The sequence below is a fragment of the Enterococcus sp. RIT-PI-f genome (assembly GCF_001297065.1).
In the GTDB taxonomy this organism is placed as follows: domain Bacteria; phylum Bacillota; class Bacilli; order Lactobacillales; family Enterococcaceae; genus Enterococcus_D.
In genome coordinates this window covers 57,672-169,755 of sequence record NZ_LHOX01000003.1, presented here as the reverse complement: position 1 = coordinate 169,755, position 112,084 = coordinate 57,672, and the positions used below count along the sequence as shown (strand labels likewise).

Sequence of the window (112,084 nt, the reverse complement as noted above, 5' to 3'; positions counted from 1 at the left end):
ACTTCAATGAAGTATCAGAATCATTTATTCAAGCTGTTGCTTCCAAACGAAATCACATCCCAAGAAAATCTCTAAAGTATCAAACACCGATGGAAATATTTTTGAGAAATATAAAACCAGATGATTTATCTAACTTAATTTGACAAATGAAATATAATAAACATTTGTTCATACAAATTGTTCTTTCATTGTTCTTTTCCATTTATCAATTGCGAAGTTGGTATAATTAATATGGCGATCAGTTAACAGGCATAGTTCTTACTCGATAGGCACACCAAGGTAAAAGGTGGTGCCTTCATTGCTGCTTTTTAGATCAATGATCCAATCGTTCTTTTTGACGATAGAAGCAACAGTGAAAAGCCCTAATCCGGTTCCGCCAGAAGATGATTTAGTAGTGAAAAATCGTGTGAAAATCTTTTCTTGTAAATCAAAGGGAATGCCCGGCCCATTATCTGCAATTTCTATCAATGCAATTTTTTTGTTTTTCATTGAGTGGGGGATATCCGAAAATTGAAAATCAACCAAATAAGCATAAGGACTGAGTCTGATCGAGCAATTTGCTTGTGCCTGATAGGCATTCATTAGCAAGTTATAAATGATTACCTGCAAATCAATCGCATCAAAAATGCCATTGCCGACTTCTCTGACGTCGACAGTAATAGACATTTTATTAGATAAAAGCTGTTGAATAGTTGTGATTGCTTCGTTCAGTGTGTCAGCAATTGATATTTCTTTTTTATTTTGGACGTCGATTTTAGAAAAGCGCAATACATTTGTGGATAATTCTTTCCCTTTTTCAGCTGCGTGATAAACTTCTTCCAAGTCTTCGACAAGAGCTGAATTGCTTTTATTCTCGTCAATCAATAATTGCAAGTGTCCAATCATTGGCGTAAGGAAGTTGTTCATATCATGAACGATTGTGGTTGTCAGAACACCAATGGTTTCGAGTTTTGATTCTTGAATAATCGATTTTTCAATTTCGTGCTTTTCTTTTAGTAATTCCTGTCTGGTTTGTAACTCATTGTACTCAATATAGATGCGATTTCTTTTGATATAGTTTCGGATGAAGAAAGTGAGTAATACAATAATGATCATAAGGAGAACAAGTAATCCTAAAGAAATTAAGCTGTCTTGTAATAAAAGACCATTTCGTTCGTAATAATCAGAATTGCTTGCAACGACTAAGCGGGTATGTCCAACTGAAATCCATTCATAAGCAGATAATTTTAGGACTTTTTCAGGAAATTCTTCATTCCACCAGTAGGAATAATACATGGCAGTTCCTTTTTCAAACTGACGTTGGTCTTTTTCTAATTGTCTCAAGTCAGTGAAATCTAGATTAGGAAACTTATCATACCGATCATCAACGATAGAAAGACCGATTTGATCGCCAGAGGGATGCATGACGATTTTCATATTTTTGTCTTTGACCATTGTATATCCAGACAATCCAGAATCATTGGCGAAGTCGGTATTGTATAGTGTTTGTAGTTGCAAAGGCATGACCAAGGTCAGCGTTTGGTCATTCAATGTGAAAGATTTATACAAATTCATATAAGCATTGTGCTGCGCAAAATAGATACCGCCATTCGTTACATAATGATTGGCAAGAATATGATTGGAAGCGATATCAGCAATTGAATTGTCGATGACTGTTTGTTCTTTCAAAGATGGGATATTTTTGAAAGAAACTTTAGATTGGATCTGCTGGTTCTGGTCAATCAAAAAAAGACCGATCGCAGCGTTCGTTGCATTGGCTGATCCTGGCAGAGTAGCTGCTTGGTTTAGGTTTGGTGAGTGAGTATCTTCTATATAGTTATCAACATATAATGAGAGCGATGCTTTGTATCCATCGATGCTATGGCGAATCAATTTGATTGCAGATTGATTGATGGTGGCCAGTTGTTTCTTACCAAGAGTGATTGCTTGGCTTTGTGCCTTGTGATAGCTTGTATAGGTAAAGATAATGCCAGCTGTTGTTAGGCTAAACGTAAGAACAATAATAAGGTAAAGCCAAAGCTTTGATGGTGGTTTCATTGTAAATCCCTTCCTTGCTGACTATAATTATAATGAAATAGGAGGAGTTTGTTTTGAGAAATGAAAAAATTTTAATTGTTGATGATGATCCGGCCATTCGGAGATTGATTTGGAAATCGTTGCAATCGACAGGTATTTTGATTTACCAAACAGATTCTGTTGATAAAACTATTGCAATCAAGTCTCGTGTGACATTTGATTTATTTTTGTTGGATATTAGTTTGGAGCATGAAAACGATGGATACCATTTAGCACAACTCATTCGAGAAGAAAATCCGACTGTTCCTATTGTATTTTTGAGTGGTAAAAAAGAAGAAAAAGATATTATTAATGGCTACGAGATTGGTGCAGATAATTTTATTACGAAACCATTCTCACCAGCCGTTTTGAAGGCGCAAATTGTTTCGATCCTTGATAGATTGAAAGTATATTTGAAGGATGCTAAAGAAGCACCAACTGTGGATATATGTCATGGTATTTTTAGATTTGACCAAAAACGCTATCAGTTTTTCAAAAATGATCAACCTATCAAGTTTTCCTCGAAAGAGATTCAACTGATTCGTTTTTTTATGGAATTTCCAGACCAAGTTTTCTCAAAAGAACAAATTTACAGCAGTGTCTGGAATGACGGGGAATTTGATGCAAACACAGTCATGGTTTTTATCAATCATTTGCGCAGTAAAATTGAGGATGATCCCAAACAGGTTCGCTACTTAAAGACTGTTTGGGGCATCGGGTACACGTTTTTACCAGAAGGTGAAACCTTCTAATTGTAAGAAATAAATTGCTAAGGCAAGTAAATCGGCAGAACCACCAGGACTTAAGTGACGATCGATCAATACTTGATCATAGGCTGTTAATACATGAAGCAAGTCTGATTTTGGGAGGTTTGCTTCGTGTATTTTTTTCATTTCACATTGTACCTCTTTCATAGCTTCGTATCCGCCGCGATGAACTAAATTGCTGTCTTCCGTTTCGCTCATCAAGTAAACAAGTCCCCGCAACAATTTGATGTTCCCTTCATCTGGCAATCGACGCAAATAGTTTAATAATTTTTGCACAGTAGGATATCCAGCCACAGCTTCTCCTCGGATACCAGTTAGTCCGTAGGTGAGATAGTTTTTTTGTCCATAGGATAATTCATCTTGCACGTTTAGCCCTTGCAGATCACATTCGACAAGATGGCGGCACAGAGCTGCAGCAATATTAAATAGTTGATCGGTATCTGATTTCGTCCATGTTTTCACTGTTGTTTGCTGATAATAACATCCAGTTGCTCCTAATAAAATAGCGAAAGAGAAGTTCGCTCCCTTATGGGTATTGATTCCTTTGGTAGCAGTCATCATAGCCGATTCTGCCTGTTTGCCGATTTCCCTTAATTCTTCAAATAATGAAATATATGATTGCTGATGATAAAAACCGGCGTGGATATATTGAATAAAGAACGGAGCAAGACTAGTGATACTGCTGATAAACGTAAAGACGTTCATATCGGTATGCGCGCCATTTGATTGTGGGTCTACTAAACCAGGTTTTGGTGATAGTGAAACTTCATAGTGTAAGGCATTTATGGCACAATTTACTGCGTGTTCAATCGGTTGATTAGTCAATTTTACGTCGTTCCATTTCATTTAAAATAAATTTCAAGGAGTGATCCAAATGTTCATGGGTGATCATCGTGATTTGTTCAATATTTTTTGTTTTCATTCCACGATAAATCAACCAGTGCTCGTTCAGCGCCGTTTCCCTGCGTTTAGAGGAACGGATGGCGATATCTCTGAAATAGACAAGATAAGCCTGTAAATCGAGAACGATATTTTTTAAGCGAAGCATTTGACTCTTTTCATAAATGAACGCATTAAAGTCAGAAAAGTTTTCTAGTAATTCATCTACCTTGTCTTGACGATTGAATTGTTCACCCCGTTTTAGTAGGGCATGTAAATCCTCAAAGTCTTTAGCAGACATCAATTCCATTGCTTTAATCGTTGCTAATGTGTCTAATGATTTGCGAATGGCATAGATTTCATAGGCATCTTTGATACTGATCCCTTTGACCACGATGCCTATTTTGGGGACATGCTCAACAAGCTTTTCAGCAGCAAGTTGTTTCATGGCGTAACGAATCGGGGTTCGGCTGATATTTAATGTATCCGAAAATTCTTTTTCGTTAATACGAGAGCCCGCTGGAATATCGCCTAAGATAATTGTTTTCTTAAATGCTTCATAGATAAGCAGTTTCAATGGTTTGTTTTGTGTAAGGTCTAAATTTTTAGTGACTGCAGGAATAATTGAATGCATTGTTTTTCTCCAATCTTTATGAAGACTCAGCAAGTATCATCATATGAACAGGTGCTTGCATCGCTATAATTGAAACTATCGAGCGCGGGTATCCATGCTCGATAGTTTCAATGTTTAATTATTGCGGAATATAAAGCGGCATATGGCCCATTAGGATAATCGTTACAATGAAAATAACGAAAATTCCAAGTGCATATTTTGCTGCTTCTTTTTGCCATTGGCCCATATCTAATCCGGTTAAACGTAGTAATAGATAGATGAAGGCAACCAGCGGACTAAGTAAATGGAAGGCTTGTCCCATCAAAGAAGCAAGTGCCATTTGCATATTTGTGAATCCATAAGAACGACCAGCTTCAGCTAAGACTGGTAAAACACCAAAGTAAAAGCCGTCATTTGAAATAAAGAATGTACCAGGTGCTGAAATCAGCGCAATGACAAGTCCCCAGAAACCAGCAAGTTGGCGAGGAATAATCTGAGTGAAGCTGTTTGCCAACGCAGTTGCCATACCAGAACCTTGGAAGAGACCCATAAATACACCGGCAGCAAATACTAGGATGACAACTTGAACGGCATCTCCACCATTTGCCCCAATTCTAGTTGATTGATCTTTTAGAACAGGGTAATTGACCATTAAAGCAATACAAGTACCCACAAGGAATAACAAGATAGGTGGTAGTGCAATAGAGGAAATAAAGGAGCTTGCAACTAACCAGCCAATCAAGACGATTGTTAAAATACCATTGAACAGGAAGTTTTTTGGTCTGCGAATTGCTAATGTTTCTGGATCGGTAACGGTGGTCATTTCAATAATCTCAGCATCAGTCAATTCAGTGATGCCTAAACGAGTTCTTTCTTGTTTACCCATTCTTCTAGCAACAAAGAAAGTAACATATAATAAAGAAACAACCATGCCAGGCAACAAATAGGATAGAATATCTGCATCTACTTCCAAAACAGCCATTGCTCTAGCCGTTGGTCCACCCCAAGGCAATAAATTCATAATCGTATTTTGTAAAATAATCAAAACGCCAAGGTTCATCATTTTCATATTTAATTTTTTATAAATTGGAATAAAGGCGGAACAACAAATCAGTGTTGTTGTCGTGCCATCACCATTTAATGAGACAGCTGCTGCGACAACAGCAGTGGCCATCAAGACTTTCATTGGATCGCCCTTGGCAAAATAAATCATCTTTTTTGTGATAGGATCAAATAATCCGGCATCTAACATGATAGAGAAATACAAAATAGCAAAAAGCAACATAATTCCTGTGTTTGCTGTTGTTGAAATTCCTTCAAGGACAAATTCCCCTATATTTCCATCTTCAGAAACTCCAGCGACTATAGCAATAAGAGTAAATATTAACGGGATGATTACTAAGGATGTAAATGGCGACATTTTCTTCTTCATGATAACGTACATAAATACAATAATCATGACATATGATAAGACGGTAAGTAACATTCTCTTCTTCCTCTCCTATATCTTGATGTAAGCGGTAACAAAAACGTTTTTTCTAACTACAGGCCTGCAGTTGTTTAAGTGATACAAATCACATATATAACATGTTTTTTATATTGATTTACATAAAAAACGTTATTGTTTGCTTTACAAGATTAAGAATAAACATTCTAAATATTAAAAAAAAGAGGAGATTTAAAAAAGAACAAGAAAAAAACAATTTCTGAACTTAAATCTTATTTAGAACTTAAAAAGTTCTTAATGAAATATTAACGCTCAATAAACGCTGTTATATCAGTGTTTATGGTCGTTTTTTTTGTTTTTGGTAAAAAATGAACAACAAAAAAACAATTCATGTGCGGAATAAGGCTAGCCGATTCTGCTAGATTTTTTATAATGAAATGGAAGACAGCGAGAAAGAAAGGAGAAGTAAATGGACTTTATAAAAAGATTGTTCAAAAAAACACATAATGAAGCTATATCGTCGAATGAGAACAAAAAGATAGCGGTTACGGAAAATAAACCTTCAGTGAACAACGAAATATGGAAAGAACTTCCCGCTTACATTCCTGCGTCAACCGAAGATTATCGAATCGTTAGTTTGATTGCCACCGCATTGGCAGCCGAATCTTACCCAACAAGTCAATTTGCGATCAAGAAGATTGAACAGAGAAATCCAGAAGTGAAATTAGTGTCACTTATTTCATCTTGTATAGGGGCAGAAAACGCTGATTTTTCAGATGTTACTATCAAAAAAATTTTTAAAAAAATATAAATAAGTGAGGGAAAATAGATGTTGCGTAAATTTAAAATAGCGATTGATGGCAAAGAATATTTAGTAGAGATGGAAGAAGTAGGGGCACCTCAGCAAGCAATAGCCCATCAGGAAAGTGCACCAGTTGCTCCTGTTGCAGAACCAGAAGTAAAACCAGTGGCAGAGACTCAAACTGTTGCGCCCACACCTGATGTTCCAACAGATGGAGAAGCGATCAATTCCCCTATGCCTGGTACTATCTTAAAGGTTTTAGTCAATGTCGGAGATAGTATTCAAGAAAATCAACCTTTGATGATTTTAGAAGCAATGAAAATGGAAAATGAGATCGTTGCAAGTAAACCAGGTGTGGTAGTTGCTATTCAAGTAAATACTGGAGACATCGTGAATCCAGGAGATGCGTTAATTACAATCGGATAATTTAGTGAAAAGGAAGTGACATAAGTGGAAACATTAATTGAAGGTGTTATGGGATTAGGGTCAGAACCTGGACGCATCGTAATGATGGTCATTGGTGGTGTTTTGATGTATTTGGGTATCAAGAAAGAGTACGAACCAACGTTGCTTGTACCTATGGGATTAGGCACGTTACTGGTCAATTTTCCTAATTCAGGTGTTTTAAGTGCTGGTGGGGAAGCTGGACCTTTCCAAGTTCTTTTCGATATAGGGATTTCGACGGAATTATTCCCATTGCTTTTATTTATCGGAATTGGCGCAATGATTGATTTTGGTCCGCTTTTGCAAAATCCATTTTTGCTATTGTTCGGTGCAGCAGCCCAATTTGGTATTTTCTTTACGATTATCGTTGCTGTTCTATTAGGATTTGATTTAAATGACGCTGCCTCAATCGGTATTATCGGTGCAGCTGATGGACCAACATCGATTTTTGTGGCGAACACCCTGAATTCGAAATACATGGGTGCGATCATGGTCGCGGCTTATTCTTATATGGCATTGGTTCCTATTATTCAACCAGTTGCGATCAAAGCTGTAACAACAAAACATGAACGTAAAATTCGGATGACTTATCGTGCAGGAGAGGTATCTCAAACAGCGAAAATATTATTCCCAATCGTGATCTCAATCGTTGCTGGTCTCATTGCACCTGTATCTTTACCATTAGTAGGATTTTTGATGTTTGGTAATCTGCTTAGAGAATGTGGCGTGCTGGATCGCTTATCGATTACTGCACAAAATGAATTAGTGAATATCATCAGCATTCTCTTAGGTTTAGCGATTTCAGTAAAAATGCAATATGAAGAATTCTTGCAAGTGGATACGTTGATGGTTATTGGATTAGGATTAGTTGCGTTTATCATGGATTCAGTCGGTGGGGTATTGTTTGCTAAGTTGTTGAATTTGTTCCGCAAAGAAAAAATCAATCCGATGATTGGAGCTGCAGGAATCTCAGCATTCCCTATGTCTAGTCGAGTCATCCAAAAAATGGCAACGGATGAAGACCCGCAAAACTTTATTCTGATGCATGCTGCGGGTGCCAATGTTTCAGGACAGATTGCCTCAGTAATTGCAGGTGGTTTATTGTTGGCACTGATTGCTTAAACAAATAGAAAGGGGACAAAACAATGAGTCAAGACTTACTGACTTCTTTTGAATTATTATTATTTGGATGGGGTGGGGTCTTCGTAGTTATTTTGATTATTTACTTAGCCTCGTTACTTCTATCAAAGGCTTTTCCAGTCAAAAAATAAAGAAGGCATTTTATGTATAAATTAAAACGAATCTGGTTATCAAAAGATCCGCACGCATATAAACAATGGGAAAAATTGGTTACAGCTGCCGGTCTTGCCGTTGGGGAAGAAGTGACTTACACGATTGGCTTATTTGACGAAGACAACTTGATTGCCACGGCATCTTGTTATCACAACATTATGAAATACATTGTGGTGTGTAAAGAGAAACAATCTGAGCAGCTTTTGACGCGAATGGTCATTCACTTAACGATGCGGATCAAGGACGAAGGATACACCAATTATTTTGTCTACACGGCACCAAAAAATCGTGTGATTTTTGAATCTTTAGGTTTTCATGAAGTAAATGTGTGTAAGGATATATTATTTATGGAACAAGGCACGCCGTCATTTGCCAGTTATATTGATTTTCTTAGAGAAAAAGCGACGGGAAAAAAAGCAAGTGGGATTGTGATGAACGCCAACCCTTTTACCAAGGGGCATCTGCACTTGGTTGAGATTGCTGCTAGTCAAAGTGACCAAGTATATCTGTTTGTTGTTTCAGAGGACAACGCCCAATTTTCTTTTAAAGAAAGATTGGAGATGGTCCAACAAGGAGTCGCTCATTTATCAAACGTACTCGTTTTCCCGACAAACAATTACTTGGTTTCATCTGCAGTTTTCCCAAGCTATTTCTTGAAGGAGCATGCGCCTCTTGAAATTGCTAAAACACAGGCGGCTTTTGATGCAAAATTATTTAAAGAAAAAATTGCACCAGTTCTGTCGATCACCACACGCTACGTTGGCGAGGAACCCTTTTCGGATGTCACCCGTCTATATAACGAAGCGATGGCCTCAGTATTTCAACCAGAAATACAGTTAAAAATTATACCGCGCTTACTGGTGGGGCAAACTGCAATATCGGCAACAAAAGTTAGGCAAGCACTTAACGATAATGATTATGACATACTAGCGCAGTTTTTACCTGAATCAACCTATTCATTTTTGAAAGAACATAATTATATTTAGAGGTGATGAGAAGTGGAAATCAAAAAAAGTGCAGTTGCAGGATCTGTTGAATCAAGTGATATCCTGATTGCCATTGAACCAATTAAAGATCAAGAAATCATGCTCTTGTTAGATAGTAGTGTTGAAAAACAATTTGGGAATCAAATTCGAAAAGTGATTCTGGATACACTAGCGCATTTGAATGTATCGGCTGTTAAAGTAACTGCTACTGATAAAGGCGCGCTTGACTGCACCATCAAAGCTAGAACATTGACGGCAGTTCATCGTGCTGCAGAACAAGAGCAATATGCTTGGGAGGAGATTGACACATGGAACGACTAAGAAGAACTATGATGTTTGTACCGGGTGCAAATGCAGCAATGCTAAGAGATGCACCATTATTCGGCTCTGATTCTGTCATGTTCGATTTAGAAGATGCAGTTTCTTTGAATGAAAAAGACTCTGCTCGAGCTTTGGTTCATTTTGCTTTGAAAACATTTGATTATTCGCAAGTCGAGACGGTTGTCAGAATCAATGGGTTAGATACGGTAGGGAGATTAGATATCGAAGCCATGGTTTTAGCAGGCGTGAATGTTATTCGTTTACCAAAAACAGAGACAGCGCAAGATATCGTTGATGTTGAAGAAGTCATCTCTCAAGTAGAGAAACAACATGGTATCCCAAGAGGAACTACTAAAATGATGGCCGCTATCGAGTCAGCAACGGGTGTATTGAATGCGCGAGAAATCGCTGTCGCATCAGATCGTTTGATAGGAATTGCATTGGGTGCAGAAGACTATGTGACAAACATGAAAACAAATCGTTATCCAGATGGGCAAGAATTGTTATTTGCCCGCAGTTATATCCTGCATGCTGCTCGAGCAGCAGGGATTGCAGCGATTGACACGGTTTACTCAGACGTCAATAATACGGAGGGTTTTATTGCTGAGACCACACGTATCAAGCAACTTGGTTTTGATGGTAAATCAGTAATCAACCCACGACAAATTCCTTTGGTAAATGCGATCTATGCACCTTCTGAGAAAGAAATCCAACATGCAAAAGAAGTCATTTGGGCAATTAATGAAGCTGAAAGCAAAGGGTCAGGTGTCATTTCCTTGAATGGGAAAATGGTAGATAAGCCAATTGTAGAACGCGCGCAACGCGTGATTGCACTCGCCAAAGCAGCGAAGTTGATTACAGGGGAGGAAGTGTGAACATGGTTTTAAATAAAGTAGGCAAAGAAATTCCTCAAGCATACGCCAATCAATACGGTGTCTACCAGAATGAGACTGTTAATATTAAAACGTATCATGAAGCAAGTCGGACCATCAATCCTGTGATTCCTGGACAGTCCAAATTGGTAAACAGTATTCGCGAGGCTATTGAAAAGACAGGGCTGAAGGATGGTATGACCATTTCATTTCATCATCATTTCCGTGAAGGTGATTATATCATGAATCTAGTCTTGGCTGAAATCGCGAAAATGGGCATCAAAAATCTAGCGATTGCCCCTAGTTCAATCGCCAATGTACATGAACCTTTGATTGATCATATCAAATCAGGGGTAGTAACAAATATTACTTCAAGCGGGCTTAGAGATAAAGTCGGGGCGGCAATTTCAGCAGGTATTATGGAAAATCCAGTGGTGATTCGATCCCATGGTGGAAGAGCAAGAGCTATTGCTGCGGGAGATATTCACATAGATGTCGCTTTTCTTGGTGCGCCAAGTGCAGATGCGTATGGCAATGCAAATGGAACAAATGGAAAAGCAACTTGTGGCTCTCTGGGTTATGCGATGATTGATGCAAAATATGCCGATCAAGTGGTTATCATTACAGATACATTGGCACCATTTCCTAATACGCCAATCAGCATTCCGCAGACAGATGTAGATTATGTCGTACAAGTTGATGCGATCGGAGATCCTTCTGGGATCGCTAAAGGCGCAACACGTTTTACCAAAAATCCCAAAGAATTATTGATTGCCGAGTATGCAGCGAAAGTCATTATCAACTCTCCTTATTACAAAGAAGGTTTTTCTTTCCAAACCGGAACAGGGGGTGCTGCATTAGCTGTCTCTCGTTTCTTAAGAGAAGCAATGATCAAAGATGGCATCAAAGCTAGTTTTGCTCTAGGCGGAATCACGAATGCGATGGTAGAACTATTGGAAGAAGGCTTAGTGGATAAACTGATCGATGTACAAGATTTTGATCATGCATCAGCAATTTCACTGGGGAAAAATGCCAATCATTATGAAATCGATGCGAATATGTATGCATCACCTTTAAGTAAAGGCGCCTTTATCAATCAACTAGATACAGCAATTTTGTCTGCTTTAGAAGTGGATACTGATTTTAATGTCAATGTCATCACTGGATCAGACGGTGTGATTCGGGGGGCATCTGGGGGACACTCAGATACCAGCATGGCGTGTAAAATGAGTTTAGTTATAGCACCCCTTGTGCGGGGCAGGATTCCAACAATCGTGGATACAGTCAATACGATCGTCACGCCAGGTGCGAGTATCGATGTGATTGTCACGGAAGTAGGGATCGCTATTAATCCTGCACGTCAAGATCTGATGGATGCGTTTGGATCGTTAGATATTCCGCAATTTACAATCGAAGAGTTAAAGGAAAAAGCATACAGTATCGTTGGCAAACCTGAGCCAATCAAATATGGTGACAAAACAGTAGCATTGATCGAATACCGCGACGGATCAATTATTGATGTGGTCAAAAATGTATAAAGCATTTGTCGATGGACCTGTTATCACTTTGGCTGACATGCTCGATGCAAGGGAAAATAGAGCTATGATTCAAAAAGAGTTAATGATGGCAGATATACAAGCATCATTGGTCGTAGCAACTTTGAATATTCCAGGCCCAATCAAGAATTCTCCTGTCCTTACCAAAGTATTTGAAACGATGATCGTGGAAGTTGAAGAAGCTGTTAAAGATACGGTGCCTATAGCTAATCTTTATCGAAACTTACCTACTGGTCCTGAATATTTTCTTGTTCTTCCCAACACTAGGTATGAATTAAAGAAGCAGATGACACATATTGAAATGACCCATCCATATGGTAGACTGATGGATCTTGATGTGCTGCATCTCGAGCAAGAATCAAACCAAGTCGTACCGGTAAGTCGTACAGAAATAGGACTAGCAACAAGAACATGCTTTGTTTGTGATCAAGTAGCGAAAGAATGCGGCCGTTCGCGAAAACATAGTATGGATGAGATGTATCAAGCGATACAAAAAATCATCGAGGAGGAATGAATAGATGAAAAAAATTCGCTTCACAGAAACTGTCCTACGCGACGGACAACAAAGTCTGATCGCAACAAGAATGCCAACAAGTGATATGCTGCCAATAATAAAAACAATGGATAAAGCGGGCTACCATGCCTTAGAAATGTGGGGCGGCGCAACTTTTGACGCTTGTCTACGTTACTTAGAAGAAGATCCGTGGGAAAGACTGCGGTCAATTCGAAAAGAAGTCAAACACACTAAGTTGCAGATGCTGCTAAGAGGTCAAAACTTACTGGGGTATAAAAATTATGCAGATGATGTTGTCCGAGAATTTGTACAAAAATCAGTTGAGAATGGAATTGATATCATTCGCGTATTTGATGCGTTAAACGATGTCCGTAATTTGGAAACAGCGATTCGTGCTACGAAAGAAGCTGGCGGAGAATGCCAAACGGCCATTTCATATACAACAAGTCAAATTCATACGGTGGATTATTTTGTGGATCTTGCGAAAAGAATGGCCGCCGCTGGTGCAGATTCGATTTGTATCAAGGACATGGCAGGGGTTTTAACACCGAATGTGGGATATGAATTAGTCAGTCGAATCAAAAATACGGTAGATTTACCGTTAGAAGTTCATACCCACGCAACAAGCGGCATTGCAGAGATGACATACTTAAAAGTAGCAGAAGCGGGGGCAGATATCATCGATACAGCGATATCTTCTTTTGCAGGTGGCACAAGTCAACCAGCCACAGAGTCAGTAGCAATTGCATTGGATACTTGCGGTTTTGATACTGGATTAGATATGTCGTATGTTTCGGAAATCGCAGAATATTTTAATCCTATTCGTGATCGATTCCGCAACGAAGGATTGTTGAATCCTAAAGTCAAAGACATTGAACCAAAAACACTGATTTATCAAGTTCCTGGTGGCATGCTATCTAATCTTCTTAGTCAATTGACTGAGCAAGGTTTGCAAGACAAATATGAAGAGGTTTTAGCTGAAGTTCCTAAAGTCAGAGCTGATTTAGGGTATCCACCACTTGTGACACCTTTATCCCAAATGGTTGGTACACAGGCATTGATGAATGTTATTTCTGGTGAAAGATACAAATTGGTTCCTAGTGAGATCAAGGATTATGTGAAAGGTCTCTATGGTCAATCTCCCGCACCGATCAGTGAAGAAATCAAGGAAACAATCATTGGGGATGCAGAAGTGGTTACTGATCGACCGGCAGATCTGATTGCGCCTCAGTTGCCGGCTATCCGTAAAGAAATTTCACAGTATGCAAAATCCTCAGAAGATATCCTCATGTATGCACTATTTCCGCAACAAGCAAAGGATTTCTTAGGTAGAAGAGAAGATCCATTTTATGATGTGCCTGTGCAGGAAGTTAAAGTGACAATAGATATTGATTAAATATACTGCGCAGTAAAACCATCCGTAGGTTAATAATGCCTTACCTTCACTTTTATAGGTTTATAAACAAAATGCCATGAACTTGAACACATTTCTTCTTTGTTTTCAGAAGATTAGCGTTCAGATTCATGGCGTTGTTGTTTCATTGTCAATTGGATTTCTCCTTAGCATGTCACAAATAATCCGGGAAAAAGAAAATCACCGAAACAAGCACCAAACTAATCAAAATCAGCCCAGACAAAGAAAGGAACAATAGTCCAAAACGTTTCTTTTTATAACTGATTCGCAGAAGAATCAGATCCATGATCAAAAATAAGATGAAAATCAGAGAAAAGCCCATAATCGTTCCTCGTTTGCTTTTTTTTCTATCTTATCAAAGAATGCTTGATTTTCCTAGGCGAAAAAATAGCTTTGACAAATTTGCTGTCGTCTGATTAGATAATCAAAAAGGGGTGCAGCAAATGACGAAGGTAAAACAATATGATGTCTTCACAATGATACCAGGAAAAGGCAATCCGGCAGGTGTGGTTTTTGAAAAAGAAGGGTTGACAGACCAAGAGATGCAGAATATGGCACAGGCCGCTGGTTTTAACGAAACTGCCTTTATTTTGCCTTCGAAAAAAGCCGATTATCGCTTTCGTTTTTTTACACCAGGTCACGAAATGGCGCTATGTGGACATGGAACGATTGCTTGCGTCCAATCCTTGGTGGACACGGGGCTGATTGCTGATGGAACCATAACGATCGAAACCAATGCAGGGGTTTTACCGATCAGTGTAACTATGACTGGTGAAAAAATACTGATCACGATGCAGCAAGCTGCGCCAAAATTTGTTCCGTGGATAGGCGATACCGAAGGTTTGATGGCGTCAATTGGTCTAACTGTGGATGATTTGGATACGGAACATCCAATCGTTTATGGTAGTACAGGTATTTGGACGTTACTTATTCCGATCAAAGACCTGCAGCGTTTTACTGCTATGCGTCCGGATAACCAACAGTTCCCACGGCTATTGACCGACATGCCACGTGCTTCAGTCCATCCGTTCACTATAGAAGTTCGTGAGAAAAAAGCAATGATGCATGGACGCCACTTTTCCTCTCCATACTCTGGTACGATTGAAGACCCGGTGACAGGCACTGCTTCAGGTGTCATGGGGGCGTATTACAAAACCTATATTCAACCTGATTTACCTACACCCGCTTGTTTACCTATCGAACAAGGCCATGAAATAAGCAAGGATGGCATGGTTTATGTCCATGTGACAGAAGCGCCAGCATTGTCGATTAAGATTTCTGGTACTGCGGTTTTTGCGAAAGACGTATTACTTTAATGAAAAAGCGATGCACACATGCCAATGATTCAACTAGTAGTCTTCTGATATGTTCAGTCGGTAAAAAAGCAAACCATCCTTCAGAATCACTGAAAAGGATGGTTTTTGTTGTTACATATATCATGTTATGATCCCGTGGATACATAATTCTTCAACCCAACCCGCCAGAACCAGATAGCTGGCATAGCGAAGACCAAACAAACAAGAGGCGAAGCAATCCACCACGGATTTGTCCGTTGGCCTATCAGATACAAAAATGGATAATATTGGAACCAAGCCATGGGCACCACGTAGGTGAGTATGCGTAAGACTTGTTTGCCGTAAATACTGAATGGATATCGTCCAAATTCTCGGGCGCCATCCGTAAAAATATTCATAAATTCTAATCCTTGGATCGTGAAAAATGAGATTGCTGCATAGACAAGAAATAGCAAACTAAAAAAGATACTCCCACAAATGATCATCAAACAAAGTGTCACGATCGTACCAAGATGCCAATTCACACCACTTCTAGGAATCGCATAGAAAAAGACCAAGACAGCTTGCAGTAAGCGGCCTATACGAGAAAATTCCATCTTAGAAGCCAATACCTGAAAGATCAGTGAACGGGGACGAACCAAAGCGCGATCGAATTCACCGTTGCTGATCATCTGGGGAAACAGGTCAAACCCGCGCCCGAAGCATTCGGCCATCGAATAGGACAATAGGACTGTTGCAAAACACAGCAAAACCTCTTCAAAACGAAAGCCATTGACTTGATGAAATCGTGTGAACATAAACCAAATACCTAGAAACGCAGTCAGTGAGCCAAGGAACTGACCCAATGCCGTGAAAATAAAAGAAACTTTATATTGCATTTGACTCTTTAAATGGATACAAAAATAATGCCAGTAAACCATCGTTTTAGCCTCCTTGAACGACCACCCGTTTAAGGGCTTTTTTTAACCACCATTTGCCGAACGCAAACAACACAATCAGCCAAAAGATCTGAAGCAGCAAACTGCGGAATATATCAGTACCTTGTAAATCACCACTGTAAATGCGCAAAGGCACATTCTGCATGGCGGCAAACGGCAGCACTTCGGCAATTTGTCGAAATGGTTGTGGAAAGAAGGGAAGAGGAACGATACCGCCAGCTAAAAATTCACCGATTGCACCGACGACCACCCTAACACCGATCGATGATAAGGTATAGAAAGTTGAAATGTAAATCAATTGGGACACTGAAACGACCACACCTAAACTAAGCAGCAAAGAAAGGATAAACAGGAAAAGAGTTGTGATCGTTGGAGGTAGTACAAGACGATAAGGCGCCGGCAGTAAGAAAGCTATCGCAAAAATCGGCAGACAGCGTAAGACTGCCTTTGCTGATCGATTGGCGATGGATTGACAAAACCAACGATGATAAATATCCATAGGGCGCGCCAATTCATAGGCAATCGAGCCGCTCGTAATGGATTCGAAGATTTCGTTTTCAAAAAACCAGAGCATGAACAATGATAAAAAAGCTTGCTGCATCCAGACATAAGAAACTGTCTGTTGAAAGTGCATAGGAAAAGCAGTCGGATCAGTTTGATAAAAGGCGTGAAAAGCGAGTATTTCCATCATACCCCAGACAAACTGAGTGACCATACCTGCAATCGCAGCCGACCGATACTGCAGCGTATGGATAAAACGAATACGAAACAATGCGCGGTATTTGATCATATGTGATACTCCTGATACATTTTGGCAACCATTTCTTCAGCTGTGATACTCGCGACAGCCAAGTCCGTGATCTCAACATGCTGACTGAAGAAATTGATCAATTGTGCAACAGAAAAAAAGTGAGGATCGACTTTCATCACAGCACGACCATGCGTTTCTTCCACCATTTGGACAGATGCAGGCAATGGCGGCAACGCCCCATTGTAATCAAGAGACACAGTTTTCACATCGGAAAACTGTTGTTTGAGTTGGTCTAAACGTCCATCAAGAAGGATCTTTCCTTTGCCAATCAATAAAATACGTTGCGTCAAGGCTTCAATATCTTGCATGTCATGGGTAGTCAAGATAACGGTAGTGCCTTTTTCTTGATTGAGGCGTTTGATAAACTGCCGTACAGCGATTTTGGACACGGCATCTAAGCCGATCGTTGGTTCATCCAAGAAAAGAACCTTAGGATCATGGAGTAAAGAAGCCGCGATTTCACAACGCATACGCTGTCCCAGACTTAGGGAACGGGCGGGTGTTTTAAGCAGCTCACCGAGGTCTAATAACGCAGTTAATTCCTGCAAATTTTTTTGGTACCGCGTGTGATCGACTTGATAAATATCTCTGATCAAATCAAAACTATCGATCACAGGGACATCCCACCAAAGTTGACTACGTTGGCCAAAAACAACACCAATTTCTTTGACATGCTGCACCCGGTCTTGCCAAGGGACGCGACCGTTGATCAGACATTGACCTTGATCAGGTGTCAAAATACCGCACATCATTTTGATCGTGGTACTTTTCCCTGCACCATTGGGGCCGATGTAGCCCACCATTTCGCCTTCTTGAATGGTGAAATTAACATCTTGCAGCGCATGGATCGCTGTGGTTTCTCTTGAAACGAAGGCCTTTGTTGCGGCCAAGAAACCACTTTGACGCTTTGCGACGTGGAACGTTTTACTGAGATGTTCTACTTGGATCATTTGGATTCACTCACTTTCTTTTGACAACAACGCGACAAAAAGAGCATTCGCAATCGAATACTCGCAACGAGATGGTCCAAACGAACATGGTTGGGGCAGCGGTTCGTCAGCCAAACAAAAGTAGCAATAGTGTATCATAGCTGAAAGGTGAATACAATCTATAGCCGGAAAAATGCGTGATCTAAAGCGTATTTGTTTAAAAAGGGGGTTTGATGTACAAAAAAAGCAAAAAACTATTTATTTGCATAATCGCCTTGATTCATCTAACGATCATCGGTACTATTAAAGTGAAAGGATGAAGACATGTCGTCTTCATCAAGAAAATAAAGAACGAGCAGGAGGGTTTATGAAAACAGTCAAAAATGTGTGTATCGTTATAGGGTTATTTCTATTAAGTCAAATCAGTATGACCACGTTTGGTCTGGTGAAGCTTCATTATTTAGAGGCAGGCGAAAACTATATCCCAAGTTTGGTATCCTATGGACTAATCGCCTTAATCCTCATCAATATCGGGCTGACTATGTGGCTAGCAAAAAAATTACGCCTCGCCAGTTTTACATTCGATTGGTCTACCAAAAGGAACTGGGGATGGATCATTGGGGCGTTTGTCATTGGAAGAATCATCGCCATCGTCGGTACGCTCTTTTTGCAAGCAAATACCGGACAGCAGACGACCGCCAACGATGCGCTGTTAAATAATATATTCTCAGGCGAGAACCCGCTATTGATTTTTTTGTTGCTCGCCGTTGCTGCACCAGTGATGGAAGAAATCGTGTTTCGTGGGGGAATCATTGGCTTGGTGTTTAAGAAATATCAAATTGCAGGGATTATTGTAAGTATCAGTCTATTTGGATTGGCCCACACTGCTACTAGTTGGATCGAGTTTGTTATCTATGCATTGATTGGGTTGCTGATGGCACTCGTTTATGTGAAAACCAAGCGATTAGAAGCGGCCATTGCAGTCCATTTTCTGAACAATGTCATTGGTGCGATCGCGATGATGTTTTTGTAAAGGATATGGGGCATCGCTCTAAGCGGTGCAGGTTTTTTATCAAAAAAATAACCATCGCGGTCTAAAGGCGACGGTTACTTTTTTTGTCATTTTTTGCTGCTAAAGTAGTTTATTTGATCGTGAAAAAAGAAAGCTCGTTTCCTTTTTCCTTTATTTTACAAAAATTCACGATGTTCTATAAGTTTTTCTTCAAATCGGACCCTAGCCGTAGGTACTTGCCAAATACCTATTGTACAATAGAGGATAGTTACCAACGGTTGATAGTTAGACGACCGTATCCTAAATTCGATCCACATGGAGGAACTTATGAAAAAACAAACACGTAAACCCATCGCGATAATCGCCACGCTCTTGGTATCAAGCCAAGTTTTACTTACGATCCCGACCGTATTCGCTGAAGAAACGTCTACGACAGAGAGTATCATACCGATTTCTGGAACAGTAGATACCACAAATTCAGAATCGACAACCGCGTCATCGGATAGCAGCGAACGCTTGCAAGTCAATGCGGTGGCTATTGGAAATGCTTTAACGAAAGACCAAGAAGACTACACGTTAGATAAACTAGGCATCCAAGGAGAAACGCCTATTTATACGACTTCTGGTACGGATTTGATGAAGTATATCCCTGATGGCGGCTTTACTTCCGATTGGGCTGTCTACAGCTCGGTGCGCATGCAGACATTAGACGAAGGGGCCGGCATCACAGTAGATATCGCCACCCCGGACAACATTACCAAGATCACTGCTGCACAGTATCAAAATGCCGCATTGACTGCGGGCATCACTGATGCGAAACTAACAGTTGCTTCAGCTGTACCAATCGATGGTTCAGGTGCCTTGGCAGGCGTCTATAAGATCGTTGAAGAATCCGGCGGAGTCATCAACCAAGACCGTGTAGCTGTGGCACAAGATGAAATGGACGTTTTGTCAACGATCACAGAAGAAAATAAAGACAAAGATGGCTATTCAGATGATGCTTTGAATGCTGCACAAGAGCAAGCAAAAGCCGATTTGGCAGCGCAGACTGCAGATGGTACGGATTTGACACAGTCTGATATCCAAGAAACAGTCGAAAAAGCCTTGAAAGATAATGGATTAGAAGGCATCGTGACGAACAGTCAGATTGCTGAATTAACGTCGTTGATGAGCGATATGAAAGACAACAATATTTTTGAAGATTTTGTCAATGAGTTGGATCTATCTGAAGCGCGAAAACAAATTGAAGAGACATCCAAAGGGTTATGGGAAAATATCAAAAGTTTCTTTAGCGGCCTATGGTCTTCGATCACAGGGGTCTTTGGCGGCGATGACACCGATACAACTTCTGATACGACTACGAGCGAGTCAACGAGTACGATAGAATAGTCTGTTCAGACAAATCACATACATCATCAAGGGTTTTCAGAGGAAAGGGAGTGGAACAATGCACGTTTTAGGCAATATCATTTGGTTTATCTTTGGCGGCTTAGTTGGTGCTATTTCCTGGTTTTTGGCAGGCTGTCTGTGGTGCATCACGATCATAGGAATCCCCATCGGATTACAATGTTTTAAATTTGCCACCTTGTCATTGGCTCCTTTTGGCAAAGATATTGCTTATCGTGGTGGTGGTGTTTCTTTGATTCTGAATATTATTTGGTTGATTGTATCAGGATTACCGATTGCATTTGGTCATCTGATCAGCGCCTTATTGCTGACAATCGCAGTTGTTGGTATTCCTTTTGCGGCGCAATCACTAAAGATGGCTCTGTTGGCCTTGATGCCTTTTGGTGCAGAGATCGTGTCGAAACGTTGGAAATAATGAAAGCAGTCGATTTGCCGAGAGTTGGTGTTTGTTCACCAATTTCTTGGCTTTTTTTTATTTGTGACCAAACAGAAAAAAAGATGATGTCGCTTTCTTCTTATTTTTCTTTGGTAAAAGGACTGGATCACAAAATAATCATAGTTAAACTTCGTCTGCTATTGTCTAAAATGGACTTTATAAGGTATTGTTATGAAAATTCAGAAAATTCTGAAATATAAATTTAGGTTTTGATCGAGGGGGGAACGATATGTCCGCATTTTTTCAATGGCAATTGGTTTGGGAGTATTTTCCAAAGATTTTAAGTGCCTTGCCGGTCACGCTGATGATCGTAGGCGTAGCGACAATCGTAGGCTTGCTTTTAGGGATTTTGCTTGCATTTATTCGTGTCGAGAAAGTGCCATTTCTCAGTCAACTGGCGGCAGTCTTCGTTTCATTTATTCGAGGCACACCGATATTGGTCCAGCTTTATGTGGTGTATTATGGTGTACCCGCCTTATTACAAATGATACATATCGATGTTTCTTCATGGAACAAAATCATTTTCATCTATATCACCTACGGATTAAATACTGCTGCCTTTCAGTCTGAAACCTTTCGGGCTGCGATTCTAAGTGTACCGGTCACACAGAAGGAAGCGAGCATTGCTTGCGGATTGACAAAAACACAAATGTATCGACAAGTGATTTTACCGCAAGTTGTCCGTGTCGCATTACCTGCATTTGGTACAACTACGATTGCACTCCTGCAAGACACATCGCTGGCTTTTACCATTGGGGTCGTGGATGTTGTCGGCAAAGCGCGAGCGATAGGCGCAGTGACCTTCCATACACTTGAAGGCTATGTCGGTGCGGCGATCTTGTTTATTACCTTAAGCTTCCTCTTAGAACGTGTTTTCACCGGTCTGGAACGTCGGATGAGTTTTTCGAAAACAAAACAACAAACAGCAAAAGTACCACTGATATCATGGACCAAAAAACAGCAAAAAATCAAAACAACATAGGAAAATTTTGGGTAGAGGGAAAGGGAGGAATTCAAATGAAAAGAACGATTTTAGGTGCAAGTACATTGGTGACACTTTTGGTTTTAGGGGCTTGCGGAAGCAGTTCTGCCGACACTGCAAGCAGTGGTGCAAGTGATGCAACAGAAATCAAGGTGGGTACCGGGAATGAAGCATTGCCATATGCGTATTTAGACGAAAATGGTGAATATGATGGCTATGATGTCGCCGTCGTTAAAGCAATCGACGAAAAATTAACTGATTATACCTTTACCTTTGAAGGGGCGGATTTCCCAACGACGTTATCAAATTTAGAAAGCAATAAAGTCCAGATGGCTGCCTATGAATATGAAGTCAACGATGAACGGAAAGAAAAATTTGTCTATGGGGATGTTGGGTATGTGGTCTGGGATACGTATATCGTCTCTGATCCAGATGCCGGTACGGTCTACGATAGCTTCGATGATTTAGCAGGGAAAAAAGTCTATGTGACGACTGCTACCAACCAAGCAGCAATGGCTGAGGCTTATCTGGCAGAAAATCCCGATGCTTTTGAATTGGTTTATGGGGAATACAACAACGAGCAAATCGTACAAGCAGTCACTTCAGGTGCGGTCGATGCAACGTTAGCACCAGAATATCAAGTCGATAATTGGAACAATTCATTTAGTGAAAATCTAGAGATCGGCAGCGAACCAGTCCACAACTCAGATGCCTACTTATTGTTCAACAAAGAAACGGATCAAGACTTTATTGATGCGGTCAATACAGCGTTAGAGGAATTGAAAGCAGATGGAACGATCAAAGAATTATCAGAAAAATATCTAGATGGGGATTATGTCCCAGAATAGGGAGGAATGGCGATGAGTTTTCAATTGTCTATTATGATCGAAGCGCTGAAAACAGCAAGTCATTATATTGGTACGACGCTTTTTATGGCGTTGACCGCACTCGTCATTGGCGCGGTGGTTGGGTTGATCATCGCCTTGATTCGTCTGTATAGGATCAAGATCCTCGCACCAGTGCTGCAAGTGATGGTCACGGTCTTAAAAGGGGTCCCAGTGGTTTTAGTGATTTTAGCGTTATATCTTATTTCTGCTAAACAGTTTGATATTTGGGCGGAGTCGATGCATTGGACTTTGCGATTTAAAGATTTCAATATGGTTTGGATAGCGATCGCCGCCTTGAGTTTAATGTCTGCTATCAATAGCAGCGAGATTTTCAGGGGCGCATTTGCGGCAGTCAAAAAAGGGCAGTTCGATGCAGCCAAATCGATCGGCATGACGAACGTACAAGTGATCCGTCGTGTGCTGCTCCCGCAAGCCTGGCCGATTTCATTGCCCATGTTCAGCAATTTGCTGATCTCGTTGGTTAAAGCGTCGGCCTTAGCTTCCATGGTCAGTGTCGTCGATGTTTTTGCGGCAGCTAAGATCACGGCCCAGCAAAATTATCGTTTTTTAGAAGCGTATGTGGCTGTTGCGATCATTTATTGGCTGATTAGTTTGGTCATCGAAAAAGGGGCACAATTACTGGAAAATCGGATGTTGCGCAAACTAAGGAGGGCCGCATTATGATGAAAGTAACGGATATCCATAAGCGATTCGGCAAACAAGAAGTGTTAAAAGGGATTGATCTTGATGTCGCTAAAGGCGAAGTAGTCGTCTTATTGGGGCCTTCCGGTTCGGGAAAAACGACCTTCTTGCGTTGTCTCAATTTTTTGGAACGAGCAGATCAAGGTGTGATTCAATTGGGAGAAACCACCACCACATTGCACAAAGCAAGTAAAAAAGAAATATTGACCCATCAACGGCAAACAGCGATGGTTTTCCAAAATTATGCTTTGTTTCAAAATAAAACAGCCAAAGAAAATATCATGATGCCATTGATCGTGACCAAAAAACAAAGCAAAGAAGCTGCTCTGCGAACAGCAGAGGCTTTGTTGGATCAAGTCGGTTTGTCTGAACGACAAGATTTTTATCCTAGCCAACTGTCCGGTGGACAACAGCAGCGTATCGGGATCGCCCGTGCGTTGGCGTTGAATCCTAAGGTCATCTTGTTTGATGAACCTACCTCGGCATTGGACCCGGAACTAGTGGGACAGACATTGGCGCTGCTCAGAGAAATTGCGGAAGCCGGTGCGACCATGGTATTGGTGACCCATGAAATGAAATTCGCGTATGAAGTAGCAGACAAAGTCGTTTTCATGGAGAATGGACATATTGTTGAACAAGGCACACCGCAACAAGTATTCGAGGAAACCAAAGAAGAACGAACCAAAGCCTTTTTAGCCCGCTTTACCACGCAGCTGGCTGGCTAACAACTATGCAGGGAGGAAATAGAATGGCCTATCAATTCGCACAACGTATCATGACATTAGAAGCATCTCCATTAAGAGAGAATGCCAAAAAAAATATGGAGTCTGCAGCAGCTATTTCCTTTGCTTACGGATTTCCGCCGACAGAAGCCTTTCCAATGACCACATTGAAAGAGATCTCGCAAAAATTATATAGCGAAGCGGATCCAGAATCTTTCTTACAGTATGGGGCATCAGAAGGGTATCCGCGCTTACGGACCTTGATCAAAGAACGTTTGCGTCAGTTGTCAAATATCGATAACGAAGAGGAGGTGCTGGTGGTTTCGGGTTCGACCCAAGCCATGGATTTGGCGGTCAAAGTCTTTTGTAATGAAGGCGATGTGGTGTTATGCGAGGAGCAAACATTTTCCGGTGCGGTGAATGCCATCAAAGGATATGGGGCGATCCCAGTGCCGGTACCGATGGATCTTGCAGCAGAATCAATGGATCTTGACGCTTTAGAAACAATCCTCAAAACAGACGCAAGAGTGAAAATGTTGTATCTGATCCCCACTTTCCAAAACCCTTTAGGCACATCAATGCCATTGGAAAAACGTAAAGCCATTTATGCATTGGCGTGTCAATATGATGTGCTGATTTTTGAAGACGATCCTTACGGTGAGTTGTTGTATGAAGGTACACCGATCCCTAAGATGAAAACATTAGATACCGAAGGACGAATCATTTATGCGGGATCTTTTTCAAAAATTTTGGCACCCAGCAGCCGGATTGGTTTTATGATGGCTGCTGGTCCTGCAATGGAAAAATTGATTTTGGCCAAGCAATCCGCCGATTCCCACACCAATTTTTATTGGCAAGTGGTATTGGCCGAATATATGGATCATCATGATTTCGAAGGTCATGTGGCCCAATTGACCTTGTTGTATCAAGAGAAATATACCCGCATGCTGCAAGCATTACAGGCACTGCCAACGGATAAGCTTACCTTTATCAAACCAACAGGCGGCTATTTTATCACCTGTTTCCTATCGACTGAGGTGGACGCAGAGCGGTTCTATGATTACCTGGATGAGGCGAAAGTTGCGGTCATTCCAGGCAATATCATGAGTGTCGCGGGAAAAGGCTATGAGCATTCATTTCGGCTGAATTTTACGAAGCCGACATTGGCACAGATCGATCAAGGGATCGCTTTATTAGGTGATGCGTTGGAATACGCGATGCCGCCAGCATATGAAGGGGTCAGTTAGGAGGTGTTGCCAATGAAATTGATTTATTACGGGGTAAGTGAAGAAGAAATTGCTTATATCGAACGGTGGCAATTTATCCACAAAACACCAGTGACGATCGTGATGGAGGGCTTGTCTTGGGAGAATATCCATTTGGCAGCAGGGCATGACGGCATCTGTTTGTATCCTAGTCTGGCTATGCAGCAAGATGAGTCCCTGTACCAACGCTTGCATATTTTAGGGATGAAGCAGTTATCGATCAAATCAACGGGGGTCGACGGTGTTCGTTTTGACTGGGCGCAAAAGCATCAGTTGACGGTCACCAATGTCCCTTCTTATAGCCCAACATCGGTGGGCCATTACACGGTGATGTCGATCTTGATGGCTTTACGCAATATTCCAGCAATGATCAAAGGAAAACTTGATCGACGGTCTGTGATTGGTCGGGAGCTACAAGACGTAACAGTCGGTTTGTTAGGCACTGGTCGAATCGGTGCTGTAGTCGCAGAAGCGATTTATCATATGGGGGGACATGTGATTGCCACAAGTAGGAGTGAAAATCCTCGGTTGAAGGGGATTGTCGAATATGTGTCCTTTGAGACCTTGATTGCTGCATCGGACGTCTTGTCGATCCATATCCCGCTGACAAAAGCATCAGAAGGACTATTTTCGGCATCTGTTTTTGCACAGATGAAGCCTGGCAGTTGTCTGGTCAATACGGCACGTGGCGGAATCGTTGATACGGATGCGTTGATTGCCGCACTCGCGCAAGGGCGTTTGTCTGGTGCTGTATTAGATGCTATCGCCAATGAAGAACGGTATTTTTCAGTTGGGTGGGATCAAAATCCTTATTATCAACAGCTGAATCAACTGCCAAATGTGCTTTTGACCCCGCATATTGCGTATTATACCCAATTGGCTGTACAAGAAATTGCAGAAACAGCTTTGAACAATGCAAGAGATATTTTGCTAGAAGGACAATCTGCCAATACGATCGCGCTTTGAGCGATAGAAAAGAAAGGGTGGGAATATGCTGCAAGCAGAAATCAAAGGTTTGAAGAAGTCATTCGATAAACAAGTCATCTTAAAAAATGTTGGCTTACAAATTGAACGTGGGGAAGTTGTGTGCATCATTGGTCCTAGCGGCTCTGGAAAAACGACCTTTTTGCGTTGCTTGAATTTGTTGGAGCAGCCTGACGCGGGGAGTTATTCTATCGGTGACTTCCAGTATGATCTCGCACATATTGGCAAAACCCAACGATTGGAGATTGCCCGCAAAACAGCGATGGTCTTTCAATCCTATGAGCTGTTCAGCCACATGAATGTGTTGCAAAATGTGGCTGAAGGTCTACGCACACCACGGCGTTTCCCAAAAAAACTGGCAGAAAAAGCAGCGCTGTCTGCTTTAGAAAAAGTGGGTTTGGCAGATAAAGCCATGATGTATCCTAGTCAACTGTCTGGCGGACAGCAACAACGTGTAGGTATCGCCAGAGCGATGGCTTTGACGCCAGAATTATTACTGTTTGATGAACCAACTTCAGCGCTCGATCCAGAACTTGTCGGTGATGTTCTAAATGTCATGAAGCAACTGGCTGATAGTGGGCAAACGATGATCATCGTGACGCATGAAATGCAATTTGCACAAGAAGTCGCGGATAAAGTGATATTCATGGCGGATGGTGTGGTGGTAGAAGCGGGAACACCAGAAGAAATTTTTGAGGATCCGCAAGAAGAACGTACACAGCAATTTTTGACACAAGTACGTTTTCAATTAGCTGTATAGAAGCGAGGCACGATATGGAAAAGGTGAACAGCTCTAGTCGGCTTTGGTCGAAAGATTTTTATTTAGTGATGGTGGTCACGGCACTAGCAATGACAGCCATCACGACCCAAATGGGGACCTTGCCGTTATATGTTGCTTCTTTAGGTGGTTCTAAAGCAGTATCCGGCGCCATTGTAGGTGTCTTGGGGCTATCTGCTTTGTTTTGCCGTTTGCCAATCGGTGTGGCATTGGATCGATATGGACGCAAAGTCTTGCTTTGTATGGGATTAGCCATCCTGTTGATTGATTTTAGTTTATTGAATCTGTTGCAGGGGCTATTGATGCTTTTTTGTCTGCGCATCTTGCAAGGGGCGGGCAATAGTTTGCAAGCGACAGCAGCGGCGACGATGGCAGTTGATACGATTCCTGAAGGCAAATTAGCAGTCGGATTGGGGTATTTCAGTATCGCTCAGGCTGTGCCGAGTGCCATCGGCCCGTTGATAGGACTTGCTGTTGTAGAAAATTATGGATTTCCTGCACTTTTTCGGATGGCTGTCTTGTTGAGCGGAACGGCTTTTTTATTGAGTTTGTTTTTGAAAGAACAGCCCTTTTCACGGGGGAATACGCACTCTGGCGAAGAGAAATCATCGTTACGAGAACTGCTTCGCATCAAAGCAGTTGTGTTTCCTAGCGGTATCCTTTTTTTGATATGCTTTGCCAATTCTGGCGTGGTGGCGTTTATTGTACAATATGCCCTTGAACGTGAGATTATCGGCGCAGGCTATTATTTTACGGTCATGTCGATCATGACGGTCACAACACGGGTCGTATTTCCACGTTTGCTCGCCAAAATCCAAACGGCTACACTGATTTATGGCAGTTTATTATTGATTTTGGTTTCTTTTTGTCTGTTGCCATTTACAACACAGCTCAGCGGCTTGCTTCTGGCCGCGAGTTGTTATGGTGTCGGTTATGCCGGCTTATTGCCTGTGATGAATACGATTGTATTAGAATCGGTGTCTGAGGCGCAGCGAGGGCAAGGGACAGCGGTATTTTCAGCAGCCTTAGATGTAGCTTATGGAGGTGGGGCTTTTTTGTGGGGAATCATTGCCAGTCTTTTTGGCTTTGACATGATGTTTTTTGGGTGTGGTCTGTTTGCTTGTGGGGCGATGATTGCTTATCGCTATTTCCAATTATCTCAGCGTTGATGTTAGGAAATTTAACATAGGATGTAATCTGTAACTTGCGCTTCTGTTGTTTTCTCGATAAACTGAGAAAATAATGAGAACGGGGGATGATTATGGATAACTTAGACCGCAAGATACTGAACATCATGCAGCAAAATGCCCGAGTCACTGTCAAACAGATCGCAGAGCAATGCTTTATTTCGTCGCCATCTGTTTCTGTGCGGGTACAAAACCTTGAAACCCTTGGTTATATCCGTTCTTATCAGGCACTGATCGACTACCAAAAACTTGGTTATCTGATCAAAGCGTATGTCCATTGCGCAGTGAATGCCAAAGATAAAGAAGCCTTCTATGCCTATATCGCAGACATCCCAAATGTGATTGAGTGTGACTGTATCACTGGAGATTATTCTATGCTCTTGAAGGTTTATTTTAGTGATACGGTCGTCTTGGATCGGTTTATCACAGATTTGCAATTTTATGGAGATACCAAAACCCACATTGTATTTTCAACGAATGTCGGACCACGAGGCTTGCAAGTGCCAGTCGATGACCAGTGATCCCTGCATATAAAAAAGCGTGCCTGTCTATGTGAGATAAGCGCGCTTTTTGGGTTTTCAGAATTGATATCCCCGAGAGGGAACTGGCGTCGAGAAGACGATTTGAGTGTTGGTTCGACCGAACTTTTGCAAGTCATTGATAAAACTGTCCAATGATTTGGTAGAAGGGAAAACGACTTTGATTAGCATCGAATAAGGGCCTGTGACACAATCACATTCCAGCACATTGGGAATCGCCTGTATGAAAGGATAGAAACTCGCTTTTTGCTGTGGTTCGATCGACAGGTGGATAAATGCTTTGATCGGCAAGCCGGCTTGTTCATAGTCAATCGTCGCTTGATAATACAACAATTGACCGGTTTCTTCTAAATGTTTTATTCGTTGGGAAACAGCAGGTGCAGTGATGAATAACGCTTCACTTAACTTTTTGATCGATAACCGACCATTTTGCTGCAACAGATTCAACAACTTCTTATCTAGTTCATCCAAATACTTTCCTCTTTTCTGTTTTTGTACTGTTTCTCTTTGTTTTTCAAAGTGAAAGGAATCAATTTCAAGGATTAACAAAGAGATGGCTGAAAAGGCTCGTGTCTTTTTCTCTTATGTGATATTTTATCACATATAATACAAAAAGGGGCGTTTAAATCATGATGAGGATCGAATCAGATACAATTGGCAGTCTACCTATATACGAGGGGGCTTATTATGGCATTCATAGTTATCGCGCAAAAGAAAATTTTGCTTTCACTGAGCAAAAAGTCGATCTGACGATGATCAAGCAAGTAGCGCGTATCAAAGCGGCAGCTGCGCTAGCCAATCAACAATCTGGCACGCTATCCAAAGAAAAAGCACAAATCATTGTGACTGCTGCGGAAGAAATCATCATGGGCAAGTGGGATGAAGAATTTATTGTTGATACATTTCAGGGGGGAGCAGGAACATCCACCAACATGAATGTGAATGAAGTGATCGCCAATCGCGGGTTAGAATTGATGGGGCATAAGAAAGGGGAATATCAATATCTTCATCCTTTAGACGATGTCAATCAAAGCCAATCCACAAATGATGTCTATCCCAGTGCTGGGAAACTGGCTTTGCTTATATATATTGAACAATTGGATGAAGCACTGGTACAGTTGATTGACAGATGGCATATGAAAGCGAAAGAATTTCAGCATGTGGCAAAAATGGGTCGAACCCAACTGCAAGAGGCGGTGCCAATGAAAGTAGGTGAAAGTTTCGCTGCATATGCCCACAGTTTGACGCGCTGCCGTGAACGGCTGCACCACTTATCGGCAGAACTATTGACCTTAAATATGGGGGGGACAGCCATTGGAACAGGTCTTAATGCGTCCTATCGCTATCAAGAATACCTCTATCAAGAATTGAACCGACGTTTTCCAAGACCTTTACGGCCAGCGAATGACCTTATTGATAGTACACAGCATACCGACAGTTTCGCCTCGATTTCAGGTGGATTAAAAACGATTGCCATCACATTGAACAAAAGCGCCAATGATCTGCGGCTCTTAGCCAGCGGTCCGCGAACTGGTTTTCATGAACTCAACTTGCCAGCAAGACAAGCAGGCTCATCGATCATGCCGGGCAAAGTCAATCCAGTCATTCCAGAAGTTATTAGTCAAATTGCCTTTCAAGTGATTGGAAATGACGGTGCCATCACCTTTGCGGCAGCTTCTGGAGAATTGGAATTGAATGCTTTTGAGCCGGTGATGTTCCATAATTTATTTGAATCATGTCAACTGTTGACCAAAGCGTGTCAAATTTTTGCTGATAAATGTGTGGCGGGGATTACCGTGAATGAAACAGCGTGTGCGGAAGCCGTGGCTAGCAGTACGGGGAGCGTCACAGCCCTTGCACCACAAATCGGGTACGAAAAAGCTAGTGCCCTTGTCAAAGAAGCTTTAGCAAAAAATTGTTCCATCGACGAACTGTTGGTGCAAGAATCAATCTTGCAAACAGGGACCTATCAGTAAGGAACAGTCGGATCCTCTACCTATTCAAAAGTATAAAAAAACTTATCCGCAGCATAGACCACTGTCTGATTACAGACAAATGCGCTTGCTGCGGATAAGTTTTTTTCGGTTATGCTAGAGGGAAGACTATGCTGTAAAATGATCAACTCTCTTTGATTTTTGAAATTGAGCGACGAATCTTCTTGATCGATTGTTGTGCAGCATCCCGATTGATGAACATTAAAATCACATATAGTGCATCCATGATGCTGAGTTGCGAGATCCGTGAAGCCAGTGCTTCTGAACGAAATTCGGTTTCTTCGGAAATAGAGATAAAAACCACGTCACCTAGTTTAGCCAAAGGTGAGCCAGCATGACTAGTGAGGACGATGATTTTTGCGCCAGCTTCTTTGGCGATTTGCGCCATTTCGATCGTTTCACGAGATTTCCCCGTATGGGAGATAAAAATCGCACAGTCATCAGCAGTCAGCAAAGAAGCTTCCATCAGTTGAATATGGAAATCCGTACTATGGTATACCGCAATAGGGGAACGCAAGAATTTATGATAGGCATCTGTAGCAACGATTTCAGAACCGCCCACGCCAAAAAAATAGACCCGCTTAGCGTTATCGATCATAGAGACCGCTTGATTAAGATTCTCCTCCGTCAATAAATTACGGGTATCCGTCAGTGTGGACATATTGGAGTCAAATACTTTTTGCGCCATTGTCAATTCATTGTCAGATTGTTGGATATTCTCATGGAAAGAAATAGCAGATAAATCATTTTCTTGCATCAGCATGGCCATCTTAAAATCTTTGAAGCCATTGTAGCCCAATTTTTTTGTGAACTGAAAAAATGTCGAATCCGCAATCCCTAAGGTGTTAGAAAGATCGCTGATTGAGCTATGGCTGACTTTACTAGGATTCTCCAAAATATAATCGGCGATTTTTTGTTCTTTCAAACTAAAATCTTTATAATGTGTTTTAATTTGCAAACGGATAGATAACGTCAAAATAGAACCTCCTTTCAAGGAATGAGATAGATTATGATTAATTTATCATAAAGACATGGAATTTCATATCAAAAAGCCAACAAAAATATTTTTTCTTTTTTATGTTTACAAAAAAATATTTTTTTGTATAATGGAGATATAAGAAATGGAGGCGCTGACATGGAGATTGGCATTATCGGCCTAGGTAAAATGGGCTTGAATCTTGCATTGAATTTAAAAGACAGTCAGTATCGTGTGATCGGTATGGATATTTCACAGCAGGCCCAGCTTGCAGCAAAAAAGGAAGGAATCGAAACCGTTGCATCTGTGGCTGCTTTGGCAGCGGCTTTTACAGGCAAGCGTATTTTTTGGCTCATGTTGCCAGCAGGGGAGCCTACTGAGCATGTATTGATAGCGCTACAACAGCTGGCAGAACCCGGTGATATCATTATCGAAGGTGGGAACACCAATTATAAGGATTCGATCCGTCGGGCTGCAACTTTCAAGGAAAAAGCGGTGACTTATTTTGATTGTGGGACATCCGGAGGAATCTCTGGTGCCCGCCATGAGGCCTGCTTGATGATTGGCGGCGATGAAGCGGCGTTTCGCAGGATCGAACCGCTATTCGAAGATATAGCAACCGAAAACGGCTATTTGTATGCAGGACCTTCAGGCAGCGGACATTTTCTAAAAATGGTTCACAACGGCATCGAATATGGCATGATGCAAGCCATTGGCGAAGGCTTTCAATTGATTGAACGAAGTGATTATAACTTTGATTTGGCTGCAGTGGCAAAGGTGTGGAATCATGGCTCTGTCATACGTAGTTGGTTGATGGAAATCGCAGAAGCACAATTCTCAAATAGTCCGCGTTTGGCAGAATATCGAGGAATCGTGGCTGCTTCAGGAGAAGCCCAATGGACTGTCGAAACAGCTCTTGAAATGAATGTAGCTGTCCCGACGATTGCCTTGAGTTTGTTTATGAGAAATCTGTCGCAAGAAGAAGACAATTTTTCTGGAAAAGTGGTTGCTGCGTTGCGTAATGGATTCGGCGGGCATGAGATGGTGGTGAAGGAATAAGGGGGAATCCTATGAAACAATTTAAGATCGCTGTAGTAAATTCCAGCAGTTTCGGTAAAATTTTTCCACAACATATTGAACGGTTAGAAACGATCGGATCAGTCAAGCATTTCAACGTTGACAGCGAAATAGCTGGTAGAGAATTGGCAGAAGAACTTCATGGATACAATATAGTTATTGCAAGTGTGACGCCATTTTTCACAAAAGAGTTTTTTGAATACAAAGATGAACTACTATTAATTACACGCCATGGGATCGGTTATAACAATATTGATTTAGAGGCTGCAAAAATCCATCATACAATTGTTTCAATCATTCCACCACTGGTTGAGCGGGATGCAGTAGCAGAAAATAATATTACGAATCTTTTGGCGCTTTTGCGTTGTACTGTCGAGTCGAATACAAAAGTACGTGAAGACCAATGGAATAAACGAGCCAACTTTGTCGGACGAGCATTGTTCAATAAGACAGTGGGGGTGATTGGTGCGGGCAATACTGGTAGTTGCGTGGTAGAAATATTGAGAAATGGGTTTCGCTGTGATGTTTTAGTGTACGACCCGTATAAATCTTCCTTGTATATCCAGAGCTATGGTGGGAAAAAAGTCGAATTGGATGAACTACTGATGAAATCAGAGATTATCTGTCTTTGTGCCAACTTGACGGAGGAAAACTATCACATGATTTCTTATGAAGAAGTGGAAAAGATGAAAAACCAAGTGTATCTATCGAATAGTGCACGAGGTGCATTATTGAATGAAAAAGCAATTGTAAGCGGATTAAAAAGTGGCAAAATTGCTGGACTTGCGACAGATGTTTTAGAAGAAGAGCCTGGACACAAAGACCATCCATATTTAGCATTTGACAACGTTGTAATGACACCGCATACATCGGCATATACAATGGAATGCTTGGAAGAAATGGGGAATAAGTGTGTGACGGATATTGAGCGAATAGTCAAAGGTCTGTTGCCAGATCGAGTAGTCCAAGCTGAAAGCCGATATTTGGCTACCTAAGGGAGGGTAAAAAATGTGCTGACCGATTTAAAAGTAAAGGTTGGACCCCAGGTTTATCGTTACCATGAAGGTGCACTTGATTTTGTACCTGAGATGCTAAGAGAGTATAAAGTCATTCGACTATTACTCGTTCACGGGACGATTTCTTGGGAAAAAGCTGAACCCAAATTAACTTGGTTAAAAAATGAACCATTAGACATTACGTATTATCGTTATACAGGGGAGTGTAGTTATTATGGTGCGGAAAAAATAGCGACTCTCGTTGCTGAGAAGAACATTGATTTTATTCTTGGTGTCGGGGGTGGGAAGTTATCAGATTTGGTAGGATATGCAGCCCATATAGTTAATTTGCCTTTTGGCGTGATACCAACATTGGCTAGCAATTGTGCACCGTGGACACCATTATCTGTTATGTATAAAGAATCGGGAGAATCTGAAGGAAAGTCAGAGCATTATTTAAGACAGGCAGCATTTTTGATCACAGATCCAAATCTAGTGATTGATGCACCGATATCCTACTTTATTGCTGGATTGGCTGACACGCTAGCAAAGTGGATTGAATCTGAATCAATCTTAGCACAATCACATTTGCAAGATGAACCTTTCTTACAGTTAGCTGGTTATACAGCAAAATTGTGCCAAACGGCCATTTTGACTCAATCAAAGCAGGCAATTGAAGATATGAAACACCAAGAAGTTTCTGATGCCTTTTGTCATTTATCAGAAATCATTATTGCAGTAGCAGGAATGGTTGGCGGTCTAGGGGACAAATATGCGCGCAATGCAGCTGCCCATGCAATGCATGACGCTATCAGCAAATATCTGCCTAGCAGCCATAAGTACCTTCACGGTGAAAAGGTGGCGTATGGCATGTTCTATCAACTTGCGCTTGAAGAAAAATGGCGTATCATTGATCAATTGATTCCGTTTTATCAAGAATTAAATTTACCGATGAGCTTACACCAGATGAACATTTTTCCAGAAAATGAGCAAACGATCAATCAGTTGGTGACGTTCATTTATTCGAAAGAAAAAGTACACTTGATCCCAGTCTTAATCACCAAAGAACGCTTGAAAGAAGCTGTTCTTGATTTAGAAATCTATTTGAAAGACGTTTAGGAGGAGGAAAAAATGGATACATTAAGTGTTACACAAAGTTTATTGATTGCATTATGGGTTGCAGCAATCATGTCTCGTTGGCTCGGTGGGGGTGCTACACTGACATTGCGTTTTTCACCGCTGATGACAGGATTGATCGTAGGGTTGGTCATGGGAAACGTCCCGCAGGCGATGATCGTTACTGCTGCGCTACAAATGATTTATATGGGTGTTTTTTCTCCTGGAGGATCTATGCCGGCTGAACCATCGATTGCCGCTGCGATTGCTGTACCTGTCGCTTTACTAGGAAATCTTCAACCAGAAGCTGCAATTGCTGTTGCTGTACCAGTTGGTTTATTGGGTAGTTATTTGTACCAATTCCGTTTCTTTATCAATACTTTCTTAGGAAAATATACAGATAAAGCTGTAGAAGATCTTAATGCCAAAGCCATGAGTCGTTCAATCATACTATATCCAACACTTGCTTCGTTTATTTTGTTTGTTCCATTAGTATTTATTGCACTTTATTTAGGCGCACCGTTGATTGCTGATGTTATTAATGCTCTTGAAGGTACAGTAGTTATTCATATTTTAGAGGTAGTAGGTGGTGGTTTGGCAGCTATTGGAATCGCAACTACTGTTTATGTGATTGGACGCAAGGATTATATGGTCTTTTTCTTTCTTGCATATTTTATGAGCGTTGTTTTAAGCTCGTTGGAGATTACGATGGTCACCTATGCAATCTTTGGAATATTGATTGCTTTGATTTTCGTACAGTCGCAAAAAGGGAAATTAACGCCTGCCACAGAAACGAGTAAGTCATCACCATCCTTTGATGATGACGATGACTATGATGACGGGTTCTAACCGATAAGGAGGAGTAAGCAATGACTGAAGTAATACAAACTGCACAAAGTGCACCAGAAGAAATCACCAAGAAAGATGTTACAAAAGCATACTTAAGATGGCATTTCGCCAATGAGATCCCGCATTCATTCGAACGATACCTTTCGCCTTCTCTTTTGTATGCGATGATGCCAATTTTGCGCAAGCTCTACAAAGATGATGATGCCCTAAAGGCTGCGTATAAGCGTCAGTTGTTGTTTTTTAATACACAACTTAGTTGGGGTGGCGGGGTGATTACTGGTTTAATGTCATCAATGGAACAACAGCGGGCAGAAGAAGAGTATGATAAAAAAGAAATTCTGATGCAAGATGATTTAATGTATAATACCAAAGCTGGTTTGATGGGAGCATTGGCGGGAATTGGAGATGCCATCGATTCAGGAACTGTTCAATACATTTTTATTGCCATAGCAGTTCCATGGGCACAACAAGGAAGTCCGCTAGGTGCGTTATTCCCGTTCATTTGTTTTGCTTTATACCAAGTTTCTTTAGGTATGTTTTTTGCTCGTCAAGCATTTTCTATGGGGCGTAATGCAACTGGCTTGATGCAGAGTACTGGCGTACAAACTGCTATTGAAACGTTGTCGGTACTCGGTCTATTTATGATGGGGGTTCTGGCAGGAAATTATGTGAAAGTTAGTTCTTCGCTTCAGTTTGATATTTCCGGTCGAGAATTTATTATCCAAGACATTCTTGACCAGATTGTTCCGGGTATCTTACCACTAGCAGTTGTAATGGGTGTCTATTGGTTTTATACCAAGAAGGGCTTAAAAGTTACGCAAGCGCTACTCTGGTTGACATTGATTCTGATAATTTTAGCCGGTGTCGGTATTTTATAAGAAAAGGAAGTGTAAAAAATGGGTGTAGTGAATTTAGCACGAGTAGATGAACGTTTGATTCATGGGCAGGTTATGATGACCTTGTCGCAAAAAAGTGGTGTAAACGCCATTTTTGTGGTGGACGAAGTGGTAGCTAAAGATAAGTTCATGAGAGAATTGTACAAAAATGCCGGTAGCCGAACTGGTCAGAAAACGATTGTTGTTACACCAGAAAAAGCTAAATTTTATTGGGATGAATATCAATTTAAAGACTATAACTGTATTTTGATCGCTAAGACTGTCAGTGTGATGTATGACTTAGTTAAACATGGGGTACCAATGAAAGAGTTGAACATTGGTGGCATTGCACAGAAAGATCCTGAAAAAGATCTTTTAGTCACAAAATCTGTTTACTTAAATCAATCAGATGCGCAAAAATTAAAAGAGATGAGTGAAGAATATGGTGTGGATTCAATTTATTTTCAAGCAACACCTTCTGCACCGAAATCTACTCTCAAGGATGTATTGAAGCAATTTAATTTATAAGCTATAAGGCGTTTCATGGCGATATGAAGAATACTGAGCTTGAAGTCGGAAGTGCCCCTCAATAAGGAGTGGCCTTCCGTTGTTCTTAAGTCTGCTGCGAATAGGAGAAACCGTTATGGAGAAAACAGAATTATTTCGTGATTGGCTTTTTCGTTATCGGTACGTTTACCGTTCACGATCAACCAATAAAAGTAAACAAAGATTTTTGAAAGCAATCGTAACGGATATCCTTCCGTTTCGAAAAGATATTCAGGTGGTCGAGTACGATCATACGAAGAAAACAGCCGCACGTAATTTGTATGTTGGTGATCTTAATAAAGCCAAAAGGATCATCTGCACCTATTACGATACACCACCACAACACTTTGGTGATTATCGACTATTTGATCGACGGGAACAGAAACGCAAAACAAGTCAGTTTATTTTAAGTTCTTCTCTAGTGATGATTCTTTTGGGGCTGTTTGGCACATGGATATATATTCACTTTGTATCAGAATCCTTTTCCTTAATTTCCTGGCAAACAATTATATTTGCATTGATAATTGGTTTTTATTTTCTACTGTTAAATAAGGTAAGCAGAGGTGAGGGATTTCAACGGAATTTGACACGAAATACGTCTTCGGTATTAGCCCTATTATCGTTGATTGTTGATACTAATCAAGCATCAACAGCCTTCGCTTTTCTGGATGAAGGTGCTTATGGTGAACGGGGGTTAGCGGTTATGCGTGATTCTGCAGGGCCAAATGCGCAAATCTACTACTTAGATTCGATTGGTGCCGATGCGCAGATTCAAGCAGTTGGTCAACATTTCAATGAAGCACAGTTGGAGCATCTAGAGATTAACTATCATAGTGAAGATTCCTGCAGTATTAATTACTTGTTTAGTGCTGAGGAAGCGCAAAGCCAGGTATATGTTTTATCGAAGAAGCAATTAAAACAAAACGAGCTGAATATGAGTAACATGCAAAAAGTATTTGCATTATTCAGCTGAATGGAATAGAAGGAGGCGTAATTTTGATAGGAATCGTATTGGCAACGCATGGACAGCTGAGCACTGGGTTTAAAGATGCAGCAGAAGTGATCATGGGTAGTGTAGAAAATATTGCTGTAGTTAATTTAAATCAAGGGGAAGATATTCAAGTTTTAGGAGAAAAAATTCATGAAGCAATCCACGAAACAGACCAAGGTGCGGGGGTCATTGTATTTGCAGATTTGTTGAGTGCTAGTCCTTATAACCAATCTGTACTGACAATTAGTCAACTTAAGGAACCGCTCCAAGAAATGACATACGTGATTGGTGGAGTGAATCTGCCAATGTTATTGGAGGCAATTAATCACCAATTTTTATCCACACCAATTGAACTTGCTGTGGAATCAGTACTCAAACAAGGCGAATCGAGTATGGCTCTATGGCGTAATACATCTGTAATCGATAGTAGTACCGATGAGGATGATGATTTTTAAAAAGAAAGGGTGACAATATATGCAATGGGGGTTTCGATGGTACGGTGAAGGGGATACAATCCCGCTGACAAATATTCGGCAGATTCCAGGCATACATGGGATTGTAGGGACACTTCTGAATAAAATGCCGGGAGATATTTGGGAGATAGCTGAAATCAATGCACTGAAAGCGTCAATTGAAAAAGAAAATCTCTCTTTATTAGGCATTGAAAGTGTGGCGATTCACGATGCGATCAAAGCTGGAACAGATGAAAGAGATCATTATATTGATCATTATATTCAAACAATCAGAAATTTAGCAGCTTGTAACATACATATGATTTGCTATAGTTTCAAACCAATTTTTGGTTGGGCAAAAACCAATCTTTTTTATCAAAATGAGGATAGTAGTTTTTCCTTGCTCTATGATCAAGCCGTTGTTGATGATATGGAACCTAGCGAGATGTATGCATTGATTCATAGCCAATCAAAAGGATTTAAATTACCGGGATGGGAAGAAGAAAGATTAAAAAAATTCCAGAATTTGATGGCGACTTATGAGGGGGTCACAGAAGAGATTCTTTTTGAGAATCTCAGCTATTTCTTGAAACGAATTATCCCTGTGTGTGAAGAAGTTGATGTGAAAATGGCGATTCATCCTGACGATCCACCATGGGAAATTTTTGGTTTGCCACGCATCACCAAAAATCTGCAAGACTTAAAGAAAATTATGGCAATCATTGATTCACCTTATAATGGTGTGACACTGTGTACTGGATCGCTAGGTGCTGATCCCAGTAACGACATGGTTGAGATTGTACATACATTGAAAGAACGCATTAATTTTGTTCATTTCCGCAATGTATTATTTATGGGCAAGCGCAAATTCAAGGAATCTGCTCATCTTTCGACAGAAGGCTCGTTAGATATGTATGCGATTATGAAAGCGCTGGTTGAGGTTGGATTTGATGGAGTCATTCGTCCAGATCATGGTCGTACAATATGGGGAGAAGTGGCGATGCCGGGTTATGGATTATATGACCGTGCTATAGGGATCAGCTATCTTCAAGGTCTTCATGAAGCAGTTGTAAAAGAACGAGTACGATTTAAGGAAAATATAGGAGGGATAGAGTGACACTTTATGATCAATTAGCTGAAACAAAATTATTGCCGCTATACACTGCAACAAATCTTGCGTATTTGCCTTTGTTAGAAGCGCTGTTGATTGAGCATGATTTGCGCTTTATTGAAGTCACTTTTCGAAGTGATTCTGCCTTAGCAGCCATCGAAGAACTCTCTAAATCAGGGGAATTGATTGTTGGAGCGGGAACGGTTCGTACGATAGATCAAGCAAAAAGTGCAATTGAAAAAGGCGCTCGCTTCATTGTCTCACCAGCGTTGGTACCGGATGTTGTTGAATTTTGTTTAGCAAAAAAAATACCAGTGTTTCCTGGGACAGCTACACCAAATGATATTCAGCGCGCAATATCTTACGGTTTATCGGTCGTTAAATTTTTTCCGGCTGATATCTATGGCGGGTTACCCGCAATTCAAGCTCTTAGCGGTCCATTTTACGATGTTCAATTTGTTCCTACAGGCGGGATTAGCCTAGAAAATGTTCAAGATTATTTAGCTGATCCGCACGTATTAGCAGTTGGGGGCTCATTTATTCTTTCAGAAGCGTTAGTAAAAGAAGGTAGAGAAAAAGCTACTAATCATTTATCTTATGTAAAATCATTGCTAGTCTGAACCAACTATAAAAAAAGGATTGAAAGCAATGCTTGCCAGAAGGGTCTTTGGCATCATTGCTTTTTACTGTATGTAAAATTGATTTAGAGGAGGAGATCACATGGATAAAATAAAATTGGTGATTTTTGATATGGATGGACTGATGTTTGAAACGGGACGTCTAGCATATCGGGCCTATTTGAAAGCAGCAGAAGAATTTGATTTTGAGCTTATTCACAGTGTTTATTATTATTTGACTGGAAAGACAGAAATGGATATTCGTAGGGGGATGGAGGAACTATATGGAAACAAAGTACCGACTAATCAATGGCGGGATGCGATAAATCATCACAAGGAAGTGATTTTAAGTGAAGAAAAACGGGTATTTAAAAAGCCGGGATTGCTTGATTTATTACATATACTTAAGAACCAAAACTGTCTGGTTGCCGTAGCCTCTTCCTCTCCATATGAAAAAATAAAATTTTATTTTGAGCTAGAACAGATGCCGAATTGCTTTGATGTGATCGTATCAGGAGATCAAGTAAAAAACGGCAAACCTAATCCAGAAATCTTCTTATCTGCTTGCCGGCAAGCAAACGTATCACCTGAAGAGGCTATAGTATTAGAGGACTCTATGGCTGGTATAAAGGCCGCGAAATATGCTAAGATTCCAGCATTTTTAATTGAAGACGATTTGACCGATCTACCGGTCAAAAACTCCGGGAAACATCTTTTGCTCAAATATCCCAAAGTTCAGGCCGCGAAAGATGCGGAAACAAAGACTTTTTCTGATTTGAATGAGGTAAGAGATTGGTTCATTAATCACAATTCATGAAATCACAGTGCCTTGCTATATATGTGAGGTACTGTTTTTTGTGCCTTCTATTTTTTTGGCACTGAAAAAAGCGCATTGTGTTTTAAGCGATAGTCTTTTGGTGTCAGAGACGTCAATAGTTTAAAATTTCGATTAAATGTTCGAACATTTTGAAATCCGGCTTCTTCCGCCACTTCTGAGATAGGCAATAGACTATGAGTAAGCAAGAAGGAAGCATGACGAATCCTTGCTTGGTTTAGGAGACGAGGAAATGAGCTTTTCAGTTTATCCGTGATCAACCTTGATACATAGACGCTACTGTACCCAACGTGACTACTTAATATTTCAAGATTCAGCTCTTCTTTGAAGTGTGATTCGATATAGATAAGGAGCTGAACCAGTATATCATCTTGATTTTTAACTGGAAGTAAGGTTGTTTGGTGTTCAAAAAGGTATAGCAGATGATATAGCGCAGATTTTCGGAAATAAAGAGAATCTGTTTCGAATAAAGGATAATAAAGCTGTTTAGCGACAGATGGATCGATGGTGATGACTGGATCAGACAAACTGAAGTCTTTCGTTTTTGCATAAAAATCAGGTATATATTCCGGCGAGAAAACAAGAATATGCAGCTGCGATTCTCTAGGTGTTTCAATAGCATGGGTCTGGTATGGCATGACCAATAATACTTGGCCAGCAGTGAGGACATACGGACTTTTTTCTATTTTGACAACCGCATCGCCATCACTACAAAAAAGTAGCTCAAAGGAGCGATGGAAATGCTCCATGTAGTTTAGAGAATAGGGATGATAACTTGAAACACCAAGATATTCGCCAAAATGGTATTCTTCTATAATGGCCACTTTCTTTTACTCCTTTTTTTGTCTGTCGATGTGTGGAAATTGTCCTGTAAATGATAGCGATTTCATTTTATAATTATGACAGTTCAGCTGGAAAAAGTAAATAGAGCAATGATTATGGTTTTTTTATAAAGGTATATCGTAGTGAGTTTTTTTTTAGCTAAGTATATTAGTAAATAAAACTTACTAACCATAGTGATCAACTATTCTGATGGTCAGTTGAAGCATAAATTCAAAAAAAGAGGAGGAGTTTATTTGATTATCAATCCAATACTGACAGGCTTTCATCCAGATCCGAGTATATGTCGTGCAGGGGAAGATTATTACATTGCCACATCGACCTTTGAGTGGTTTCCAGGAGTACGTATTTTCCATTCGAAAGATTTGAAGAATTGGCGTTTGATTAGTACGCCACTCAATCGTAGCAGTCAATTGAATATGTTGGGAAATCCAGATTCTGGTGGTGTTTGGGCACCAAACCTAAGTTACAGTGATGGACGCTTTTGGCTAATTTTCTCAGATGTGAAAACGCAATCCAACAGCTGGAAAGATGTAAATAATTATTTGGTCACATGTGAAACAATAGATGGAGAGTGGTCGGAACCAATCTATATGAATTCCTCTGGTTTCGATCCATCTTTGTTCCATGACGAAGATGGTAAAAAATATTTTCTGAATATGGTTTGGGATTATCGTCCCGAGAATCACTCCTTTTATGGAATAGCCCTTCAGGAGTTTGACTGGAAAGCTAAGAGGTTAGTAGGGCAACCAAAGATTATTTTTAAAGGAACCGATCGAAAACTGACAGAAGCACCAGTTATGTATAAAGTAAACGGCTATTATTATTTGCTGACGGCAGAAGGAGGGACGAAATTTGAACATGCTAGTACGATTGCTCGTTCTAAACAGATCAATGGACAGTACGAGGTCCATCCGCAAAATCCGCTAATCAGTTCATGGGCCCATCCAGAAATTCAATTGCAAAAAGCCGGCCATGGTTCGTTTGTTCAAACCCAAACTGATGAATGGTACTTTGTACATCTAACTGGTCGAGCATTAAAGTATCCGGAAACACCACTGATAGAAAATCGCGGTTATTGTCCTCTTGGGAGAGAAACAGCAATCCAGTCTGTTTATTGGGAAAAAGATTGGCCGTATATCACAGGAGGAAACTATCCCAAAAATGAGGTTCCTCAGCCGCAACTAACCGAACATCCATGGGAAATTGAAACAGGATTTGATGATTTTGAAGATGAATCGTTGGCACCGATATTTCAAACATTGAGGATTCCTTTTTCTGAGGAAATCGGTAGTTTGTCCGCACGACCAGGATATTTGCGATTATATGGGCGAGAATCTTTCAACTCATTATTCCACCAAGCAATGGTGGCAAGAAGATGGACCGATTTCCACTTTGAAGCAACGATAGCAGTCGAATTTTCACCTGAATCTTTCATGCAGTTGGCAGGGTTGACGAATTACTACAATACACAAAATTGGTCGGCTATTTACATTACCCATGATGAAGATAAAGGAAAAATCATCACCTTATTGGCCAGCGAAAAAGGTGAATTGAAGAGGAAAGTAGACACAAAAATTGAGATACCTCTAAATGTTCAGACAGTTTATTTCAAAACAATCGTTAACTATAGTCAATATCAATATGCTTATTCATTTGATCAAAAAGAGTGGCTAGTGATTGATCAGCTATTTGACAGTTTGGTTTTATCTGATGATTATGTGTCAGAGCATTATGGAGGTTTCTTTACGGGTGCTTTTGTGGGAATGTTTACGATCGATACCACCGGTAATCGTTTGGTGGCTGATTTTGATTCATTTGACTATCAAAAAATCGAGGAGGAAGAAAGATGAATAATTGGAAACGGGTGATACAAACAGCGTCATTGATCGGCGTAGGCGCTCTTTTACTTACTGGCTGCGGAAATGGTTCAGGAAATAATGCGTCAGATAACGGCGCATCTGGGAGCAGTGGAAAGGATGAACTCGTTGTTTGGACGTTTACCTCGGAATTATCAACTATGATCAATGATTATTATTTGCCGGCGCATGACGATTTAGCCTATGACATTCGTATTGTGGAGATTCCTTCTGACCAATTCGAGACCAAACTAGATCCGATTCTAGGCGCTAAAGATGCACCTGATGTGATTGCTTTAGAATCAGCCTTTGTCAAAAAATATGTGGAATCAGGCATGATGGCAGACCTTGGCTCACTTGGACTTGATGAAGCTGCGACAGACACGTATCAATATGTCAAAGATGTAGGAACTTCAAAAGACGGAGTTCTTCATGCATTGGCTTGGCAAGCTGCTCCTGGTGGTTTTTATTACCGGGCATCGATGGCAGAAGAGCTTTTAGGGATCGATGATCCAACGGCTGCACAAACGACCTTGTCAGATTATGATAAGTTCTACAATGAAGCAAAAGAAATAAAAGAAAAAAGTGGTGGAACGACCTATATGATTTCTAGTGTCCAAGATTTGGCAAAACCTTTTTATGGTCAGCGAGAACATGGATGGGTTGAAGACGGCAAATTAGTTATCGACAACAGTCTATATGACTTGTTGGATGTATCACGAAAATTTGTTGAAGAAGGGCTGACACAAGATACAGAAGGACAGTCAGAAGCTTGGTTCGCTGGCATGAATGGCGACAATGTATTCGGTTATAGTTTGCCGACATGGGGACTACATTATTGGTTAAAACCAAATGCGACAGCTGCCGATAACTCTAGCACAACGGAGGGTGACTGGCGCATGATTCAAGGACCATCATCTTGGTTCTGGGGCGGTACGTGGATCGGTGCCACAGCAAATTCTGAGATGCAGGAAGAAGCGGCGCAATTGGTGGCTTATCTGACGACAGATCAAGAATTTTTAAAACAATGGGCAGAAGATACAGGTGACTTTGTATCGAATGAGCAAGTCGTTGAAGAGATTAAAAGTGAATACGAAGAGGAATTTTTAGGTGGCCAAAATCACTATGCAGAATTTGCAGATATGGTACAAGATATCAATGCGAAAATTCTGACAGAGTATGACCAAACGATTGAAACACTCTTTACGGATAGTTGTTTGACGCCATACTCAAAAGGAGAAATTGATCAACAAACGGCAATCCAAAACTTTAAAGATGCAGTCGCCAACGCATATCCAGATATTCAAATAGATTAGGCGTTCCTGCTGAAACCGGCACCGAATAAAAGTCGGTTTCAGCTTCTTCTCGGCATTATGTCGCTATTTTAAGAGCTTAACTTTATAGACATGATCTAGCTGTGGAGGAGAAAAATTATACAGGGGGATTATGATGCAGAATAAGAGAAAATTTGAACAATATCATCGCTATGGGCTACTATTTATCGCACCATTTTTTCTAGCATTCTTGGTTTTTCAACTTTATCCAATTCTCTATACGATTTATCTGAGTTTTACAGATCTTAAAGGGTGGAATCCAACTGCCAATCTCGTGGGACTAGATAATTATTTTTCTATTTTTCGCAATCCGTTATTTTTAAAATCGATCAACAACACTTTTATTTTGTGGGGCGTAAACTTTCTCCCTCAAATTGGCTTAGCTCTTTTGCTAGCGGCATGGTTTACCAACATCAAGCTGCACTTAAGAGGGAAAGGCTTTTTCAAAGTTGTTTTTTATTTGCCCAATATTATTACCGCTGCTTCAGTAGCAATCTTATTTTTCGTTTTGTTCAGCTTTCCATTAGGACCAATCAACCTTGTTTTACAGCACTTTGGTGTTTTGGACCAACCTTACGACTTTTTTCGCAGTGAAACGGGAACTAGACTAATTGTTTCTTTTATCCAATTTTGGATGTGGTATGGCCAGACAACGATTGTTTTGGTTTCTGGAATCTTGAGTATTGATGATGCTCTTTTTGAATCAGCAATGGTCGATGGAGCTAATGATAGCCAAATTTTCCGCAAGATCACGCTGCCTTTGTTGAAACCAATATTGCTCTATACATTGGTAACTTCCTTGATTGGTGGCTTACAAATGTTTGACATTCCATTTTTGCTGACAAACGGCAATCCTAACAATAGTGTCTTAACGATCACGATGTTTATCTACAACCAAGCATTTACTGGCAGTCGAAATTTCAATGTTGCTGCAACGGCCTCGGTGCTATTATTGGTGCTTTCAATCATATTAAGTACACTATTGTTTCAGTTTTTCAAAGAAAACAGCAAAGTGGGGAGAAAATAAATGGAAAACAGCTATCGAGCAAAGCGATTATTGATTTATGTCTTTCTAGTGTTACTGACCATTCTAAGTATTTTGCCTTTTTGGGTTGTCTTGGTCAATGCGACTCGTTCAGCTGAACAGATCCAGCAAGGGTTGTCCTTATGGCCGGGAAGTAATCTACAATACAACTGGTCCGTAATAATGGGCAGAGGGTTCAATATCTTCAATGGTTTTAAAAATAGTTTCTTAATTGCAGCTGGAGCTACCGTTCTCAATGTTTATTTTTCTGCATTGACGGCTTATGGTGTGATTGTTTATGAATTTCGTGGGAAAAAAATATTGTTCGCAGTCATTCTAGGATTGATTATGATTCCTCAGCAGATTAGCATGATCGGTTTCTATCAATTTATGAATCGCCTAGGACTTTTGAATAACTTTCTTCCATTGGTTTTACCCGCGATTGCTTCGCCAGCTACAGTATTTTTCTTAAAACAATACTTAGAAACAATTTATCATCCTGATTTAGCAGATTCTGCACGTCTGGATGGTGCTGGCGAAATCAAAATATTCCATCAAATCATGCTACCTTTGATGAAGCCAGGTTTAGCTACTATGGCAATATTTTCTTTTGTAACGTCTTGGAATAATTTTTTGATGCCATTGATTTTGATAAATGATACAGAAAAATATACGTTGCCAATGTTGGTTCAATTATTGAAAACCGATGTATATCGCACAGAATTTGGTAGTATGTATCTAGGGATCTCGTTAAGTATTATTCCTTTACTGTTGATTTATCTGTTTCTATCGAAATACATTGTTGGTGGTGTGACTGCTGGAGGAATCAAAGGATGATAAGAATTTTTTTGCAGAAAAGAAAAATCTGGACTGAATATCCAGTCCAGAAATCAGCTAGCGTAGATGTTGAGATAGATCAAGTGATGCAAAGCGTAAATCACTGATATTCAGGAAGTGCTTCGCAACTAAAACATTGCCACCAAACAATGGGGCTTGATCGCCTAGTTGACTGTTTTTGATTTTGGTTTTTTTAGTAAACTGGCTGGTCAATTTTTGCTGTAAAGCATGAAGCAAGGTAGGAATTTTGCGATAGACTGAGCTGTTTATAAAGACTTCTTCTGGATCTGAAAAAGTGATGACATTATTCAAGCCGATACTAAGAAATTCAACATTCTGTTGCGCCAATTCAATTGCAGATTTGTCCCCGGCGTGATAGGCTTTTGCGAAGGTATCTGAATTGACGATATCCGTTTCTGTATATTTTCTATAGGTATCAAATAATACCTTATTCGAGGCATATTGTTCTAGACAGCCCCGATTTCCACAGGGACATAAGTTGCCGTGGGGAAATAACGTGGAATGACCGACTTCTCCAGCCATACCGTGCGTACCAGTTTGCAACTGGCCGTTGACAATAATCCCGACACCAATACCGCTATGAACGCTAACACTTAGCAAATTTGTTGAATCAGAAGAAAAACAGTACTCTCCTAAAGCAGTCAGATTGGCTTCGTTCTCTATATAGACAGCTGTATTGTATTTCTGGTTTAGCGGTGTGATGAAGTCAAAGTCTTCCAAGTCATAGTAGGGGGTAAAGGCAATTGATTGATTGTGAATGATACCATGGATCGCAAGACAAATCCCCACCAAACCGTGTGTGGTTTTTGGCATTTGCGGCCAAAACTCTTTCATCATTGAATCGATCGTTGCTAATACGTTCTCTTTTGTAATCATCTTATCTGAGTGATTGGCAGAAGCTATCATCTCCCCATTGATGTAGGACAACATTCCGCGAACATAGTTATAGCCGATGTCAAAAGTAACCGCTAGGCTACTGTAGTGGTTGAATTGCAGTTGAATTGGCTTTCTTCCACCAATCGAAGTAGAATCACCAATCCCGACTTCACGTACAAAATCAGTTTCAATCAATTTTTTTGTTATTTGAGAAACAGACGCTTTATTGAGGTTTGTCAAATTTGATACTTCAGCTCTTGAAATATTCTCATTATCAATGATCGTCTTTAATACAGCCGACTCATTTTGTTCGCGTATACCCATTTTATTGATAATCATGTGTTCTCCTCTTCATCACTGTAATTAGTGTTAGTTTACCGTGCAAATTAATAATGTGCAAGCCATCGGACGTAGAAAAATAAAGAGAGCGAAAATGAAAAAGTTTATTGAAAGCGCTTGACTAAAAAGTATAATTCCTATATTATCCAATTAGTTAGTTTTTGAAGCTAATTAACCTATTGCGCGTCAAACGTTTTAATGTCGAAGTGAGAAAGGAGAGAATAAATGGCTTATCTTTTAGGGTTGGATCTAGGAACAAGTTCGTTAAAAGGGTTAGTGTTTGATCAAACAGGAGACCTTTGTGGCACAGCAAGTGCAGAATACCCGCTATCATCACCTAAACCAGGTTTCAGTGAACAAGAACCAACACACTGGCAAGAGGCGGCCGATGCAGTGATTCACGACTTGATCAAAAAGCTTCCTCAGTTACAAACTGAATTAATTGGTATTAGTTTCTCTGGACAAATGCATAGTTTGGTTTTATTGGATGAATCAAATCGTGTCATACGGCCAGCAATTTTGTGGAATGATGTTCGCACAACCAAACAATGTCAACGGATAATGGCATCTTTTGGTGAGGAAGTAAAGGCAATGACTAAGAATATTGCACTTGAAGGGTTTACTTTACCTAAAATTTTGTGGGTACAAGAGCATGAACCTGAAAAGTGGCAACAGGTCCGTCATATCATGCTGCCAAAAGATTATTTGGCTTTTTGGCTAACAGGCAATTATTCGATGGACTTTTCAGATGCAGCAGGAACTTTAATGTTGGATATTGCGAATAAATGTTGGTCTGAAGCCATCATCGAAAAATTTTCAATTTCTCCAGATTTGTTACCACCGTTGTTTGAGTCTGCTGCGCCTGTCGGTAAGATGCGCAGTGAATTGAAAGAAGCTTTCGGATTTGAACAAGAGATCACAATTTATGCAGGTGGAGCAGACAACGCTTGTGCCGCGTTAGGTTCAGGCATCATTTCGGAAGGAATTGGCATGGTATCGATTGGTACAAGTGGTGTTTTCCTTTCTTTTGAGGAAGCGCAAGAAGTTGATTATCAAGGCAATCTGCATCTTTTCCGCCATGTAGTCAAAGACAAAATGTATTCTATGGGTGTTACCCTGGCAGCGGGGAATTCTTTGAGTTGGTATCGAGAAACATTTGCACCAGACCGAAGCTTCTCGGAATTATTGACTGAGATTGGGGAGGTAGAACCTGGATCAGAAGGCTTATTGTTTACACCATATATTGTGGGGGAACGTACGCCCTATATCGACAGCAAAATTAGAGGTAGTTTTATAGGAATTGATACAAGGCATCGCGCGAAGCACTTTAGCCGTTCAGTTTTAGAAGGCATTACCTTTTCGTTGAAAGATTCGCAAATGATAATGGAAGAACAAGCCCAACGTAAGTTCACCCAAATAATTTCAGTAGGGGGTGGTGCACAGAATTCGGATTGGTTACAAATGCAAGCGGATATTTTCAATGCAGAAATACTCACGTTATCGACAGAGCAAGGACCGGGGATCGGAGCTGCGATGTTAGCAGCTATTGGTAGCGGTTTGTATCCAGATGCAGCAACTTGTGTTGACTCGTTTGTAAAGTATGGGGAAACCATTCACCCAATTCCTGAGAATGTCCTGAAATATCAACAAATTTATTCAGTCTATCGCACTATTTATGCGCAAACTGCACCCATCTGTCATACGCTTATGCAGATTGAAAGATAGTTCAGATAGTTGCGTAGATTTAGCTAAATGATGGAATAGAATAATACGAGCGTGTAAGTTAGTTTGCTATACTAAAAAACAAAATGGAGGCAATAGTATGACTTATTTCCCACAAATCGAAAAAATCCAGTATGAAGGTCCTACAACAGAGAACATGTTTGCATTTCGCCATTATGATGCGGAAGAGGTCGTCTTAGGCAAGAAAATGAAAGACCATCTGCGTTTTGCCATTGCATATTGGCACACGATGACCCAAGATGGTTCTGACCCATTTGGCGCGCCAGTCAACAAGCGCACCTGGTTTGGCGAAACGGAAATGGAGACAGCCAAGAATCGTGTAGAAGCATTCTTCGAAATTTGCGAAAAATTAGGGGCAGAATTCTTCTGTTTCCATGATATCGATGTGGCACCAGCTGGGGAAACATTGGAAGAGTTTTTCCAAAATCTAGATGACATCACCGATTTGATCAAAGAAAAAATGGATCAAACCGGAATCAAATTGCTTTGGAATACTGCAAATATGTTCTCCCACCCACGCTTCAACAATGGTGCTGCTTCAACTAACAACGCCGAGGTGTATGCATACGCAGCCGCACAAGTCAAAAAAGGTCTAGATATCTCGAAAAAATTAGGCGGAGAAAACTATGTTTTCTGGGGTGGTCGTGAAGGCTATGAAACTTTATTGAATACGGATATGAAATTTGAACAAGACAATATTGCGCGCTTGTTTAAAATGGCGATTGCGTATGGTGAAAAAATTGGTCATAAACCACAGTTTCTATTGGAACCAAAACCAAAAGAACCATCAAAACACCAATATGATTTTGATGCAGCCACAACAATGGCCTTTATCCAGCATTATGGTTTAGAAGGCGATTTTAAATTGAATTTAGAAGCCAACCATGCGACATTGGCAGGACATACTTTCGAACATGAAATTGCGGTTGCCCGCAGTTATGATGCGCTAGGATCGTTAGATGCGAACCAAGGGGATATGTTATTAGGTTGGGACACGGATGAGTTTCCAACAAATGTATTTGATTCGACACTTGCTTTATACGAAGTGCTGGAAAATGGGGGTATCGCACCTGGGGGTATCAACTTTGATTCCAAAGTTCGTCGCTCATCGTTTGAAATGGAAGATTTGCTATTGGCGCATATTGCCGGTATGGATACCTATGCAAGAGCGTTAAAGGCAGCGGCAAAATTAAAAGAAGACCGCTTCTTAGATGCGTTGAAAGAAAAACGATATGCTTCTTTCCACGAGGGCATCGGTTCAGCAATCTTGGCAGATAAAGAAGATTTGGAATCACTTACAGCATATGCGTTGGATCATGATCAAATCGAATTAGAATCTAGCCACATCGAATATGTGAAATCGCGTTTGAATGATTATTTGTTTTAATGTTTGACTGTCGTTCTTTGGAGCGACAGTTTTTTCAGTGACATATGCATTTGAGAAGAGTCTTAAAAAAAAACAAATAATATGGTACGATAAAATGTAACCGGTTTATTTGGAGCTGAATATGAAGGGGGAAGCTTAATGTTTCACACGCAATTAGATCCTTTTCCACAAAATTTTTTATGGGGTGCAGCTTCAGCTGCCTATCAAATCGAAGGGGCATGGGCGACAGAAGGCAAAGGGCCATCAATTTGGGATACCTATGCACAGGTCCCTGGAAATACCTTTGAAGAAACGAATGGTAAAGTGGCGATTGACCATTATCATCATTACAAAGAAGATATCGCCCTAATGAAAGAAATGGGGCTGGGTGCCTATCGCTTTAGTGTGGCTTGGTCACGGGTTTTGCCAGATGGTGAAGGAGAAGTCAATGAAGCTGGATTGGCATTCTATGAAAATCTAGTGGATGAATTAGTAAAACAAGGCATTGTCCCCATTTTGACGTTGTACCATTGGGATTTGCCCCAAGCTTTACAAGATAAGTATCAAGGATGGGAAGGTCGAGAAACAGCAGTGGCTTTCGAGAAGTATTGCCGCATTCTTTTTGAACGGCTAGGGACAAAAGTGACCTATTGGGTAACGATGAACGAGCAAAATGTGTTTACTTCATTAGGTTACCGTTGGGCAGCGCATCCACCTGGTGTAAAGGATTTGAAACGGATGTATGCAGCCAATCATATCATCAATATAGCCAATGCAAAGGCAATCAACTTATTTCATGAGATGGTCCCATTAGGGAAAATCGGTCCAAGTTTTGGTTATGGCCCAATGTATCCATTCAGCTGTGATCCTGAAGATGTTTTGGCTGCTGAAAATGGTGAAGCATTCAATAATGCTTGGTTTTTGGACGTCTATTGCAAAGGAGAGTACCCAAAATTTGTATACAAGCAATTAGCCAAAGCAGGACTGGCCCCCGTTGTGACTGAAGAAGATCAAGCCATTTTAAAAAAAGCAAAACCTGATTTCCTGGGCATCAACTATTATCATGGCGGTACGGCGCAGCAGAATAATTACCAAAAACAAATTGCTGAAAAGAGAGCGTTCTCGAAAGTGGATCCCTACTTGATGCAAGCTGAAGATGGTACATTCTCACCAGAAGAAACGATGTTTGCGACTGCAGAAAATCCCAATTTAAAGAAAACCGATTGGGGGTGGGAAATCGATCCGGTAGGCTTCCGAGTGGCATTGAGACGAATCCAAGCCAACTATGACTTGCCTATTTTTATTACAGAAAATGGATTAGGGGCGATCGATCAGCTGACAGAAGACAAAAAAATCCATGATCCCTATAGGATCACCTATCTGCAAGAACATTTGCTTGAATTACAAAAAGCGCTGACAGACGGGGTGGAGATCATCGGTTATTGTGCATGGTCATTTACGGATTTATTGAGCTGGTTGAATGGTTATCAAAAGCGATACGGGTTTGTGTATGTTGATCGAGATAATCAAAGCGCACGTCAGTTGGAACGCATCCCGAAAGATAGTTTTTATTGGTATCAAGAATTGATACGAACAAATGGTGCTAGTTTGATCAGCCATACGTAAAGTATTTAGGGGGAATGGAGGTGGAAAGATGCGGAAAGTGTTGATTGTTGATGATGAAATGTCGATTCGAAACGGATTGCCTTTGATCATTGATTGGGAGAGTTTAGGCTATCAGATTATTGGTTTTGCTGAAAATGGGCAGATTGGTTTGGAAAAAATTCGAACACTCAAACCGGATGTCGTGATTGCGGATATCCAAATGCCTGGCAAAAATGGCCTAGAAATGGTTCAAGAGGCAGTTGAGGAAGGGCTTTTGTTCTATGCGATTATACTGTCAGGGTATTCAGATTTTGAGTATGCAAAACAAGCGCTACAACTTGGGGCAGTTACCTATTTATTGAAGCCAATCGATGAAGAAGAACTAATCGATATTCTAACAAAAATCGATCAAAAGGCCAAAACAGATCAACAGAAGAATCAAAAGAGTCAATTAATCGATAAACTTTTTGGTGGTGATCCAACTGGTATCAAACAAGTACAATTTGCCAAACTGCTGCGGGTATCGGAAGAAGCCAATAGTCAAAAATTGACGGAAAAATTATCTGATCATGTTTCTCAAGTCATCCAATTGATCCATCGACATCACCAATATCTTGTTTTGCTGAATGATGAGCGATTTCCTGATGAAGAGATCGACCAATGGTGTCGTAAATGGTTGAAATCAGAAGAAATATTGATTTCTCGATGGGTTGCTGCGCAAGACAACTTGAAGCCTTTGATGGTTGATATTCAAACATTAAGTAAATTGATTTTTTTATTTCCGAATCAAGTGATTTCTCATCATGTTCTTGATATGGATCAACAACGTGAGGAACGTGAAGTTATCAAAGAACAACTCGTTATGTCCCTGCTATCGAATCAATCTTTACAAGAATACATCACAAGCTATTATCAATCCTTTTATGGATCTTTGACTTTGGAAGAAGAAATCAAGTGGCAAATCAATGGGGATATTGAATGGATCCATCATCAAATTCAAGAAAAATTAGCATTGGACATCGACGGGTCGATGGATGCGTTGCATCAGGAGATTTTTCTGGCACAAACATTTCCAATGTTGCAATTAGTGGTTTCTGATAAGTTAAGCCAACTGCAAGAGACGATTGCCAGCAGTTTGAACCAAGTTGATATTATCGAAGCATTGATCCAATATACGAAAAAGCACTATAAAGAAGATTTGACGCTAAAAAAAATTGGAGCTCATTTTAATTACAATAGTGCATACTTAGGCAAAAAGTTTCGTAGAGATACTGGGCTGAATTATCTCGCTTTTTTGGACAAAGTCCGTATGGATAAAGCAGTAGAAATGTTGAGACATTCCAATTTAATGGTCTATGAGGTAGCTGAGTTGGTTGGGTATAGCAATGTGGATTATTTCTACAAAAAGTTCAAACAGTATCATCATGTGTCGCCAAATGAATTTCGAAAAAATGAATAGCCTATCAGATGTCCGAATGTGTTTTCGGACATCTATTTTTTAGGGTAAGGATGACTAAATTACTTGGTAGGCGTCTATTCTATTCTTTTATATAATTTAATTGAACGTGTAAGCGCTTTTCGATCGAAGGGAGGAGAATAGATGAGACAAGTCCGCTTGTGCTTTGATGTTGGCGGTACGTATATTAAATTTGGGGTGTTTGCACAAGACAATACTTGGCTTTCTCAAGGGAAGATAGCGACACCCCATGAAAGCAAGGAAGTCTTTTTTGATGCGTTATTAGCCAAAATCGTTGAAATTGAGCAAACAGCAACAATTGAAGGGATTGGCTTAAGCTTTCCCGGTTTTATCGATCCTGAACAAGGGGTAGCCATCATGGCAGGGGCGCTTGCCCCTATACATGGGTGCAACATAATAAAAGAGTTGCAGGGACGATTGATAGGTGATTATCCTATTTGGATCGAAAATGATGCGAGATGTGCAGCCTTAGCAGAACTTTCTTCTGGACATGCCACAGATGTGCAAGACTTTGTACTGATCACATTAGGAACTGGTGTGGGTGGTGCACTGGTCCACCAACGTAAGCTGATTCGAGGCTCAGGCTTTCGTGCAGGAGAATTTGGGATGATGGTGACAGATTTTCAAGCTTCTTCTTTTGCGACATTGCATGATTTGGCATCAACTAGAGGGTTGATTGATGCGTTTCGGCAGGCAAAATCGATCCCGATAAACAAAGAAATACTAGGAGAAACGATCATGGAACAGTGGGACAAAGACCCTGAGACGCAACAAATCGTGCGACAGTGGGCTAGGTATGTTGCGATTGCCATCTATAATTTAGCAGTGACGATGAATCCGGAAAAGATATTGATTGGTGGAGGGATTAGTCAAAACCCTGTTCTCCTACCTATAGTGAGACAAGCACTCAAAGACAATCCTCACTGGCTAGATTTTCAAGTCCCCCTAGAAACGTGTCGTTACTATAATGATGCTGGTTTGTTGGGGGCACTATCATTGATTGAACAAGGAGGAAAAAAATGAAATTTTCTGATGGCGGTTGGTTATTCCGTGAAGGATTTGATGTGAAATTTGCGGTGCATGTGTACGATGCCCGTAAAACGCAAGACAAGCTAGTTTTGTACTTGCCTTATAGTTATGTTGGGCACAAAGGAGCAACCTTGGATGGTGGACTTTTAACAATGGAAGTCACTACGCCAAGACGCAATATTATCGGAATCACACTGTTCAATTACAAAGGGGTTCAAGCCAAATTACCTGAATTTGACTTGATCACTGAAGAAATCACACCAGAGATCTCAGAAGATGAGGGAACCTATGTCTTTCGATCGGGAGACTTACAGGTGATGATAACCAAAGGTGAACATGTGACAGCTGATTTTTACTACAAAGACACGCTGATTACACAAAGTAAGCCACGTAGTAAAGCGGTGGTCATTGATCCTAATGAGAAGACATATATCAGTGAGCAGTTGACATTGGATGTTGGGGAAACGATCTATGGATTGGGAGAACGGTTTACAAATTTTGTTAAAAATGGCCAAAGTGTGGATATTTGGAATGCGGATGGTGGAACAGGGACGGAACAAGCCTATAAAAACATTCCATTTTATCTAAGCAATAAAGGATATGGTATTTTTGTCAATTCGCCAGATCGGGTTCAATTCGAAGTTGGCAGTGAGAAAGTCTCCCGTGTGCAATTCAGTAATCCGGGTCAATCGTTGCAATACTATGTCATCGCAGGGGATGATTTAAAACAAGTGATTCAGCGTTATACGGATTTGACAGGCAAACCAGCGTTGCCGCCGGCGTGGTCCTTTGGCTTGTGGTTAAGTACCTCTTTCTTAACTGATTACGATGAGCAAACAGTTACTTCTTTTGTAGACGGTATGGCAGAACGTGAGATTCCACTAGAAGTCTTCCACTTTGACTGCCTCTGGATGAAAGAGTATGAATGGTGCAACTTTACTTGGGACGAGCGCACTTTCCCGGAACCTGAGAAGATGCTTCAGCGATTGAAAGCCAAAGGTTTGAAAATTTGTGTCTGGATCAACCCTTATATTGGTCAAAAATCACCGCTCTTTGACGAAGGGATGGCCAATGGCTATTTCTTGAAACGCGAAAATGGTGATGTATGGCAATGGGATAAATGGCAAGCGGGATTAGCTATAGTGGACTTTACAAACCCTGCAGCAGTTACTTGGTACAACAGCAAATTGCGGGCGTTGCTAGATATGGGGGTTGATTGCTTTAAAACTGATTTTGGAGAGAGAATTCCTACAGATGCAGTTTATTTTGATGGTTCTGATCCTGAAAAAATGCACAACTACTATGCGTTTTTATACAATAAAGTTGTGTTTGATCTATTAAAGGAAGTCAAAGGAGAATCTGAAGCGATTGTGTTTGCGCGGGCAGCTTCTGTGGGCTCTCAACGCTTGCCTGTCCATTGGGGCGGTGATAGTACTTCTGATTATCCATCGATGGCTGAATCCTTGCGCGCTGGATTATCCTTTGGTATGGGGGGATTTGGTTATTGGAGTCATGATATTTCTGGCTTTGAAGCAGGGGCAACACCAGATCTGTACAAACGTTGGACCCAATTTGGTTTGTTATCTTCTCATAGTCGATATCACGGCAGTTGGGAATACAAAGTGCCTTGGGTGTATGACGAAGAAGCAGTGGCTGTATCGAAGGCCTTTACCAATCTGAAACTATCTTTGATGCCTTATCTGCAAGCACAGTCTGTGTTAACAGCCAAGACGGGGCTGCCGATGATGCGCGCGATGGTCTTAGAATTTCCAGAAGACCAAATGACGCACTATTTGGACCGTCAGTACATGTTAGGTGAACATCTTTTGGTGGCACCAATTTTTAATGCACAAGGGACAGTTTCCTTTTATGTACCAGATACCAAAGGCGTTTGGATCGATTATTTGTCTGGTAAAGCCTATACAGGTGGTCGCTGGTATCAAGAAACCTATGATTATTTTCATTTGCCATTGCTGGTTCGGCCTAATCAAATGATCATTGAAGGTTCTGAGCAGACGAAGGCAGTTTATGACTATGCACAAAACCCGGTGATCCATCTTTTTGATCCGCAAGAGGAGGCAAGTGCAGAAATCTATGATCACCGAGGCCAATTGGTCGGTGGTGTACACGTGACGAAAGCAGACGGCCAGCTAATTATTGAACTAGAGGGGATCAAAGAAGCGACGTTGTGCATCCATACGGCTGCTGGCGCAACAACGCATCAATTGACGGCTGCAAAAACGACCATCAAGGAGGACTAAGTGGATGTTGACGATGACTAACCCGATTTTACCGGGGTTCCATCCTGATCCGAGTATTTGTCGAGTAGGCCAAGATTACTATCTAGTAACGAGTACGTTTGAATACTTTCCGGGTTTACCGATTTATCATAGTCAGAATTTAGCAGATTGGCGATTGATTGGACATGGAATTTCACGTCCGGAGCAGCTTACGTTATCTACGCAGCAGCCGAATGCCTTTGGATTATATGCACCTACGCTGCGCTATATCAACGATCGATTTTATCTTGTATGTACCAATGTTGGGGGAAACCAAGGAGCGGAAGGCAACTTTTTGATATGGACAGACAATATTTACGGTGAGTGGTCTGAACCGATTTGGCTGGATACGCCAGGAATTGATCCGACGCTTTTTGTTGATGATGATGGACAAACTTATTATTTGGGTACACACAAAGATATCTATGTGCGAACAATTGACCTAGAGACTGGCATTCTAGGGGAACGGCATTCTATCTGGACTGGCAGCGGTGCGGCAGATCCCGAGGGTCCGCATTTATATAAAAAGGATGGTTTTTACTATTTACTTATTTCGGAAGGGGGCACTTCGTATGGTCATATGTTGACAATGGCACGCAGTCCTTCATTGATTGGACTGTACGAAGCGTGTCCCAATAATCCAGTGATGACCAACCGAAGTACCAATCTGCCTTTGCAAGCCGCTGGGCATGCGGATTTGGTTCAAGATCCAATGGGAGAATGGTGGGCTGTCTGTCTGGCTGTTCGTCCAATCAGCTACCCACTGCGGCATCTTTTAGGACGAGAGACATGCTTGCTGTCTGTTGAATGGTCGGATGATTGGCCTATATTTGGCGAAGAAGGACATCTCCCGCTTACCGTCACATTGCCTACAACCGCGACGTTGGCTGTATCCAGAAAGCCCGATTACCTCACATTATTCGAGTGGGACACAGATTTGATCCAACAGACGGCTCAAAACTTCACACTGTATCCCATTGAAACTGGCTTGTCAGATCAAGCCAAACTAGCTGCTGTCTTCCAAAGGCAGACAACTTTTGATCAGCAATTTCAAGTCACATTCGATTGTACCTCTTTGGTTGAAGGAACCGCGGGAATGACAATGTTCTTGAATGCATCACATCATTATGATTTATTTATTGAAAGAAAGCAGCACAGACAACAATTGGTGTTTCGTAGACAGATTGGTTCTTTATGGAAAGTTGAACAAGAGGTGTCTTATGCGAAAGCAATCGTCACGCTAGGCATTGAAGCTGACAAAGAAAGCTATCGATTCTATTTCTTAGATGAACAGTTGCAGAAGCAGTTTATCGGCAGTGGAGAGACCCGTTATTTGACGACTGAAGTTGGCGGCGTATTTACTGGCATCATGGCTGGTTGTTTTGCAAGTACACAGCGAACCAATCAACAGGTTGTTGTCACGGGATTTTAATAAGAGAAAAAGAAAGACCACCAATTTGCTCACGTGGATAAGCAAATTGGCGGTCTTTCTAGGTTAATCAGAGACTGCTTTATCAATGGTTAAATCATGGATTCTTAGGATAACTTGGGTTCCACTGCCAAAGATGCTTTCAATCGTCAATCCATAGTCCGGTCCATAAAACATTTTGACCCGGTGGTTGACATTTGCTAAGCCAATATTTTTTTTTGCATGGGTCGAGGGTATTGCAATTTTTCGCTGCAGCAGTTCTAACTTCTCAGGGGTGATTCCAGTACCGTTATCCTGAACGACAATTAGCACGTCATGTTCTTCTTTGGTGATTGTCAGACGAACGAATCCGGGATAAGTAAGTCCTTCTAGGCCATGAGAGATGGCATTTTCTACGAGGGGTTGGACCAAAAGAGGCAAGATCTGCATGTCCTTTTGATTGATTTCGTTTGATACAGAATAGGAGAAGTTCACACGGTTGCCAAAACGCATACGTTGGATCTTTACATAGACATGTACTGCATCTAGGGATTCTTCTAGACTTGTCAATTGCGTACCGTGGGCTTCCAGTGTGTAGCGCATGGATTTTGCCAATAATTTGATTGCATAGACCACATCTGAATTGCCAGAAGTTAGTGCCATCATTCGGATCGTTTCAAGCGTATTGAACAAAAAATGTGGATTGATTTGTCCGGCAAGTATATTAAATTCCATTTGTTGTTGTTGATTCAATAATTCTTGCTGAGTCAAACGAGAACGATAGATTTCTTCTTCATTGGTTTTGATTCGCTGGATAATCTTATGAAAGTCGAGGGAAATCTGTGAAATCTCATCCTCACCACTGATATTTTGAAAGAAATCATAGTCTTCGATTGCCGCAAAGTAGACAGCTTGCTGCAACTGAGAAATCCGCTTGGTAAAAAAACGAGCAAAGAGATAGACAATCATAAACGTGGCAATCAAAATCACCAAAACGATCGTACTCCAGCGAATAAGATTGGCTTGAAGATTTGAATATGCTTTTGTATCGGCAGCATAGATGGTAATGACATCTTCTTTATTATTCATCATCAAAGTGCTTTTAGTGAGCAAAATTTTATTCTGATTACTGTTTAAAAAAAAGGTAGTAGGCTGTGTATTGGCTAAATTTGTGAGTTGACCAATTTCTCCGACTTGACTGATTTTGTCACTATAAAAAATGGGGTCATCATTCAGTTGTAATTCTAGCTCATAAGAAGAATTACGCAATCGATTACTAAGGTAATTATAGTCAATTTGGATGTCTAAGACAGCTGTTTCTGTTGATAAAGGTAAAGGCAACGATTTATACAAATGCAAGCGATTGGCATTGCTTTCTTCTGGTAAGGTCATTAGAAATGCATCTGGCTGTACGAGGGCTTTTTGATACCAAACAGTCTCTCGGGTTGCGTCGTCAACTTGTTGAAAATATGTATAATTTGGAATAGATCGATTTGTCGTATAAATGGTTATATTTGCAATGGATGTTTGCAATTTTTTGATTTCATCCAGTTGATCGTAGTTAGCTATATCTGCGATCGCGCTGATATCTGTCTCATAATTTGTAGTCAAAAATTGACGCAAATGTGTATCGTTGGAAAGAGAACTTGCGGTATTGTTTAAGGTATTTGTTGTATCAAAAAGGACTGATTTGACGCGTTGCGCATTTAATTCCGCAAGATGTTGATAATTCGCAGTCAATTGTCTGGTTGAATCAAAAACAAGGAATAAACCAATAGCAACAGTTGATAAGAATATAACAGGTAGATACACGATGAACAATTGCCGGCGAATGGAGAACTGACTCAAGCGACGGAAAATGGATAAATGTCTGATATTTTTCATGCGTGTTGTTTACGAAAAACGGACAACAAGAGAAATGAGCTGCAGTAGATCACAAATGAAAAGCCAAAAATCAACAAAAGCATTTTAACAACAGGGAATAAGATAACCACACAAAAGGCTGTAACAGGTATCAGTGCAAGCCCTAACGATCGAACTGGTGCTGATAAAGGTAATAGAAATGCATTTTTAAGTGTATGCTTAAAGCTGTTCTCGTAGCGGCCTATCAGCGCCAAACAATAAACGAGAACAATAAACAAGTAAAGTGCTGCGACAGTTAAAAGAAGTGCAAACACACTGGCAAGAATGGTTTCTGCTGAAAACCAAAACAAGCTGCTATAGGTCAATGCAACAATCGGAAACAAAAGCAACAAAAAACTGGCGGTTGCCTGCATAAAATTTGTACGTAGTGCTTGGAGATAGCCGATGATCAGTTCTCCTCGTTCATCATCCGCAAAGCGAATCGTGACTTCAAAGAGAGCCGAAGTAGCCGCCCCTATCGTAAAGAGTGGGAGACAGGAGAGCAGATAAAGTATGTTCAAAAAGGTAAATTGGAAAATAGTCGTAGTCACTTTATAAAACTGGCCATCTGGATTGTATTTCATGATGATTCCCCCAATGAATTAATATATCCATATAATACGTGTAAAAAGAGAATTTTGAAAGCCTTATCAAAACTCGTAGATGAATAAGAACGCTGCGAAATCAGTCTTTTTGTTCAATAAGGAAAAAATAATGTCTAAAATTGACGGATTGACCTCTATTTTTAACAGGTGGCAAAACGTTTTTCAGATGCTAGTATTAATCATGTAAAAGCGGTTACAACAGAAGGGGGAGGAAGATGGACATACAGAAAAATACGATGCCAAAAAGGAGTAAGCGGGTGACACATGAAGGGAAGATCATGTTTTTATGTATTGTGCCTTTCTTGGTATTGGTCTTTTTATTCTCTTATTTTCCTTTACATGGTTGGATTTATTCTTTATATGATTACAAACCAGCACTGGGATTGGGACGAAGTGAATTTGTCGGGTTTCGCTGGTTTCGTTTATTGGTGTCAAGTCCTACTCAAGTCGATCAAATCGTACAAGTGATGAAAAATACCTTTGCGATGAGTTTCTTGGGCATTGCCACATCGATTTTGCCAGTCGGATTTGCGATTTTACTGAATGAAATCAAGTGCAAATGGTTCAAAAATTTGGTTCAAACATTGACAACCCTACCTAATTTTATTAGTTGGGTATTGGTTTATACGATAGCCTTCAGTCTTTTTTCATCTACCGGATTGGTCAATACTTTGTTGCAAGAATGGGGATTTGTCACGGATCCAATCAAATTCTTAGATAGTGGCAATCATACATGGTTGATTATGTGTTTATGGAATATTTGGAAGGGATTAGGCTGGGGCGCAATTATGTACTTGGCGGGTATTTCTGGAATTGATCCAGAACTATATGAATCGGCAAGGATCGATGGCGGCAATCGTTTCCACTTGATGCGTCACATTACATTACCTGCACTCATGCCGACATTTTTAGTGATGCTGATGTTATCAATCGCCAATTTGTTGAACAACGGCATGGATCAGTACTTCGTCTTTCAAAATGCTTTTAACAAAAATACGATCCAGGTACTGGATTTATATGTCTATAACTTAGGGATGGGGGGCAACAGCCTATCTCTGGCAACAGCCATTAGTATGCTGAAAAGTGTGATCTCCGTTGCTTTACTGGCAATCGTTAATGGCGCATCTAAAAAAATCAGAGGTACGTCCATTATATAGAAAGGAGTGGCTTTTATGGAGTTGTCACTGACGGAAAAGAAAAAAGAAAAGAAAGTTCGGCAGACCGATGATCTTTGGTTTAAAATCATCAATTATACGTTCTTTGTGGTCATCACATTGATCTGTGCTTACCCTTTTTATTACTTGATCATCAATTCAATCAGCAACAATGAGTTAAGCGCGTTAGGACAAATTCGGTTTTTCCCAGAAGGTATTCATCTTGAAAACTATAGTCAAGTATTGCAATTAAAAGGACTGCCTTTAGCTGCAACAGTTTCGGTAGCTAGAACAGTCATTGGAACAGCCGCAACAGTTTTGGCTTCGGCATTTCTAGGATTCATGTTTACACAAGAAAAAATGTGGAAGCGAAAATTTTGGTATCGTTTTGTGGTCATCACGATGTATTTCAATGCTGGGCTGATTCCATTGTTTATTACGATGAAAACATTAGGGCTGACAAATAGTTTTTGGGTCTATATTTTACCAGCAGTCGTACAACCTTTTAATATTATCTTGGTCAAAACGTATATCGAATCCATTCCCAAATCGTTGCAAGAAGCCGCAGAAATGGATGGTGCGGGTATCATTCAAGTTTTCTTCCGCGTGATTTTACCAAACTGCACACCGATTTTGGCGACAGTGGCGATTTTCTCCGCCGTTGGACAATGGAACTCATTCCAAGATACCTTGATTTATATTACTGATCAAAGCCTCTATTCACTGCAATATTTGCTCTATACTTATATCAATCAAGCCAATTCGCTGGCACAGATGGTCAAGAATACCTCGGGATCACTATCGAGTATTGCATCGGCTGCGACAACTCAAACGCCGACATCGATTCGCATGACCGTATCTGTTATCGTTGTTTTGCCTATTATGTTCATTTATCCGCTGTTCCAAAAATATTTTGTCAAAGGAATTATGTTGGGCGCGGTCAAAGGATAATCAAAAGAAAGAGGGAAGAAAATGAAAAAAATGTCCAGATATATGACAACAGGGTTAGTGGCAGTTACATTGCTGGGTGCATTGTCCGCTTGCGGAGGTTCGTCAGATGCAGACCAAGATTCGGCAAGCAGCGATGGCAATTATGATGAAACGATCACCATTGATGTATATGATGGCTTGGCCAATTACATGGGGATGCAAGAAGGTTGGTTCGCGAAAATCGTCAAAGATAAGTTTAATATGGAACTGAATATTATTGCGCCAAATGTGGCTGGAAATGGAGATACATTGTATCAGACACGGACAGCTGCTGGTGATTTAGGTGATTTGATTATTGTAGATAATGGACAGCAATACAATGAGTTGGTTGAAGCGGGTCTGCTGACTGATGCAAGCCAATACTATGAAAACATGGACAATGTACAGCGGTTCGATGCGGCGGTTCAGAATTTAAATGATGGGACGGACGGCATCTACGGCTTTCCTACATCAGTCTCTACCCTTAAGTCTACTGATCCTTCTGAAGGGTTAGACCCGACATTCGGCGCATATGTCCGGTGGGATCTATATGCGGATCAGGGGTACCCTGAAATCGACACTTTAGAAGATTTGTTGCCTGTGATTCAAAAAATGCAAGAAGACAATCCAACCACTGAGTCTGGGAAAAAAGTCTATGGCTTTTCTCTTTTCGGTGATTGGGATGGCAATATGATGAATGCAGGAAAACAATTGGTTACCTACTACGGGTATGATGAGCAAGGATTTGTCTTAGCCAAGGCTGATGGATCAGACTATCAAAGTATCTTGGCCAGTGACTCTGAATATATTCGGGCGCTTAAGTTTTACTTCCAAGCCAACCAATTAGGGTTGATCGATCCAGAATCAACAACGCAAAACTATGATACCTTGTTTGCAAAATTCCAAGATGGGCAGGTGCTATTCTCATGGTGGCCGTGGTTAGGACAAGCTGCCTTTAATACAACCACCAACTTAGATGCTGGTAAAGGGTTCATGTTGGCACCTATCCAAGATCAGACCATTTTCTCTTATGGCGCTGAAGTATATGGCGGCAAACAGTTCATAGGTATTGGATCAAATGCGGAAGATCCAGAAAGAATTGCTGCTTTTATTGACTGGCTGTACTCTGCAGAAGGTGTGTTGGCAAATTCCTCGCAAACTAGCGGCAGCAGCGGTCCAGAAGGTTTGACTTGGGAAATGAAAGATGGCGAACCGGTACTCACTGACTTCGGGAAACAAGCATTGTTAGATGGAAATGGCGATGTACCAGAAGAATATGGCGGTGGTACGTACAAAGATGGTGTGTCTGCATTGAATGTCAATACGGTTTTACCAATTGATACCAATCCAGATACTGGTTTCCCTTATGCGTATACAATGTGGGAAAGCTATCAAAATGAGAACACCAATCCAGTAAAAGAAGATTGGTCCAAGAATATGGATGATGCAGAGTCAACGATTGCCTATCTGGAAGATCATGACCAATTAGCAGTTGCTCCCGGTGCAAGTTATGTCGCACCAGAGGACAGTTCAGAAATCTCGACATTGAGAAATCAAGCGAAGTCAACGATTGTTGAGTATTCATGGAAAATGGTTTTTGCAAAAGATCAAAGTGAGTTCGATAAACTGTTGAAAGAAATGCAAGATACTGCTGATGGCTTAGGCTATCAAACTGTCTTGGACTTTGATATGGCGAATGCCAAAGATCAAAATACGAAACGAGAAGAAGTGGCCAAAGAGTTTGGCGATGCAGATTAAAAAAATGATCCAGTGAAAAACAAACGATAGTACGGCATAAACTGTTGCGAAAAAAGATCGATCCTTAGCTTCAGGATCGATCTTCTTTTTTTAGGAGGAAATGTGATGATAATAGAAAAAAAAGATCGAATACTTTTTGTGGGAGATTCGATCACAGATAGCAATCGTAATTATGAGGCTATCCCTGCTGGATGGTCCTCGTGGGGGGATGGCTATGTCAATTTGATCAATGCTTACACCACGGCTTTGCTGCCCCGTGAGGAGTTGATGATCGTCAATCGTGGCATCAGCGGCGACACCATCCTTGATTTGAAGAAGAGGTGGCAAGTGGATGTACTCGATTTTAAGCCAGACTGGCTTACGATCATGATTGGTGTGAATGATGTCTGGCGTCACTTTGATGGAACCTTTGCACAAACGCTATTGGTTTCATTAGAGCGATTTGAAAGCGAACTACAGACGTTGATTGAACGAACATTGCCTTATGTAAAAGGCATCATTTTACTGAGCCCGTTTATGGTTGAGCAAAATGAGAAAGATCCAGTTCGAGAAATGCTGTCGGGATATCAACAAGTGATCCAAACACTTGCCGAAACATTCGGATTGCCCTATGGAAACGTACAAGAAAAGATCGATGATTTTTTGAGACACCAATCGTCTTATGTACTAAGTAGTGATCGGGTGCATCCATCACTGGCTGGTCATGTGTTGATTGCGAAGACATGGCTTGAAACGACAGGTATTCTGGAGGGAAAAGATGCAGACAATCGCTGAGATCACACAGGTCGCCAATCAAGGTCCTTTTGCACCAAACTGGTCATCATTAGGGCGGTTTTCAATGCCAGAATGGTTTGTAAAAGCCAAATTCGGGATTTTTGTCCACTGGGGTCTTTACAGTATCCCCGCGTATAATAACGAGTGGTATTCTAGAAATATGTATTTGAAAGGCCACCCAGAATTTGACCATCATGTCGCAACCTATGGTCCACAAAAAGAATTTGGCTATAAAGACTTTATTCCCATGTTTACTGCTACCGCATTCGATGCACAAGAATGGATGAAGGTTTTTAAAAAAGCTGGTGCCCAATATGTATTTCCTGTAGCAGAACATCATGATGGCTTTCAAATGTATCAAAGCAGCCTCTCCACATGGAATGCTGCCGAGAGGGGGCCGAAAAAAGATATTTTGGCTGAGCTAAAGCAAGCAGCAGAAGACCAATCGCTGCATTTCTGTACATCTTCCCATCGTGCGGAACACTGGTTCTTTATGGGACACGGCAAGGAATTTCCTAGTGATGTAGTGGAACCATTACAAAAGGGAGATTTTTATTGGCCAGCGATGCCAGAGCCAGATAATCAAGATTTATACAGTGAACCTTATCCCACGGAAGAATTTCTAGACGATTGGCTGCTAAGAACGTGCGAATTAGTGGATAAGTACCAACCGGAATTGCTGTATTTCGATTGGTGGATCCAGCATGAAGCATTTAAGCAACATCTGCAATTGTTTGCCGCATATTACTATAACCGTGGTGTGGAGTGGGGCAAGCAAGTAGCAATTTGTTACAAGCATGATGCGCTGATGTTTGGTACCGGTATCGTTGAAATTGAAAGAGGAAAATTCGCCGAACCACAACCGTTTTATTGGCAAACGGATACAGCGATCGCACGAAATTCATGGTGCTATACAACCACCTTAGACTATAAATCAAGCAGTGAGATCATTCGAGACTTGATCGAAGCCGTGAGTAAAAATGGCAATATGTTATTAAACGTTGGGCCAGATGGACAAGGAAAGATCCATGACAAGGATCAAGAGATACTCGCAGATATTGGTGCGTGGTTAACGATGAACGGCGCGGCCATTTATGAAAGCAAACCATGGCGTATCGCTGGTGAGGGACCGACCACTATAACAGCAGGTCAATTTCAAGAAAACAAGGTCACACAGTATACAAGTCAGGATTTTCGCTTTACGATTCAAGGTGATTCGTTGTATGCTATGCAAATGATCAGCCCAATGGACGGCCACGCATGTATTCAATCCTTGTCTTTGTCTAGCGATCAAAACTTGCCGGCCTTTCATGGTATCATTCAAAACGTTGCACTAGTAGGACATCCCCAACAAAATCTCGATTGGCAAGCGACACATGATGGATTGTCTATCAACTTTGCGCCAATCGAAACAGATAAACCAATCGTTTTTAAAATTACAATGAAATGAGGCATCCAAGTGTTACACAAAAAAATTGAGGCACTACGACCAAATAGCCAAGCAACATTGACCACTTATATCATAGAGAATTCAGCTGAGATCGAAGTGAATCGCCTTCGCCCAGCAGTCATTATTTGTCCAGGAGGCGGGTATGAAATGCTCTCTGATAGAGAAGCAGAACCGATTGCCATCAAGATGATGAGCTTTGGCTTTCAAGCGTTTGTGCTTCATTACAGTATCAAACCAGCTGTCTATCCGTTCGCGTTGACGGAATTGGCAACAGCCGTTCAGTTAGTGCGCCAGAACCATGAGGCATGGCATGTGGATCCGGATAAAATCATCGTTGCAGGATTTTCTGCAGGTGGACATTTGGCTGCCAATCTAGGTGTATCATGGCAGGAACCATTCTTATCAGAATTGCTTGATGGACAAAAAGAAGAGTGGATGCCGAATGGCTTGCTGCTAAGTTATCCTGTCTTATCAAGTGGCAAGTTTGCGCATGAAGGATCATTCCAGTCGCTTTTGGCAGATGCGTACCTAGAGCAAAAAGACGCGCTTTCACTTGAACATCTTGTATCTGCACAAACGCCACCCACTTTTTTATGGCATACATTAGAAGATGGGTTGGTCGCAGCAGAAAACAGTTTGTTGTTTGCAGAGCAGTTACGGAAGTACGATGTTCCCTATGAAATGCATATTTTCCCGAGAGGGGGCCATGGTCTGAGTCTAGGGACCAAGGAAACAGCAAATGGCGGTATCCATAACATCGAACCGTCAGTTGTCCGTTGGCCTGAGTTGTTCGCGGATTGGGTGAAGTGGAATATTTGATTTTGAATGTTTCAAGAGTAAATAAATTAAAGCGGCGCTCTTCTAAATATGAAGTGATCTAATAAGAAGCGACCTAAAAGGTAGATTTTTAGTCTAACTTTTAGGTCGCTTCAATAATGTCTAGTATGTGTCTCTTTTTTCCTTCGATTACTTAGGTGAAGGTGATTCATTTGATGTAGACCAAATAACCTTCCCTCGATAAAAACTCTTCGATACAACGCCTTTACGTGCTACGAAGGCAGCAGAGGATGTAGCAGTCGTAAGCACGAAGTTTGCTTCGTCGCCAACTTTCGGCCATTGTTGCAGACCTGTTTGGTCGATCGTGACCTTGCCGTCCGTGACCAGCCCCAATGCCTCAGTCAATGCCTCTTGTGTGTTGATACCAAATATCTCTAAATAACGAACCAATTTTTCTTGCAAAGAGCCGTCACCCAATGAAGACCACGAATCATAGACGTTGTCACAACCGATATGGACTTTCACACCATAACTTTGGAGTTCTTTTAATGGTGGAATCGTATGCGGCGAGAGAGGGATGCTAGAAATAATATGAATATTTAGGTCAGCTAAAGCTTTGAAGACTTGTGCCCGTTCCTTCCCCTCAAAATCATTCAGTCCAAAGGCATGACTGATCGACACGTTTCCTTCTAAACCGTGAACGTTGGTTAAGCGTATGATTTCTTTGATCGTTGCTCTGCCAGCATCTTGTCGGTCATGAAGATGGATATCGATACCTGTATGATGCTTTGTTGCCAATTCAAAGGTTTGTTTCAAAGAGGCTTTGTAGTCTTCGTCTAAAGTATAGGGATCCACACCGCCAATCAGTGCAGCCTTTCCTGTCGCTAGAGCCGCTTCGATCAAAGGCTTCGCTTGGCTGCGAAGTAGCCCATGCTGTGGGAAAAGAACGAGTTCAGAGCCAAAAGACTTTTGTGCCACCAATCCAGCAATAGCGTCAAAATACCGCAATTCAGTCATCGGTTCGATATCAATATGAGAGCGGAAAAAGATCGTACCGTGAGGGAGTTCAGCATCAATCAATGCCTCTGCACGGTCTTCGATGGATAACGGCAATGCATCCAATTGTGGAATCTCTGATTCAAAGCGTTCAACTAATGATGCCGCTGGCGTCACAGGTCGCCATGCCGTTCCTAGTTTGCTTTTGTCCAAATGACAATGTTTTTCTACCAAACCGGGTAAGAGCAGTTGGTTTTTTCCATCTAAGATTTTTGCATTTTGGTCTTCTATCCATTGATCCATTGGTAAAACAGCGGCAATGGTGCCATCCTTGATACCGATTGCTGAGGCTTGTTTTTGTGTATCATACGCCCAGTCATCTTGTTTTAAATAGGTGGTTTCAATAAGAACGTTGATTAGCCATACGTCCAAGTCATCGCCTTCTTTCTTTTTTTACTATGTTAACATATCTGAATCTTTTTTTTAGATTAGTCGACTTATAAGGCGGTTAGGTGTAAGTGGTGCGGCTTGCATTCATTATTGAGTCGTGTAGGATAGATATAAAGCAAGAAGTCGATAGACTGGATAGAGATTAACAAGGAGGCGCTTTTATGGTAAATCATCAATCATTTCAATTATCTGCAGAAGAATTACCCCATCAGACTCAAGAATATTTAGAAACACTTTTTGCTGTAGGCAACGGTCAGATTGGTGCGCGCGCGGGGCACCCGCTGAAGGTGAATCAGTTTTATCCTGGAAATCCTGGTGTCTTCGTGAATGGTTTTTTTGATAGTGAACCCATTCAGTATGGAGAATGGGCCTATGGTTATGCCAAGAACCATCAGACAATCTGTAAGCTGCCCAATTTACGTGGTGTAGTTTTGCGTATCGGACAAGAAAAGTCATCTGACAGTGAATGGCAGACAAAACGGACAGTAATGAATATCGATTTGTCTACGGGAGTGCTAACAGAAACTTACCACATCACAACACCGTCAAATAAGCAGTTTGATCTACATATGTCCTCCTTTGCTTCGATGACGCGAAGAGAGCTATATGCCTGTCGCTATACCATTAAGAACTGCGATTTTCCGGATGCAGTTGAACTTATGCATACGCTAGACCAATCGTTTTATACAATTAAGACAGATGATCCTCGCGTGGCCAATAAAAATCACCAGCTAGAAAAAGAATCAATTTCAGATTATCATATTTGGACGGCGCCTCAAAGCAACAAACGGATTGCACTGCGCTTAGATTTAAAACCCCATCAACTGGTTGAGGGTGCTTCTCTGGAAGCTATTTTTCAGTTGGCACTGTTAGATGACAACCAGACAGCACCTTTTCAAAATCAATGCGTAGCGTATTCACTTTTATTAGAAGAACAAAGGAATAGTTACCGTGATTTTTGGGAAAAAAGTGATATCTTGATCAGCGGCAATGAACAATTGCAAAAAGGTATAAGGTTTAATCTATTTCATTTGAACCAAGGCGCTGGCAGGGATGGCAAAACCAATTTTGCTGCGAAAGGATTGACGGGTGAAGGCTATGAAGGCCATTATTTCTGGGATACAGAAATGTATCTATTGCCTTTTTTCGTATATACGCATCCAGAAGTTGCAAAACAATTACTGACTTATCGAGGCAGTATTTTGCCGCAAGCCAAAGCAAGAGCACAAGAATTGGGGCAATCAGGTGCATTGTTTGCTTGGCGGACTATTGATGGCAATGAGACTAGTGCCTATTATCCAGCTGGAACAGCGCAACTGCATATCAATGCAGATATCGTTTATGGGTTCCAATTGTACGAGCGTGTTACAGGAGATCAATCGTTAATGGAAGGAATTGGCAAGGAAGTTGTATTTGAAACAGCAAAGTTTTGGCTGGATTATGGAACTTATGCCCACAAACATGGGCAAGATTGTTTTGGTATTCATGGAGTGACTGGGCCGGATGAATATAGTGCCCTTGTCAATAACAATTTTTACACCAACAAAATGGTGCAAAATAATCTTTACTATGCGTCAGAGCTAGCAGAACGCTACGGTATGTATACTGAAGAGAGCAGCAAATGGTTAGCGGCAGCAGATGCAATGTACTTCGGTTTTGATGAGGAACGTAAAATCACTCAACAAGATGACTGCTTTTTAGATCAAGCAGTTTGGCCTTTTGAAGAAACGCCGGCTGATAATTATCCATTGCTGCTTCATTATCATCCAATGATCATTTACAAATATCAAGTGTGTAAGCAAGCGGACACTGTACTTGCTGAGATGTTATTTACAGGCGATTTTAGTCTGGAACAATTAGCCCGTGACTATGATTACTATGAAAAAGTCACCACCCATGACTCATCGTTATCGCGTTCGATCTTTAGTGTGATGGCTAGTCGAATTGGCGATACTGAAAAAGCATATAGTTACTTTATGGATACAGCATTAATGGATCTCACTGATTTGCAAAAAAATGTCGTGGATGGCATTCACGCTGCCAATATGGGGGGGAGTTGGTTAAGCTTGATTTACGGTTTTGCAGGACTGTACTATGATCAAGGCTTGCGAATGACGAACCATTTACCAAAAGAAATTGAGCAGTTGTCCTTTACGCTTACCTATTTAGGTGAGTCCGTGAAAGTCACTTTGGATAAAGGGAACATTGCCTGTGTGTTGCAAACAGATTCTCTGTTGAGTGTTGAAGAGATGGATGGGGGCATTCGGATCAGACAGAAATAAGTAAATCATGAATAGATACATCAAAAAGGTTGCCGCTTGCAACCTTTTTTTTGCATAGTTAACAGTTGACACATAAGCCATAAAGCGTAGGATAAAAGTAAAGCATTCTATTCTAAAAAGGCGGTTCTCCGATGACATCTAATCCAGCCCATCACGCACTATTTGTTCTAAGCAATACACTGACGATCGTTCCGTATATTTTTTTTCTTTCGATCAGTAAGGAACAGACCTTATTCGCCATCTTGGCATTTGTTTTATATTATACATTCAAAATGACTGGGGTCTTTTTTTTACAAACCTTACCCCAATTTTCGACTTCAGCTTTGTTGACGATCAGTTTATGGATTGGCACAGTTGGTGCGCTTTTCGGCATCTTTAGTATGGTTTGGGGAAGTGCACTTTTACCGGCAGCGGCTTTGATTGGCTTGAGCGCTGCTTGGATACCGCCTGCAGATCTCATGTATCGTCAACAAGCACAGCTGCAAGAACGATCACTAAAGAATGATTGGCGATGGGTGCTTATCTATTTGGTGCTGCTTCTGGGGGCCATTCAGTTGAATGGTAAGTGGCAAGCAGTCGGATTATTTACTGGCTATTTGTTCTTGTTTATTTCTGCTATCTGGCAGAGTGGGGCGATCAATGTTCGGCCTAGAGGTGTATGGCAAATGCTGAAGCAAGTGACAGGAAAACAGCTGTTGGCCTATTTATTGTTTTTTGGTCTGCTTTTCTTATTGCGGACTGGACGACTGCTGAAGTCAAACACATTATTTGAATGGGCGCTTTTGGGGTTTATGTTTGTGTTTGCTTTACTGATGCTGACAGTGGGGAGAAGAAGACAGTTTTGGCGGATGCCATTTTATTTGAATGTGTTGACCTTTTTGCATGGAATCGTGGGGAATTTTTTGTTTTTATTTGGCTCAGTCTACGTTGGCGCGCGGTTTGGTCAAGCGGCTTTGACTTCTCATGTATATATTCCATATGCGATCGGTCTGTTTGTTTCAATGACTTTTGGTGGTTTTTTAGAAAAGAAGCTTGGGGCATCTACGATTTTCGTGCATCTTTCCGGATTGATCCTTTGCACATGGCTTTTTTGCTTTGATGCAATGTTGCCTATAGGATTGGCAGGCATTAGTTTTTTTAATGGCGGCTTGAATCGTTGGCTTGGCCAACGTTATCGGGTGTTGACTGCAGAAACGATCGAAAATAGAAGTTTAGCCAAATATGCGACACAGAGCAAGGGAAGTTTAGTCCATCAATTTCTTTTGATGGGACTGTTGTTTGGGTTGATCCAAAAAGCGCAACTTCCTGTAAATGCTATTTTTCGCTTATCCAGTACATCAGGAACGCTGCACCAGGAAACAATCGTTGGCGTATTAGATCCAGCAAAATGGGTTTCTGCTGTTAGTATCATCCTCTTGTTTCTTGTCGCGGGGTGTTATTTCCGAAAAGATTTAAAACAGAACCCATTGCCATGATACATTGGATCAATGGATTTAAGAACAGTGAGAACTGTTCTTTTTTTGCAACCGGATAAAAACCGAACGTTGATCAGAAAAGTGTCATTTATCATCACGATTATTATTGCGCTTTTTTTGTTTAGCGTTAAAATAAGAACATCCCGCGCTTAAAAGAGGAACATTGTTCTTTTTTAGCGTGCTTTATGATGAATGGAGGCTTTACTGCATGACCACTGAGAGTTATTTCAAAGGGGACGTGTTTCATACACCAACAGATGGGAAATTAGAATTTCTCGAAGATGCTTTGATCCAAGTTGATCCTGCTGGCATCATCACAAAAGTAATAAAAAAAACCGATAAGCAATACGAGAAAGCCTGTCAACAGGCTGACATCACTTTGTCTTTGAGCAAGGGACAATGTTTCTTGCCAGGGTTTGTTGACTTGCATGTCCACGCACCACAATGGCCGCAAGCGGGTATCGCCTTGGATGAGCCTTTGAATGTATGGCTTGACGAATGTACATTTCCTTTGGAAGCCAAATATGCGGATACTGATTTTGCCCAACAGGTCTATGAAGATTTGGTCACGCAATTACTGTCTAGAGGGACAACAACGGTTTTATATTTTGCGACGATCCATTTAGAAGCGAGTCTGTTGTTGGCGAAGATATGTGTCGAAAAAGGACAACGAGGGTTAGTTGGCAAAGTTGTGATGGATGATCCACAAGCCAATCCGGATTTTTATCGAGATGCATCGACTGAAGCTGCTTTACAAGAAACCGAACAATTTATCCAAAGTATCCAAAAGTTGGCTGAATCTGCCCCGCAAGGTGTATATCCAGTTGTCACGCCAAGATTTGTTCCCAGCTGTACCGATGAAGGGCTAGCTGGTCTAGGCGCGTTGGCACAAAAATATGATATCCATGTGCAAACACATTGCAGTGAAGGACAATGGGAACATGACTTTGTCCAAGAACGTTTTGGCAAGACGGATACTGAAGTGTTAAAAGATTTTGGTTTATTGAAAGAAAAAGCGGTTATGGCCCATGGCAATTTTATTAGTCCCCAAGATGGGGCACTGTTTATTGAAACTGGCGCGGCAGTTGCCCATTGTCCAATCTCAAATGCATATTTTGCTAATGGGGTGATTCCCATCAAACAATTGAAAAAGCAAGGTGTCACAATTGGCTTAGGGACTGATATATCAGGCGGATTTTCGCCTAGTTTATATGACAATATCAAACAAGCGGTGATGTCATCGCGTATGCTTGAAGATGGTGTTGATGTCACGCGTGCCCAACATGAACGTGGGGTGGCGGATTCGCGTATTTCTGTGATAGATGCCTTTTCCCTTGCTACAAAAGGCGGCGGTGACGCTTTGCAATTGCCTATTGGGGTTATCAAAGAAGGGTATGCTTTCGATGTTCAAGTCATTGATTCCCGAAATCAAGGCAATCCATTACCCGATTTTGGTGTCTTTACAACATCTGAAGCACGATTGCAAAAAATCTTGTACCTAGCGACAATGCAAAATATTCGTCAAGTATGGGTCCAAGGAAAAAAAGTACATGACAAACAAGGAGAATGAGTACGTGGAAACTTCAAAAAATAAACATTTAACGATTGGCATCAATGATGATATTCCTTTTGGACAAGCAGTGATATTAGGGCTGCAACATGTTTTAGCGATGGATGTCTATGTACCGCCATTTATTATCGCCACAGCTGTGGCGATGTCATCATCAGATGCCTCCGGATTGATCCAATCAACTTTTTTAGGGGCAGGGATTGCTTCTTTGATCCAAGTATTATTTTTTCTGAAATTACCTGTTTGCCAAGGGCCATCTTTCGTACCAGTGGGTGCGATCATTGGGATCTACTTTGGGGCGAAAGGCATGGATACTGTATTAGGTGCAAGTATCGTTGGTGCAATTGCAGTTGTTTTGCTCGGGTTTACAGGCATTTATAAGTATATTGTTCGACATTTTATTCCAACGATCGTTAGTGGAACGATCATCATGATCGTTGGCTTGACGTTGCTGCCAACAGCATTTACGAGTAATATTTATCCTGCAACGGAAACTTTGAGCGCAAATCAGAATATGCTTTTGGCAGCGATCACTGCGGCTATCTTGATTCTTTTTTCTATGTTAGGGGACTATTTCCCGGGATTAGGCAAGTACTTTCGTATCAGCTCTGTCATCATTGCTTTAGTCATCGGGACGACGATTGCTTCATTTATGGGCGGGGTTGATTTTCAATCAGTTGCAGAGGCGCCATTGTTTAGTTTGCCTAAGTTGGCCTTTGTTCATTATGGCTTGCACTTCGATATTTCTGCCATCTTGACCATGTTGGTGATTTATATGGTATTGTTGGCAGAAACAACAGGTACCTGGTATGCAGTCAGCTCTGTGACCGAAGAACCAATCACTGATGAACAAATCAATAAAGGGGTCATTGGCGAAGGACTAGGTTGTATGGTGGCCGCTTTGGTGGGTACGACACCAGTCACTGGTTACTCAACAAATGCAGGAATCATTTCGATCACTGGTGTGGCGAGCAAAAAAGTCTTTGTGATGGCTTCATGTTGGTTCATTTTGTTGTCCTTTATTGGCAAACTATCTGCCTTGATCCACGCAGTTCCTTCTTCAGTGATTGGCGGTGTATTCGCGGTGGTTTGTGTCATCATCTTGCTCAGCGGGTTTCGTGTGATCAAGAATCAAGCATTTTCCGAGCGGGAGTTGTACATCATCGGAGTGCCTTTGATTATCGCCATCGGTCTTTTATTTATGCCGACAGAAATCAAAGAATCCGCACCTCAATTTTTGCAATACCTGCTTGATTCGCCAATTGCGCTAAGCGCAATTGCTGCAATCGTGATGAACAAATTGATTCCAGTGAAAAACTGAGATACATTTTAGACAAAGCAAGCGGACGTCAAATTGGCTGGCCGCTTGCTTTTATGTTACATAAACGTGTTAAAGCGGTTTATTTGTAATATTTGAAAATGATCATTGGGTAAATCAGTTTGATTTCAAATTAAATAACGAAATTGGTTTGAATATATCCGGGTATTTTCCTTTCGTTATAAGGATTCTTTGCTATTCTTACAAAATGTAAGAATTTTGTCTTTTTTTCATTCAAATTGTAACGCAGTTATCACCTATGAAATATTCTTCGATGTTAGACTAGTTCATGCGCTTGAGTTATTTCAACTCTCGCATATCGAAGTTTATCAGAGAAGGAGATATTACTATATGAAATCTTTTAAAACTGTTTTACTAAGTACAGCTGTCTTGGCCGGATTTGGTCTTTTCTTAGGTGGCAAAGATGCGTTTGCCGATGAACAATATACTGTTCAATCTGGTGACACACTATCCACTATTGCATACAATTACTTTGGCTCTGCAGATGCAGTAGAAGCAATTGCTGAAGCAAATGATATTGCAAATATCAATTTGATCTATGTTGGTGAGTCTTTAGTGATTCCTACTGATGATAGCGATTATGCAACATCTTCTTATGAAGGATCATCTTCCTCTTATGCAGCAGCTAGTGAACAACCTGCACAATCAGAATCGTCACAAGCAAGCAGCAGCCAAGCTTCATCAAGCTCAGAAAGTTCAACAAGCTATACATCTTCAGCAACAGGTTCTGAATCTTCTGCTAAAGAATGGATTGCTAACAAAGAGTCAGGTGGCTCATATACAGCGACGAATGGACAATACTATGGTCGTTACCAATTAACAAATTCATATTTAAACGGTGATTACTCAGCAGCCAATCAAGAAAAAGTTGCCGATGAGTATGTAGCTTCACGTTATGGTTCTTGGACAGCAGCCAAAGCTTTCTGGGAAGCCAATGGATGGTACTAAACAGCTAACGAACAGACCTTTCGGGGTCTGTTTTTTTATTCATATCTGTTTGATTGACATACTATTGCAAGTATAATGTTAACAAAGGTTTGCTGTTTTATCGACGGGAGACAGTTGGTCTGGTGCGTAAATCTGTGCAGCAATGAAACCCGTTATTATAGGCGGGAATCATGAGTATATTGCGTCGATAGTACATACCAAGCAATTCTATCTAGGGTGTAAGGACCTGATTTATTAGTATAAAGAAGAAAGTCGTTCCCTCGGGATCATTGGTACGATATTGGTTGCATTGGCCGGGTTCTTTGGTATAGGACGCCGGAAGAAATCAGAAGAAGATCAAGATAAATAAAATCATAAGGGAGGGAAATGAATGGATGAGCAACAAGTAGCTTCTAGAATCGATCAATTTAAACGTTTTGGTGAAAGTTTACCTGGGGCAAAAGTATACTATCGAGAGGACTGGGGAACGATTTATTTCGATTTGCTTGGCAAACAATTCGGGATGATGTCGCCAGAACCTACTGCAGATACATTGATTACGTTAAAAAATTTACCTGAAGTGAATGAATCTTTGCGGGAGCAATTCCCCGGTGTGATTATTCCAGGATATTATGCAAACAAAACACATTGGAACTCCATAAAGATTGCAAACGAAGAAATGGATCCTCAGGCAGTGGAATTACTGATCAAAGTTTCCTATGACCTAGTAAAAGAGAAGTTAACGAAAAAGCAAAAAGCTGCATTGCTTGAGATGTAGTCTCTCCCAAACGAGGTTGCTCAGAAGAAGAAAAGGACTTGCAAGGTAGACAACAACGTCTACCTTGCAAGTCCTTTTTAGTATGCTTTCATTAATAATACTCACCATGACGATAATCCCATGAATTGAACGTATCAGACAAGTACATTTGTATTTTGTCTACATCCAAACCTTTACGGATCAATACAGGGGCAGGCGTGATGGAGCGTTGATCGCCTTGTTCAGGAATCAATTTTCCCTCTTTATCTACAAAAGAAACCATGACACCTTGTTCATAACGGGTTTTAATCGATTTATCCGGTTGAATTGAAGCAACGTAATCATTGCTTTCGATAATCAAATCTGCCTCTTCAGCAATTTGTTCACCAATTCCTTCAACCAGACCACGATTCCCTTTACCAGAAGGATTGGCAGAACTCGCAAACAATAATGTGTGGTCTTTCTCCCATAATGCCTTTGAGATTTGCTCTCCTGGGACACCAAATTTGATGACGAAGCAACTCGTACCGCGAACATCTGTCATCAGTTCTTCAGATCCATCAGCCGGAATATAGGTTTTACCAGATTCTTTCCAAGGTAAAATAGCACCGAACAGCACATCGTTTTCCCAGCATGTTTGATATACGGCAGCTGTTTCCGCATTTAATTCGGCTAATTCGTGCAACTGTTCCAAAGAGCCGCAAAGCACCACACCAGGTTTATTGCGCTTTCGGTTTTTCGCAGAGAATTTCCGCTCTAGTCCTTTTTTATCTGATACTGTAATGATGTAACCAACTTTTGTTGGACAGACAACAACGTTGCCTTCTCCCTGCAATAGGTCAATTGCGGACTGGCTAGGTTCCCCAGACCATTTGATTTGTTTATCTTGACTCAAGTGACTCATCCTTTCTTGATACATGAATACTCTTACTGAAAACAAGGTGGAATATTCTGAAAATTCTGATTCCCAGTTGTTACCACTGATGATAAGGGAATCAAAATGGATAGTCAAGAGAATTTGACATGAATATGTGAAAAGTGAAGTTCGATAGATCAATTGAATACAGCCACAGCTATTCCAAAAATTCATCCTTGAATGAAAAAAAAGACTGTCATCGTCGTTATTTTTATGGCAAGATATAAAAGAAGATCAGCTGAAAGATGCAGATTTTATTAAAATGCCTGTTGTTTTAAATTTTAAACTGGTCGAAAAGAGGACGGAAAATGAAAGAAAATAATCATATTCGGCGCTTGCTTATTTTGTCGATTATCGCAGGTTCGATCTATGGGATGGGTGCATTACTTTTTGGTTTGCTTATGCAGTACAATGTGTTGCTGTTAGACGGAGCATATACGTTGATTGGCGCTGTAATGTCTTTTATTTCATTGTATCTTGCGAAGTATATTCAAATGCATGACTTTGAACGTTTTCCTTTTGGAAAAGAACCCTTGATGCCTTTAATGGTCTTTGTTCAATATAGTATTATCTTGCTGATTTCAGTGTATGGTGTTATTGAATCTGTTTATACATTGTTTCACATAATACCTAGCAGTCAAGGGAATAGTGGTTTATATTTTTCAATCATTGGGTCGGTGTATTGTTTGCTTTTTTATTTGTATCTTAAAAAAAATCAATTGACGCATCCTTTTTATTGGGTGGAATATGCACAATGGCGCTTTGGTTTCTTCTTTAGCGCAGGTGTTGTTCTGTCATTTTTACTTTCTGGATTACTCGAGTCAAGTGGATATCGCCATTTGGCTATGTATATTGATCCTATTGTTTCTATTGGCATCACGTTGTTCTTTATCCAATTGGCGCTGAAAGAATTGAAGCATGCGATCTTGGAATTAACCACTTCTTCAGCAAAAAGCAGATTACGAGAAGAAATCTTGACGGTGGTCCAAACTCGTTTAGCGCGAGAAGATGTGGAAACGTATGTCTTGCGCACTGCGAAAGTTGGCAATCAGGTTATTGTGGAGCTTGATCTTGTCGTTACGACGCTAAGTTCACTGGACACAGTTGCGCGGCAAGACCCTTTAAGGGAAGAATTGCATGACGCAATCAATCAAATCATCGCATCACATACATTGTGGCTAAACATAAACTTTGTTGGAGATATAAAATGGGCGTATAGTAGTGTTGAGAAGGAGATCTGAATTGGTGAACGCCCTTATAACGACAACAGACAGTTCAACGAAAAGAGGAGAACAATGAATTATATTAAATCATATGGAAAAATTACCGCTGCGCTATTCCTTTTAGCTGCAAGTATCAATCTTTTTTTAGGCCCGCATCATATTGCAGCAGGAGGGGTCAGCGGCATTGGGATTTTGCTGGAATCATCCTTAGGCTGGGACCGTGCAGTTGTCATTATGGTCTTGAATATTGCTATGCTCGTTTTGGCTTATGTCTTCTTGGGTAAAGGGCCTTTCATGAAAGTAGTATTTGGCAGTTTTGCCTTTCCTTTAGCGATTGCCATCGTGCCTGAAATAAAAGTTGCAGATGATCGTTTGTTGTCTGTGATTTTCGGCAGTGCTATTTTCGCGGCAGGTGTCGCGATCTTATACAAAAACCAATCCTCTAGTGGTGGAACGACCATTCCGCCACTCATCTTTAAGAAATATTTTGGTCTTAATCCAGCAATCGGTCTGTTGGTGACAGATGCAGTTGTTGTGTCGATGAATTTGTTTGTCTTTGGTTTTGAAGAATTTCTATTTGCTATTTTGTCGATCGTGATTACATCAGCAGTTATGAATTATATTGAAACTGGCTTTAACAGGAAAAAATCACTTATGATCATGAGTGATGAACATTTAGAAGAGATTCGAACCGCGGTTTTTGAGAAAGTGAGTCGAGGGGCAACGCTGTTGAATGCGCAGGGAGGCTATCAGCAATCAGAAAAGCAAGTCTTGTTGATTGTATCAAGTGACCAAGAATTTGTCCGTATTCGACAGATTATTGAAACAATCGATCCTAAAGCATTTGTGATCGTAAGTACAGTTTCGGAAGTCTTAGGGCAAGGGTTCAGTTATCATCCAATTGAATAAAAAAATCATAAAAAAGAACAAAGACGATCAGTGGATGGACACACCGGTCGTCTTTGTTCTTTTTATTGAGAAAAATAGTCTGGGTAGGCTTGTTGTACCACCAATAAGTCATTGTCGATCACATCGATATGCTTTTCTACTAAAGAAGTGATTTTCTTTTCGTCACGGGCTTTTAACGTGTGTAAAATTTCTTGATGATCCTTTAAAATGATATCCCAGGATAACGCTTCAACTTCTAAACGCAAATATCGAAACCGATTCAAAGGCAAAATGACCGCTTGCAGCCAATCCCAAACATTTTCCTTATCGGATATTTGGTAAATCAAGTGATGGAAGTCTTCATCTAATTGAAAAAAAGCCTGCTCATCTTTTAATTGCGCATAGGTTTGTTGCAAAATGATCAGTTTTTCTAAATCTTTGAGCTGTTCATTCGTAATGACTGTGCAAGCAATCCTAAAAACTTCTTTTTCTAGTGTTTCACGAACGAAACGGGCTTCCTCGATTTGTTTGGTATTCATACGAGAAACATAGGTACCACTTTGAGGAACGACATCGATCAATGCTTCTCTGCGAAGCCGAATGACTGCTTCTCTAATCGGTGTACGACCTATAGACAATCTTGCTTCTAGGTCTTTTTCTGAGATTTTTTCACCAGGTATCAGTTGGGCTGTAAGAATCATCGATTTGATCGACTCATAGGCTTGGTGTTGGAAATTCGTTGGTTTCATCGGGAACGCTTCTTTCTATTCAATGAACATTAAGATGACAAAATCGACCATCAACTGCGATGTCTTAAGTTATTGAATCATCAATCAAAATATAAACTAGTATATATTTTGATTGAGTTTTTGTAAAGGGTTGCAATTTTTTAGAAGGTGAACTAAAATACTAATATATCAGTTAGAGAAGGGGCGTTTATGTGTTTGATTTAAAGATTTTACATGCAGCAGAGGTTCAACTACCAAAGAAGGACAAAAATGAAGTCATCAAAAATACGAAAAAAGAGCCGCGATGGGTGCATTTCGGTGGAGGGAATTTGTATCGTGCATTTCATGCGGAAGTTGCCCAAACTTTGATTGATCAAGGGTTTCTCGAATCGGGTATTATTGTTTGCGAAACGTTTGATGAAGAGGTGATCGATCAAGTATATACACCATACCAGCAAGATATATTAGAAGTGATCATGCACGAAAAAGGGCACTTTGAGCAGAAATTATTACAGTCAACAGCTGCAAGCTACTTTTGCCATCCTTCCCGCGTAGAAAGTTATCAAGCAGTCAGAGAGGTTTTTCAAAATAAAGCCTTGCAAATGGTGACGGTCACCATCACGGAGAAAGGCTATGGTTTAACAACAAGCACAGGTGCATATCTAAAACCAGTCGAACAGGATATCATTGCGGGACCTCATGAAGCAACACATACAATGAGTATTTTGGTTAGTTTGTTATGGGATCGCTTTCAATCAGGGGCTGCGCCATTGGCTTTGATTTCAACGGATAACTTTTCTCAAAATGGCCAACGATTCCAAACAGCAATCTTGACGATTGCCCAAGAATGGGTAGCGAAAGGCCATGTTCCACAAGCATTTGTTGCGTATTTAAGTGACAAAGAAAAGATTTCTTTCCCATGGTCAATGATTGATCGAATCACCCCTAATCCTTCGCAAGTAGTCTTAGATCAGCTGACTCAAGAAGGAATCGAAGGGCTGTCATTGATCTGGACCAGCAAAGGAACAAATATTGCCCCATTTGCGAATACAGAGGCAACCCATTATTTAGTGATCGAAGACGACTTTCCTAATGGTCGCCCTGATTTAGCCAAAGGCGGGGTGATCCTAACGAGCCGAGAAGTTGTTGATAAAGCAGATGTCATGAAAGTAACAACTTGTTTAAATCCATTGCACACAGCTATGTCAATATTTGGTTGTCTGCTCGGTTTTCAGACGATTGCAGAAGAAATGGCAGACCAAGATATTTCTCGACTTGTCAAAGGAGTTGGTTATATAGAAGGATTACCGGTGGTTGAAGACCCTGGTATTATCCAACCGAAAGCATTTATTGATGAAGTCATTGGGTTGAGATTGCCTAATCCATTGATTCCAGACACCCCCCAACGGATTGCGGCAGATACGTCGCAAAAGATGGCGATCCGTTTTGGTGAAACCATCAAAAAATATGTGGAAAATCAACGTGTGGATGAACTACAGTTTATTCCATTGGCCATAGCAGGTTGGCTGCGGTATTTGTTGGCAATCGATGATGAAGGGCAGTCCTTCAAGGTAAGTCCAGATCCATTGTTGCCAGAATTGCAAGCGCAATTGTCAGCCATCAAAATGGGAGAAGCGATGGATACTGCAGTATTTATTCAGCCTATTTTAAAGAACGAAACACTTTTTGGTCTTGACTTATACAAAACTGGACTTGGCGAAAAAGTACAAGCTTATTTTGAACAAATGCTGACAGGCCCTGGTGCGGTCCGTCAGATATTACATGAAACTGTAGGAGGCGTATCAGAACAATGGAAATGACATTTAGATGGTATGGCAAAGAAAATGATAAAATCAAATTGGCAGATATTCGGCAGATTCCGGGAATGAAAGGCATCGTTGGCACATTATTTGATATTCCAGCTGGTGAGGTTTGGCCTAGAGACCGGATCGCTTCTTTGGTTGCGGAAATTGAGCATGCTGGCTTGACCCTGAAAGTAATTGAAAGTGTGAATATCCATGATGATATCAAAATCGGTTTACCAACGAGAGATCAATATATTGAAAACTACAAAGAAACGATCCGCAATTTGGCTGCTTTCGGAATCGAGGTCATCTGCTATAATTTCATGCCGATTTTTGATTGGATCAAAACGGACCTTAACTATCAGCTGCCTGATGGCTCTTTCACGATGGCTTTTGAAAAGGCAGGTATCGATAAGGATCCTGAAGAAATCGTGAAGGAAGTTGAAGAATCGAGTTCAGGCTATACATTACCTGGTTGGGAGCCGGAACGTTTGGCCCATGTGAAAGAATTGTTTGACGCATATCAGGATGTCGATGACGACAAGTTAAGAGAGAATTTTGCTTATTTCTTGAAAGCAATCATTCCCACATGTGAAGAAGTTGGGATCAAGATGGCTGTCCACCCTGATGACCCACCCTATTCGATCTTTGGGTTGCCGCGAGTGGTCAAGAATCGTGATGACTTAGACTGGATCTGTCGTGTTGTGGATAGTCCGTCGAACGGTATCACATTGTGTACGGGAAGTATTGCGGAGGACCCAGGCAACGATGTCTATCAAATCTTGGCTGAATTCTGTCGCCGGGGTCGGATTCCATTTGCCCATGTACGTAATATCAAATATTTGGGAAATGACAAAGATTTTTATGAGGCGCCACATTTGTCTTCTGAGGGGTCATTGGATATGTACAAAATATTAGAAGCAATGTACACCAATGGTTTTGATGGGTATATTCGTCCAGATCATGGACGAATGATTTGGGGAGAAACAGGGCGTCCAGGCTATGGTCTGTTCGATCGTGCCATTGGTGCTTCTTATTTACTGGGCCTTTGGGAGGCTATCGATAAAGCAATCGGCAGATAAGAAAGGCGGCGGAGCGCATGTTTTTAGACGAAAATTTTGTGTTGAAAAATGATATTGCCAAACAGCTGTATCATGGATACGCAAAGGATCAGCCGATTATTGATTATCACTGTCATCTTGATCCAAAGGAAATCTATGAAAATCAGCCTTTTAGAAATATCACAGAAGCTTGGTTAGCCGGCGACCATTACAAATGGCGGTTGATGCGTGCGAATGGGGTGCCAGAAACCTTGATTACAGGGGATGGCTCTGATTATGACAAGTTTGCTGCATGGGCCGAAACAATCGAATTATGTATTGGCAACCCGCTGTACATTTGGACCAATCTTGAATTGAAACGGATTTTTGGCATCGAAGCGCTGCTGGCAAAAGAAAATGCAGCCATTATTTGGGAAAAAGCCAACCAAAAATTAACAGAAAAAGACTATACACCAAGACAATTGATCAAAAAAATGAACGTATCGGTCATTTGCACGACAGATGATCCTGTGGATGATTTGCTGTATCATCAACAGCTGAAAAATGAGTCTTTCGCTATCTATCCGACATTCAGACCAGACCGTGCATTAAACATCCACTTGCCTGAATATACGGACTATTTGCAGAAACTATCTGAGGTTTCGCATATATCTATTCAAACATATCCCCAATTAATAACAGCACTAGCGAATCGAGTTGCTTATTTCCATCGCCATGGGTGCCGATTATCAGATCATAGTTTGGCACAATTGGCTGATAGTCGCTATGATCAGGAGCGAAATACTGCTATTTTTGCGAAAAAAATGGCGGGTGATCCCTTGTCTAGTGAGGAAATCATGGCCTACCAATCTGGACTGCTCGTTGAGTTGATGAAGCTATACGCTGACCATGAATGGACAGCACAATTACATTTATCAGCTACGCGAAACAATAGCGGTCTTTTGATGACGCATGTAGGGCCGGATAGTGGTGGGGATGCTATGGGGGATGGTCGATTGGAAAAGGGCGTCAGTCGCCTGTTTGACCAATTGCAATGCCAGGGCAAATTGCCAAAAACGATTTTATATTCATTGAACCCGAAAGATTATGTCTCCCTCACTGCCTTGATGGGTTGCTTCCAAGAAGAGATCCAAGGGAAGTTGCAACTCGGATCAGCTTGGTGGTTCAACGATACATACTCCGGTATGCGGCATCAGTTGACGACGTTAGCTGAAGGGGGGATACTCGGGAACTTTGTAGGAATGCTGACAGATTCTCGCAGCTTTTTATCCTATCCGCGGCATGAGTATTTTCGGAGGATCTTGTGCCAAGTAATCAGTGAGTGGGTAGAAGATGGACAGTTGCCAGAGGACTTGCCATATTTAGGTGAAATTGTAGAAAAAATCGCCTATCAGAATGCAAAAAATTATTTTCACTTTGGACAATGAATATAGGAAACTCACTACAGCGATAAAACCGGTGATTCGTTTTACCGCTGTAGTTTTTTTTGATTTACGAATGACGGATTTTCCAGTAGGATACTAAGATAAGCGCTAAATACAGGACGAGGTGTAGTGATTGAATCCATTTTATGAAGAAGTATATGCTTTAGTGGAAAAGATACCATACGGAAAAGTAGTGTCCTATAGCCAAATATCATGGTATTTAGGAAAGATGAATCAAGCACGAGCAGTGGGTCGTGCAATGAAATTAAGTCCCAGTGATTTACCTGCACACCGTGTTGTCAGGGCAGATGGCGTGTTAGTCGGGTCGTCGGCAGAAGACAGACGCGCTGCCTTGATGGCTGAAGGCATTTTGTTCAAATCGAATGGCCGTGTCGATATGAAAGCTTGCAGTTGGCAGATACCTGCTGCTGACTTAGAACAACATTGAGAAGGATAATGGCATGAGATGCTTATATTAAAGATGATGAGGAGCATATATGAAAAAAAGAGAGTTTATTGTTCAAGATTTGTTAAGTAAAATTTATCAAGAGCAGTTTGCTGAGGGGAAGTTGCCGAATCAAAGAGATTTAGCCAAACAGTATGGCGTGTCAAGATTCACGATTCAGCAAGCAATCAAGAATCTTGAAGAGATTGGTATCGTTCGCGTGGTGCAAGGCTCAGGAATCTTTATTCATGAAAAATGGGTCAAAAACCCACTGATTTTCAATTCGTTGACCCGAACACCTTATGATCGTATTCATTCTAAAATGATTTCATTACAAAGAACAAAGGCAACTCCAGATGAGCAAAAAATTTTCCAACTAGAACCCAACGATGAAGTATGGACATTTGAACGTGTGCGAATCGTGAACTATAAAATTGAACAGTTAGAAACTTCTAAGTTACCGGTCCGTTTGTTTCCTCAGCTGACACAAGAAGTGGTGGAACACTCAATTCAAAACTATGTGGAAAGTTGCGGCTATCGTATTTCCCACTATATCAGTAGCTATACACCCATCACTGTTAATGCGGTTCAGGCGAAGATCCTTTTGTGTAAGCGAAGCACGCCTGCGATGCAAATTACGAATCGGGCAATCTTGGAGGATGGTCGCGTATACGAATTCAGCAATATTATTGCCATCGATTATGGTGTAACGTATATTCGGCCGTTTGATCGTGAGATTCATCGCTCAAGAATCGATTAGACCATTTCACAACAAAGAAATAGACCATCGACATTCAAAAGCCAACGGCAATCGCTGACTGAGTGAATGAGATAGTCTGTTTTTTTATATGTCAAAATTTTATGGTGTGATCAAAGTGCCATCTGGCGTCCTGCTTTGGGTCCACTCATGGGGACGATAGACGACAGGAAATTCAGCGGCTGCCTCTTCATCAAATGTAATACCGATGCCACTTCGCTCAATCGGATAGAAGAAGCCGTCTTTAGGTTCTGGACTCCCGCCAAATAGAGATTGTGTGTTGGCTGGTATCTCTATTGTTTCTTGTATCGCTGCATTATGCAGATGGATGTTTAAGTGTGTGTTGACAGCTAAACCGACGGGGCTAATGTCAGATGGCGTATGCCAAGCAATACGGATCCCCATCGCATCACAAAAATGGGCCAATTTTAGTGCAGGGGTGATACCGCCGATTTGAGATACGTGGGCGCGCATAAAGTCAATCTGCTGGTTTTTGACCAATGCTTGCCACTCCATGGGGTTGTTGAACAACTCTCCTGTTGCAATTGGTACTGCCGATTGACTGCGTAATTGAGCCAACCAAGTACTTTGGTCTGGGGGCAAGATATCTTCTAGGAAGAATAGATTATAAGGTTCAGCAGCCTTTGCAAATTGAATTGCCTGATTTGGATGCAACCGTTCATGCACATCATGCAGCATTTGAAATTTGTTGCCATATTTTTCTTTGATGGCTGCAAACATCCCTAATGTCGTATCCATGTATTGACCTTGATCAAAATAGGAACCAGCTAATGGTGCTTCAGGGGTCTGTAATTGACTGGGGTTGCCACCATAAAAGCCAAGTTGACAACGAATATAACGATAGCCATCAGCTAAAAAGCGATCAATCTCTTGAAAAAGAGCAGCTAAGTCATCCGCAACAGCATGGGTATAGGCTGGGATCGCCGTTCGGGCTTTTCCGCCTAAGAGTGCATACAATGGCATATCTGCCAGCTTTCCTTTGATATCCCATAATGCCATGTCCACGCCAGAAATGGCATTATTTGTGATTGGTCCATTCCGCCAATAAGAATTCACATTCATAACTTGCCAAAGATCTTCGATTTCGTTCGCATCTCTGCCAATCAATAAAGGACGCAAATACTCATCTACAACGGTCTTGACAGCTAATGGTCGAAATTGAAAAGTTGCGCAACCTAAGCCAGTGATTTCTTTATTGGTTTCTACTTTGACAACAACAAGGTTGTGCCGATCTGGTTTGATTGCATAAGTCTTTATATCTGTGATGATAGTTGGTGTCATTTGAATCACTCCAATATATTCTCTAATTGCTAAACTCATTGAAACATGTCTGGCAACCGCTGTCAATTTGGTCTAAAAAACAACGGGATATGAAGTATATAAACAGTCCAATTTTATGTGTTTATTTAAATTAACGTTTATATATCAACGTTTATATGATTTATTCGTTGAAAAGGACTGGTTTTACAACTTTGAAATGACATGCTACTATGTGAATGAAAACGGAAACACCTGCTAAGGCCGCGCATATGCAAGCAGAACCGTTCACTCATGATTAGGAGGATTGTAAAAGATGACAAAAGAAGAAATCGTTGAACAGATCATCAAAGATGTTGGTGGTGCAGGCAATATCAACAATGCTTGGCATTGCATGACACGTTTGCGTTTTGATTTAAAAGATGCTCAGAAAGTAGATTATCCGGCTTTGGAAAAAACACCCAAAGTTGTAGGAACCAAATACCAAAGCAATCAACTGCAAGTAGTGATTGGTACGGATGTCGACGATTACTATGGACCTTTAGCAAAAAAATTAGGTCTTGACGATAACAGTCAACAACCAAGTGCTGAGAAAAAAGGCGCGGTGTCGCTATTTATGGATACTGTATCTGGTGTATTTGGTCCCATCGTACCTGCGATTGCCGGCGCTGGTATGATCAAGGGGCTAATGGCAGGTTTAGTGGCGTTAAATGTTATTTCCAACCAAACGGATACGTATTTAGTCATTGATATGATTGCCAGCGGTGTCTTTACATTCTTACCATTTTTCGTAGCTGCTTCAGCTGCACGTATTTTTAAAACCAATCAATATCTTGCAATCGCGATTGCTGCTACACTGCAATTTCCGACGATGACGAATGCAGTAGCAGACGGGGAGATAGCTGCATTCAAATTGTTCGGCGTCTTACCAGTCCCAGTCTTCAATTATGCTGGTACGGTGATTCCAATCATTTTCGCAGTATTAGCGCTGAGCTATATCTATCGTTGGGTTGATAAAATCTTGCCTCAAGTATTGCGGACAGTCTTTACACCGACCATCTCTTTATTCGTGGCAGGTTTGGTAACCTTGACAATCATTGGACCAATCAGTATACATTTAGGGAATTTACTCGCTGAGGGTGTTGAAGGATTGTTTGCCATTTCGCCAGTATTAGCTGGAATCGTGGTTGGGGCAATTCGGCCCATTGCTATTTTTACAGGATTGCACCACGCGATGACGCCGATTGCGCTGCAAAATTTTGCCAATCAAGGCTATGATATGTTGATGCCGATGATGTTTATGGCTAATATGGCTATCACAGGAGCGACGTCAGCAATCTACTTCAAAGTCCATACAAAAGAAGAAAAATCAATCGTCTTATCTTCAGCTGTATCAGGGATTTTAGGTATTACTGAGCCAGCATTGTTTGGAATCTTATCTAAATATAAGAAAGCCTTTTTGGCCGCAACGATCGGTAGTTCGATTGCCTCAGCCTTTATCAGTTTTTTCGATGTTCGAATCTATGGGTATATTCTCTCAAGTATTTTTAGTTTGCCGGCTTATATCGGCGAATCTTTCATCTTTGCTGTATTGGGGATCATTATTGCTATCGCAACTTCTTTTACAATTACATTCTTCCTTATTCCCAAACAAACGGATGAAGCCAGCTTTACCAATGAGATCGATTTGCATGCTGTTGCGGAAGGTGCATATATTCCATTAGAGAATGTACCGGATGAGGTTTTTTCTACAAAAATGATGGGCGAAGGCTATGCGATTCAGTCAGAAAATGGCACGATTTACGCACCAGTAGCTGGTGAAGTCACGTCTGTATTTCCTTCAAAACATGCTATAGGGATCAAAACACCAAATGGTGCTGACGTGTTAGTCCACATGGGCATTGACACAGTATCATTAGATGGGCAAGGATTTGATGTCTTTGTTAAAGAAGGGGATCAAGTAACAGCACAAACAAGATTGGCCCAAATGGACTTGGATTTCATCAAAAAGCAAGGGAAAGAAACCATGGTTATCGTGCTGATCACCAATATGAATCAGGTCCAAAAATTTTCAGGCGTGAAGAATTTAGAAGGTATGCACCAAGCAGGAGCATTATTAGAAAAAGTTATATTAAATGCTTAATATTCAAGCAAAATAAAAGGCGCGACTCGTAAGAGCCACGCCTTTTATTTTTGTTGAAACTAACTTCTCAATCCACGGCCATTTTCGATCAAATACCAACACACGCCATACAGAACGGCAATAAAGAGGACTAGAATGCTGATCGATAAGAGAATAGGAACGTCGATCGTTCCTAAAAAGCCATAACGAAATCCTGAAATCATATAGACGATGGGATTTACTTTAGAAACGGCTTGCCAAATTGGTGGCAGCATACTGATCGAGTAAAAAACGCCACCTAAATAAGTCAAAGGTTGTAAGACAAATGTAGGTACGATTGATACGTCATCAAAAGATTGGGCAAAAATGCCGTTCAATAGGCCAGCCAGTGAAAAGAGAATCGCTGTCATAAGTAATGTCAGTACAACGATGGTCCAAGAAAAGACATGGAGTGGAACAAAAAAGAGGGAAATAATAGTCACTAAGATCCCTACCAAGACACTCCGACCTAAGCCGCCAAAAACAAAACCCAAAATAATGACATGTGTCGGTACCGGTGCAACCAGTAATTCTTCAATATTTTTCTGGAATTTTTGAGAGAAAAAAGAAGAAGATACGTTGGAATAAGAACTTGTGATCGTGGACATCATAATCAAACCAGGCACGATAAATTCCATGTAAGAAAAGCCGCCCATATCACCAATTCGGCTGCCAATCATCTTGCCGAAGATAATAAAGTAAAGAGAAGTGGTGATGACTGGCGGAACCAGAGTCTGGACCCAGATCCGCAAATAACGGTTGGTTTCTTTGGCCGCTAAACTTTTTAATGCAGTAAAATAAAGACTAAACATGTTTTTCCCCCGCTTCGTGCGCTTCTTCTGTAATTTTCAAAAATAGTTCTTCTAAACGATTGGATTTATTTCTCATTGAGAGGACAGTCACACCTTGATCGCTAAATTGGCGAAACAAATCGTTGACCCCTTGATCTCGCGCAACTTCAACAGCGATTGTCTGCGGGTCTTCCATTTGGCTGACATAGTCTGTGATCACCGGTGCAGTGGGGACTGGCGCAATATCAAATAAGAAGGTTTCAAATTGTAATTTCGCCAATAGTTCTTTCATACTGGTGTTTTCTATCAAGGCGCCTGATTGGATGATACCGATATTGCGGCAGAGCATTTCTGCTTCTTCCAAATAATGGGTGGTCAAAATAATCGTGGTGCCTTGCTGATTCAATTCGCGTAAAAAAGTCCACATTTCACGGCGCAACTCAATGTCGACACCCGCTGTCGGTTCATCCAAAATCAACAAGCGCGGTTCATGCATCAATGCGCGGGCAATCATCAAGCGTCGTTTCATTCCGCCAGACAACATGCGTGCCCGAACATGACGTTTTTCCCACAAATTGGCTTGCTTTAAATATTTCTCACTGCGATCTAAGGCTTCTTTACGAGAAACCCCATAGTAACCAGCTTGATTGACCACGATTTGCTGTACCGTTTCGAAGGGATTAAAGTTGAATTCCTGTGGGACTAAACCAATCTGTTGTTTGACTTGAACCAATTCTTTGTCTAAGTCATAGCCAAATACCTTTACGGTACCGGAAGATTTATTGACCAAAGAAGTGATGATACCGATGGTGGTTGATTTACCAGCCCCATTTGGTCCCAGCAAAGCATAAAAATCGCCTTCTTCAACCGTAAGATCGATGCCCCTCAAAGCCTCAACCCCAGTGGCATAGACTTTGCGTAATGCATTTATTTCTAGTGCATATGTCATGATAATAGAATCTCCTTATGTAAATGATGCTTTATTGTAGCATTTCTTCGCCAACAAGACCGAATAGTTTGATTTTTCTTAGATAAGTGCACAAAAAAAACGATCGAAACGATCGTTTGAGCAGCATGACCCATCAAGATATTAATCGTCGCGTCGCGGCTGTTCTGTTTGCCCGAGCAAATAGTCAACGGATACCTGATACAAAGCCGCAGCATGTAATATAGTCAAAACATCCGGCAGCCTTTCACCTTCTTCATAGGTTAAATAGTCAGTCAAAGGCACAGCCAAGTGTTGCGCAGTTTCTTGTGTTGTGAAGCCCAGCTCCTCTCTTAAATACTTAAAACGGCAGCGTAAAGTATCTAATAAAAATGCTTCCTCTAACGTCACGTAGCACGTCCTCCTTTAAAAACAACCAGTATCAACAACCTATCACCTATTGTATCAACAATCTATGTATTTGCGAAATGATTCACATGGATGCTGGTTAGCGCAGTCAAAATAACTGAACAAAAGGCTTGCTCTGGGACGCGTTTCATAGCGTATGCTTAGGGTACAAAAAGAAGGAAGGATTGGTATACATGAATACTTATATGAAAAGAAACGATGAACAATGCTGTTATGTATCTTTGTTTTTTGATGGAGAGAAATTGGTCCTTTCACAACCAAAAGGTTTTTTGCCTGACACAAAATACGCGCTTTCACTGGCAGATATTTCACATCTGCGCTTTGATGAACACTTCGGTGCGCAAAGAATCGGTTTTGTGTACAAAAATGATTACTATCAATTTTATGCTTGCGGCTTAAGTGTGATAGACTATATGAAAGAACAATTAACCGCGTAAGGAGCATAGGCTATGGCAAATATTCGGGATATTGCAAAAATGACTGGCTATTCAGTGTCGACTGTGTCGCGGGTCATTAATAACAATCCCTATGTCAGTGAACAGAAACGACGAGAGATCTTGGCAGCCATGCAAGCCGTCAATTATATTCCCAACCATACGGCACGGGTCTTAAGTGTCGGCAAAACCAAAAATATTGGTGTGATTCTGCCATTTGTCAACCATCCCTATTTTGATGCCTTATTAAGCGGCATCACAACAGCTGCATTTTCTCGTGGCTACAAAGTGACATTGCTGCCGACAAATTATGATCCGCAAGCGGAGGAAGCGTATCTCAAGGAATTTGCTGCGAAAAGCTTTGATGCCATGATCATCACCTCTCGTGCCAATCCCATCGAAGTGCTATTGCCTTATTTGGCCTATGGACGGATCATTTTCTGCGAAAAAATCGCAGCAGTACCAGATGGCTGTACCTATATAGATCGGGAAGGATCCATTCGAGAAGTCTTTGCTTTCTTTCAGGCACAGGGGATCACAAATATTGGGGTGACCCTAGGCAGAAGCCGCAAACTAAGCAGCAACTCCAAAATCACAGTTCGATTAGCCAAAGAATATTTTCCGGCTTTTTCGGAAGACTTGATTTTTTGGGATAGTCTGACGGAAGAAGATGGCAAGGAAGCCGCGGTCTTTTTTGCAGACAAAGGTGTGGAGGCGATATTTACGAATGGGGATCGTGTGGCTGCTGGAATCCATTTAGCCAAGCCAGACGAATGGCTCGTGATTGGCCGTGATCATTTGTTTATCAGCGATGTATTGCAACTCTCAACGATTGATTATCATTTACAAGATTGTGGCGAAATGGCCGTCCAGTTGGCAGTCAATGAAAAAAGCGACAGTTTCAAAATTCCGTATACGTTTGTGCAACGCCCAATGGCAAAAAAATGAAGACCTCTTGCATCACTTGTGGGTGACAAGAGGTCTTTTTCTATGCTTTACTTTGTTTCGCTGCTATTTGTTCGCGTATAATAGTCGATCAATTGTTTCAGCAAAAGGGTTGCGCCGGTTCCCGCCCGTTGATCATAATAAGCGGTAAATCGAGGATCACTCACGTACATTTCGCCTAAGCTGCGATGGTAATCAGGTGTATAAAAAGGAGCGGCTTGGCTCAGCCATTGTTTGTGTTTCGTAAAGGCTGTTTGGGCTTTTTCTGATGAAAGATCTGCTGGATTTTCCTGCAGCAATTCCTTCAATAAGCGCATCAAACTCTCTTCATCGGCGGATAATTGTGCAAAGACTGTTTGCGGCATCTCCTGCCATTTCTTTTGACTGTCTGCAACAGTCTGTGCACCATACGTTTTTCTGGCTTCTTCTCCGTACAAAGTGTCGTTCTCAGCTAATGTATGTTCTTTAAAATATGCAAATTTTTCTTGATCGTTCATTTCCTTCTCTCCTTCGTAAGTGGCAAGTGTGTCAGCCAGTGCTGCCAGTAAAGCGTCGAGCGCTTGTCGCTGCTGTGCCAATTGCTGATAATGGTATTGCAAGGTATGGTGAATCTTTGTTTCGGAACTATCTAGAATCGAAGTGATCGTCTCCAATGGTAGGCCAAAAGCCTTAAAGTACAAAATTTGCTGCAAGCGGTCGGCTTCTTGTGTGCCATAGAAACGATACCCACTTTCCGAAACTGCAGCGGGTTTCAGCAATCCGATCTCGTCATAATAACGTAAGGTGCGGCTGCTGACACCAGATAATTTGGCTAAGGTGCTGATACTATATTCCATCATGATTCCTCCTATAGATCGAGCATACAAGTTGACGGTACGAGAAGGTCAAGAAAAATGTTTTACTGTTTTTTTGTTGTGCTATAATTATAGCAAAGAAAGGAAGATAACATGCAAATCATTTTTTCTGATATTGATGGCACATTTCAAGAAATGGGACACCCGATCCCAGCAATCAACAAAGAAGCCATTCGTGCCTTGCAAGACCAAGGGGATCATTTTGTTTTTGTTACAGGCCGTGGTGTGGAATTGGTCCAAGACATGATGCAAGAGGAAGACATCGCTTGTGACGTTATTTTTGGTAATGGCGCTGGTATGATGCTGAAGGGACAAGCACCGGTATTGACTCATACAGTTCCGATCACGACACTGACTCGGGTCATTGATATTTTGGAAGCCGCGCAAGTGTTTTATTTTCTGCATACAGATCAAGGGATTCTCTCCCCAGAAGCGCACCGCTATGAAGCACAATTCCAAGCCAGTCGCGCTGCACTGATCGCTGAGTTGGGTGAACGTGGAGAAATGATCGCAGATTATAAGTACAACTTTTTCTACAACGAATGTATCCACCATAAAGATGTTTTGGCGTATATGCAAAATAATCCTACGATCAAGGTCATGAAAATTGAATTAATGGAAGCCTCTGATGAAAAACGGGCTGCATTGCGCACCTTGATCCAAGGAGAAGATGCAGATATCTTCCAATCCTTTGTCCAAACCTTAGAAATTGTGGATCCGTTAGCAACAAAGGGTGCTGCGATCCGAGCATTTTTAGCGGATTTTCCTGATGCCAAAAGTTATGGTATTGGTGACGGAGAAAATGACCTGCCGATGTTCGAAGCAGTCGATGTTTCTCTGGCTGTTGCCAATGCAAGTCAAGCGATCCAAGCTGTTTGTGATCGAACCATTGACAGTGCGGAGAATGGCGGTGTAGGCACATTTATTCTAAGTGAATTGATTTCATGAGAGGATGATAGTGATGAAACTGATTGAAACACCTGTAAACCAAAACTTAAATATGGAATCTTTTTATCCGAATATCTCCAAATTTATTTTTGATAAAACAGCTGTGAAGCTGTACAAAATTTACGCATTGGACCGGACACAAATATTGTATGTCGATACGTATGATCAAATTTCTTTGGTCTTGATCAACAACAAGAAGAAAATCAGCCGTGAAGAAGTGGATACGGTCATCCACCGTTTACTAAAGGTAGACCGCAGTCAAGTGACTGTCAATGTGACGATCCGCAAAGAAATGGAAGCCAAAGGCATTGTTTTTTCACAACCACGCAAAGATATCATTTTGGTTCAACTGCCAATCGCGTAAATGAACATCGATCGATGACAGAGAAAGTGCCAATTGGACTTTCTCTGTTTTTTTGAATTGAACAATATTTTCTGCGTTTTTTGTTTTTTTTGCTATAATGGGAAGAAGTAAGTTAAAGGGAGTAAGACACATGCAGAAATTATTTAAAGATGATACCTTGACGTTGCACACAGATTTATATCAAATCAACATGATGCAGACTTATTGGGAATTGGGTCGGGCAGAATTAAATGCAGTCTTTGAATGCTATTTTCGGGAGATGCCATTCGAAAATGGCTACGCGATCTTTGCAGGATTAGAACGCTTGATCGATTATTTGAATGATTTATCATTTTCATCATCAGATATTGACTATCTTCGTGAAATCGGCGGCTATCCAGAAGCATTCTTGGACTATTTGAAAGCTTTTAAGTTTTCTTGTACCGTTCGTTCAGCTTTAGAAGGTGATTTGGTTTTCAATAACGAACCAATCATTCAAGTGGAAGGACCATTGGCGCAAGCGCAGTTGGTCGAAACAGCGCTGTTGAATATGGTCAATTTCCAAACGTTGATTGCAACCAAAGCGGCCCGAATCAAGTCGGTGATTGGTCCAGATCCTTTATTGGAATTTGGTTCTCGTCGGGCGCAAGAGATGGATGCTGCGATTTGGGGCACCCGGGCAGCGTTTATTGGCGGTGCGGATGCGACGAGTAATGTACGTGCGGGGAAGATCTTTGGCATTCCTGCCAGCGGGACCCATGCCCATTCGTTGGTACAGTCCTACGGCAATGACTATGATGCCTTTATGGCCTATGCGAAGACCCATAAAGACTGTGTTTTTTTGGTCGATACGTATGATACCTTGCGTTTAGGTGTACCCAATGCCATTCGAGTGGCCAAAGAGATGGGCGACAAAATCAATTTCCTTGGTGTTCGTATCGATAGCGGCGACATGGCTTACATCTCTAAAAAAGTGCGGGAACAGCTCGATGAAGCTGGATTCACAGAAGCCAAAATCTATGCGTCAAACGATTTAGATGAGAATACGATTTTGAGCTTAAAAATGCAAAAAGCCAAAATCGATGTGTGGGGTGTGGGTACGAAGTTGATCACAGCCTATGACCAACCGGCATTAGGTGCAGTGTATAAATTGGTGGCAATTGAAAATGCCGAAGGGCAAATGATTGATACCATCAAATTATCCAGCAACGCTGAAAAAGTATCCACACCTGGCAAAAAGCAAGTATGGCGTATCACCCGTAAATCTGATGGGAAATCAGAAGGAGATTATGTGACCCTGTGGGAAGAAACGCCGCAAAAAGAAAAAGAATTGTTCATGTTCCATCCGGTCCACACCTTTATCAACAAAACGGTCACGGACTTTGATGCACGACCACTGCTGCAAGATATTTTTATTGAGGGCAAGCAAGTGTATGAGGTGCCTGATCTAGAGCATATCAAAGCATATGCCACAAATTGTTTGGACTCCCTATGGGATGAGTACAAACGTGATTTGAATCCGCAAAAATATCCAGTCGATCTGTCACAAGAGTGCTGGAATCACAAAATGCGGACCATCGAAAAAGTCCGCAAACAAACCAAAGGTGAGATTCTGTAGATGCAAGATAACTGATCTGCATGTATAGTGAGTGGCACAATAAAAAATCAAGGGGGCGTTTTTTATGACATTGCAAAATGAAATTATCAAGGAATTAGGTGTATTGCCAACAATCGATCCAAAAGAAGAAGTACGTAAGAGTATTGATTTTCTAAAAGCGTATTTGCAAAAAAATCCATTCCTGCATACCTTAGTCTTAGGCATCAGTGGCGGACAAGATTCTTCATTGGCTGGTCGGATCGCACAATTGACGATGGAGGAAATGCGCAGCGAAACCAATAATCCTAACTACCAATTTATCGCTGTACGCTTGCCTTATGGCGAACAAGCAGATGAAGCAGATGCCAAACGCGCTTTGGATTTCATCCAGCCAGATATTTCTTTGCGGGTCAATATCAAAGGTCCGGTGGATGCCGAAGTTGCAGCTGTTGAAGAAGCAGGTCTAGCGGTTTCCGACTTTAACAAAGGCAATATCAAAGCCCGACAACGAATGATCACACAATATGCGATCGCTGGCGAAAAAGCTGGCGCAGTGATCGGTACCGATCATGCGGCAGAAAATATTACAGGTTTCTTTACAAAATATGGTGATGGCGGTGCGGATATTTTGCCATTGTTCCGATTGGATAAACGTCAAGGCCGCCAGTTGCTGGAATACTTGGGTGCGCCAGAAGCGCTGTATACCAAAGTACCAACAGCCGATCTAGAAGATGGTAAACCATTGGTTGCTGATGAAGCCGCATTAGGTGTCACTTACAATGATATCGATGATTATTTAGAAGGCAAAACCGTTACTGGTGAAGCACAGCAAACGATCGAAAACTGGTGGAACAAAACACAGCACAAACGTCATCTGCCTGTGACGATCTTTGACGATTTTTGGAAATAAACCAATCTGCTAAATCCAGATAAGATCCTTGGAGAAAAAGGAGTCGCGGGGGAAATTGGGTGTCAACGCGCCTAGCGACTCTTTTTTGGGCCGAGGATTTTTTTGCATATCCGTGCATGTTGTCAGGAGACCTTGCTAACTACAACGACTTTACATTGTTTCCGTGAAAGCATAAAATACGGAGGGGACTAAAAATGGTCAGGGTACAAGGAGGAACAGTCTGAATGAAACAAAAACTCCCTCAATATGGGAAAATCGCTTTAAAAGTGATGGCTGTGATTGGCTTGATCATTTTCAGCAATCTTTTTTTACAATGGTGTCAAAATAATCTATCGATAAGTCTGGCTCTTAAATTTGCCTTTTCATGGCATACGGAGAAATTCTTTTTGGCTTGCTTGGTTCTTGCACTTGTCTATGGATTTTTTGCGAGTATCGCAGGATCCTTGCGCATAGGCGGGGTGTTCTATAGTGTCGGGATCGGTATTTTAGGCTATGCCAATTATATGAAGATGTCCTATCGGCAAGAGCCGATTTATCCAGATGACCTCAAAATGGTGACGCAATTTACGCTGCTGCGAACCATGATCGGCAATGGGGCATTCTTGTTGGCGCTGCTATTAGCCATTGCAGCTATCGTGGCTGTGGGCTGGAGTATCTATCGCAGCCGCAAGTTGAAGCGTAGACAGCAGATTTTCCGAGGGGCAGTGCTGATTCTATGTTCTCTAGGGCTGGTCTATGTTTCGCATTTCAACGATAGTGCGAATCTGTTGCGTAAAGCCTATAATCGAACAGCCCTTTGGATTCCTTATTCGCAAAAAATGAATTATTACAATACAGGTTTTATTGGCGGTTTTTTGTATAATTTGCGGGTGGATGCGATGGAGAAACCAGCAGGGTACAGCAAAGAAGCTGTTGAGGAGATTGCTGCAAAGTATAGTGCATTAGCGGCTGATACCAATAAGACGCGGGACAGTGAAGCGCCCAATATCGTCTATGTGATGAGTGAAAGTTTTTCTGATCCGAGTCATTTAAAGGGCATTACGATTACGGGAGATCCTTTGGAAGATTATTATCAAGTAGCAGATCAAACGATCAGCGGCAAGATGCTGTCACAAAACTATGGCGGTGGGACAGCCAATATCGAGTTTGAAGCATTGACTAGTTTTTCGATGGGGTTGATGAACCCGCAAATGACGACGCCGTATACAATGCTGGTACCGAAATTGACACAATTGCCTTCTTTGGTGTCATTTCTTAAGCAAGATGGATATGGGGCTACAGCCATTCATCCTTATGATACATCGATGTATAAGCGCAAAGATGTTTATGACGTGATGGGCTTTGATTCGTTTTTGGATCAAGATACCATAACCTATACGGACAAAATTGAAAACAATCCCTATATATCGGACGCGTCAGCTTATAAAGAAGTCATGTCTGTTCTTTCAGACGAAGCACAACCACAATTCGTTCATTTGGTGACGATGCAGACCCATATGCCTTATGTGGGCAAATATGATACATTGGATTATCAAGCTGCAGGTGACGGGAACATGGATTCATTGGAGAATTATTTGCAAGATGTGTCTTACAGCAGTACAGCATTGAAAGAATTTATCTCTGAATTGTCTACCTTGAACCGGCGCACATTGGTTGTCTTCTGGGGAGATCATTTACCTGGGATCTATTCAGATGCGATCAAAGATCAAAATGATACCGCCACATTGCATGAAACGCAGTTTCTGATGGTTGATTCTGATGGAGATTTCCAACAACAAGATGTTGCAGTCACGAGTCCGTTTTACTTTGCACCAACGCTGTTGGAAGAAAGTCAACAGCCGACCAATGGCTTTTATGAAATGTTGTTGACCTTGCAAGAGGAATTGCCGGCTTTTGAAACGGGTCAATATTATATCGGCGGACAATGGCAAACCCAATTGTCCTTGAATAAAGAAACCCAAGAGGTTTATGATGCCTATCAAATGATTCAGTATGATGTTTTGCAAGGAGAGCAGTATAGTTTAGCGACCGATTTATTCGGAGAATAAAAAAGAATCACTTCAGCTGCGATGCAGTGAAGTGATTCTTTTTGTTCATGATAGATCAGACCAGGTTCTGGTATCATCAAAGATCGCTGCAGCATGATTGGCGTGATCAACGATGGTTTGCGGATAGCCCAGTACACCAAGCAGTGCGATGGCATTGCGGCTTTTGGCAGCGCCAGTCTTGACTTTATAGTCGAATGAAATACCATCATCAGCTGTGACTTGTTCAGAAAAGTGAATGTTGCGGCAATCCTGTTTGAGTATCTCAGTCAGTTCGATATCGTGGGTCGCGACAAAGGCAAGACTTGGATAGCCGCTGAGCCAGTGGATGATACTGGAAGAAGCGGCAATTCGCTCAACTGTGTTGGTTCCTTTCAAAATCTCATCAATAAAGCAGTAACACCGTTCTTTGGTAGCTACTTGATCCAGCAGGCGTTTGATCGATTTGATCTCAGCGACAAAATAACTATCTCCTTCAAACAGATCATCTTCGACAGCCATTGAAGTAATGACATGTCCTGGTGCCAAAGTGAAGGTTTCTGCTACCGCTGTATAAATCGTTTGTGAAAGCCAACAATTGATGGCAATACTTTTGACATAGGTCGATTTGCCGGAAGCGTTGGCGCCAGTCACAAGGGTATTGTGCCCCCAGTCGACATCATTCATGACGGCTTCTTTCAGTAATGGATGATAAGAACCGCTTGATACAACAGGTCCCTCTTGGAAATCAGGGATGCAGGTGATTGGCATATACGTTCGGAAATTCAAGATCGCCGCTGCGACTTCTAACTTTCCTAAGAGATCCCAGAGCCGAATGGCATCGTCGTGGTGCTTGGCTAAAGTGCTAGTCACCGATTGGTAGGAAATGAAAGGCAACATAAAGAAAATATTGATGTATTCAAATAACATATCGCCGTCACTGCCATTTTTGGCGCGGAAGGACAGCCCAAAACGTGGAATATTCTTTAACGGTTTCAGTGCGTCTTTGATTTCTTGTTGCAGTGGTGTAGCGATTTTAGCGATTTGATTGCCGCTAGCAATCGTTTGTACCAAGTAACGCATACTGTTTAGTTCTGTTTCTAAGCGGGCTTTTTTGATTGAATAATAGATCGTATTGAACAAGATACCACCTATTGTCAAGATCAAGCCCACAGGAATCCCAATCGCAAACAAAAGCAGCCCAATGAGCGGCAACAGGCCTAAACAGATAAATAAAGGCAAGGAACCAATCGACGGCGCAGCTTCTTGCGCCAAGTAGGATTTCGAAAAATTATGATCTTGCTTGCCTAAACGGGCAAAGGTATACTGCGCCTGTTCTCTGGCAGAATGGTTTTGCGCAAAAAAAGCAATCAGCTCTTGTAATTGGCTATCTTCTTTGAATTGATAATTGCGCAATTGCTGATAGAGTGCTTCTGATCCGACACTTGAGTAGGTCAGATTGATGGCTTCAAATAAATGAAACCCATCAAGGTCATACCATGTGATATCATCGATTTCGCTATCGAATTGCTGAAAGTTTTTTTCGATCTGCCAAGCTTTCTTCAAACTATCCTCTTTGTCAAACCGCGGTTGGTGGGGGATCTTGCCCCAAGAACGTTGGACATAGCGGCGCAGCTTGATTCGATTCCAAATGTCTAATGCGATGAGCGCCGCGACCACGGCGAGGATGAGTACCAATACTGTGAATTGTGGGGTCATGCGTTTTCTCCAATCCTTTGCTGTTCAGTCTACTTGATCGCTTCCGTTGGGTGTGGTTCGATTTCTTTCAAGATATGATAGATTCGTTCAATATCTTGGTTTGTTCCTCTTAATTCGAAGTCAGCCAAAAAAGGAACGGCAAATTGCGTTGCATATTGTTTGGCAGTCAGACAATACTGATAGTTGAAATTTTTGTTGCCACTGCCGATGACACCCAAACAATGTTGGGCATTGTCACCGAAATCGATATATTCCCGCAGTGTTTCAGTCAAAATTTCTTGATCGCCATTATCAACGCCATTCCCGCCTTCTAAATATGTCGGTACAAAGGCAACGAAGGGTTCTGTTTCTTCTGTCAAGGCGCTGTTGTCATGGATCTCTTTGATGGTCCAATCTGCTTCAACAGTTTGTTCTGCCGCGTATGCCTGCAATCGTTGAACAAACGCGCGGGTATTTCCAGAGATTGATATAAATAATAAATTCATTGATGATCACCTTCCCATCACAAGTATACCAGAAACACAGACGCAAAAAGGGAAAAATTTGCGTGGATTTTCCTAGCAAAAAACAGGGACAGAGGATACACTGATAGAGAAATGAGAGGAGAGAGTCTATGTTTGATCAGATGCACCATATCGCCATCATTGCCAGAGACTATCAAGAAGCCAAGGAGTTTTATGTAGATAAACTGGGGTTTGAGGTGATTAGAGAACACCACCGGGCGGATAAAGGAGATATCAAAATCGATCTTCGTTTTGGTTCCTCAGAGATTGAATTGTTTATCAACCAAAATGCACCAACAAGACCAAGTTTCCCTGAAGCTGCGGGTTTGCGCCATTTGGCTTTCCATGTGACACACATTGAAGAAGTGGTGGCCGCTTTGGCAGCGAAAGGGATTGATTGTGAACCGATACGTTTTGATACGTTTACGCATAAGAAAATGACTTTCTTTCAAGACCCCGATGGATTGCCGCTTGAATTGCATGAATAAACGATCGTCTATCGGGACAGGTCTGCGTGGTGTTGAAAAAAGCTTGGTTTTTATACTGAAAGTTGTTATGCTAAAAGAGTAGCTAGGAGGAATAATCGTGATAAGATTTGCAAAAAAAGAAGATCGCTTCGCAATGGCTGAGTTGGTCTTAGTGATTTTAAAGGATATGGAGTTGCCTTTTGTCAAAGAAATCGGTGAAGCAAAGACGCTAGAGATATTGGCAGATGCTATGTTGGAACCGAGTTACCGTTATGGGTATACGAGAGCATTGGTCAACGAAATCGATGGCACCGTAGCAGGTGTTGCATTTGGCTATCCAGATAAAGAAGAAGCAACGATCGATCAGCCGTTGGACCGTGTATTAGAACAATATGGATTGAGTAAAGACATGAAGTTATTTATTGATGAAGAAACGATGCCGAATGAATGGTATTTAGATACCATATGTGTTGCAGAAGCGTTTCGTGGACATGGTGTCGGATCTGCGCTATTAGAGGCGCTGCCAAAGATTGCCCATCGCGATGGCTACGATGTGATTGGATTGAGTGTGGATCGCGCCAACCCGAATGCCAAAAGACTGTATGAGAAACATGGATTTGAAGTTGTGGCGGAACGGGAAATCAGCGGACACCTGTATGATCATATGCAAAAGAAAACCAGCTGAGCAATCAGCTGGTTTCGTTGTGAAGCCGTAATTCCAAAGGATGATCGGCTTTTTTTGGGCGATTATACAACCAATAGTCCATGACTGCGGCAATGCAAATACAAACTGGCGCATCCTGGTCATCCGTTACATTTAGGACATAGTAATCCCCCGTCAACAAAGTGGCTTTATCCATCTCCATGATTTTACGATTGAAATGATGGATGCCATAACGATGATTGTAAATATCGCCATGGACAGCCCAATGTAATTGCTGGATATAGTAAAAGTCCCCAGGCCAATTAAAAATTTTCTGCAGCGTACCGACTTTTTCAAAGTCTTTGTAGATTTCAAAGCGGGTGCCAAAGGTAAAACTGATTTGCTTGATACTGGCTAACAACTCGCCATTCAAACAATAGAGGGATAAGGCATCCCCTTTGGTTCCCCAGCGGCCAACCATCAAAAACAGCGATTTGCCCTTTTCGTCTTTGACGATAGTTCGCGTGATTTTACTCAGTTGTCTGTCTTGAATAAAAAATTCTGACATCCTTCCGCCTCCTTTTGTATCCCAAAAAGCAGTATGTGATTATAAGTTTTCCTCGATTGCACGCATGATCGCTTTCCCAACGCCGGACTCGATGTTGGTACTGGTCAAATATTTCGCGGTCTCTTTGACTTCCAGTTCACCATTTCCCATAGCAAAACTCACACCTGCAACTTGCAGCATGCTCAGATCATTTAAATTATCGCCAATCGTTAACACTTCAGATAAATCGATGCCGCGATCTTTGGCGACATGTGCCACAGCAATTCCTTTTTGGGCATTGCGATGATTGATCTCAATATTGTTTTGACCAGAAGAGGTGACCACTAAGTCACCATAGCCATCAATGACTTGTGTGATCGGCGCCAAGACGCTGTCGCCGTCAGGATGGAAACAAATGATTTTCAAGAATTCTAATTCTTCCAGCAAAAATAGTTCGGAAAAATCAGTGACATAATTGATCGGCAAAAATTCTAACCGAGCGGCAGTCATCGCAATCGCCATTTTGTGGGTCAAATGGGGCATCGCCTCCGCTGTATGGATCGCAAAATTTTCGATCCGTCGTGTTTGGCTTTCTGAATAGATCCCATTGCTGGTTGAGATTTCAAAGTAGATATTTTGTTCTTTCAAAAGATCAATGATAGAGCGGGTTTTTTCGCGATCGATCGGCACCGTAAACAATGAGGTACCACTTGAATCAAAGACTTGTGCACCGTTCAAATTGATCATCGCGCAATCTAAACCAGCTTCTTCTAAAGGGGGCAACGCCTCTTTGCGGTTACGGCCAGTTGCAACCATGAACTCGATGCCTTTTGATTGGGCATATTTGATCGCTTGAATGTTTTCTTCTGAAATTTGCATACTGGCATTCAATAAAGTTCCATCCATATCAGATGCAATTAATTTTATCATGTTCAGCGTCCTTTCTGATTGTTTCTACTAACTAGTGTACCACAAAATGGGGTGGAATTTTTTGTCTATGAGTAAATCTTGCGTCATCTTCTATCGGTTTGATATGATGAACAAAAAGGGAGGCGCAGTATGAATCAATCATTACCCCAAGACTGGCAAGAACGATTGGCGGCGAGTTTCGCACAGCCATATTATCAAGAACTACAGCAGTTTTTAGACAACGAGTACGAGACACATACGGTGTATCCGCCCAGAGATCAAATCTTTGCAGCGTTGCAATACACGCCGTTTGAACAAGTAAAAGTCGTGATACTAGGGCAAGACCCATACCATGGCCCAAATCAAGCCCATGGACTTGCATTTTCGGTGCAGCCTGGGGTGAAATTACCACCATCGTTGCGCAATATATATCAAGAATTAGCAGATGATCTGAAGGTTACACCACCAATCGATGGCTATTTGGTCCCTTGGGCTAAGCAGGGAGTCTTTTTACTGAATACCGTACTGACTGTACGCGCAGGTGAGGCAAATAGTCATCATGGCCGCGGATGGGAGAAGTTGACTGACACGATCATTGAGACGTTAAATCAAAGAGCGCAACCGGTGATCTTTGTTTTATGGGGCAAACCGGCACAAAAGAAAATCCACCTGCTTGATACAGACAAACATATTGTATTGACAGCACCACATCCGAGTCCCTTATCTGCGTATCGCGGTTTTTTTGGCTCTAAGCCTTTTTCAACGATCAATGCGGCATTGCGGGATCTCGGAGAAACCCCTATTGCGTGGACTAGTCATGATAAATAAGTGAGAAGGCCTGTTTTGCTGGATATGTATCAGAGGATTGTGAAGCGCTTAACGAAAGTCGAAAACTTTGACTAGTACAGCATTTTTATCTGTTCTTTTTTTCACTTCTATTGTACAATGTAAGGGTATAAAAAAACTGGAGGTCATTATCCGTGGAATTATTCGAAAGCTTAAAATTTAAAATCGTGCGTCGTCATATCAAAATCGTTTTCCCTGAAGCAACTGATCCTCGTATCTTAGGTGCTGCCAGCCGTTTACGTTCAGAAGAATTGATCGAACCTGTTTTGGTCGGCAATCCTGAAGAAATTGAAAAAGCTGCTGAAGCGCGCGGTATCAACATCGCCAACTTTGAAATCGTTGATCCAGCTTCTTATGATCGTTGGGATGAAATGGTGGAAGCTTTCGTTGCTCGGCGTAATGGCAAAGTAACCAAAGAACAAGCTGAAGAAATTTTGACAGATGTCAACTATTTCGGCACCATGCTTACTTACATGGGCATCACTGATGGGATGGTATCTGGTGCAATCCATTCAACAGGGGATACTGTTCGCCCTGCCTTGCAGATCATCAAAACCAAACCTGGTGTCAGCCGTACGAGTGGGGCTTTCTTAATGGTCCGTGGCCGTGATCAAGAAAAATATTTGTTCTCAGATTGTGCGATCAATGTTAACCCAACCGCACAAGAATTAGCTGAGATTGCTGTTGATTCTGCAAAAACTGCTGAATTATTTGAAATCGATCCTAAAGTAGCGATGTTAAGCTTCTCTACTAAAGGTTCCGCGAAAGCACCAGAAGTAGACAAAGTGGCTGAAGCAACAAAAATTGCCCAAGAATTGGCACCTGAATATGAGATCGATGGTGAATTGCAATTTGATGCAGCCTATGTATCCTCTGTTGCTCATTTGAAAGCGCCTGACTCTGAAGTCGCAGGTAAAGCAACAGTCTTTGTCTTCCCAGACTTGCAATCAGGAAACATCGGCTACAAAATTGCTCAACGTTTTGGTAATTTCGAAGCGATTGGCCCAATCTTGCAAGGATTGAACAAACCAATCTCTGACCTTTCTCGTGGATCAAACGAAGAAGATGTCTACAAACTATCGATCATTACTGCAGCACAAACATTGATGGAAAAATAATCTTGCTTGAAAGCTGCTCCTTCATAGGAGCGGCTTTTTTTATGTTTGTTGCGAGAGAAGGACTGTATCTTTACAAGGATTAGTCAAACAGGCTATACTAACACAAAGCAAATAGAATAAAGGGTGGTAAGAATGATAACCATTGAGAATACTGAGGCAACGCAAGCTTTAGCCATTGTGATCGGGCAAGCAGCACAACCAGGAGATAATTTGGTTTTGACCGGCGATTTGGGGGCGGGCAAAACAACGTTGACGAAAGGAATTGCCAAAGGTTTGGCCATTGAACAACTGATCAAAAGTCCGACCTATACGATTATCCGGGAATACAACCAAGGACGAATACCTTTGTATCATATGGATGTCTATCGCGTATCGTCGGGCGCCGATGCGCTAGGTCTGGATGAGTATTTCGAAGGAGATGGCTTGTCTGTGATCGAGTGGGGCAACCAGCTGGAAGAGGCTTTGCCAGAAGCATATTTAGAACTGATTCTTGAAAAAGATGATACAGATCCAGATAAACGGATTGTGAAGTTCAACGCATTTGGCCAACGAGGGGCTGCTTTTTTGACCCGGATCCAGCAACTTTGGGGTGCAGATCATGACTGAGATTCAGTTGGACATTCGAGAAGCACAAGGGGCCGATGCAGCCGGTGTACTAGCAGCCAGCCAGCAATTGGCGCTGGAAACAGACTTTCTGCTGATGGATGACAATGGCTTGGCACTGCCGGAAGCCCTGCTAGCACAAGAGCTTGAGGCATTGGCTGAAGCAGACAACTATATGCTGCTGCTTGCCTTAGATGGGGATAGGGTGATAGGCTTGGCATCGATCAAAGGCCATAATGAATATCAGCTGGCACATGTGGGGGAAGTTGGTATCTCGATCCTTAAAGAGTATTGGGGATTGGGTCTAGGTACTATCTTATTGGAAGAGTTGCTTGTTTGGGTCAGTGCATGTGGTGTTCTGACACGCATCGAATTAACTGTTCAAGCGAGAAATCAACGGGCAATCGGATTGTATCAGAAATTTGCTTTTGACACTGAAGGGTGTATGAAACAAGCTGTGCAAACAAAAGAAGGCGACAAAGTTGACGTCTTGATGATGGCACGGTTATTTGACTAAACCAGAGGAGGTGCGGTATGGAATTGAGAGAAGTGACACAGTCAGATGAAGCGCAAGTGACACTTTATCGGAAAGCGTTTATGGACCGTGGTGAGGTTATCCATGGCGGTGCAGGATTGGCACAAGCCGCATCTGCTGCTCAATGGCTGGCAGAGTTGCCGCTTTTTGCGTCGAAAGACACTGTACCGGAAGGGTTTGTTCCGGCCAAAACATATGCTGCTCTTGAAGATGGACAAATTGTCGGCTTACTGAATCTGCGATTGGCACTCAATGCCTTCTTGCGGGATTATGGCGGGCATATCGGTTACTCTGTAAAACCAGATCAGCGTCAAAAAGGACTCGGCGCAGCAATGCTCAAAGCTGGTCTGCAGCAAGCCAAAGCGGAAGGATTGACCAAAGTTTTGGTGATCTGTGACAAAGAAAATGTCGGATCAGCGAAAGTGATCGAAGCAAATGGCGGTCGATTTGCTGAGGAAATCAAGGATCCTAGTGATGGTGCTCTGTTGCGGCGTTATTGGATCGATTTGACGTGACGAAGAATTTCTTGTTGATTAAACGCATAAAAAGTCTTTATTTTACACTTGAAAATTTCAGTATAGAAATGATTATATCGTAAACACATACGAGAGATTCGAGGTTTGACAGTCTAATTGCATGATGTTAAACTTGATTTAACACAAGAGGGAGATGAATCCAAATGGAAATAAAAGCAAGAAAAATAGGCAATTCAATAGGTGCAATTTTTCCAAAAGACATATCTCCAGAAATTGGCGAAACATTTACCATTTTAAAAGTGGAAGACACATATATATTGAAACCTAAAAAGAAAGATATTTTCAGTGACCCAAAAGATTGGCAAGGTTTTAGAAAAAGCATTTCTTCTGATGATAGAGAATGGGATAATATGGAATCAGAAGGGGAGGAAAGTTAAGTTGAATTATCCTAGACAAAGAGATATTGTTTGGATAGATTTCGATCCTTCTAAAGGCAAGGAAATACGAAAAAGAAGGCCTGCACTAATAGTCAGTAAGGACTCTTTTAATCAACTGACCGGATTTTGCTTAGTGTGTCCCATCACATCGACCAAAAGAGGTTTTGCTACTTATGTCGAGATAAAAGAACCACAAGTAGTCTCAGGTGAGATTATAACACATCAGATTCGGTCCATGGATTATATAAGTAGGAATATCGAGAAAATCGAAGAATGTGATCTGTTGACTTGGAGTGAAGTGATTGAAGTGGTTGGCATGTTTGTTTAAAGTATAAAGCTGAATACAAAAATAGGAACAACCCCAAAACTGCCCAATAGGTGTGTTTGCGGTTGTTCCTGTTTTAGCAAGTCAATAAACTGCTTGAGATTACTTTATTTGACCAATACAAGTTTTTTTAGTGGTTCAATGCCAAAATCGTGTTCCTGCCGCAGCAAAATCTGGGCACAGGCACGACTATCTTCTAGGGCATCATGATGATTCAAAAGGGGAATCTGTAATTGCTCACAGACCGTATTTAATTTGTGGTTGGTAAATTCCGGATATAATTTGCGACTTGTACGTACGGTACACAAGGACATGAAGTTGGGCTGAGTCAGTCCATAATAATCCAAGCAGCCAGCAAGGACACCATTATCAAAGCCTGCATTGTGGGCAACCACCAAACTATTTAAATGGTAATACTGTTGGATCTTCTGCCACACTTCAGGAAACTTCGGCGCATCCTGTACATCTTCGGGATGAATCCCGTGGATCTGGATGTTTTTCCAAAAGAAATCTGTTTCTGGTTGGATCAATGTATAATACTCGCCAACGATTTTGCTTTCTCGCACCATGACCAATGCCAATGAACAGGCACTATGTTTTTGATAATTCGCCGTTTCAAAGTCCATTGCGATAAAATTCATAGCCTTCACCTCACCTGTCATTTTAGCACAAATTCTTTTAGAAAAACGACTCGATCTTGCAGGTTTAGGCAAAATTAAGCAATTTTTCATTGGACGCACGCGAGATGCTTCTAAATGTGGCGTACGGTTTTTAGGATATGGAAAGAAAGAATGATACTGTTTTCACAAATGATGGGCCCATGCTATAATCATAGAAAACGGAGGATGATGATATGGCAAGACCAACAACGAAAGCCACATTGATCGAAGCGAGTACCAGCAAATATACCGAATTGATCAACTTGCTGGGATCAATGACACCCGAAGAAATCAATCAACCTTTTTCATTTGATCTTTCCAAAGAAAAAGGCGCCCATTGGCAGCGAGATCAAAACATTCATGATGTCTTGATCCATTTGCACGAATGGCATAAACTGCTGATCGATTGGGTTGTAAGCAATCAACAGGGTGAGGCAAAACCGTTTCTGCGAGAGGGCTATAATTGGCGCAACTATGGCGCGATGAATGACGCCTTTCAAGAGGAAAACCAAGACAGCAGCTATCAAGAAGCGTTGACGCTGTTTCAAGCCAGCCATGAACGTGTCATGGCGCTTTTGGCAGACTTTTCAACGGATCAACTATTCACAAAGAAGGTATTCTTGTGGGTAGGCGGCAGCACATTAGGCAGCTACTTTGTATCCTCGACTGCTAGTCACTATGACTGGGCAATCAAGAAAATAAAAAAATTCAAGAAAGCCCTAGCTGTTGGGAAGGACATCAATTGATTTGCAGGCAATCAAAAAAGCAGCCTAGGCTGCTTTTTGATTAAGATAATTGCAATTCAACTGGACAATGATCACTGCCCAAGATATCAGTATGGATCTTCGCATCCACCAAGCGATCTTTTAAGTCATCAGAAACAACAAAGTAATCGATGCGCCAACCGGCATTATTTTG

General features: G+C 41.3%; 112 protein-coding genes and 2 pseudogenes (1 of these 114 running past the window's edge). 86 read left to right on the top strand and 28 right to left on the bottom strand.

Going from position 1 to position 112,084, the window contains the following annotated elements; genetic code table 11:
* A pseudogene (locus AEQ18_RS15305) lies at positions 1-143 on the top strand (IS30 family transposase); the annotation flags it as partial.
* A gap of 115 nt (positions 144-258) precedes the next feature.
* Here the strand turns inward: AEQ18_RS15305 and AEQ18_RS01195 are convergent.
* Positions 259-2,037, bottom strand: coding sequence for a sensor histidine kinase (locus AEQ18_RS01195; RefSeq protein ID WP_054114541.1), 1,779 nt, complete (start codon positions 2,035-2,037; stop codon positions 259-261).
* Positions 2,038-2,090: 53 nt separating this feature from the next.
* Here AEQ18_RS01195 and AEQ18_RS01190 point away from each other — a divergent pair, with 53 nt between their 5' ends.
* Complete coding sequence (locus AEQ18_RS01190; protein ID WP_054114540.1) at positions 2,091-2,807, top strand: response regulator transcription factor; 717 nt, start codon at positions 2,091-2,093, stop codon at positions 2,805-2,807.
* Here AEQ18_RS01190 and citG read toward each other — a convergent pair.
* The 3 genes from citG to AEQ18_RS01175 all read right to left on the bottom strand — a co-directional run bounded on the left by citG (position 2,784) and on the right by AEQ18_RS01175 (position 5,800).
* Positions 2,784-3,668, bottom strand: coding sequence for a triphosphoribosyl-dephospho-CoA synthase CitG (gene citG, locus AEQ18_RS01185; RefSeq protein ID WP_054114539.1), 885 nt, complete (start codon positions 3,666-3,668; stop codon positions 2,784-2,786). The two genes, AEQ18_RS01190 and citG, sit on opposite strands and share 24 nt — an antisense overlap.
* The gene (locus AEQ18_RS01180) at positions 3,640-4,335 is read right to left on the bottom strand and encodes a GntR family transcriptional regulator (RefSeq protein ID WP_054114538.1); all 696 of its coding nucleotides are present in this window, start codon (positions 4,333-4,335) and stop codon (positions 3,640-3,642) included. The genes citG and AEQ18_RS01180 overlap by 29 nt, the downstream gene beginning before the upstream one ends.
* A gap of 118 nt (positions 4,336-4,453) precedes the next feature.
* On the bottom strand, positions 4,454-5,800 hold the full coding sequence (locus AEQ18_RS01175) for a CitMHS family transporter (protein ID WP_054114537.1): 1,347 nt from the start codon (positions 5,798-5,800) through the stop codon (positions 4,454-4,456).
* A 430-nt stretch (positions 5,801-6,230) separates the two neighbouring features.
* On the opposite strand from AEQ18_RS01175, the gene AEQ18_RS01170 reads away from it, so the two are divergent.
* The 10 genes from AEQ18_RS01170 to AEQ18_RS01130 are packed head-to-tail and all read left to right on the top strand — an operon-like array spanning position 6,231 to position 13,945.
* On the top strand, positions 6,231-6,572 hold the full coding sequence (locus AEQ18_RS01170) for a hypothetical protein (RefSeq protein WP_054114536.1): 342 nt from the start codon (positions 6,231-6,233) through the stop codon (positions 6,570-6,572).
* 18 nt (positions 6,573-6,590) lie between these two features.
* Positions 6,591-6,989 carry an acetyl-CoA carboxylase biotin carboxyl carrier protein subunit gene (locus tag AEQ18_RS01165; protein WP_054114535.1) on the top strand — a complete coding sequence of 133 codons (399 nt, stop codon included), beginning with the start codon at positions 6,591-6,593 and terminating at the stop codon, positions 6,987-6,989.
* Positions 6,990-7,013: 24 nt separating this feature from the next.
* Positions 7,014-8,129 carry a sodium ion-translocating decarboxylase subunit beta gene (locus AEQ18_RS01160; RefSeq protein ID WP_054114534.1) on the top strand — a complete coding sequence of 372 codons (1,116 nt, stop codon included), beginning with the start codon at positions 7,014-7,016 and terminating at the stop codon, positions 8,127-8,129.
* A gap of 23 nt (positions 8,130-8,152) precedes the next feature.
* The gene (locus AEQ18_RS15985) at positions 8,153-8,278 is read left to right on the top strand and encodes an OadG-related small transporter subunit (RefSeq protein WP_086275536.1); all 126 of its coding nucleotides are present in this window, start codon (positions 8,153-8,155) and stop codon (positions 8,276-8,278) included.
* Positions 8,279-8,290: 12 nt separating this feature from the next.
* Entirely contained in the window at positions 8,291-9,286 is a 996-nt protein-coding gene (citC, locus tag AEQ18_RS01155; protein WP_054114533.1) for a [citrate (pro-3S)-lyase] ligase, read from the top strand.
* Positions 9,287-9,298: 12 nt separating this feature from the next.
* On the top strand, positions 9,299-9,607 hold the full coding sequence (gene citD, locus AEQ18_RS01150) for a citrate lyase acyl carrier protein (RefSeq protein ID WP_054114532.1): 309 nt from the start codon (positions 9,299-9,301) through the stop codon (positions 9,605-9,607).
* Entirely contained in the window at positions 9,595-10,482 is an 888-nt protein-coding gene (gene citE, locus AEQ18_RS01145) for a citrate (pro-3S)-lyase subunit beta (RefSeq protein WP_054114531.1), read from the top strand. Before citD ends, citE begins: the two co-directional genes overlap by 13 nt.
* A 2-nt stretch (positions 10,483-10,484) precedes the next feature.
* Positions 10,485-12,017, top strand: coding sequence for a citrate lyase subunit alpha (citF, locus tag AEQ18_RS01140; protein ID WP_054114530.1), 1,533 nt, complete (start codon positions 10,485-10,487; stop codon positions 12,015-12,017).
* A complete protein-coding gene (gene citX, locus AEQ18_RS01135) occupies positions 11,998-12,549 on the top strand; it encodes a citrate lyase holo-[acyl-carrier protein] synthase (protein WP_054114529.1) in 552 nt (183 codons plus the stop codon). The genes citF and citX overlap by 20 nt, the downstream gene beginning before the upstream one ends.
* A gap of 4 nt (positions 12,550-12,553) precedes the next feature.
* Complete coding sequence (locus tag AEQ18_RS01130; RefSeq protein WP_054114528.1) at positions 12,554-13,945, top strand: oxaloacetate decarboxylase subunit alpha; 1,392 nt, start codon at positions 12,554-12,556, stop codon at positions 13,943-13,945.
* Between the two features lie 172 nt (positions 13,946-14,117).
* Here AEQ18_RS01130 and AEQ18_RS15660 read toward each other — a convergent pair whose 3' ends face one another.
* Entirely contained in the window at positions 14,118-14,285 is a 168-nt protein-coding gene (locus AEQ18_RS15660) for a hypothetical protein (RefSeq protein ID WP_160316042.1), read from the bottom strand.
* A 121-nt stretch (positions 14,286-14,406) separates the two neighbouring features.
* Here AEQ18_RS15660 and AEQ18_RS01125 point away from each other — a divergent pair, with 121 nt between their 5' ends.
* Entirely contained in the window at positions 14,407-15,279 is an 873-nt protein-coding gene (locus tag AEQ18_RS01125) for a PhzF family phenazine biosynthesis protein (RefSeq protein ID WP_054114527.1), read from the top strand.
* A 125-nt stretch (positions 15,280-15,404) separates the two neighbouring features.
* Here the strand turns inward: AEQ18_RS01125 and AEQ18_RS01120 are convergent, their stop codons facing one another.
* From AEQ18_RS01120 to AEQ18_RS01110, 3 genes are read right to left on the bottom strand one after another with little or no spacing between them, the layout of a single operon-like run.
* Positions 15,405-16,178 carry an ABC transporter permease gene (locus tag AEQ18_RS01120; RefSeq protein ID WP_054114526.1) on the bottom strand — a complete coding sequence of 258 codons (774 nt, stop codon included), beginning with the start codon at positions 16,176-16,178 and terminating at the stop codon, positions 15,405-15,407.
* A gap of 4 nt (positions 16,179-16,182) precedes the next feature.
* The gene (locus tag AEQ18_RS01115; protein ID WP_054114525.1) at positions 16,183-16,986 is read right to left on the bottom strand and encodes an ABC transporter permease; all 804 of its coding nucleotides are present in this window, start codon (positions 16,984-16,986) and stop codon (positions 16,183-16,185) included.
* Positions 16,983-17,957, bottom strand: a complete 975-nt coding sequence (locus AEQ18_RS01110) for an ABC transporter ATP-binding protein (protein WP_054114524.1) — start codon at positions 17,955-17,957, stop codon at positions 16,983-16,985. Before AEQ18_RS01110 ends, AEQ18_RS01115 begins: the two co-directional genes overlap by 4 nt.
* 346 nt (positions 17,958-18,303) lie before the next feature.
* On the opposite strand from AEQ18_RS01110, the gene AEQ18_RS01105 reads away from it, so the two are divergent.
* From AEQ18_RS01105 to AEQ18_RS01050, 12 genes are all read left to right on the top strand, one after another.
* Complete coding sequence (locus AEQ18_RS01105) at positions 18,304-18,969, top strand: CPBP family intramembrane glutamic endopeptidase (protein WP_054114523.1); 666 nt, start codon at positions 18,304-18,306, stop codon at positions 18,967-18,969.
* A gap of 306 nt (positions 18,970-19,275) precedes the next feature.
* On the top strand, positions 19,276-20,337 hold the full coding sequence (locus AEQ18_RS01100; RefSeq protein WP_054114522.1) for a DUF1002 domain-containing protein: 1,062 nt from the start codon (positions 19,276-19,278) through the stop codon (positions 20,335-20,337).
* A 58-nt stretch (positions 20,338-20,395) separates the two neighbouring features.
* Positions 20,396-20,770, top strand: coding sequence for a YccF domain-containing protein (locus AEQ18_RS01095; protein WP_054114521.1), 375 nt, complete (start codon positions 20,396-20,398; stop codon positions 20,768-20,770).
* A 250-nt stretch (positions 20,771-21,020) separates the two neighbouring features.
* Positions 21,021-21,773 (top strand): amino acid ABC transporter permease, encoded by a 753-nt coding sequence (locus tag AEQ18_RS01090; RefSeq protein ID WP_054114520.1) that lies wholly within the window; start codon positions 21,021-21,023, stop codon positions 21,771-21,773.
* A 35-nt stretch (positions 21,774-21,808) separates the two neighbouring features.
* Positions 21,809-22,621 (top strand): transporter substrate-binding domain-containing protein, encoded by an 813-nt coding sequence (locus AEQ18_RS01085; RefSeq protein WP_054114519.1) that lies wholly within the window; start codon positions 21,809-21,811, stop codon positions 22,619-22,621.
* Positions 22,622-22,633: 12 nt separating this feature from the next.
* A complete protein-coding gene (locus AEQ18_RS01080) occupies positions 22,634-23,344 on the top strand; it encodes an amino acid ABC transporter permease (RefSeq protein WP_054114518.1) in 711 nt (236 codons plus the stop codon).
* Positions 23,341-24,087, top strand: coding sequence for an amino acid ABC transporter ATP-binding protein (locus AEQ18_RS01075; RefSeq protein WP_054114517.1), 747 nt, complete (start codon positions 23,341-23,343; stop codon positions 24,085-24,087). Before AEQ18_RS01080 ends, AEQ18_RS01075 begins: the two co-directional genes overlap by 4 nt.
* A 23-nt stretch (positions 24,088-24,110) precedes the next feature.
* Entirely contained in the window at positions 24,111-25,331 is a 1,221-nt protein-coding gene (locus AEQ18_RS01070) for an aminotransferase-like domain-containing protein (protein WP_054114516.1), read from the top strand.
* 12 nt (positions 25,332-25,343) lie between these two features.
* The gene (locus AEQ18_RS01065) at positions 25,344-26,315 is read left to right on the top strand and encodes an NAD(P)-dependent oxidoreductase (RefSeq protein WP_054114515.1); all 972 of its coding nucleotides are present in this window, start codon (positions 25,344-25,346) and stop codon (positions 26,313-26,315) included.
* A 25-nt stretch (positions 26,316-26,340) separates the two neighbouring features.
* Positions 26,341-27,093, top strand: a complete 753-nt coding sequence (locus AEQ18_RS01060) for an amino acid ABC transporter ATP-binding protein (protein ID WP_021150487.1) — start codon at positions 26,341-26,343, stop codon at positions 27,091-27,093.
* A gap of 14 nt (positions 27,094-27,107) precedes the next feature.
* Entirely contained in the window at positions 27,108-28,280 is a 1,173-nt protein-coding gene (locus tag AEQ18_RS01055; RefSeq protein ID WP_054114514.1) for an MFS transporter, read from the top strand.
* 92 nt (positions 28,281-28,372) lie between these two features.
* Positions 28,373-28,819, top strand: coding sequence for an Lrp/AsnC family transcriptional regulator (locus AEQ18_RS01050; RefSeq protein ID WP_005470356.1), 447 nt, complete (start codon positions 28,373-28,375; stop codon positions 28,817-28,819).
* A gap of 57 nt (positions 28,820-28,876) precedes the next feature.
* Here AEQ18_RS01050 and AEQ18_RS01045 read toward each other — a convergent pair whose 3' ends face one another.
* On the bottom strand, positions 28,877-29,308 hold the full coding sequence (locus AEQ18_RS01045) for an Lrp/AsnC family transcriptional regulator (RefSeq protein WP_054114513.1): 432 nt from the start codon (positions 29,306-29,308) through the stop codon (positions 28,877-28,879).
* Between the two features lie 158 nt (positions 29,309-29,466).
* Here AEQ18_RS01045 and AEQ18_RS01040 point away from each other — a divergent pair, with 158 nt between their 5' ends.
* A complete protein-coding gene (locus tag AEQ18_RS01040; RefSeq protein WP_082348568.1) occupies positions 29,467-30,813 on the top strand; it encodes an aspartate ammonia-lyase in 1,347 nt (448 codons plus the stop codon).
* Positions 30,814-30,955: 142 nt separating this feature from the next.
* Here AEQ18_RS01040 and AEQ18_RS01035 read toward each other — a convergent pair whose 3' ends face one another.
* Entirely contained in the window at positions 30,956-31,807 is an 852-nt protein-coding gene (locus AEQ18_RS01035; protein ID WP_054114512.1) for a MurR/RpiR family transcriptional regulator, read from the bottom strand.
* A gap of 159 nt (positions 31,808-31,966) precedes the next feature.
* On the opposite strand from AEQ18_RS01035, the gene gnd reads away from it, so the two are divergent.
* The 11 genes from gnd to AEQ18_RS00980 all read left to right on the top strand — a co-directional run bounded on the left by gnd (position 31,967) and on the right by AEQ18_RS00980 (position 41,253).
* Positions 31,967-32,866: a phosphogluconate dehydrogenase (NAD(+)-dependent, decarboxylating) gene (gene gnd, locus AEQ18_RS01030; RefSeq protein WP_054114511.1), complete on the top strand. Its 900-nt coding sequence runs from the start codon at positions 31,967-31,969 to the stop codon at positions 32,864-32,866.
* Between the two features lie 11 nt (positions 32,867-32,877).
* Entirely contained in the window at positions 32,878-33,879 is a 1,002-nt protein-coding gene (locus AEQ18_RS01025) for a D-isomer specific 2-hydroxyacid dehydrogenase family protein (RefSeq protein ID WP_054114510.1), read from the top strand.
* Positions 33,880-33,894: 15 nt separating this feature from the next.
* Positions 33,895-34,998 (top strand): iron-containing alcohol dehydrogenase family protein, encoded by a 1,104-nt coding sequence (locus AEQ18_RS01020; protein ID WP_054114509.1) that lies wholly within the window; start codon positions 33,895-33,897, stop codon positions 34,996-34,998.
* A gap of 12 nt (positions 34,999-35,010) precedes the next feature.
* Positions 35,011-35,844, top strand: coding sequence for a PTS mannose/fructose/sorbose/N-acetylgalactosamine transporter subunit IIC (locus AEQ18_RS01015; RefSeq protein ID WP_054114508.1), 834 nt, complete (start codon positions 35,011-35,013; stop codon positions 35,842-35,844).
* A 20-nt stretch (positions 35,845-35,864) separates the two neighbouring features.
* Positions 35,865-36,722: a PTS system mannose/fructose/sorbose family transporter subunit IID gene (locus AEQ18_RS01010; protein ID WP_054114507.1), complete on the top strand. Its 858-nt coding sequence runs from the start codon at positions 35,865-35,867 to the stop codon at positions 36,720-36,722.
* Between the two features lie 18 nt (positions 36,723-36,740).
* Positions 36,741-37,247: a PTS system mannose/fructose/N-acetylgalactosamine-transporter subunit IIB gene (locus AEQ18_RS01005; RefSeq protein WP_054114506.1), complete on the top strand. Its 507-nt coding sequence runs from the start codon at positions 36,741-36,743 to the stop codon at positions 37,245-37,247.
* 115 nt (positions 37,248-37,362) lie between these two features.
* Positions 37,363-38,238: a hypothetical protein gene (locus AEQ18_RS01000; protein ID WP_054114505.1), complete on the top strand. Its 876-nt coding sequence runs from the start codon at positions 37,363-37,365 to the stop codon at positions 38,236-38,238.
* A gap of 23 nt (positions 38,239-38,261) precedes the next feature.
* The gene (locus tag AEQ18_RS00995) at positions 38,262-38,711 is read left to right on the top strand and encodes a PTS sugar transporter subunit IIA (protein ID WP_054114504.1); all 450 of its coding nucleotides are present in this window, start codon (positions 38,262-38,264) and stop codon (positions 38,709-38,711) included.
* A 19-nt stretch (positions 38,712-38,730) separates the two neighbouring features.
* Complete coding sequence (uxuA, locus tag AEQ18_RS00990; protein WP_054114503.1) at positions 38,731-39,825, top strand: mannonate dehydratase; 1,095 nt, start codon at positions 38,731-38,733, stop codon at positions 39,823-39,825.
* A complete protein-coding gene (locus AEQ18_RS00985) occupies positions 39,822-40,439 on the top strand; it encodes a bifunctional 4-hydroxy-2-oxoglutarate aldolase/2-dehydro-3-deoxy-phosphogluconate aldolase (RefSeq protein WP_054114502.1) in 618 nt (205 codons plus the stop codon). The genes uxuA (AEQ18_RS00990) and AEQ18_RS00985 overlap by 4 nt, the downstream gene beginning before the upstream one ends.
* 100 nt (positions 40,440-40,539) lie before the next feature.
* Positions 40,540-41,253: an HAD family hydrolase gene (locus tag AEQ18_RS00980; protein WP_054114501.1), complete on the top strand. Its 714-nt coding sequence runs from the start codon at positions 40,540-40,542 to the stop codon at positions 41,251-41,253.
* Positions 41,254-41,300: 47 nt separating this feature from the next.
* On the opposite strand, the gene AEQ18_RS00975 is transcribed toward AEQ18_RS00980, so the two are convergent.
* Positions 41,301-42,095 carry a helix-turn-helix transcriptional regulator gene (locus tag AEQ18_RS00975; protein ID WP_054114500.1) on the bottom strand — a complete coding sequence of 265 codons (795 nt, stop codon included), beginning with the start codon at positions 42,093-42,095 and terminating at the stop codon, positions 41,301-41,303.
* Between the two features lie 252 nt (positions 42,096-42,347).
* On the opposite strand from AEQ18_RS00975, the gene AEQ18_RS00970 reads away from it, so the two are divergent.
* From AEQ18_RS00970 to AEQ18_RS00955, 4 genes are all read left to right on the top strand, one after another.
* Entirely contained in the window at positions 42,348-43,964 is a 1,617-nt protein-coding gene (locus tag AEQ18_RS00970) for a glycoside hydrolase family 43 protein (RefSeq protein WP_054114499.1), read from the top strand.
* Complete coding sequence (locus tag AEQ18_RS00965) at positions 43,961-45,286, top strand: ABC transporter substrate-binding protein (RefSeq protein ID WP_054114498.1); 1,326 nt, start codon at positions 43,961-43,963, stop codon at positions 45,284-45,286. The genes AEQ18_RS00970 and AEQ18_RS00965 overlap by 4 nt, the downstream gene beginning before the upstream one ends.
* A gap of 133 nt (positions 45,287-45,419) precedes the next feature.
* Positions 45,420-46,331, top strand: a complete 912-nt coding sequence (locus tag AEQ18_RS00960) for a carbohydrate ABC transporter permease (RefSeq protein WP_054114497.1) — start codon at positions 45,420-45,422, stop codon at positions 46,329-46,331.
* The gene (locus tag AEQ18_RS00955) at positions 46,332-47,165 is read left to right on the top strand and encodes a carbohydrate ABC transporter permease (protein WP_054114496.1); all 834 of its coding nucleotides are present in this window, start codon (positions 46,332-46,334) and stop codon (positions 47,163-47,165) included.
* A gap of 57 nt (positions 47,166-47,222) precedes the next feature.
* On the opposite strand, the gene AEQ18_RS00950 is transcribed toward AEQ18_RS00955, so the two are convergent.
* Positions 47,223-48,401: an ROK family transcriptional regulator gene (locus AEQ18_RS00950; protein WP_054114495.1), complete on the bottom strand. Its 1,179-nt coding sequence runs from the start codon at positions 48,399-48,401 to the stop codon at positions 47,223-47,225.
* Positions 48,402-48,626: 225 nt separating this feature from the next.
* Between AEQ18_RS00950 and xylB the strand changes: the two genes are divergently transcribed.
* From xylB to AEQ18_RS00915, 7 genes are all read left to right on the top strand, one after another.
* Positions 48,627-50,126: a xylulokinase gene (gene xylB, locus AEQ18_RS00945; RefSeq protein WP_054114494.1), complete on the top strand. Its 1,500-nt coding sequence runs from the start codon at positions 48,627-48,629 to the stop codon at positions 50,124-50,126.
* Positions 50,127-50,223: 97 nt separating this feature from the next.
* Positions 50,224-51,531, top strand: coding sequence for a xylose isomerase (xylA, locus tag AEQ18_RS00940; RefSeq protein WP_054114493.1), 1,308 nt, complete (start codon positions 50,224-50,226; stop codon positions 51,529-51,531).
* A gap of 138 nt (positions 51,532-51,669) precedes the next feature.
* Entirely contained in the window at positions 51,670-53,136 is a 1,467-nt protein-coding gene (locus tag AEQ18_RS00935; protein ID WP_054114492.1) for a glycoside hydrolase family 1 protein, read from the top strand.
* A gap of 28 nt (positions 53,137-53,164) precedes the next feature.
* Positions 53,165-54,574: a response regulator gene (locus AEQ18_RS00930; protein ID WP_054114491.1), complete on the top strand. Its 1,410-nt coding sequence runs from the start codon at positions 53,165-53,167 to the stop codon at positions 54,572-54,574.
* Between the two features lie 141 nt (positions 54,575-54,715).
* The gene (locus tag AEQ18_RS00925) at positions 54,716-55,615 is read left to right on the top strand and encodes an ROK family protein (protein ID WP_054114490.1); all 900 of its coding nucleotides are present in this window, start codon (positions 54,716-54,718) and stop codon (positions 55,613-55,615) included.
* Positions 55,612-57,882 (top strand): alpha-xylosidase, encoded by a 2,271-nt coding sequence (yicI, locus tag AEQ18_RS00920; RefSeq protein ID WP_054114489.1) that lies wholly within the window; start codon positions 55,612-55,614, stop codon positions 57,880-57,882. The genes AEQ18_RS00925 and yicI overlap by 4 nt, the downstream gene beginning before the upstream one ends.
* 4 nt (positions 57,883-57,886) lie before the next feature.
* On the top strand, positions 57,887-59,332 hold the full coding sequence (locus AEQ18_RS00915; RefSeq protein ID WP_054114488.1) for a glycoside hydrolase family 43 protein: 1,446 nt from the start codon (positions 57,887-57,889) through the stop codon (positions 59,330-59,332).
* Between the two features lie 63 nt (positions 59,333-59,395).
* On the opposite strand, the gene AEQ18_RS00910 is transcribed toward AEQ18_RS00915, so the two are convergent.
* Positions 59,396-61,192 (bottom strand): sensor histidine kinase, encoded by a 1,797-nt coding sequence (locus AEQ18_RS00910; RefSeq protein WP_054114487.1) that lies wholly within the window; start codon positions 61,190-61,192, stop codon positions 59,396-59,398.
* Positions 61,189-61,794, bottom strand: a complete 606-nt coding sequence (locus tag AEQ18_RS00905) for a YesL family protein (RefSeq protein WP_054114486.1) — start codon at positions 61,792-61,794, stop codon at positions 61,189-61,191. Before AEQ18_RS00905 ends, AEQ18_RS00910 begins: the two co-directional genes overlap by 4 nt.
* A 236-nt stretch (positions 61,795-62,030) precedes the next feature.
* On the opposite strand from AEQ18_RS00905, the gene AEQ18_RS00900 reads away from it, so the two are divergent.
* The 6 genes from AEQ18_RS00900 to AEQ18_RS00875 all read left to right on the top strand — a co-directional run bounded on the left by AEQ18_RS00900 (position 62,031) and on the right by AEQ18_RS00875 (position 68,739).
* Positions 62,031-62,972: an ABC transporter permease gene (locus AEQ18_RS00900; RefSeq protein ID WP_054114485.1), complete on the top strand. Its 942-nt coding sequence runs from the start codon at positions 62,031-62,033 to the stop codon at positions 62,970-62,972.
* A gap of 15 nt (positions 62,973-62,987) precedes the next feature.
* Positions 62,988-63,920 (top strand): carbohydrate ABC transporter permease, encoded by a 933-nt coding sequence (locus AEQ18_RS00895; protein ID WP_054114484.1) that lies wholly within the window; start codon positions 62,988-62,990, stop codon positions 63,918-63,920.
* 21 nt (positions 63,921-63,941) lie between these two features.
* Positions 63,942-65,696 carry an ABC transporter substrate-binding protein gene (locus AEQ18_RS00890; protein WP_054114483.1) on the top strand — a complete coding sequence of 585 codons (1,755 nt, stop codon included), beginning with the start codon at positions 63,942-63,944 and terminating at the stop codon, positions 65,694-65,696.
* A 105-nt stretch (positions 65,697-65,801) separates the two neighbouring features.
* Positions 65,802-66,470, top strand: a complete 669-nt coding sequence (locus AEQ18_RS00885) for an SGNH/GDSL hydrolase family protein (RefSeq protein WP_054114482.1) — start codon at positions 65,802-65,804, stop codon at positions 66,468-66,470.
* On the top strand, positions 66,454-67,920 hold the full coding sequence (locus tag AEQ18_RS00880; protein WP_054114481.1) for an alpha-L-fucosidase: 1,467 nt from the start codon (positions 66,454-66,456) through the stop codon (positions 67,918-67,920). The genes AEQ18_RS00885 and AEQ18_RS00880 overlap by 17 nt, the downstream gene beginning before the upstream one ends.
* A gap of 9 nt (positions 67,921-67,929) precedes the next feature.
* Positions 67,930-68,739: an alpha/beta hydrolase gene (locus AEQ18_RS00875; RefSeq protein ID WP_054114480.1), complete on the top strand. Its 810-nt coding sequence runs from the start codon at positions 67,930-67,932 to the stop codon at positions 68,737-68,739.
* A 147-nt stretch (positions 68,740-68,886) separates the two neighbouring features.
* Here AEQ18_RS00875 and AEQ18_RS00870 read toward each other — a convergent pair whose 3' ends face one another.
* On the bottom strand, positions 68,887-70,125 hold the full coding sequence (locus AEQ18_RS00870; RefSeq protein WP_054114479.1) for an amidohydrolase family protein: 1,239 nt from the start codon (positions 70,123-70,125) through the stop codon (positions 68,887-68,889).
* Between the two features lie 179 nt (positions 70,126-70,304).
* Here AEQ18_RS00870 and AEQ18_RS00865 point away from each other — a divergent pair, with 179 nt between their 5' ends.
* The 7 genes and pseudogenes from AEQ18_RS00865 (at position 70,305) to AEQ18_RS00840 (ending at position 78,514) form a co-directional block, all read left to right on the top strand.
* Complete coding sequence (locus AEQ18_RS00865) at positions 70,305-72,425, top strand: glycoside hydrolase family 65 protein (protein WP_054114478.1); 2,121 nt, start codon at positions 70,305-70,307, stop codon at positions 72,423-72,425.
* A gap of 131 nt (positions 72,426-72,556) precedes the next feature.
* Positions 72,557-73,900: a hypothetical protein gene (locus AEQ18_RS00860; protein ID WP_054114477.1), complete on the top strand. Its 1,344-nt coding sequence runs from the start codon at positions 72,557-72,559 to the stop codon at positions 73,898-73,900.
* 208 nt (positions 73,901-74,108) lie between these two features.
* Positions 74,109-75,470: a guanine deaminase gene (guaD, locus tag AEQ18_RS00855; RefSeq protein ID WP_054114476.1), complete on the top strand. Its 1,362-nt coding sequence runs from the start codon at positions 74,109-74,111 to the stop codon at positions 75,468-75,470.
* Positions 75,471-75,474: 4 nt separating this feature from the next.
* Positions 75,475-76,791: a uracil-xanthine permease family protein gene (locus tag AEQ18_RS00850; protein ID WP_235505458.1), complete on the top strand. Its 1,317-nt coding sequence runs from the start codon at positions 75,475-75,477 to the stop codon at positions 76,789-76,791.
* A 348-nt stretch (positions 76,792-77,139) separates the two neighbouring features.
* Entirely contained in the window at positions 77,140-77,757 is a 618-nt protein-coding gene (locus AEQ18_RS00845; protein ID WP_054114474.1) for a LysM peptidoglycan-binding domain-containing protein, read from the top strand.
* A 259-nt stretch (positions 77,758-78,016) separates the two neighbouring features.
* Positions 78,017-78,106 (top strand): annotated as a pseudogene (locus tag AEQ18_RS16050) (hypothetical protein); the annotation flags it as partial.
* Positions 78,107-78,127: 21 nt separating this feature from the next.
* Complete coding sequence (locus AEQ18_RS00840; RefSeq protein WP_054114473.1) at positions 78,128-78,514, top strand: MmcQ/YjbR family DNA-binding protein; 387 nt, start codon at positions 78,128-78,130, stop codon at positions 78,512-78,514.
* A gap of 91 nt (positions 78,515-78,605) precedes the next feature.
* On the opposite strand, the gene AEQ18_RS00835 is transcribed toward AEQ18_RS00840, so the two are convergent.
* Positions 78,606-79,397 (bottom strand): L-threonylcarbamoyladenylate synthase, encoded by a 792-nt coding sequence (locus tag AEQ18_RS00835; protein ID WP_054114544.1) that lies wholly within the window; start codon positions 79,395-79,397, stop codon positions 78,606-78,608.
* 320 nt (positions 79,398-79,717) lie between these two features.
* Here AEQ18_RS00835 and AEQ18_RS00830 point away from each other — a divergent pair, with 320 nt between their 5' ends.
* Together AEQ18_RS00830 and AEQ18_RS00825 are read left to right on the top strand one after the other, a co-directional pair.
* Complete coding sequence (locus tag AEQ18_RS00830) at positions 79,718-80,650, top strand: cation transporter (RefSeq protein WP_054114472.1); 933 nt, start codon at positions 79,718-79,720, stop codon at positions 80,648-80,650.
* A gap of 54 nt (positions 80,651-80,704) precedes the next feature.
* Positions 80,705-81,541: a YitT family protein gene (locus AEQ18_RS00825; RefSeq protein ID WP_054114471.1), complete on the top strand. Its 837-nt coding sequence runs from the start codon at positions 80,705-80,707 to the stop codon at positions 81,539-81,541.
* Between the two features lie 62 nt (positions 81,542-81,603).
* Here AEQ18_RS00825 and AEQ18_RS00820 read toward each other — a convergent pair whose 3' ends face one another.
* Complete coding sequence (locus tag AEQ18_RS00820; RefSeq protein ID WP_054114470.1) at positions 81,604-82,269, bottom strand: GntR family transcriptional regulator; 666 nt, start codon at positions 82,267-82,269, stop codon at positions 81,604-81,606.
* 191 nt (positions 82,270-82,460) lie between these two features.
* Here AEQ18_RS00820 and AEQ18_RS00815 point away from each other — a divergent pair, with 191 nt between their 5' ends.
* From AEQ18_RS00815 to AEQ18_RS00795, 5 genes are all read left to right on the top strand, one after another.
* Positions 82,461-84,068, top strand: a complete 1,608-nt coding sequence (locus AEQ18_RS00815) for a mannitol dehydrogenase family protein (RefSeq protein ID WP_054114469.1) — start codon at positions 82,461-82,463, stop codon at positions 84,066-84,068.
* Positions 84,059-85,135 (top strand): mannonate dehydratase, encoded by a 1,077-nt coding sequence (uxuA, locus tag AEQ18_RS00810; RefSeq protein ID WP_054114468.1) that lies wholly within the window; start codon positions 84,059-84,061, stop codon positions 85,133-85,135. Before AEQ18_RS00815 ends, uxuA (AEQ18_RS00810) begins: the two co-directional genes overlap by 10 nt.
* Positions 85,136-85,152: 17 nt before the next feature.
* Entirely contained in the window at positions 85,153-86,541 is a 1,389-nt protein-coding gene (gene uxaC, locus AEQ18_RS00805) for a glucuronate isomerase (RefSeq protein WP_054114467.1), read from the top strand.
* Positions 86,542-86,671: 130 nt separating this feature from the next.
* Positions 86,672-86,986 carry an MGMT family protein gene (locus AEQ18_RS00800; protein WP_054114466.1) on the top strand — a complete coding sequence of 105 codons (315 nt, stop codon included), beginning with the start codon at positions 86,672-86,674 and terminating at the stop codon, positions 86,984-86,986.
* Between the two features lie 49 nt (positions 86,987-87,035).
* Positions 87,036-87,743 (top strand): GntR family transcriptional regulator, encoded by a 708-nt coding sequence (locus AEQ18_RS00795; protein ID WP_054114465.1) that lies wholly within the window; start codon positions 87,036-87,038, stop codon positions 87,741-87,743.
* 99 nt (positions 87,744-87,842) lie between these two features.
* Here the strand turns inward: AEQ18_RS00795 and AEQ18_RS00790 are convergent, their stop codons facing one another.
* Positions 87,843-89,042, bottom strand: a complete 1,200-nt coding sequence (locus tag AEQ18_RS00790) for an enolase C-terminal domain-like protein (protein ID WP_054114464.1) — start codon at positions 89,040-89,042, stop codon at positions 87,843-87,845.
* 292 nt (positions 89,043-89,334) lie between these two features.
* Here AEQ18_RS00790 and AEQ18_RS00785 point away from each other — a divergent pair, with 292 nt between their 5' ends.
* The gene (locus tag AEQ18_RS00785; RefSeq protein WP_054114463.1) at positions 89,335-91,161 is read left to right on the top strand and encodes a glucose PTS transporter subunit IIA; all 1,827 of its coding nucleotides are present in this window, start codon (positions 89,335-89,337) and stop codon (positions 91,159-91,161) included.
* A gap of 59 nt (positions 91,162-91,220) precedes the next feature.
* Here AEQ18_RS00785 and AEQ18_RS00780 read toward each other — a convergent pair whose 3' ends face one another.
* The 3 genes from AEQ18_RS00780 to AEQ18_RS00770 all read right to left on the bottom strand — a co-directional run bounded on the left by AEQ18_RS00780 (position 91,221) and on the right by AEQ18_RS00770 (position 93,306).
* A complete protein-coding gene (locus AEQ18_RS00780; RefSeq protein WP_054114462.1) occupies positions 91,221-91,991 on the bottom strand; it encodes an ABC transporter permease in 771 nt (256 codons plus the stop codon).
* Positions 91,984-92,919 (bottom strand): ABC transporter ATP-binding protein, encoded by a 936-nt coding sequence (locus AEQ18_RS00775; RefSeq protein ID WP_054114461.1) that lies wholly within the window; start codon positions 92,917-92,919, stop codon positions 91,984-91,986. The genes AEQ18_RS00780 and AEQ18_RS00775 overlap by 8 nt, the downstream gene beginning before the upstream one ends.
* A gap of 141 nt (positions 92,920-93,060) precedes the next feature.
* Complete coding sequence (locus AEQ18_RS00770) at positions 93,061-93,306, bottom strand: helix-turn-helix domain-containing protein (RefSeq protein WP_054114460.1); 246 nt, start codon at positions 93,304-93,306, stop codon at positions 93,061-93,063.
* 191 nt (positions 93,307-93,497) lie between these two features.
* Here AEQ18_RS00770 and AEQ18_RS00765 point away from each other — a divergent pair, with 191 nt between their 5' ends.
* Both AEQ18_RS00765 and AEQ18_RS00760 read left to right on the top strand, forming a co-directional pair.
* Positions 93,498-93,761: a hypothetical protein gene (locus AEQ18_RS00765; protein ID WP_054114459.1), complete on the top strand. Its 264-nt coding sequence runs from the start codon at positions 93,498-93,500 to the stop codon at positions 93,759-93,761.
* Positions 93,762-93,773: 12 nt separating this feature from the next.
* Positions 93,774-94,706, top strand: coding sequence for a LacI family DNA-binding transcriptional regulator (locus AEQ18_RS00760; protein ID WP_054114458.1), 933 nt, complete (start codon positions 93,774-93,776; stop codon positions 94,704-94,706).
* Positions 94,707-94,753: 47 nt separating this feature from the next.
* Here AEQ18_RS00760 and AEQ18_RS00755 read toward each other — a convergent pair whose 3' ends face one another.
* On the bottom strand, positions 94,754-95,539 hold the full coding sequence (locus tag AEQ18_RS00755) for a MerR family transcriptional regulator (RefSeq protein WP_054114457.1): 786 nt from the start codon (positions 95,537-95,539) through the stop codon (positions 94,754-94,756).
* Between the two features lie 111 nt (positions 95,540-95,650).
* Between AEQ18_RS00755 and AEQ18_RS00750 the strand changes: the two genes are divergently transcribed.
* The 5 genes from AEQ18_RS00750 to AEQ18_RS00730 all read left to right on the top strand — a co-directional run bounded on the left by AEQ18_RS00750 (position 95,651) and on the right by AEQ18_RS00730 (position 101,403).
* Positions 95,651-96,505: an HAD-IIB family hydrolase gene (locus tag AEQ18_RS00750; protein ID WP_054114456.1), complete on the top strand. Its 855-nt coding sequence runs from the start codon at positions 95,651-95,653 to the stop codon at positions 96,503-96,505.
* Positions 96,506-96,518: 13 nt separating this feature from the next.
* Entirely contained in the window at positions 96,519-96,869 is a 351-nt protein-coding gene (locus AEQ18_RS00745) for a DUF1827 family protein (protein ID WP_054114455.1), read from the top strand.
* 130 nt (positions 96,870-96,999) lie between these two features.
* The gene (locus tag AEQ18_RS00740) at positions 97,000-98,466 is read left to right on the top strand and encodes a nicotinate phosphoribosyltransferase (protein WP_054114454.1); all 1,467 of its coding nucleotides are present in this window, start codon (positions 97,000-97,002) and stop codon (positions 98,464-98,466) included.
* A 64-nt stretch (positions 98,467-98,530) separates the two neighbouring features.
* Positions 98,531-99,355 (top strand): ammonia-dependent NAD(+) synthetase, encoded by an 825-nt coding sequence (nadE, locus tag AEQ18_RS00735; RefSeq protein WP_054114453.1) that lies wholly within the window; start codon positions 98,531-98,533, stop codon positions 99,353-99,355.
* A gap of 224 nt (positions 99,356-99,579) precedes the next feature.
* Positions 99,580-101,403 (top strand): LTA synthase family protein, encoded by a 1,824-nt coding sequence (locus AEQ18_RS00730; protein ID WP_054114452.1) that lies wholly within the window; start codon positions 99,580-99,582, stop codon positions 101,401-101,403.
* 45 nt (positions 101,404-101,448) lie between these two features.
* Here the strand turns inward: AEQ18_RS00730 and AEQ18_RS00725 are convergent, their stop codons facing one another.
* Both AEQ18_RS00725 and nrdI read right to left on the bottom strand, forming a co-directional pair.
* Positions 101,449-103,098, bottom strand: coding sequence for a MutS-related protein (locus AEQ18_RS00725; RefSeq protein ID WP_054114451.1), 1,650 nt, complete (start codon positions 103,096-103,098; stop codon positions 101,449-101,451).
* 29 nt (positions 103,099-103,127) lie between these two features.
* A complete protein-coding gene (gene nrdI / locus AEQ18_RS00720) occupies positions 103,128-103,583 on the bottom strand; it encodes a class Ib ribonucleoside-diphosphate reductase assembly flavoprotein NrdI (protein ID WP_054114450.1) in 456 nt (151 codons plus the stop codon).
* A gap of 128 nt (positions 103,584-103,711) precedes the next feature.
* Between nrdI and gloA2 the strand changes: the two genes are divergently transcribed.
* Positions 103,712-104,089: an SMU1112c/YaeR family gloxylase I-like metalloprotein gene (gene gloA2 / locus AEQ18_RS00715; protein ID WP_054114449.1), complete on the top strand. Its 378-nt coding sequence runs from the start codon at positions 103,712-103,714 to the stop codon at positions 104,087-104,089.
* Between the two features lie 97 nt (positions 104,090-104,186).
* A complete protein-coding gene (locus tag AEQ18_RS00710; RefSeq protein ID WP_054114448.1) occupies positions 104,187-104,753 on the top strand; it encodes a GNAT family N-acetyltransferase in 567 nt (188 codons plus the stop codon).
* Between the two features lie 4 nt (positions 104,754-104,757).
* Here the strand turns inward: AEQ18_RS00710 and AEQ18_RS00705 are convergent, their stop codons facing one another.
* The gene (locus AEQ18_RS00705; protein WP_054114447.1) at positions 104,758-105,279 is read right to left on the bottom strand and encodes an LURP-one-related/scramblase family protein; all 522 of its coding nucleotides are present in this window, start codon (positions 105,277-105,279) and stop codon (positions 104,758-104,760) included.
* Between the two features lie 39 nt (positions 105,280-105,318).
* On the bottom strand, positions 105,319-106,188 hold the full coding sequence (locus AEQ18_RS00700; RefSeq protein WP_054114446.1) for a Cof-type HAD-IIB family hydrolase: 870 nt from the start codon (positions 106,186-106,188) through the stop codon (positions 105,319-105,321).
* A gap of 129 nt (positions 106,189-106,317) precedes the next feature.
* Here AEQ18_RS00700 and AEQ18_RS00695 point away from each other — a divergent pair, with 129 nt between their 5' ends.
* From AEQ18_RS00695 to AEQ18_RS00665, 7 genes are all read left to right on the top strand, one after another.
* Positions 106,318-106,995, top strand: coding sequence for a uracil-DNA glycosylase (locus AEQ18_RS00695; RefSeq protein WP_054114445.1), 678 nt, complete (start codon positions 106,318-106,320; stop codon positions 106,993-106,995).
* 152 nt (positions 106,996-107,147) lie between these two features.
* Positions 107,148-108,131 (top strand): phosphate acetyltransferase, encoded by a 984-nt coding sequence (gene pta / locus AEQ18_RS00690; RefSeq protein WP_054114444.1) that lies wholly within the window; start codon positions 107,148-107,150, stop codon positions 108,129-108,131.
* 132 nt (positions 108,132-108,263) lie between these two features.
* Positions 108,264-108,737: a tRNA (adenosine(37)-N6)-threonylcarbamoyltransferase complex ATPase subunit type 1 TsaE gene (gene tsaE, locus AEQ18_RS00685; protein WP_054114443.1), complete on the top strand. Its 474-nt coding sequence runs from the start codon at positions 108,264-108,266 to the stop codon at positions 108,735-108,737.
* Positions 108,730-109,251 (top strand): GNAT family N-acetyltransferase, encoded by a 522-nt coding sequence (locus AEQ18_RS00680; RefSeq protein WP_054114442.1) that lies wholly within the window; start codon positions 108,730-108,732, stop codon positions 109,249-109,251. Before tsaE ends, AEQ18_RS00680 begins: the two co-directional genes overlap by 8 nt.
* Before the next feature lie 17 nt (positions 109,252-109,268).
* Complete coding sequence (locus AEQ18_RS00675) at positions 109,269-109,784, top strand: GNAT family N-acetyltransferase (RefSeq protein WP_054114441.1); 516 nt, start codon at positions 109,269-109,271, stop codon at positions 109,782-109,784.
* A 164-nt stretch (positions 109,785-109,948) separates the two neighbouring features.
* On the top strand, positions 109,949-110,182 hold the full coding sequence (locus AEQ18_RS00670; protein WP_054114440.1) for an AbrB/MazE/SpoVT family DNA-binding domain-containing protein: 234 nt from the start codon (positions 109,949-109,951) through the stop codon (positions 110,180-110,182).
* A 1-nt stretch (position 110,183) separates the two neighbouring features.
* Positions 110,184-110,510 (top strand): type II toxin-antitoxin system PemK/MazF family toxin, encoded by a 327-nt coding sequence (locus AEQ18_RS00665; protein WP_054114439.1) that lies wholly within the window; start codon positions 110,184-110,186, stop codon positions 110,508-110,510.
* Positions 110,511-110,614: 104 nt separating this feature from the next.
* Here the strand turns inward: AEQ18_RS00665 and AEQ18_RS00660 are convergent, their stop codons facing one another.
* Positions 110,615-111,148: a 3'-5' exonuclease gene (locus AEQ18_RS00660; RefSeq protein ID WP_054114438.1), complete on the bottom strand. Its 534-nt coding sequence runs from the start codon at positions 111,146-111,148 to the stop codon at positions 110,615-110,617.
* 212 nt (positions 111,149-111,360) lie between these two features.
* On the opposite strand from AEQ18_RS00660, the gene AEQ18_RS00655 reads away from it, so the two are divergent.
* Positions 111,361-111,912, top strand: coding sequence for a ClbS/DfsB family four-helix bundle protein (locus tag AEQ18_RS00655; RefSeq protein WP_054114437.1), 552 nt, complete (start codon positions 111,361-111,363; stop codon positions 111,910-111,912).
* Positions 111,913-111,952: 40 nt separating this feature from the next.
* On the opposite strand, the gene AEQ18_RS00650 is transcribed toward AEQ18_RS00655, so the two are convergent.
* Positions 111,953-112,084: the 3' end of an exodeoxyribonuclease III gene (locus AEQ18_RS00650; RefSeq protein WP_054114436.1), read on the bottom strand. The gene runs 621 nt beyond the window's last position; 132 of the gene's 753 nt are visible here — the last part of the coding sequence; its start codon lies off the right edge, out of view; the stop codon is at positions 111,953-111,955.

Bases quoted from the DNA above. Each gene is read 5' to 3' on its own strand.
- AEQ18_RS01195 (WP_054114541.1), bottom strand. From the start codon at position 2,037: ATGAAACCACCATCAAAGCTTTGGCTTTACCTTATTATTGTTCTTACG.
- citG (WP_054114539.1), bottom strand. From the start codon at position 3,668: ATGAAATGGAACGACGTAAAATTGACTAATCAACCGATTGAACACGCA.
- AEQ18_RS01180 (WP_054114538.1), bottom strand. From the start codon at position 4,335: ATGCATTCAATTATTCCTGCAGTCACTAAAAATTTAGACCTTACACAA.
- AEQ18_RS01175 (WP_054114537.1), bottom strand. From the start codon at position 5,800: ATGTTACTTACCGTCTTATCATATGTCATGATTATTGTATTTATGTAC.
- AEQ18_RS01170 (WP_054114536.1), top strand. From the start codon at position 6,231: ATGGACTTTATAAAAAGATTGTTCAAAAAAACACATAATGAAGCTATA.
- AEQ18_RS01165 (WP_054114535.1), top strand. From the start codon at position 6,591: ATGTTGCGTAAATTTAAAATAGCGATTGATGGCAAAGAATATTTAGTA.
- AEQ18_RS15985 (WP_086275536.1), top strand. From the start codon at position 8,153: ATGAGTCAAGACTTACTGACTTCTTTTGAATTATTATTATTTGGATGG.
- citC (WP_054114533.1), top strand. From the start codon at position 8,291: ATGTATAAATTAAAACGAATCTGGTTATCAAAAGATCCGCACGCATAT.
- citE (WP_054114531.1), top strand. From the start codon at position 9,595: ATGGAACGACTAAGAAGAACTATGATGTTTGTACCGGGTGCAAATGCA.
- citF (WP_054114530.1), top strand. From the start codon at position 10,485: ATGGTTTTAAATAAAGTAGGCAAAGAAATTCCTCAAGCATACGCCAAT.
- citX (WP_054114529.1), top strand. From the start codon at position 11,998: ATGTGGTCAAAAATGTATAAAGCATTTGTCGATGGACCTGTTATCACT.
- AEQ18_RS01130 (WP_054114528.1), top strand. From the start codon at position 12,554: ATGAAAAAAATTCGCTTCACAGAAACTGTCCTACGCGACGGACAACAA.
- AEQ18_RS15660 (WP_160316042.1), bottom strand. From the start codon at position 14,285: ATGGGCTTTTCTCTGATTTTCATCTTATTTTTGATCATGGATCTGATT.
- AEQ18_RS01125 (WP_054114527.1), top strand. From the start codon at position 14,407: ATGACGAAGGTAAAACAATATGATGTCTTCACAATGATACCAGGAAAA.
- AEQ18_RS01120 (WP_054114526.1), bottom strand. From the start codon at position 16,178: ATGGTTTACTGGCATTATTTTTGTATCCATTTAAAGAGTCAAATGCAA.
- AEQ18_RS01115 (WP_054114525.1), bottom strand. From the start codon at position 16,986: ATGATCAAATACCGCGCATTGTTTCGTATTCGTTTTATCCATACGCTG.
- AEQ18_RS01110 (WP_054114524.1), bottom strand. From the start codon at position 17,957: ATGATCCAAGTAGAACATCTCAGTAAAACGTTCCACGTCGCAAAGCGT.
- AEQ18_RS01105 (WP_054114523.1), top strand. From the start codon at position 18,304: ATGAAAACAGTCAAAAATGTGTGTATCGTTATAGGGTTATTTCTATTA.
- AEQ18_RS01100 (WP_054114522.1), top strand. From the start codon at position 19,276: ATGAAAAAACAAACACGTAAACCCATCGCGATAATCGCCACGCTCTTG.
- AEQ18_RS01095 (WP_054114521.1), top strand. From the start codon at position 20,396: ATGCACGTTTTAGGCAATATCATTTGGTTTATCTTTGGCGGCTTAGTT.
- AEQ18_RS01090 (WP_054114520.1), top strand. From the start codon at position 21,021: ATGTCCGCATTTTTTCAATGGCAATTGGTTTGGGAGTATTTTCCAAAG.
- AEQ18_RS01085 (WP_054114519.1), top strand. From the start codon at position 21,809: ATGAAAAGAACGATTTTAGGTGCAAGTACATTGGTGACACTTTTGGTT.
- AEQ18_RS01080 (WP_054114518.1), top strand. From the start codon at position 22,634: ATGAGTTTTCAATTGTCTATTATGATCGAAGCGCTGAAAACAGCAAGT.
- AEQ18_RS01075 (WP_054114517.1), top strand. From the start codon at position 23,341: ATGATGAAAGTAACGGATATCCATAAGCGATTCGGCAAACAAGAAGTG.
- AEQ18_RS01070 (WP_054114516.1), top strand. From the start codon at position 24,111: ATGGCCTATCAATTCGCACAACGTATCATGACATTAGAAGCATCTCCA.
- AEQ18_RS01065 (WP_054114515.1), top strand. From the start codon at position 25,344: ATGAAATTGATTTATTACGGGGTAAGTGAAGAAGAAATTGCTTATATC.
- AEQ18_RS01060 (WP_021150487.1), top strand. From the start codon at position 26,341: ATGCTGCAAGCAGAAATCAAAGGTTTGAAGAAGTCATTCGATAAACAA.
- AEQ18_RS01055 (WP_054114514.1), top strand. From the start codon at position 27,108: ATGGAAAAGGTGAACAGCTCTAGTCGGCTTTGGTCGAAAGATTTTTAT.
- AEQ18_RS01050 (WP_005470356.1), top strand. From the start codon at position 28,373: ATGGATAACTTAGACCGCAAGATACTGAACATCATGCAGCAAAATGCC.
- AEQ18_RS01040 (WP_082348568.1), top strand. From the start codon at position 29,467: ATGATGAGGATCGAATCAGATACAATTGGCAGTCTACCTATATACGAG.
- gnd (WP_054114511.1), top strand. From the start codon at position 31,967: ATGGAGATTGGCATTATCGGCCTAGGTAAAATGGGCTTGAATCTTGCA.
- AEQ18_RS01025 (WP_054114510.1), top strand. From the start codon at position 32,878: ATGAAACAATTTAAGATCGCTGTAGTAAATTCCAGCAGTTTCGGTAAA.
- AEQ18_RS01015 (WP_054114508.1), top strand. From the start codon at position 35,011: ATGGATACATTAAGTGTTACACAAAGTTTATTGATTGCATTATGGGTT.
- AEQ18_RS01010 (WP_054114507.1), top strand. From the start codon at position 35,865: ATGACTGAAGTAATACAAACTGCACAAAGTGCACCAGAAGAAATCACC.
- AEQ18_RS01005 (WP_054114506.1), top strand. From the start codon at position 36,741: ATGGGTGTAGTGAATTTAGCACGAGTAGATGAACGTTTGATTCATGGG.
- AEQ18_RS01000 (WP_054114505.1), top strand. From the start codon at position 37,363: ATGGAGAAAACAGAATTATTTCGTGATTGGCTTTTTCGTTATCGGTAC.
- uxuA (WP_054114503.1), top strand. From the start codon at position 38,731: ATGCAATGGGGGTTTCGATGGTACGGTGAAGGGGATACAATCCCGCTG.
- AEQ18_RS00980 (WP_054114501.1), top strand. From the start codon at position 40,540: ATGGATAAAATAAAATTGGTGATTTTTGATATGGATGGACTGATGTTT.
- AEQ18_RS00965 (WP_054114498.1), top strand. From the start codon at position 43,961: ATGAATAATTGGAAACGGGTGATACAAACAGCGTCATTGATCGGCGTA.
- AEQ18_RS00960 (WP_054114497.1), top strand. From the start codon at position 45,420: ATGCAGAATAAGAGAAAATTTGAACAATATCATCGCTATGGGCTACTA.
- AEQ18_RS00955 (WP_054114496.1), top strand. From the start codon at position 46,332: ATGGAAAACAGCTATCGAGCAAAGCGATTATTGATTTATGTCTTTCTA.
- AEQ18_RS00950 (WP_054114495.1), bottom strand. From the start codon at position 48,401: ATGATTATCAATAAAATGGGTATACGCGAACAAAATGAGTCGGCTGTA.
- xylB (WP_054114494.1), top strand. From the start codon at position 48,627: ATGGCTTATCTTTTAGGGTTGGATCTAGGAACAAGTTCGTTAAAAGGG.
- xylA (WP_054114493.1), top strand. From the start codon at position 50,224: ATGACTTATTTCCCACAAATCGAAAAAATCCAGTATGAAGGTCCTACA.
- AEQ18_RS00935 (WP_054114492.1), top strand. From the start codon at position 51,670: ATGTTTCACACGCAATTAGATCCTTTTCCACAAAATTTTTTATGGGGT.
- AEQ18_RS00930 (WP_054114491.1), top strand. From the start codon at position 53,165: ATGCGGAAAGTGTTGATTGTTGATGATGAAATGTCGATTCGAAACGGA.
- AEQ18_RS00925 (WP_054114490.1), top strand. From the start codon at position 54,716: ATGAGACAAGTCCGCTTGTGCTTTGATGTTGGCGGTACGTATATTAAA.
- yicI (WP_054114489.1), top strand. From the start codon at position 55,612: ATGAAATTTTCTGATGGCGGTTGGTTATTCCGTGAAGGATTTGATGTG.
- AEQ18_RS00915 (WP_054114488.1), top strand. From the start codon at position 57,887: ATGTTGACGATGACTAACCCGATTTTACCGGGGTTCCATCCTGATCCG.
- AEQ18_RS00910 (WP_054114487.1), bottom strand. From the start codon at position 61,192: ATGAAAAATATCAGACATTTATCCATTTTCCGTCGCTTGAGTCAGTTC.
- AEQ18_RS00905 (WP_054114486.1), bottom strand. From the start codon at position 61,794: ATGAAATACAATCCAGATGGCCAGTTTTATAAAGTGACTACGACTATT.
- AEQ18_RS00900 (WP_054114485.1), top strand. From the start codon at position 62,031: ATGGACATACAGAAAAATACGATGCCAAAAAGGAGTAAGCGGGTGACA.
- AEQ18_RS00895 (WP_054114484.1), top strand. From the start codon at position 62,988: ATGGAGTTGTCACTGACGGAAAAGAAAAAAGAAAAGAAAGTTCGGCAG.
- AEQ18_RS00890 (WP_054114483.1), top strand. From the start codon at position 63,942: ATGAAAAAAATGTCCAGATATATGACAACAGGGTTAGTGGCAGTTACA.
- AEQ18_RS00885 (WP_054114482.1), top strand. From the start codon at position 65,802: ATGATAATAGAAAAAAAAGATCGAATACTTTTTGTGGGAGATTCGATC.
- AEQ18_RS00880 (WP_054114481.1), top strand. From the start codon at position 66,454: ATGCAGACAATCGCTGAGATCACACAGGTCGCCAATCAAGGTCCTTTT.
- AEQ18_RS00865 (WP_054114478.1), top strand. From the start codon at position 70,305: ATGGTAAATCATCAATCATTTCAATTATCTGCAGAAGAATTACCCCAT.
- AEQ18_RS00860 (WP_054114477.1), top strand. From the start codon at position 72,557: ATGACATCTAATCCAGCCCATCACGCACTATTTGTTCTAAGCAATACA.
- guaD (WP_054114476.1), top strand. From the start codon at position 74,109: ATGACCACTGAGAGTTATTTCAAAGGGGACGTGTTTCATACACCAACA.
- AEQ18_RS00845 (WP_054114474.1), top strand. From the start codon at position 77,140: ATGAAATCTTTTAAAACTGTTTTACTAAGTACAGCTGTCTTGGCCGGA.
- AEQ18_RS00840 (WP_054114473.1), top strand. From the start codon at position 78,128: ATGGATGAGCAACAAGTAGCTTCTAGAATCGATCAATTTAAACGTTTT.
- AEQ18_RS00835 (WP_054114544.1), bottom strand. From the start codon at position 79,397: ATGAGTCACTTGAGTCAAGATAAACAAATCAAATGGTCTGGGGAACCT.
- AEQ18_RS00830 (WP_054114472.1), top strand. From the start codon at position 79,718: ATGAAAGAAAATAATCATATTCGGCGCTTGCTTATTTTGTCGATTATC.
- AEQ18_RS00825 (WP_054114471.1), top strand. From the start codon at position 80,705: ATGAATTATATTAAATCATATGGAAAAATTACCGCTGCGCTATTCCTT.
- AEQ18_RS00820 (WP_054114470.1), bottom strand. From the start codon at position 82,269: ATGAAACCAACGAATTTCCAACACCAAGCCTATGAGTCGATCAAATCG.
- uxuA (WP_054114468.1), top strand. From the start codon at position 84,059: ATGGAAATGACATTTAGATGGTATGGCAAAGAAAATGATAAAATCAAA.
- uxaC (WP_054114467.1), top strand. From the start codon at position 85,153: ATGTTTTTAGACGAAAATTTTGTGTTGAAAAATGATATTGCCAAACAG.
- AEQ18_RS00795 (WP_054114465.1), top strand. From the start codon at position 87,036: ATGAAAAAAAGAGAGTTTATTGTTCAAGATTTGTTAAGTAAAATTTAT.
- AEQ18_RS00790 (WP_054114464.1), bottom strand. From the start codon at position 89,042: ATGACACCAACTATCATCACAGATATAAAGACTTATGCAATCAAACCA.
- AEQ18_RS00785 (WP_054114463.1), top strand. From the start codon at position 89,335: ATGACAAAAGAAGAAATCGTTGAACAGATCATCAAAGATGTTGGTGGT.
- AEQ18_RS00780 (WP_054114462.1), bottom strand. From the start codon at position 91,991: ATGTTTAGTCTTTATTTTACTGCATTAAAAAGTTTAGCGGCCAAAGAA.
- AEQ18_RS00775 (WP_054114461.1), bottom strand. From the start codon at position 92,919: ATGACATATGCACTAGAAATAAATGCATTACGCAAAGTCTATGCCACT.
- AEQ18_RS00765 (WP_054114459.1), top strand. From the start codon at position 93,498: ATGAATACTTATATGAAAAGAAACGATGAACAATGCTGTTATGTATCT.
- AEQ18_RS00760 (WP_054114458.1), top strand. From the start codon at position 93,774: ATGGCAAATATTCGGGATATTGCAAAAATGACTGGCTATTCAGTGTCG.
- AEQ18_RS00755 (WP_054114457.1), bottom strand. From the start codon at position 95,539: ATGGAATATAGTATCAGCACCTTAGCCAAATTATCTGGTGTCAGCAGC.
- AEQ18_RS00750 (WP_054114456.1), top strand. From the start codon at position 95,651: ATGCAAATCATTTTTTCTGATATTGATGGCACATTTCAAGAAATGGGA.
- AEQ18_RS00745 (WP_054114455.1), top strand. From the start codon at position 96,519: ATGAAACTGATTGAAACACCTGTAAACCAAAACTTAAATATGGAATCT.
- AEQ18_RS00740 (WP_054114454.1), top strand. From the start codon at position 97,000: ATGCAGAAATTATTTAAAGATGATACCTTGACGTTGCACACAGATTTA.
- nadE (WP_054114453.1), top strand. From the start codon at position 98,531: ATGACATTGCAAAATGAAATTATCAAGGAATTAGGTGTATTGCCAACA.
- AEQ18_RS00730 (WP_054114452.1), top strand. From the start codon at position 99,580: ATGAAACAAAAACTCCCTCAATATGGGAAAATCGCTTTAAAAGTGATG.
- AEQ18_RS00725 (WP_054114451.1), bottom strand. From the start codon at position 103,098: ATGACCCCACAATTCACAGTATTGGTACTCATCCTCGCCGTGGTCGCG.
- nrdI (WP_054114450.1), bottom strand. From the start codon at position 103,583: ATGAATTTATTATTTATATCAATCTCTGGAAATACCCGCGCGTTTGTT.
- gloA2 (WP_054114449.1), top strand. From the start codon at position 103,712: ATGTTTGATCAGATGCACCATATCGCCATCATTGCCAGAGACTATCAA.
- AEQ18_RS00705 (WP_054114447.1), bottom strand. From the start codon at position 105,279: ATGTCAGAATTTTTTATTCAAGACAGACAACTGAGTAAAATCACGCGA.
- AEQ18_RS00700 (WP_054114446.1), bottom strand. From the start codon at position 106,188: ATGATAAAATTAATTGCATCTGATATGGATGGAACTTTATTGAATGCC.
- AEQ18_RS00695 (WP_054114445.1), top strand. From the start codon at position 106,318: ATGAATCAATCATTACCCCAAGACTGGCAAGAACGATTGGCGGCGAGT.
- tsaE (WP_054114443.1), top strand. From the start codon at position 108,264: ATGATAACCATTGAGAATACTGAGGCAACGCAAGCTTTAGCCATTGTG.
- AEQ18_RS00680 (WP_054114442.1), top strand. From the start codon at position 108,730: ATGACTGAGATTCAGTTGGACATTCGAGAAGCACAAGGGGCCGATGCA.
- AEQ18_RS00675 (WP_054114441.1), top strand. From the start codon at position 109,269: ATGGAATTGAGAGAAGTGACACAGTCAGATGAAGCGCAAGTGACACTT.
- AEQ18_RS00670 (WP_054114440.1), top strand. From the start codon at position 109,949: ATGGAAATAAAAGCAAGAAAAATAGGCAATTCAATAGGTGCAATTTTT.
- AEQ18_RS00660 (WP_054114438.1), bottom strand. From the start codon at position 111,148: ATGAATTTTATCGCAATGGACTTTGAAACGGCGAATTATCAAAAACAT.
- AEQ18_RS00655 (WP_054114437.1), top strand. From the start codon at position 111,361: ATGGCAAGACCAACAACGAAAGCCACATTGATCGAAGCGAGTACCAGC.